Consider the following 113,761-nt stretch of genomic DNA (forward strand, 5'->3'; position numbering starts at 1 on the left):
GTGCCGCCGGCGCCGAGGATGAGGATATGCATCGCCATCGTCATCAGCTCCGCAAGCCCACACCACGGCGCAGCAACCACAGCGCCAGTGCGCTGAGCACCGCGACAAAGCCCAGCATCAGCGCGTAGGCCACCCAGATCGGCACGTCCGAGCTGCCGAGCAGGCCGTAACGGAAGGCGTTGACCATGTAGAAGATCGGGTTGGCGTGGGTGGCCGCTTCGGCCCACGGTGGCAGCAACTTCACCGAATAGAACACGCCGCCCAGATAGGTCAGCGGGGTCAGGATGAAGGTGGGCACGATCGCCACGTCGTCGAACTTCTTGGCGTACACCGCGTTGACGAAGCCGGCCAGCGAAAAGATGATCGCGCCCAGCACCACCGTGCTCAGCGTCACCAGCGGATGCGGGATGCGTACGGGGGTGAAGAACATCGCGATGATCAGCACCAGCGCGCCGACCATCACCCCGCGCAGCACCGCGCCGGAGACGTAGCCCCACAGGATCACCCAGTTGGGCATCGGGCTGACCAGCAGTTCTTCCACATGGCGGCCGAACTTGGCGCCGAAGAAGCTCGATGAGATGTTGCCGTAGCTGTTCTGGATCACGCTCATCATCACCAGGCCCGGCACGATGAACTGCATGTAGCTGTAGCCGCCCATGTCGCCCACGCGCGAGCCGATCAGCCCGCCGAAGATCAGGAAGTACAGCGTCATGGTGATGGCCGGCGGCACCAGGGTCTGGCCCCAGATGCGCAGGATGCGCTGCACTTCGCGGCGCACGATGGTGCCCAGCGCAATCCAGTTGCGGCGTGCGTTGGTGGGTTCGGTCACGGTGCGGATCTCGTTCATGGCTGGCCTCCGCTGCGCGGCTGCGTTGGCGGTGTGCCGTTGGGAATGGGCGTCGCGGGTGCGGCGGCGTCTGGCGCCGGCGCATCACCGGTCAAGCGCACGAACAGCTCTTCCAGCCGATTGCTCTTGGTGCGCATCGAGCGCACCCGGATACCGGCACTGCCGAGCGTGGCGAACACGCGGTTGAGGTCCATCGCGCGCGGCATGTCCAGGTCCAGCGTGTGGCCGTCGATGGCGGTGAGCGTGGTGCCTTCGATCACCGGCAATTCGGCTGGCAGATCACCGTCGATATCGAACAAAAAGCCTTCCACGTCGAGCTTGGCCAGCAATTCGCGCATCGGGCCCTGAGTGACGATCTGGCCGTGGTTGATGATGGCCAGGTTGCGGCACAGGTGCTCGGCTTCTTCCAGGTAGTGCGTGGTCAGGATAATGGTGGTGCCGGCTGCGTTGATCTCCTTGAGCACGCGCCACATGTCGCGGCGGATCTCGATGTCCACGCCGGCGGTGGGCTCGTCCAGGATCAGCAGCCGCGGCTGGGTCATCATGGCGCGGGCGATCATCAGCCGGCGCTTCATGCCGCCGGACAGCGTGCGGCTCATCACCTGGGCCTTTTCCCATAGGTGCGAGCGGCGCAGCTCCGCTTCGGCCAGCCGTTCGGCCTCGGCACGCGGCATGCCATAGAAACCGGCGTAGTTGACCAGGATGTCGAAGGGTTTTTCGAACAGGTTGAAGTTGACCTCCTGCGGGACCAGACCGATCAGCCGCATCGCATCGCTGCGGTGCTGGACCAGGTCGGTGCCGAACACTTCCACCTGGCCGGCAGACAGATTCACCAGCGAGCTGATGATGCCGATCAGGGTGGATTTGCCGGCGCCATTGGGGCCGAGCAGGGCGAAGAAATCGCCCGGCGCCACGTCCAGCGAGACGCCTTTGAGCGCCTGGGTGCCGTTGTCGTAGGTCTTGCGCAGATCGCACACACGCAGCGCGGGTGCGGTGATCGGAGATGGGGAATTCAAGATGTTCCTTCGCGTCAGCGTGACGGCGCAGCGAGTTGCAGGCCGTTATTATAGAAGCCCGCGGGGGCAAGCCCCGATCACAGACTGTCCTAAATACGTTCGTGCCCGTTCAATTCCCCCTCAAGCTTGTCGACCGGCGCATGATTGCGCCCACCGTGGCCCACTGCCAGTTCCTGCGTGACGACGGGCAGCCGCTGGATTTCCAGCCCGGGCAGTTCATCCAGATCCATTTCAGCGGCGCCGATGGCACGCCGACCAAGCGCAGCTATTCGCTGGCGACCATCCACGACCACGCGTTCGGACCGGGCGAGGCGGTGGATATCGCGGTGAGCTTCGTGCCCGGCGGCTCGGCCACTGCGCTGTTCGAAGGCCTGCAGATCGGCGACCAGTTGCAGGCAAGCGGGCCGTACGGCCGCTTCTGCCTGCCACCGGGCGACCACAACCGGCGCTATGTGCTGATCGCCACTGGTACCGGCGTCACCCCGTACCGCTCGATGCTGCCGTTGCTGGCCGAGGCGATCGCCAGCCGTGGCGTGCAGGTGGTGCTGCTGCAGGGCGCGCGCACGCCTTCCGAATTGCTATACGGCGATGACTTCCGTGCGTTTGCCGATGCGCACCCGCAGTTCCGCTACGTGCCGTGTTTCTCGCGCGAGCTGCCCGACCAGCCGCATGCCGATGTGCGGCATGGCTACGTGCAGCAGCAGCTGGCGGAGTTCGCGCCCGATGCGCAAGGCGACATCGCCTACCTGTGCGGCAACCCGGACATGGTGGACAGCTGCATCGAAGCCTTGAAGGCAGCCGGCCTGCCGAACGCGCAGATCCGCCGCGAGAAATACGTCAGCCCGGCGCCTTCGAAGACCTGAGCAACCAGGTCCGCAGCGCAGCGATAGCGCCGGCAGCTGCATGCACGCTGTGCCGCATGCAACGTGCATGCGGTTGCGCATAGGCGGTGCTACGCCCGCGCTGCGTGCAGTGCCGGGCGCTGCAACTCGACGGTGATATGCACCAGTTCTTCGTGAATCTGCAGCGCCTCGCGAACCAGCTTCGCATCGATATCTGCCGCGGTGATCAGACTGACCACGCAAGCATAGCGATCGCTGCCGACGCGCCAGACATGCAGGTCGCCGATCTCGATCGCATGCGGCAGCTCGGCGATGACCTGCTTCACTTCTTCCACCACCGGGGCATCCATCTCTGCATCCAGCAGCACGCGGCCGGTACTGCGCAGCAGTCCCCACGCCCAGACAGTGACCAGCACCGCGCCGACGATGCCCATGATCGGATCCATCCAGGTCACGCCCCAATGCATGCCGGCGACCAGCGCGACAATCGCCAAGACCGAAGTCGCCGCGTCGGCGACCACGTGCAGATACGCCGCTCTCAGATTGAGATCGGCGTGACCGTCGTGGTGACCATGACCATGACCATGACCGTCATGCGCGTGCTCATGGCCGTGCCCATGCCCATGGTGATGGCCGTGGTCATGCCCATGGCTATGCGAATCGCGTAACCACCAGGCGCAGATCAGGTTGACCAGCAAGCCGATGACTGCAATGACCGTGGCCTCCTGATACTGGATGGGTTTGGGCGAAAACAGCCGTTCCACTGATTGAAATGCCATCAGGCCGGCAACGCCCAACAGCAGCATCGCACTGGTGTAGCCACCCAGCACTTCGACCTTCCAGGTGCCGAAGGTGAAACGCACATCGTTGGCGTTGCGCCGCGCGAAGCGGTAGGCGAACAACGCAAGCCCCAGGGCGAGCGCGTGCGAGCTCATATGCCAGCCATCGGCGAGCAAGGCCATGGAGTTGAGTGTCCAGCCGCCGACGATTTCCACCACCATCATGACCACGGTCAGGATGACGGCCTTGCGGGTGCTGTGTTCGGCCAGCGGGTTGGTGCTGGCAAAGGTGTGCGACTGCGCGCAGTGCGGCGCGGCGTGCGTGATCGACATCGGAAGGGGCTCTGGCTACGATACCCCCCTATGGTATCTCGGATACCCCCAGGGGGTATATGGCAATGGCACATCTGAATCAGGACAAATCCAAACTGCTCGCGCGCGTGCGCAGGATCCGCGGGCAGGTGGAGGGGCTGGAAAAAGCCCTGGCGCAGGACGTGGACTGCACTGCGTTGTTGACGCAGGTGGCGGCGTTCCGCGGCGCGGCGCAGGGGCTGATGGTCGAGTTGCTCAGCGAGCACCTCAAGCATCACGTGGCGGCACCGGATGCGCTGGGTGACCGCGAGCTGGCGGTGGAAGACATCACCGCCATCCTCAAGACCTATCTGAAGTAAGAACGCTCAGCAGTGGTTGCCGGTCCTCAGCGCGGAGACGGTTCCAACGTCATCAGCACCACATCGTTGCTGCGCATCGGCACGCGGATCTCCACCACGCCATCGGCGCCGACGCGCACGCGGCGGTCCTGTTCGGGCGTATCGCGCGTGGCCTGCTGCAGCTGGGTCAGCTGACGCGGCGCCAGGTCCTTGGGCATGCCCATGTCGATGTACAGCGACAACGGGTCGTTGCGCCGGTAGCCGGTCTTGCGCACCTGCAGCTGATACGTGCCGGCCGGCACCTGCGTCAGCCGGAACAGCACTGGCGCGCTCTCGGTGCTGGGCACCTGTCTGGTATAGAACGGCGTATTGCTCACCGCCTGCACCGGCTGCTGCCAATCCCATGCCAACGCGGCGATGCGTTGGCCATCCACCGCCGCAAATGCGTGTGCGTCGCGCAGCGGAATGTCGCGGCCTTTGAGTGCGTTCAAGTACTTGTAGGCAAACCAGGCCGGCTTGCGGATGCCTTCGCGATTCATCAGCCCGAAGCCACCGTGGAAGGGCGTGGGCGGCGGGCCGGGCTCTTCGAACAGATCGGTATAGGTCCAGTAACTCATGCCCTGCACCAGGCCTTGCACCTGTTTGAGCTTGGTCAGGATGTAGGGCGCGCTGATGTAACTTTCGTGGACGAAATCGCGCGGCGTGTAGCTGCTGCTCCACTCGGTGAAATACAGCGGCAGATCCGGGAACGGCGAGGCCTGGATCTGCGCGCGCACCCGTCGCACATCGCCAACGATGGCATCCGGCGATGCGGACAACTTGGTGTCCTGCTTGCCGTCTTCATCGAGAAACCCGCCATCCACGCCGTAGGTGTGCGTGCTGACAAAATCGATCGGCAGTTTGTTGTGTGCCACATAGGCCAACAGTTCCGGCACCCATGCCGCACCGGCCGTGGACGGACCACCGACCCGCAGTTGCGGGTCGATCGCCTTGATCGTGCGTGCGGTGTTCGCGTACAGAGCGAAGTAGGCCTGCTGGTCGGCGTTCTCCCAGAAATCCTTGAGGTTGGGCTCGTTCCACACCTCGAAATACCATTGCCGCACTTCGTCGGCACCGTAGCGCGCGCGGATGTGGCGCACGTAGGCATCGATCAGCTGCGTCCACTTGGCCGGATCCGGATGCGAGGTGTTGCCCTTCCAGTAGAAGAGCGTCTGCTCGGAGGTTTTCATCGCGCTCGGGGTAAAGCCCAATTCCACGAACGGACGAATGCGCTTGGCCAGCAGCGCGTCGTAGAGCTGATCCAGCTTGGTCCAGTCGTAGACGAGTTTTCCGTCGACTTCTTTCACCGTGCCGAGCACGTCATGGAAGACATCGTGGAAGCGGATGTAGCGAAAGCCCAACTCCTGCACGGCAGGAACCAGGTGTGCCTGGGTGTCGCTGCGGATCAAGGTGCCGGGGAAGTCCGAGCCAATCGACAGAGCGTAGAAACGGTCGACCGGCCCGCTGGCGGCAGCCAGATCCACCTGGATCGTGCGCGGCGCAGGTGCGATTTCTTGCGCCACTGCCGAGGTCGCCATGCAGCCACTCAATGCGACTGCCAACAAGATCTTCAGACGCATCATCGCTCCCACCAATAGTTGATCAGGGAGCGTAACCCAGCTCCGGTGCAGCGCTGCAGAAGGGATGTGGATGCATCTCCTCTCGCCGTGGTTGAATCGGCAAACACACGGCAGCCCGCGCGTCGCCGGACGTGTAAAGGGTGCTTGACAGTTGGCCACGTCAAGAGCATCGTGCCTGTCAAGTTGACTTGACAGGTGAAAGGGATGCATCAGCAGCATTGGCAATCGGATTGCACACAGGGCTGGCCGGCGCAGCGGTTGATGCGCGGCAGTGCCGAGATGGGGAGCGTTGGCCTGCCATCGAGCGCAACAGCGCAGAAGAGGCGCAGCTCATGACCAGCTACAACCGCAACGCGCTGGTCGCGCTCTGCCTGGGGTTGGGCTTGCTCGCAGTGGGTGCGCTTGGCCATTGGCGGCTGTTGCCACTGAGCGCTTACCTTGCCGGGTTGTGTGCAGGTGCGGGCGTGTCGTGCCTGTTGCTGGCGCTGCTGTTTTGGCTGTCGCGCGGCAGCATGCGCGACAGCACGCGTCCCGCATTGGCGCGGCGTTATCAGCGCGAATTCGGCGTGCCGATGATGTTGTACGTGGTGGTGATGCTGGTCTGGAAATACCTGCTGGCCCACGTGGACCCGAACTGGGCGCGCGTGCTGATCGCGTTGTTGCCCGCAGTGTTGGTGGCGTTGGTGATCCGCGCGGTGGCGCGCTACGTGCGCGACTCGGACGAGATGCAGCGACGGATCGAACTGGAGTCGATCGCCATTGCCGCCGGCCTGGTCAGCGGCGCGTATATGACCGGTGGGTTTCTGCAGGCCGCCGAGCTGATCGACATCCCCGCAACGGTGGCGATGCTGTGGGTGTTTCCGCTGTTGTGCGGAATTTACGGCATCACCAAAAGCATCAACGCACGTCGCTTTCAATGAACAGCCGCGTACGCGAATTGCGCGAGGCCAGCGGTTGGTCGCAAGGCGAATTGGGAGAGCGGCTGGGCGTGTCGCGGCAGACCATCAATGCGCTGGAGACCGGCAAGTACGATCCCAGTTTGCCGTTGGCGTTTCGCATCGCGCGTTTGTTCGGGAAATCGATTGAGCACGTGTTTCTGTTTGAAGACGGGCAGTAGTCGCAACGGTCACACCCGACCGGCTGCGGCGTCAGGGAATAGGGGATACCAGGAGAGATGGTGAACATGGTGAAGCAACCCACAGTGGTAGCGGCATTGCTGATCGCGATGCTGGCTGCCGGATGTCAGCGTGCAGACAAACCTGCTGAAAACGCGCTTGCGAAAGATGCGCCTGCTGCAACCAAGGCTGGCGCAACTGCACCCGGCAGCGCGCAGCCACGTGCGGCAACCACGCAGACCGGCACGGCCGCAGCCAATCGCTACGGCACGCTGCAATTCGTACCGTGCACGCTGAGTTCCGGCAGCGCGGCCGGCAATATCGAAGCGCAGTGCGCAAGCCTGCGCGTGCCGGAGAATCCGGCCGCACCGACAGGGCGCAGGATCGACTTGAAGATCGCCTGGCTGGAAAGCGATGCCGGCGCTGGCAACAAGCCCGATCCGGTGTTCTTCATCGCCGGTGGGCCGGGGCAATCGGCGACCGAGGCTGCCGCCATCGCAGCGGCTGCGTTACGCGAGGTACGCAAAAATCGCGACATTTTTCTGGTCGATCAACGCGGCACCGGGGGATCTCACCCCATGCGGTGCGAGACAGCCGATGGCAAGCCGTTGCAGGCCGGCATGGCGTCCAGTCCGGAAGAATTGACCGCCTATGCGCAGCAATGTGCCGAAGGCTTGCAACGCCATACCGACCCGCGTTACTACACCACTGCCGAAGCCATCGGCGATCTGGATGCCGTCAGAGCCGCCCTGGGTGCACCACGCATCGACCTGATCGGTGTGTCTTATGGAACGCGCGTGGCGCAGCACTATGCCAAACGCTATCCCGCCCAAACGCGCGCCATTGTGCTCGATGGCGTTGCGCCTAGCGATCTGGTGATCAGCGGTGAGTTCGCACGCACGTTTGAAGACGCTTTGATCCTGCAGTCCGAACAATGCCGTGCCATCGCGGCCTGTCGCGCGCGCTTTCCCACCGATGTGCGCACGCAGCTGCGTACCGTCATGGACCGCTTGAAGACCGAATCGCCGGAAGTGGAGTACCGCGATCTGCGCACCAACGCCATCAAGCGCGATCGGGTGACCGCCGACGCAGTGATCGGTCTGGCCTTTACCTTCTCCTACGCACCGCAGAGCGCTGCCCTGCTGCCGTTGGTGCTGGACGAAGCCGCTGCAGGTCGCTACGCGCCGCTGATGGCGTTGTCGCACATGGACATGCAGATCAACCAGCCCATGCAATGGTCGGTGGTGTGCGCCGAAGATGCCGACCGCTATCGTCCGGTGCCCGCGCACCAGGCATTGCTGCTGGGCGAGGATGTGCCGCGCAGCGTCTTTGCCGCATGCCCGGTGTGGCCCACCGGCAAGCGCGCCGCCGATTTCACCGAGCCGCTGCGTTCGCAGGTGCCGGCCTTGCTGTTGTCCGGTCAGCTGGATCCGGTCACGCCGCCACGCTATGCCGACACCGTGCTCAAGGGACTGCCCAATGGGCGGCATCTGGTTGCACCCGGGCAGGGACACAGCGTCATGGCGCTGGGGTGCATCCCCAAGCTGATGGCGCAGTTCATCGAAACCGCCAATGCCGGTGAGCTGGATGCGCGCTGCGTTGCCGATCTCAACAACGTGCCCGCGTTTACCTCGTTCAACGGATGGGAACCATGAGCCGCACCGACCACGCCACGGAGGCGCTCGCATGATCGTTGTCGACAACCTGCACAAATCGTTCAAGACTAAGACCGGGCTGGTGAAAGCCGTCGATGGGGTCAGTTTCAGCGCCGCCGATGGCCAGATCACCGGCCTGCTCGGGCCCAACGGCGCCGGCAAGACCACCACCTTGCGCATGCTCTACACGCTGATGTCGCCTGACCAGGGCAGCGTGACCGTGGATGGTGTGGACGCCGCCCGCGATCCGGTCACGGTGCGCCGCGCACTTGGCGTGTTGCCGGATGCGCGTGGCGTGTACAAGCGGCTGACCGCACGCGAAAACATCGCTTACTTCGGTGAGTTGCATGGCATGTCGCGCACGCTGATTGCCGAGCGCACACGCCTGCTGTCGGCCGCGTTGGACATGGACGATATTCTCGATCGTCAGACCGAAGGCTTCAGCCAGGGCCAGCGCACCAAGACCGCGATTGCGCGCGCGCTGGTGCACGACCCGCGCAACGTGATTCTCGACGAGCCCACCAACGGACTGGACGTGATGACCACGCGCGCGATGCGCGGCTTTCTGCAGCAGTTGCGTGCAGAGGGGCGCTGCGTAATTTTTTCCAGCCACATCATGCAGGAGGTGGCGGCGCTGTGCGATCGCATCGTCATCGTTGCCAAGGGCACGGTGGTGGCCTGCGGCAGCGCCGACGAACTGCGCGCCGCCACCGGTGAAGACAATCTGGAAGACGCCTTCGTCAAGGCGATTGGCTCGGATGAGGGACTGCACGCATGAGCACCACATCGTTGTTGTCCACCCTGTGGACGGTACTGCGCAAGGAGTTACGCGATATCGGCCGCGATCGCCGTACGCTGGCATTGGCCTTGCTGCTGTCGCCATTGCTGTACCCGATCCTGATTCTGGGCATGGGCGCACTGAGCGAAAGCCGCGTGCGCACGCAGATCGACAAGCCGCTGGAGATCCCCACGCTCGGTCGCGAGAACGCGCCGAATCTGGTGCGTTTTCTGGCTGCGCAAGGGCTCAACGCGGTCGCCGCGCCTGCCGATCTGACCGCCGCAATCCGCACTCAGGAGGTGGATGTGGCGCTGCGCATCAGCGACAGCTACGCCGAGGACTGGCGTGCCGGCCGCCCGGCCTTGGTGGAGGTCATCAAGGACAGCACGCGGCGCGAGGCCGACGTGCCGAGCATGCGGTTGCAGGCCGCGCTCAGCGCTTATAGCCAGCAGGTCGGTGCATTGCGCCTGCTGGCACGCGGCATCGATGCGCAGGTGGGCAGGCCGCTGGAAATCGCCGCGCAGGACCTGGCCACCGCCGACGCCAAGCGTGGGCAGATGATGGCGATGCTGCTGCCGGTGCTGCTGGTGATTACCTCGTTTCTGGGCGGCGCCTCGCTGATCCTGGATGCCACCGCCGGCGAGCGCGAACGCCAGTCGCTGGAGCCGTTGCTGGCCACGCCGGCGCCACGTAGCGCGATTGTGAGCGGCAAGATCGCCGCCGCCTGCGTGATCGGCATGGTGTCGTTGTTGCTCACGTTGCTGGCGTTCAAGCTGAGTGCGCAGTTGTCCACCTCCAACCTGGGGCGCCAGCTCAATGTTGGTTTTTTGCCGATGTTGCAGATGCTCTTCATCCTGGTCCCGATGTTGTTCGTGGGCACCTCGCTGCTGACCTACCTGGCCGCTGCTGCCAAGAGCATGAAGGAAGCGCAGGCGCATATGACCTGGCTGTTGCTGCTGCCGATGCTGCCGGGCTATGCGCTGATGGCGTATCCGTTGAAGACGCAGCTGTGGCACTTCGCGGTGCCGTTTCTGGCGCAGAACCAGATGCTGCTGAAGGTGATACGCCACGAGCAGATCAACGCGCAGACTTGGGCGGTGTATCTGTTGGCTGGCTTCGGCGTAGCGGCGGTGTTGTGGTATGCGGCGGTGCGGCGGTATCACCAGGAGCGGTTGGCGATTTCCGGGTGATGCTCCTTCTCCCCTCGGGAGAAGGTGCCCGAAGGGCGGATGAGGGCACGGATCACCAGAAAACAAAAAGCCCGCATCGCTGCGGGCTTTTTGTTTGGTGCCCGACATTCGCCGGGAGTGCAGTGCATCGATCATCGGCAGCCATGGGCCATGGGCCATGGGCCATGAGCCAACAACCAATCAACCAATCAACCAATCAACCAATCAACGACCAAGCAATCAAGCAACCAACGGACTCACTCAGCCGCATGCAGAACTACTCGATCGCTCAACGCCCCACTCAACCACCCGGGTTAAACGACAGCGTGCGCCGCGTGGTCACCGGTGCGGCCACCGGTTCGAAGCGCCAGCGCTTGACCGCGTTGAGGGCTTCGCGGTCGAACACGCGCGGCGGATTGGCGCGCAGCACGCGCGAGGCGGTGATCGAGCCGTCGGTGCCAACCGTGAGTTCCACCAGCACTTCGCCGGAGGTGCCTGCGCGCAGCGCTTCAGGTGGATAGCGCGGTGCCGGGGTGCTGATCGGGCGCAGCGACTGCGCGCTCGGTGCAGCGGCCGCAGCCGCAGCCGGTGCCGGGCGCGGGGCGGCCGGGGTCGGTGCCGGCGTCTCGGCCTGACGGCGCGTCGCGGCCTGGCGCTCGGCTTCGGCGGTCTGCTGACGCGCGGCTTCCTGTTGCGCGGCGATCTGCTGCGCAGCGGCCGCCTCGCGGGTCTGCTGCTCGGCCAGACGCTTCTGCTCGGCCGCCTGCTTGGCCTTGTCTTCGACCAGCTTCTTGGCCTGTTCTGCATCCTGCTCGGAGCGGTTGGCGGCGGTCTTCATGCCCGCTTCCAGGCCGGTCTTCAGGCGCGGCAGTGCCGGTGCCTTGGGGTCGACCTTTTCGATCAGCGCGATCAGGCGCTGCGCTTCGGGGAATTCTTCGCGGCTGATGCCCTGTTCGGCGGCAATCAGCGTGTACGGCATCAGATCGGTCAGCGCGCTGTTGACGGTGGCGTCCTGCGGCTGCTTCTCGCGCAGTGCCAGGTAGTACTCCACCGCGTTGTCGCCGGCCGGGGCGTACATGCGGTTGTCCTGCAGCGCCTTGGTGGCCGATGCGCGCAGCTGGTCGGCGGCCATCGACTGCACCTGCGGCGATACCGCAGTGGCTGGCGTGGGCGCGGCGGCCGGTGCCGCGGGCGTGGCGCCGGTGGCCGGCGCGGTGGTGGCGGCCTTGTCTTCCTGCTTGGAGCAAGCGGCCAGGCCAACCAGCAAAATGACTGGCGCGATCCGGCGTGCCATACGGCCCTGTGTCAGATCCAACATGCGTCCCCCTTACCCCGAGTGCGATAGATAACGTTGCTGCGGCGAGCGCCGGCCACTGTTCCCGCAATGGACGGCAAAGCGGCAATCTAGCATTGCTGGGGCGGTCTAAGCCAAGGGGTGCGCCGAGGTCGGGCGCAATGTCATGCCGCCGGGGTGGCGAGTACCGGAGTGGCAGGCAGCCGCGTAGCCGGCTCGGGCAATGGCGGAGCGGGGCAGTAGCGCCGCAGAAAGTCCGCATGCGCGGGCAGCCGTACCAATGCCGCATCGACCCGCGTGCGGATGTTCTCGAGAAAATGACCGAGTTCGGCATCGCCCATCAGGTCGGCCACCGGGTGGTGCTGCTTGGGCGTGATGCCCTGGCCCAGCATCACCTGCACCCACGAGTTCTCGGCAAACAGTTCGTTGGCCTGATGGAACACCCGCCCGCTCTGGCGGAACAACTCCACCCGATGCCGCAGCGTGTCGGGGATCTCCATCGCCGCGCAATCGCGCCAGAACGGCGTGTCGCGGCGGTCGGTGACGTGGTAGTGCAGGATCACGAAATCGCGGATATGGGTGATTTCTTCGGCCGCCTGGCGGTTGTATTCGGCGATATCGCTATCGTTGATGAGCTGCGGAAAGGTCTGCATCAAGCGGATGATGCCGCGCTGGATCAGATGGATGTTGGTCGATTCCAACGGCTCCAGAAACCCGCTGGCCAGGCCCAGCGCCACGCAATTCTTTTCCCACACCCGATGCCGCTGGTTCGGGGTGAAACGCAACGCGCGCGGTTCGGTCAGCGCGCGGCCAGTGAGATTGCGCTGCAAGACCTGCGCGGCGCTGTCCTGGTCCATGTAGCGGCTGGAATACACGATGCCGTTGCCCACCCGGTGCTGCAGCGGAATGCGCCACATCCAGCCGGCCTGATCGGCGCGCGAGCGGGTATAGGGCACCGGTGCACCAACCGATTCTGTCTGCACTGCCAGCGCGCTGTCGGCGAACAACCAGTGCGACCAATCGTCGGCGCCCACGCCCAGCGTCTTGCCGATCAACAGGCCGGCAAAGCCTGTGCAATCCAGAAACAGATCGCCTTCCACCCGCGTGCCGTTTTCCAGCGTTAGCGCAGTGAGATAGCCGCTGTGCGCATCGGTTTCTACGTTGCCGATGCGCCCTTCGATACGTTGTACGCCGAAGCCTTCGCTGAAGCGGCGCAGGAAGCGCGCGTACAGACCGGCATCCAGGTGATAGGCGTAATTCATGCCGCCGTTGGGCAGATGCGCAAAGCGGCCTTCCTGCGCGGCGCGCAGCTCAAGACAGTAGTCGCCGAAGTCGCGCGCTACGCCGCGCTGCCGGCCTTTCAACCAGAAATGCTGGAAGCCCGCGCTCCAGTGATCGGTGCCGGTATGGCCGAACGAGTGGATGTAGTGCCGGTCGACATCGCGCCAATGCTCGAAGCCGATGCCGAGCTTGATGGTGGCTTGCGTGGCGGCCATGAACGCGGCCTCGTCGATCTCCAGCAGGCGGTGGAAGGTGACCAGGCTGGGGATGGTGGCTTCGCCCACGCCCACCGTGCCGATCTCGTCTGATTCCACCACGGTGATCTGCAGTTGCCGGCCCAGCACTTTCGACAAGGCCGCAGCGGCCATCCAGCCGGCGGTACCGCCACCGGCGATGACGACGCGGCGCACCGGGCGCTGTTGCGGATCGGAAGGCGTGGTGTCGGGCATGGCGAGTGATCCTCAGCGATTCAGGCGTTGCAGCAACCGCGCGCGCAGGCTGCGCGCACGGGTCTCGTCCATCGGTGCCAGCACACCGCGCGCCGCCTCGGGCATATGTGCGGCGGTGTGCGCGTCGGCATCGAACACGTAATGCTCGAACACGTCCTGCCAGATCGCGCGTTGCTCCGCTGGCAGGTCGCGGATGGTGAGCAGGGCCAGCATCAGCGCGTTCATCGGCGAATCCATATAGGCCGGACTCTGCCGCCACCAGAAATTCACCAGCACGTTGAAGGACTCCAGCGCTTCGATGTGATGCCACCACATGCTGGGAATGAACAACGCATCGCCCGGTCCCAACTCGGCCACCAATGCGTGTTCCAGCGCCTGCGCATAGCGTGGAAAACGCTGCAAATCCGGCGCGGCGATATCGACCAGGCTGACCGGCTGCCCGGCCGGGGTGAGGTCGAGCGGGCCGATGTAGAGATTGGCCAATTGCGTGGGCGGAAACAGGGTGAAGCGGCGCCGCCCGGCGACCACGCAGGCCAGGTTGTCGGGCAGGTCCTGATGGGCGGCAATGCGGGTGCGGTTGCCGATCCAGATGCTGGCCAGTGGTTCGCTCTGCGGCAGGGCGATCGGGTTGTGCGCGCGCAGGCCGGGCAGGTAGGTGTCCAACGTGGTGGAGCCGACGTAGATCGCCGGTGGCTGCGGGTTATGCAGATCGCGCAGCAGGGTGTCCAGCACCACGCTCAGCGGCACGCGTTCGGGGCGGAAGTTGAAGCCGCTCATGTCCGCGTTGTAGAAGAAGCGCCCACCGATCTCCGGCGGGCCGACCTGCGCCACCACCGCCTCGCCGCGGTCGAAACCGCGCAGATACATGGCCGCTGCCTGTGCAGAAGTCGCGCCGGCCTGCGCCAGCGGCCAGTCGCGGACCAGCCCGCGCAATACCAACGGCGTTGTCGAGCGCAGCAAGGCTGGGTCCAGCTGTTGCGGGTCCAGTCCGTGCAATTCTTCGATGGCGCGCGGCTCAGCCAGCATGGCGGCGCTGCATGCGGTCGAGCAGATGGCGGAACTGCGCGATCGAGGCCACCGCCATGTACAGCGGTTCCAGATCGCCGTGTCGGTGCAACTCGAGCAACGCCGCATCGTCGAGCGCGCGCAGGCGTTCTTCGTGCACGGCGTAGAGCCCTGCCAGGCGGCATTCCAGGCCGTTTTCCAGCGTGGCCTCGAACACGAACGGTTCCAGCAGATCGTAGCTGAGCAAGCGTGCGACGAAGGCCTCGCTCGCCGCCAGGCCATCATGCAAGGTGCGCAACACCTGGCTGATGCGGTCGAGAAACTCGCTGGTGCCGCCGTGTTCGCGAAACAGCAGCTCGCCGTAGGTGCGGCTGATGCGCGGGCTGTCCAGATCCACGTGCACCATCGGTCCGTCCGCTTGCTCGCCGATCAGGAATGGTTGGCGCTGAATCGCCAGCGGCACGTACGGCGCATCCCAGCGTGCACCGTCCAGAAACAGGTTTTCGCCCAGGCGCAGGCCCAGCAACGCCAGCGGCTGAAAACTGCGCTCGCCATTGCGATGGAACACGATCGGGTACTGCGCTTGCAGCTGGCGAAATTCCTGCGGAAACGTCGCAGCCGACATCACGTCATCGCCGAAGGCGGCGCCGTGCGTGGTGATCACGCGCAGATCGCGGTGATCGAGATTGTTCAACAACACGGCATTGGTCATGGGGGAAAGTGACACATCACGCGGGGCGCGTGGCCCATGCTTGGACAGTTGCTTCGGCGTGGCAAGTCCCGGATGCAACACATCCGGGAAACGCAAAGAGAGCGTCGTGCTAGACGCTCCGGCAGACTCGCTGCCGGGAGCGCTTAAAAGCGCATCACTGCATGAGCAAAGCGCGGCCTCACCAGAACTTGTAGCGCACGCCCAACATGTAGCGCGGGCCGGTCTGGGTGGCATAGACGATCTGGTTCGGGTGACGGCCATGCTGGCGCTGCACCTCGTCGGTGAGGTTGATCGCCTCCAGGCTCAACGACAGGTTCTCGGTCCATTGATACCCGACGCTCAGATCCAGCTGGCCGTAGGCTTCGGTATAGACCGGGTTGGGCTGGCCGCTGCCGTCGAAACGTGCGGCCAGGAATTCGTCGCGCCAGTTGTAGGCCGCACGCACCTGCCACTTGTCGCGGTCGTAGAAGCCGACCACGTTGGCCGAATCGCTCAGGCCTTCCAGCGCGAACTGCTCGCCGATCACTGCGTTGTTGTAGGTCAGCCCGGAGTCGACCATGGTGTAGTTGGCCGACACGCCGAAGCCGCTGTCGCCGAACATGTGCTGCAGGTTGAATTCCCAGCCATCCAGCGACGCCGAGCGCTGGTTGGCCGGCGCGGTGATGGCGAAGTTGGCCACCGGGTCGCCGGGCTGCCCGCTGATCACGCCGGTGGCATTGCCGTTGGCATCGTCAGCTCCGCGCACCACGCCGGGCGCGCCGCCGCGGTTGCGGAAGATGTAGTTGCGGATACAGGTCAGGTCGGCCGAGGCGCAGCCGTTGCCCAGCGCTTCGTTCCAGTACGCACCGCCCACCGGGGTGTTCAATCCCAGCGAGGTGTCGTTGCGCGTGGTCACCCCGATGTAGTTGTCGATGTTCTTGCGGAAGAAGCCCACCGAGGCGTAGCTGGCATCGCTGTAGTACCACTCCAGCGAGAAATCGATGTTGTGCGAGAGCAGTGGCTTCAGGCCGGGGTTGCCTTCCTGGCCGGTGCCGCCTTCCAGGCGCGCGATCTGGTTGAGCGTCTGCCCGCCCTGGATGTCGCCCCAACCGGGGCGGCCGATGGTTTCGCCGTAGCTGCCGCGCAGCACCAGGTCCTCGGTGAGCTTGAAGCTCAGGTCCAGGCTGGGCAGCCAGTATTCGTACTTGCCGCTGCCGCTGGCGAACGCCGAATCGGCCAGGCGGATCGGCAACTCGTTGTTGGCGACCCAGTCGATGCCCACCGCCACCGGCACCAGTGCCTGCGCGTCCACCTTGGTTTCTTCGTAACGCACACCGGCGGCCAGGCTGATCGGCACGCGCAGATCGTCCCAGCTGTTGTTCCACTGCAAGTAGGCGTTCTTGGATTTTTCGGTCACGCGGCGGTCGGTGGTGAACACCGGCGAGATGCGGTACAGCGCGTCATCGCCCGCCGCTTGCGCGGCGGCCTGACGGGCGCGCTCGAAGTCGAACAGGAACAGCTGGTTGAACTGCGCCGGATTGCCGCTGCCGTCGATCGCATCGAAATACTGCGCGAACGAACTCGGAATCCACAGATCGTCCGGATAGTCGGCCGCGGTGCCGTTGCCGCCCCAGGTATCGCGCTGCACGTTGGAAAACGCCGAGCGGTTCTTGACCTCGGTGCTGCCGATACCGAACTTCAACTGCGAATAATTTTCGAAGGTGAAGTCGCCGTTGACCTGGGCTTGGTCGATCTCCGACTTCATGTAGCTGTTGCGGAATGCCGAGCCGGTGACCAGCGTGCGCGAGGGGTCCAGCCCGTTCAGGCCGAAGCCCAACTGCTGCTGCAACACCGGGAAATCCTTGCTGAAATCCACCACCGAGGTGCCGCGGTAAAAGCCCGAGACGCCCAGCGAATTGCTCGAGCCGTACGGGCTGTCCGCACCGGCTTCGGCGGTGGAGCGGTGGATGTCGAAGTTGAGCTTGAACTGATCGGTCACCGCCCAATCCACGTTGAAGCCCAGCGACTTGTTCTGGTTGCGCGTGGCCGCATTGGAGCCGGCGGTGGCCAGATCGCTGGTGGCCGGGTTGACGAATTCCGAGTAGGTGATCGGGCCGGCCACCGGACCGTTGGTCCAGGCACTGGCCGAGGGGCCGTAGTTGAACCACACCGACATTTCGTTGCGCTGCTGCTGGATCTTGTTTTCCGAGTACGTGTAATCCAGCGTGGTGGTGATGTTGTCCAGCGGCTTGTACTGCAGTACCAGCTGCCCGTTGGTGCGTTGGCGCTCGACGCCGACCACGCGATAGTTGAGGTTCTGCGGCACCGAGTAGATGTCGTTCGGGCCGGGGCGGTTGACGATGTTCTCCGAGCCCGGCGCACCCGGCTGCGGGATGGTGCCGTAGGCGGTGGAGTCGCCACGGAACGAACGCCAGCCGTTGGGCACGCCGACCTGGCTGTAGCCGAAATCGCGCTCCTGATAGCTGCCGCTCAGCGACACGCCAAAGCGTCCATCGGCCGAGGTGTTGCTGAAGATGCCAGAGATTTCCGGCGTCAGCGCATCGCCCTGCAGGCGGCCCGGCAAGTTCTCGTTGGACGCATCGTGCACGCCCTTCAAACCCACATTGGCATGCATGCCCGGGTTGTCCAGCGGCCGGGCGGTCTTGATGTTGATGGTCGCACCGATGCCGCCGGTGGGCGTGCTGGCGCGGCTGGTCTTGAACACCTCGATGCCGGAGATCGACTCGGACGCCAGGTTGGCGAAGTCGAACGCACGCGAGTTGGAGGCGTTGGATTCTTCGATGCTGGCGCCGGGCATCTGCCGGCCGTTCAACAGCACCAGGTTGAAGTCCGGGCCGACGCCGCGCACGGTCACGCGCGAACCTTCGCCCAGCGAGCGGTCGATCGACACGCCGCTGATGCGCTGCAGCGACTCGGCCAGATTGGTATCGGGGAACTTGCCGATGTCCTCGGCCACGATGCCGTCGACGATGCCTTGCGCATCGCGCTTGACGTTCATCGACGAGGTGAGGCTGCCGCGGATACCGCTGACCTGCACGGTATCGAGCGTGGCGGGGTCGGCCTGGCTGGAGCCGGGGACGGTCGAGGCCGACTGCGGCGCCGGCGCGGTTTGCGCTGCCAGCGGCGTCGACAATGCGAACAACAAGGCAGACGTCAAGCGCCGCGTGCGCGGCAGGGTGCGGAGCTCTCTCACGATGATTTCTTCCCCAAGCGAAAAAAAGCCGGCCCCAAGTCAGGACTGGCAAAGGTCGATGAAACAATCACGCATTTGTTAGCGCAGGCTTAACGAAGTCAATTTGCACTGCAGCATCGGTCGCGACCCAATCGCGTCACACATCGTTCCACTCGGGGCCACGGCGAGCGCACGCGCTGGTAGCGGGCTTGGTCGTACCATCGAACGCCACGGCACGCAGCTGCGTGCAAACCCCTTCCGAACTGGAGCACCCGATGATCGACCTGTATTACTGGCCCACCCCCAACGGCCACAAGGTCACCTTGTTCCTGGAAGAAGCCGGGCTGGACTACACGCTCAAGCCGGTCAACATCGGCAAAGGCGAACAGTTCGAACCGGCCTTCCTGCAGATCTCGCCCAACAACAAGATGCCGGCGATCGTCGACCACGCACCGGCCGATGGCGGCCCCGCGCAGAGCGTGTTCGAATCCGGCGCGATCCTGCTGTACCTGGCGGAAAAAACCAGCCGCTTCCTGCCGCGCGATGCGCGTGGCCGCATCGCCGCACTGGAATGGCTGTTCTGGCAGATGAGCGGGCTGGGGCCGATGAGCGGCCAGATGGGCCACTTCAACGTCTATGCGCCGGAAAAGATTTCCTACGCGATCGACCGCTACAACGCCGAAGTGCGCAGATTGCACGGCGTGCTCGACAAGCGCCTGGCCGAGTACGCGTTCCTGGCCGGCCCCGAGTACGGTATCGCCGACATGGCCAGCTACCCCTGGATCGAGGTCTATGGCGACCTCAAGCCGGACTACGCCGCCTTCCCGCATCTCAAGCGCTGGCACGACGCCATCGCCGCGCGTCCGGCCACGCAGCGCGCCTATGCGCTCAAGGACCAGGTCAACCCAAACGCCGGCAAGCCGCTGGGCGAGGAAGAGCGCAAGCACCTGTTCGGCAAGCGCTGAAGCAACGTCGTAGGAGCGGTTGCGCAACAGTACACGCGCATCAACCGCACGCGACACATCAAAGGGGCGTCTCGAGCCCCTCTCCCCTCGGGGCGCCAAGGCACAGCTTGCGCGCCACTGGCGCGCGTGCGTTGGTGCGCCCGCGCCGCAAGCGCGGGCTGGGGCGCGGAGCGGGGGTTGGGGTGAGGGTACGGCGTCGCCGGAGACTGACAGCGAACCCCCAATTGCGCTCCCTCGCCACGCGTAGCAACGCGTTAGTCCCCACCGCCCCCAAACATCTCACGATGCATGCACACCCCTGGCACAACCCATCCCCACGCGCACACGCCTGAGCGGCCAACGCCAGGATCGCCGCGCTTCTCAAATCCGTAGTACCCCCGCATCCTGTGCGCAGTCTTCAGACAGGATCTTCGATGCGTTCCCTGTTCGCCGCCCTTGCCCTCATGCTCAGCACGATCACCACCGCCCACGCCGAAAAACTCACCCTCGACGCCATCACCGGCCCGTTGCCGCTGTCCGGCCCGACGCTGATGAAACCCCAGGTCGCCCCCGATGGTTCGCGCGTGACCTTTCTGCGCGGCAAGGACAATGACCGCAATCAACTGGATCTGTGGGAGTACGACATCGCCAGCGGCCAGACCCGCTTGCTGGTCGATTCCAAGGTCGTATTGCCCGGCACCGAAGTCTTGAGCGATGTCGAAAAGGCCCGCCGCGAACGCCAACGCATCGCCGCCTTCGCCGGCATCGTCGATTATCAATGGGCGCCGGACGCGCACGCGCTGCTGTTCCCGCTCGGCGGCGAGTTGTATCTGTACGACCTGCGCAAGACCGGCGCGGCAGCGGTGCGCAAACTCACCCACGGCGAAGGCTTCGCCACCGACCCCAAGCTCTCGCCCAAAGGCGGCTTTGTCAGCTTCGTGCGGCAGCGCAATTTGTGGGTGATCGATCTGGCTAGCGGCAAACAGCTGCAGCTCACTCGCGATGGCAGCGAGACCATCGGCAATGGCGTGGCCGAGTTCGTCGCCGACGAAGAAATGGATCGCCACACCGGCTATTGGTGGGCGCCGGACGATTCGGCGATTGCCTTCGCGCGCATCGACGAATCCGGCGTACCGGTGCAGAAACGCCCGGAAGTCTATGCCGACCACACCGAGGTGATCGAACAGCGCTATCCGCAAGCGGGGCAACCGAATGTGGCCGTGCAACTGGGCGTGATCGCACCGCGTGCCAGTGCGACGCCACGCTGGATCGATCTGGGCAACAACTCCGATATTTATCTCGCCCGCGTGGACTGGCGCGACCCGCAACGGCTGACCTTCCAACGCCAATCGCGCGATCAGAAAACACTCGAGCTGATCGAAACCACGCTTGCCAGCGGCAAGCAGCGCGTGCTCATCACCGAGACCTCGCCAACCTGGGTGCCGCTCAACAACGACCTGCGTTTTCTCAAGGACGGCCGCTTTGTCTGGAACTCCGAGCGCAGCGGTTACGAGCATCTCTACATTGCCTCCGAAGACGGCGCCACGCTCACGCCGCTGACCTCCGGCGCCTGGGTGGTCGACGCACTGCTCGCCGTCGATGAGCACGCCGGCACGGTGTACTTTTCCGCAAGCAAGGAGTCGCCGACCCAGACCCACATCTACGCCGTGCCGCTGGCAGGTGGTGCGATCGAAAAACGTTCAAAAACCAACGGCACGCATGTAGCCAGTTTCGCCAGCAATGCCAGCGTCTATGTCGATAGCTGGTCCAACACCAGCACGCCGCCGCAGATCGAGCTGTTCCGCGCCAATGGCGAAAAAATTGCCACGCTGCTCAAGAACGATCTGGCCGATCCGCAGCACCCTTACGCCAAGTACCGCGACGCGCAGCGCCCGGTGGAATTCGGCACGCTCACCGCTGCCGATGGCAAGACTCCGCTGCAGTATCGCCTGATCAAGCCGGACAACTTCGACCCGGCCAAGCGCTATCCGGTGATGGTGTACGTGTATGGCGGCCCCGCCGCGCAGACGGTGCTCGATGCCTGGCCGAGCCGTGGCGATGCGTTGTTCGATCAATACCTGGCCCAGCGCGGCTATGTGGTGTTCTCGCTGGACAATCGCGGCACCCCGCGGCGCGGCCGCGACTTCGGCGGTGCGCTTTACGGCAAGCAGGGCACTGTCGAAGTGGACGACCAACTGCAGGGTGTGGCCTGGCTCAAGGCGCAGCGCTGGGTCGATCCAACGCGCATCGGCGTGCAAGGCTGGTCCAACGGCGGCTACATGACCTTGATGCTGCTCGCCAAACACAGCGATGCGTATGCCTGCGGCGTGGCCGGTGCACCAGTCACCGATTGGGGGCTATACGACACCCACTACACCGAGCGTTACATGGACCTGCCGGCCGGCAACGCCGACGGCTACCGCCACGCACGCATCGCTACTCATCTGGACGGCCTGAGCGCCAAGCTGCTGCTGATCCACGGCATGGCCGACGACAACGTGTTGTTCACCAATTCCACCGCGCTGATGAGCGACCTGCAACAGCGCGGTACTGCATTCGAATTGATGACCTATCCAGGTGCGAAACACGGCTTATCCGGCAGCACTGCCTTGCATCGTTACAAGACCGCAGAGGCCTTCATCCAGCGTTGCTTGATGCCCTAATCCAGACATCGGCTGGCTGCGCGGTTGCCGCAGCCAGCTCACTGAGGCCTTGGTGTTCATCGTGATCGATGCGGCGCGCTACACCTGCGGCCATCACACGGAAGCGCCACCGCGTCGGCGCAACGTCTGCCGTTCTTCCGCCAGCGGTGCTGGGTCGGCATTCTTGTGCAACTGACAGGCACGCGTGGTTGCGGCCAGCTGCCCCCCCTCAACCGTTGCTCACCGCACTGCAAAGGACCTGCCATGTCACTCCCGCCACTGATTCCGGGGTCACCGCAACGCGGCGTGCGAGCTCCCGAGTTCTGGAGCCGCAACTGGAAATGGATCGTGCCCGGCATCGGGCTGGCGCTGTTTGTGGTGTTGGCGCTGGTGGTCGGCGCGCTGGTCTACGTGATCACCGGGGCGGTGAAGTCCAGCGATGTGTACAGCGGTGCGCTGCACATCGCGCGCTCCGATACACGGGTGATGCAAGCGCTGGGCACGCCGATCGACGAGGCTTTTCTGCCCGACGGCAGCGTCAGTTATGTCGGTCCACTAGGGGAAGCGCATTTCAGTGTTGGCCTGCACGGGCCGCGCGGGCAGGGCAGTGTGCAAGTGGACGCCACACGCAGGCACGGCCGCTGGACGTACCAGACGTTGACATTCGCCAGCGCACAGGCCGATCCGATCAGTCTGTTGCCCGCCGCGCAACCGCCGCCTTGCCAGCCATGACCTAAGACGCATTGCCGCCACCGCCGCAGATGGGTAGGGTCGCGCTACTTCTCTTTGCAGATGCCTTTCCATGAAACCACTTGTCGTTGCTGTCGCGCTCGTTCTGGGCACCGCGTTGCCGGTGTCCCAAGCCCCGGCCCAGAGCCAGACGACCAAGGCCGCGCCGGCCCAACGCCCGACGCCGGCCTGGGTACAGACCAGCAACGGCTACGCACAGATCCTGCTCACTGCGCAGGCCCCGTTTCAGCCCGAATACGCCAGCTTCTTCGGCGTGCCCGGCTACGACGACCAGGTCATCGACCTGGGCCCGGACAACGCCGCGCGCTATCGCGATGCGATGAGCAAGGCGCGTGCCGCGTTGCAGGCCAAGCTGGCGACCGAGCGCGATGCCAACGTGCGCCAGGATCTGCAGATCATGATCGGCGCGGCCGAACAGAACATCGAGGGCAGCGAGCTCAACGAGCGCTATCTGCTGCCCTGGAACGACGCACCGCAGCTGGTCTTCAGTGGTCTCAACGGGTTGTTGTCCGACCAGACGGTGCCCGAGCGCCGCGCCAAGGCGCTGGACCGCCTCAAGCGTTACGTCGGCCTGGTGCCGGGCAGCACGCCCACCACCACGCTGGCCCGCCAGCGTTACGAAGAACAGCTCGGCAACAAAGCCCTGCTGCAGCCTACCGAACGCGAAGTGGAGCAGGCACTGGCGAACGTGGACACCTACGTCGCCGGCATCGGTGAACTGTTCGCCAAGTACAAGATCGCCGGCGCCGACGAGGCGCTCAAGGCGATGTCCACCCAGCTCAAGGACTACGCCAACTGGACCCGCACCAACGTGCTGCCCAAGGCGCGCAAGGACACCCGCCTGCCCGAGCCGCTGTACGCGTTCCAGCTCAAGCAGGTCGGCATCGATATCGCCCCGCAGCAGTTGATCCAGCGCGCGCAGCTGGAATTCATGGAAACCCGCTCGGTCATGCAACAGCTCGCACCGCTGGTGGCCAAGGCCAAGGGCGTGCAGGGCAGCGATTACGTGCAGGTGATCCGCGCGCTCAAGGGCAACACCATCGCCGACGACCAGCTGGAAACCCACTACCGCGGCGTGATCGACCAGATCGACCCGATCATCCGTCAGCAGCGCATCGTCGATGTGCCCAAGCGCCCCATGCAGATGCGCCTGGGCAGCGCCGCCGAAAGCGCCGCCCAACCGGCGCCGCATTTCCTGCCCGCACCGCTGATCGGCAACACCGGCCAGCAGGGCCAGTTCGTGCTGCCGCTGGGCAACCCGACCGCCGACGGCGCCAAGAAGGAGCAATACGACGACTTCAACTTCGGCTCGGCCGCCTGGACGCTCAGCGCACATGAAGGCCGCCCTGGCCACGAACTGCAGTTCACCGCCATGGTCGAACGCGGCGTCTCGCTGGCGCGCAGCATGTTTGCGTTCAACTCGGTCAACGTCGAAGGCTGGGCGCTGTATGCCGAAGCCGAAATGGTGCCGTACGAACCACTCGACGGCCAGCTGATCGCCCTGCAGTTCCGCCTGCTGCGCGCCGCCCGCGCCATGCTCGACCCGATGCTCAACCTAGGCCTGATCGACCGCGAACGCGCCCGCCAGGTGCTCGAAGACGACGTCGGCCTCTCGCCCGCCATGACCCGCCAGGAACTGGACCGCTACACCGTCCGCGCCCCCGGCCAGGCCGGCAGCTACTTCTACGGCTACACCCGCATCCTCGAGCTACGCATGCGCACCGAACTGGCGCTAGGCAAGAAGTTCGACCGCCTGGCCTTCAACAACTTCCTGCTCGACCAAGGCCTGCTCCCGCCGGATCAGCTGGCCAAGGCAGTGGAAACCCAGTTCGTTCAGGCGCAGCGGAAGTCATTGTAAGAGCGCTGGTTGACTGAGATTTGCCGGCCGTTCAAATGCTAGGCTAAGGGCGCGGCTTTCGCAGCGCGCCAGGGCAATGATCCGACGTGGTTATTCTGGAAGCTGCATCCACTCGATGCAGCTCAATTCGAAATTGAACAATCGTGATCTGCTCTCTAACTAGTAGAAGTAGGCCTGATACAACGCCTGGCAGATCTTCAGTACAGCAAAGGTAGATCCGACGTGCATTGTCGACACCCTCAGCAGTAAACGTGGTTGAGGAGCTTAATGGTTGAACGGAACGTTTTCAGGCCGCTTTTGGCCTGTCCACTTACCTTGCTTACTAGCATCTGGGCAAATGGACTGGTATTGGGCGAGAGCGGCAATCGCTGTCGGTGTCCATGCCTGAAGACAGACTGGGCCCGCGCAGCAGGGCGACAGGCTCGGTACAAGGCAATAGCCAGGAGCCGCTACCCACGACCCGCTGATGGGATCGATAGGTAGCCAATTTTTATCGTTATCTTTGCAGCCTTGCGTACAGAACACGAAAGGATCGTTGTCGCGGCAGACGAGCGGTTGGTAAGTGCCCTTGGCTTGGACTTCAGCCTGCCCAATAAAAAATAACGCCAATATCCATATCAAGTTCTTCATCACTAATCCTTATGTTGAGGAGGTCAGTAAGGCGTTCGATAGAAAACGATGAGTCGCAATGCGCGCTTTCGGGCGTCTTAGCGCATCGATTTGTCTGTACCTAGCGCGTGACTGATGCAAACCGCTTTGTTCAGTAAGAATACTGTATCCGGTTTGGGGTTTCATCAGGCATGGGCGCGGCACGACATTGCACTTGACAATGCATTAGTGCTAGTCCTGCTAACAATAAGCTCCATCGTGGATGGCTGAATTAGTACCTCTCCACGATCAAGATATTTCGACGATGGAGACGTGCCTATTACTGCCCCTGCTCCTGTGACCGCGTTGCATCTGCTGCACCCGCAGGCACCCAGATCGCCATACCAGCCGCGCGTTTCTGCGTAGTCGGGATTCCGATCCCCAGCCCGCCGCCGACGCGGCCGCCGTAGCTGCCGCCGCCCACCGACAAGCCGCCGCCGGAGCGTTCGGAGCCTACGCCGACGATGACCACGCCGTTGGCGCCGAGCTTGGCGGCTTCGCGCTTCAGCCGCATGACGGCGGCATCGGTCTGGCCCTGGGTGCCGAAACCGGCCGCGCTGGTGGATTCGAGCTGGGCGATCTCCACCGAGCCGACCGGGGCGTTGGAGTACACCTGGACCTGCGCCGGGTCGATCGGCGCACGCGCCTGGCCCAGCATGACCTTGGAGCTGCTGGCGCAGCCGGCCAGGAGCATGGCGAGCCCAGCGGCGATGACGACATGCTTGTTCATGATGAAGCCCCCTGTTGAACGACAGTGACAGCGATGATCCGGCGCCCGGACTGAATCGCGCCGGACTTTGCCGCACCCTAGCCATGCCCATGTGAGGCTGCCGCCAAGCCGCCATTGGTCAGGGTGACCACCTGCCCACTGCGTCTTGGCGGGCGCGGCGCTAAGCTCAGGCCTTCTATGAATGACGAGGTGACACGTGGGATTGATCAGCCTGCTGTGGGGCATTGTGGCGCTGCTGTGGATGGTTCTGGCCTTTATCCCCTTGTTGGGTTGGGGCAACTGGTTCCTGATTCCGTTTGCGGCGGTGGGCGCGCTGATCGCGGCGATTGCGCTGCTGTTTACCTCGGCTGGCAACCGCGGGCGTGCCAAGACCGGCTTGCTGCTCAATGCCGTGGTGATTGTGGTCGGGGTGATCCGCCTGGGCCTGGGCGGTGGGGTGATCTGACCCGCTGGACGCGCTGCGACACAGCGTCGCAGCACGTCCAGCGACAGATGGCGGGCGTAAACTTGCCGGCTGCTGACAGGAGCCCACGATGGCCCATCCCCACTACCGTCCCCGCCGCATGCGCCATGACGCGTTTTCGCGTCGGTTGATGCGCGAAAACACGCTGACCACTGACGATTTGATCTGGCCGGTGTTCGTGCACGAGTTATCCGGCCGCGTGCCGATCGCGTCGATGCCGGGCGTGGAGCGCCTGTCGCTGGACGAATTGCTGCACGAGGCGGAAAACGCGCTGGAACTGGGTATTCCGGTGATCGATCTGTTCCCGGTGATCGACCCGTCCGGCAAAAGCCTGGACGCAGCCGAAGCCTGGAACCCGGACGGCCTGGCGCAGCGTGCGGTGCGTGCGCTGAAAGCGCGTTTCCCCGAGTTGGGCATCATGACCGACGTGGCGCTGGATCCGTACACCACGCACGGCCAGGACGGCATCATCGACGCCAAGGGCTATGTGCTCAACGAGATCACCGTCGAGGCGCTGGTCAGGCAATCGCTGTCGCATGCGCAGGCCGGCGTGGACATCATTTCGCCCTCGGACATGATGGACGGGCGCATCGGTGCGATCCGCCGCGCGCTGGATGCTGACGACCATCTCAACGTGCGCATCATGGCGTATTCGGCCAAGTACGCCTCGGCGTTCTACGGCCCGTTCCGCGATGCGGTGGGCAGCGCCGGCAATCTGGGCAAGGCCGACAAGACCACCTATCAGATGGACCCGGCCAACAGCGACGAAGCGATGCGCGAGATCGCGCTGGACCTGGAAGAGGGTGCGGACATGGTGATGGTCAAGCCGGGCATGCCGTATCTGGATGTGGTGCGGCGGGTCAAAGAAGAGTTCCGCGTGCCGACCTTCGCCTATCAGGTCAGCGGCGAGTACGCGATGCTCAAGGCCGCCGCCGCCAATGGCTGGCTGGACGAGCGCCGCTGCGTGCTGGAAGCGTTGATGGCCTTCAAGCGCGCCGGCGCCGATGGCGTGCTGACCTACTTCGCCCCGCAAGTGGCGCGTTGGTTGCGCGAGGGCTGATTCCCGTGCAGCCAGTACGCACGCGGATGACGGTGGGGATCGAGCAGTAATCAAGCGTGGCGTGCCGGCATTCGAATGCCGGGGCACCGCCAGCCGTGCGCCAAACTGCGATAACGATTCTCATCTACAATGGCGAGCCCACTGCTCCAGGCTGCTCGCGCGTGCCCAAGACCGTTCTGTTCCAACTGCACTGGCTGCTCGGCATCACTGCCGGGCTGGTGCTGTCGGTGATGGGGTTGACCGGCGCGTTGATGTCGTTCGAAAACGAGATCGTGCGGCTGGCCAATCCGGCCATCGCGCAGTTGGCCGAGCGGCATGCGGCGGGCGAGCGGCCGATGCCGATCGACGCGTTGCTGCGCAAGCTCGATTTGGACCAGCAGCAGGCGGTCACGCGCATGCTGATCGACCCCACCGGCGCGCGTCCGTCCACCGCACGCCTGGCCGGCAAAGGGGGCGGGCGGGTGTATTTCGATCCGTATACCGGCGAACAGGTCGCCGCTCCGCGGTTGAGCGGTGCGTTTGCATTTATCGAAGATCTGCATCGCCACCTGACTGCCGGCAAGCGCGGCCAGGCAGTGACCGGTGCAAGCACCTTGATCCTGCTGTTCTTCTGCGCATCGGGCCTGTATCTGCGTTGGCCGCGACGTTGGTGGAGTCTGCGCACCTGGTGGGCGGTGGAATGGCGTCGGCAGGGGCGCAGTTTTCTGTGGAGCCTGCACGCGGTGTTCGGCACCTGGTGTCTGCTGGTGTATCTGCTGGTTGCGCTGACCGGACTGACCTGGTCCTACACCTGGTATCGCGATGGCATGGTGGCTTTGCTCGGCACCGAGCCGGCGATGCGCGGCGACGGGCGCGATCATCGGCCGGCGACGGTGGATTTCGCAGCCGTGCAGCGCACTCTGGATTCCGTTCCGGCCACGCGCACGTCTGCGCTGGATCTGCGTATTCCCCCTCGTGTGGGGCAACCGCTGAGCGCGCGATTCCTGCCCGACAATCCCGACCACGATCGTGCTTACGACAATCTGGAAATCGATCCGGCCAGAGGCACGCTGCTGAAACGCCAGGACTACGCATTGCTGCCGTACGGGCAGCAGTTGCTGGTCAGCATGTTTCCACTGCATTCGGGCAGTTTCTTCGGTCTGCCGGGCCGCATCGTGGTGATGCTGGCCAGTGTCGGCATGTCGGTGTTCTTCGTCACCGGCTGGATGCTGTACCTGGATCGCCGTCGCAAGAAGCGCGAACTGCGCGCCGCGCGCGTTGTATTGCACAGCGCACCGGCGGCCTCGCAGGCCGAGCCGTGGTTGATCGGATTCGCCAGTCAGAGTGGATTCGCCGAGCGCCTTGCCTGGCAGGCGGCCGGGCATTTGCAGGCCGCCGGTCTGCCGGTGCAGGTGCGCTCGCTGGCGCAGCTGGACGCGCAGCACCTGCAAGGCACCCGGCATGCGCTATTCGTGGTCAGCACCTTCGGCGATGGCGAGCCGCCGGACGCGGCGCGCGGCTTCGAGCGTGAGTTGCTGCGTCAGCGGCTGGCGTTGCCGCAGCTGGCGTATGCGGTGCTTGCGCTGGGCGACCGCCAATACGCGCAGTTCTGCGGGTTTTCGCGGCGCATCGAGCAATGGTTGAACAGCCAAGGCGCGCAGCCGTTGTTCCCCGCGGTGGAAATGGACAACGCCGATCCGCAGGCCCTGGCGCAGTGGCATGCGCAGTTGGGGCAGATCGCCGGCGCACCGGTTGCCGCCGTCCCATTGACGCGCCCGACGCTGATGCACTGGACACTGTCATCGCGCACCCACCTCAACCCGGGCAGCGAAGGTGCGCCGATCTGGCGCATCGATCTGCATCCACCTGCCGATGCGCACTGGCAGGCCGGCGACATCCTCGAAGTGCAGCCCGCGCATGCCGACGTGCAGGTGCGCGCCTGTCTGGCTGCGTGGGAGCTGCAGCCCGATGCGCTGGTGCATGTGCACGCGCAGCTACTGCCGCTGCAGCAAGCCGCTGCCGAGCGCGTGTTGCCGGAACCACCAGCAACGCCGCCGGCCTCCACGCCCGATCCACAAACGTGGCTGGATGCCTGCGCCTGGCTCCCCACCCGCGACTACTCGCTGGCCAGCGTGCCGGCCGATGGCACCGCAACCACGGTGGTGCGCCTGACCACCTGCGCCGATGGCAGTCCCGGTCTTGGCTCGGGTTGGCTGATCTGCCATGCGCTCGTGGGTGCGCCAGTGCATGCGCGGCTGCGCACCAATCCCGGTTTCCATCGCGTCGAACACGCGCCGATGGTGTTGATCGGTAACGGCACCGGCATCGCCGGCTTGCGCAGCTTGTTGCGTGAAGCCGAACTGGCCGGGGTGCACGGACATTGGTTGCTGTTCGGCGAACGTCATGCCGCGCACGACCGGCTGTTTGCCGACGAACTGCAGGCCTGGCAGCGCAGTGGTCATCTGCAGCAACTGGATTGGGTGTTCTCGCGCGACCAGGCGCACAAGCGCTACGTGCAGCATCAACTGCGCGAAGCCGGCGATGCGCTACGCCACTGGATCGATCGCGGCGCGGTGATGTACGTCTGCGGCAGCCTGGACAGCATGGCGCGTGAAGTCGATGCCGCGCTGCGCGAGATCCTGGGTGAGACGCGATTGGAGTCGTTGACCGCAGCGGGGCGTTATCGGCGCGATGTGTATTGAGCTCGGTCATGACCACTGTGTCGCAGCCTTAGAGTGGCTGACAACACGTAAAAAATCCGGTTGGTCGAGGGCGCGGTGCCCTCACCGCTCGCGGGACACGCCGTAAATCCGTCCATGGAGGCTCGGTGGCGGCATCCATGCCGCCACACGGTCCCGCAATCAGCGAGGACACCGCACCAGGAAGTTTTCTGGCTGCTTTGTTAAGAGCCATCTGTTAGTCGGCTTTCTTTGGAAAACTGATCGGACTGCCCGTTTCCCGAAACAACGCAAGTCACACATTGCCTGCACTTTGCACACCGACCATCTCGACTGGTCCTTGTCCGCCCACCGTCGCGGGACCTTGCGCGGCATGGATGCCGCGTAAGAGCCTACACGGACGTACTTGCGGCGTGTCCCGCGACGGTGGGCGGACAAGGGCCCTGCAGCCAAGTTGAAGATCATCGGCTCTACAAATGATCCATCTGCATTGTCTAAACGCTCCTTACTTGCAGCGTGTCCCGCGATGGCGGGCGGGCAAGGACCCTGCAGCAAATCCACAAATCTGCCGCAGCTCAGCCAAGCCTCAGCGAAGACCCGGATCATCCGCCCTGCAACGCACCGGCGTGATGTAAGTTTTGTCAGCCGCTCTCAGTCTGATTCGCGCATCCACTCACCCTCAACGGCAACTGGCATCCCCATCCACCACCGGCGCCTTCATCCGGTAGATATCCAGTTGCCCGGCACGCGGTGCACGCGCGCTGCCCGTCACCAGCAACTCGCCCGGCTTGGCTGCATCCACCACCGCCCCGAAAGTGCGTTCCTGCGGCCCGTTGAACGACAGCGGCAATGCCTGGCCCGCGCCGTAATGCCCGTTCTTGCACGTCGCCAGCAATAACTGGCTGGGCCCATCTGTCTGCCCGCGCGCCCACACCAGCCCGCGCCCATCGCCGAGCCAGGCCGCATCCAGCTCATCGTCAGCGCTGTTGATGTCGCTCAACGGCGCCGGTGCAACGAAGGCCTGCCCGTCCCAACGTGCCACGAATACGTCCATGCCGCCGGCACCGCCGTGCCCATCGCTGGCGAACAGCAATCGCGTGCCATCCAGGGACAGGGTCGGGGAGCGCTCGTTGCCCCGGCTGTTGACCGCCGCTCCCAGCGATTGCACTGCACCGATCCCGCCCTGCGCATCCACCGGCGCGCGATACAGATCCGCGCCACCGGCACCGCCGTGCCGGGTGGAGGCGAACAGCAGCCAGCGGCCATCGGCACTGAACAATGGCGAGGTCTCGTCCTGCGCGGTGTTGATCGGCAGCGGCTGCGCGTTCTGCCAAAGCCCGCCGCTCAGTTGGGCCTGCCACAGATCCCAACCGCCGGCACCCCCGGCGCGGTCGCTGGCCCAGACGATGCGCTGGCCGTCCGGGCTCAACGTGGCGTGTGCTTCGTTGGCCGGCGTGGAGACCACGCCCATGCCTTCGATGCCGAACTCGGCAAGCCCCGACGCAGCCGGGACGAAGAGTAAACTTGCCGCCAGCGCGAGCAGCGTCCATCGGTATTGCATGCGGTGTTCCTGCCTAAAGTCGCGCACAGTCTAGTCAACCAGAGAACGTTTCATGCCCGTATCCCGTTATGCCGTGTTCGGTCACCCCGTCGCCCATTCGCTGTCGCCGGCCATCCATGCCGACTTCGGGAAGCAGACCGGCATCGCGCTGGACTACACCGCCATCGACGCGCCGCCGGAGGAATTCACCGCCGCGCTGGAGCGCTTCGCCGAGGCAGGCGGCAAGGGCGCCAACGTCACCTTGCCGCTGAAAGAGGCCGCCTGTGTATTGTCGGCCAGCCTGAGCGATCGCGCGCGGCTGGCTGGCGCGGTCAACACGCTGGTGCGCAACGACGGCCAGTGGCAGGGCGACAACACCGATGGCGCCGGCCTGGTGCGCGATCTCACCGACCGCCACGGGCTGGATCTGCGCGGTCGTCGCGTGTTGCTGCTGGGCGCCGGTGGCGCCGCACGCGGCGTGGCGCCGGCATTGCTGCAAGCCGGCATCACCGAAATGGTGGTGGTCAATCGTTCGCCCGAGCGCGCCGATGCGCTGTGCGATGCGCTGGGCGAACCGGCACGGGTGATGTCGCGCTATATCGAAGACCTGCGCGATTTGGGCGACTTCGAGCTGATCGTCAACGCCACGGCCGCCGGGCGCGATCGCGACGCTGGTGCGTTCTCGCTGCCGCTGGGGCTGGTCAACAGCCTCACCGCAGCGGTCGATCTCAACTATGGCGAAACCGCCATTGCCTTCCTGGCCTGGGCACGTGCGGCGCAATGCCGCTACGCCATCGACGGCCTGGGCATGCTGGTCGAGCAGGCGGCCGAAAGCTTCGCGCTATGGCACGGCGTGCGCCCGGACACCAACCCGGTCTACGCCGCGCTGCGCGCACGCGATGCCGTCCTGATCAGCGCCGACTGAGGTGGGCAGCGTGACCGCCACCGATATCCTGCTGACCCTGGTCACCAGCCTGCTGTCGCGCGTGCCGCTGTTGATCGCCTTGCTGTTGGGGCTGGTGCTGCTGTGGCGTGCCCAACGCGGGTCGCTGCGGTGCGCCGGGCTGGCCGCGCTGTGGGTGCTGCTGGGCTGTTTGCTGGCTGAAGTCGCCTTTCAGGCCATTCCGATGCTGTTGCTGCAACAAGGCAATGTGCGCCAGATCAGCATGGTGGTCGGTGTCGCACATTTCGTGCTGATGGCCGTGCAGGCCGTGGGCATCGGCGTGCTGGTGTGGACGCTGGCGCTCAGCCTGCAACGCTCACCGCCCGCAGCCAGCGAGCGGCCATGATTCCGATCAAGGCCCTGGGGTTGACCATGGTCGGCCTGGTCAGCAGTGGCCAAGGCATGTGGACGCTGCTGTATCCAGACAACCTGGCGGCGGTCAACCGGGGCGGCAGCTTGTACGAACGCTTCGGGCCGACCGGTGTGGGCGCCGGCATGCTGGTCATGGGCCTGGCGATGGTGGTGATCGGCGTGGTGTGGGCGCGCTACGCCTGGCCGCGACGTACCTAGAGTGGCGAACAAAACTGCGCAGTAGTTTTGATGGACACTCTTAGGTAAAGACAACCGCGTTCAGTTGTTCCGCACGCCGGTCGCAGCCGCTGCGCCGGTCCGTGCGAAAATAGCGCGATGAGTGAAGTCGCCCCACCGGCCGCGCCGTCGGCGCCCGTCCCTCCCCAGCGCAGCCTGACCGATCCGGTCAAGGCCAGCATCCGCGAGGCTTACGCCAAGCTGCAGGCCAACACGCCCGGCTTCGCCACGCGGCGGGCGCAGAGTCAGATGATCGGCCTGGTCTCGCGCGCACTTGCCACCTCCGGCGGCATCGGCATTGCCGAGGCGCCCACCGGCGTCGGCAAGAGCCTGGGTTATCTCACTGCCGGCGTGCCGATCGCCCTGGCCACCAAGAAAAAGCTGGTGATCAGCACCGGCACCGTGGCCTTGCAATCGCAGCTGGTGGAGCGCGATATCCCGGCCTTCCTCAAGGCCACCGGCCTGGAAGCGACCGTGGCACTGGCCAAGGGCCGCACGCGCTATCTGTGCACCCGGAATGCGGCTGAACTCGAAGGCGACACCAGCCAGAACGCCATGTTCGAAGACGAGCAGGCGCTCTACGACCGCCCGCTCAGTCCCGTCGATGCCGACCTGGCCAAACGTCTGGCCAAGGCCTACGCCGCGCGTACCTGGAACGGCGACCTGGATGACGCGCCCGAACAGGTCTCGGTACCGCTGCGCATGCGCATCACCACGCCGGCCTCCGGTTGTGCGGGCCGCCGCTGCAGCTACGCCGCGCAGTGCCCGGTGCTGAAGGCGCGCACCGACGTGCGCGAGGCGCAGATCGTGGTCACCAACCACGCCTTGTTGCTGTCGTCGCTGTCGCTGGGCGATGCCGAAAACGGCCAGCCGTTGATCGCCCCGCCCGCCGATATGCTGCTGGTACTCGACGAAGGCCATCACATCGCCGGCGTGGCAATCGACCAGGGCGCGGCCAATCTGCCATTGGACGAAATGGCCAGGCGCACCGGCCGGTTGCAGATTCTCATCGCCGCCGCATACCGCGCGGTGGACAAGGACAAGATCGGCAACCTGTTGCCCAACGAAGCGATCGAGGTCGCCGCGCGCGTTTCCAAATTGCTCAAGGCCTTCCATACCGAAGTCGAACACGTGTGGAAGCCCGAACCCGGCGAGCGCGATCCGCTGTGGCGCGCGGCCAACGGCAAGTTGCCGCCGCAGTGGGGCCCGGCGATCGAAGAACTCGGCGAAGAAACCCGCGCGCTGTTCAACTGGGTGCATGCCGCGCACAGTGCGATCGCCAAGGGCAAGCAGGACGATTCGGCGCGCGAACGCCTGCAGCGCAGTCTCGGCATGGCCTTGGAAATGGCCGAGCAGCAACACAATCTATGGAGCGGTTGGCGACGCGAAGACAAGGAAGGCCAGCCGCCGATGGCGCGTTGGATCACCCTGTCGCGCGATGGCGATCTGATCTGCCATTGCTCGCCGGTGTCGGCCGCGCAGGTGCTGCGCACGATGATCTGGAACGAAGTGGATTCGGTGGTGATGACCTCGGCCACGCTCACCGGCGGCGGCGATTTTCAATCCTTCGCCATCGACAACGGCTTGCCCGATCACGCCGAAATGGCCTCGCTGGCCTCGCCGTTCGACCTGCCCAATCAGGCCGAATTGATCGTGCCCAATTTCCCGGTTACCCCAGACGATCGCGAAGGCCACCCGAAGGAAGTCGCGCGTTATCTGGTGCGCGAGCTGGATTGGACGTCCAAGGGCAGCATCGTGCTGTTCACCTCGCGCTGGAAGATGGAAAAGGTCGCTGACCTGATGCCGCTGGCGCAGCGCAACCGCGTGTTGGTGCAGGGCGAGGGCAACAAGTCGCAACTGATCACCGAACACATGCGCCGCATTGCCGCCGGCGAGGGCTCGGTGCTGTTTGGCTTGAACTCGTTCGGCGAAGGCCTGGATCTGCCCGGCGATGCCTGCACCACCGTGGTCATCACCCAGGTGCCGTTCGCGGTGCCGACCGACCCGCAGACATCGACCTTGAGCGAATGGCTGGAAAGCCGGGGTCATAACGCCTTCAACCTGATCGCCATCCCGCACGCGCTGCGCACACTCACGCAATTCGCCGGCCGCTTGATCCGCAGTTCCAACGACCACGGCCGCGTGATCATTCTTGATTCGCGCCTGCTCACGCGCCGCTACGGCAAACGCATCATCGACGCGCTGCCGCCGTTCAAGCGGGTGATCGGTTGATTGGCTGATCGAACCTTGCGACGCAGCATTGCTTGAAGCGTCATGCGCGCTTGCGTGACGCAATACGAAGTTCGTCAGTTCACGCATCAGATTGGCAATGCCGTTATCTGCAACCTGGTGCCCGCATATTTGGCGATGCATATCACGCTACACAGTCATCATCATGTTCGCCTATCGCTGCGATCATAACTAACGACTTCTCACACTTCGGCCTGCTGGCCATGATTCAGTTCCTTCAAACGAGCTGACGCCATGCGCCCTGGATCCCTCATGGTGCTAGCCCTGCTAGCCCCGACGCTGATCGCCCCACCGGTCTTCGCCCAATCCGTTCTGACCCGCGACAATGGCGCCAAGGTCGGTGACAACCAGAATTCCCAGACTGCCGGCCCGACCGGCCCGGTGTTGCTGCAGGACGTGCAGCTGATCCAGAAGCTGCAGCGCTTCGATCGCGAGCGCATCCCGGAGCGTGTGGTGCATGCCCGCGGCACCGGCGTCAAAGGCGAGTTCACCGCCACTGCCGATCTGTCCAGCCTGACCAAAGCCAAGGTGTTCAGCGCCGGCGAAAAGACCCCGGTGTTCGTGCGCTTCTCCTCGGTGGTGCACGGCAACCATTCGCCTGAAACGTTGCGCGACCCGCACGGGTTTGCCACCAAGTTCTATACCAGCGAAGGCAACTGGGATCTGGTCGGCAACAACTTCCCCACCTTCTTCATTCGCGATGCGATCAAGTTCCCCGACATGGTCCACGCGTTCAAGCCGGACCCGCGCACCAACCTGGATGACGATTCGCGTCGTTTCGATTTCTTCTCGCACGTGCCCGAAAGCACGCGCACGCTGACGCTGCTGTATTCCAACGAAGGCACGCCCGCTGGCTATCGCTTCATGGACGGCAACGGCGTGCATGCCTACAAGCTGGTCAATGCGCAGGGTGAAGTGCACTACGTCAAGTTCCATTGGAAGACGCTGCAAGGCATCAAGAACCTCGATCCCAAGCAGGTTGCCGCGGTCCAGTCCAAGGACTACAGCCACCTGACCAACGATCTGGTCGGTGCGATCAAGAAGGGCGACTTCCCGAAGTGGGACCTGTACGTGCAGGTGCTCAAGCCGGAAGACCTGGCCAAGTTGGATTTCGATCCGCTGGATGCCACCAAGATCTGGCCGGATGTGCCAGAGCAGAAGGTCGGCCAGATGGTCTTGAACAAGAACGTGGACAACTTCTTCCAGGAAACCGAGCAGGTGGCGATGGCGCCGGCAAATCTGGTGCCGGGCATCGAGCCGTCGGAAGACCGTCTGCTGCAGGGCCGTATCTTCTCCTACGCCGACACCCAGCTGTATCGCATCGGTACCAACGGCCTGAGCCTGCCGGTCAACCGCCCGCGTGTGGCCGTCAATAACGGCAACCAGGACGGCGAAGCCAACACCGGACACACCACCAGCGGCGTGAACTACGAGCCGAGCCGCCTGGAGCCGCGTCCGCAGGACACCGCTGCGCGTTACAGCGAGCTGCCGCTGTCGGGTACCACCCAGCAGGGCAAGATCACCCGCGAGCAGAACTTCAAGCAGGCTGGCGAGTTGTATCGGTCCTACAGCAAGAAGGATCGTGCCGACCTGGTGCAAAGTTTTGGCGAGTCGCTGGCCACTACCGACACCGAGAGCAAGCATCTGATGCTGTCGTTCCTGTACAAGGCCGACCCTGAGTACGGCACTGGCGTGACCCGCGTTGCCAAGGGTGACCTGGCTCGCGTCAAGCAGCTGGCCTCCAGCCTGCAGGACTGATCCACCCGACGGCATCGCGGCCTGTGCCGCGGTGCCGTCCTCGTTTTCGGGAGAGCCACATGCGCACCCTGCTATTTCTGATGCTCGGCACCTTGTCTGCGGTTGCCAACGCTGCTTCACCCGCGTCTGTCCCTGCCAGTACCACGAATGCGACCACCAACCCTGCGCAGATCAAGCTGCAGTTGCGCGAGTATTTTTTCGATGCGGCACGCGAAGGTCGGCAGGACATGCTCGCCGAGTTCATCCGCTCGCATTACGACCTCAACACTCGCGACGAGAAGGGCTACACCGCCTTGATCCTGGCCGCCTATCACGGCCAGCGCCCGGCGGTGGAGCAGTTGCTCAATGCCGGCGCCGACCCATGTGCGCAGGACAAACGCGGCAACACTGCGCTGATGGGCGCCATCTTCAAGGGCGAGCTGGGCATCGCCAAACGGTTGATGCAGGCCGATTGCGCCCCGGACCAGCGCAACAATGCCGGCCAGACCGCGGCCATGTACGCGGCACTGTTTCAACGCACCGATGTCCTCAAGGATCTGGCTGCCAAAGGCGCAGACCTCAGCCTCAAGGACGGGCAGGGCAACGATGTGACCAAGCTGCAACGCGGCGAGTTCGCCACCGCTCCGGTGCGCTGAAAGCACACTGGTGATGCCAGGGTGCGCTCCGCGTGCCTTGCTTGCTGAACTGCCGCAGGTGCGGCACAGCCAGCGCCTACAGCCCCACGGCACCTGTTGAGGCAGCACAGCGTTGAGCATGCTCGGCCGCCAGGTGCTGCCCGAGCGTCGCGCACTCCCGGCATGTGACGTCTTTGGCGAATCCTTCGGTAGTACCTAGCAAGCGCTCAGCGGCGGCGGCATAGTTCCGCTCTGGTAAACCTGCGCCTTGTTCTCCGCGCCGAGAGGACCAGTACCCATTGCGGCGCGTTGTAGCGCACGCAGGCAGCCGCACGCAGCGGCGACCATCATCCCAGCTCTCCGACAGTCGTCAGGTCTTGATCACCAGATCTTCCGGTTCTCAGGAGCCCCTGCGCCACCCGTCGTAGATATGCACAGCGGCCGGTCCATCGGCGCGGTCGCCCATCTGCCTGCCGAGAGTCGAAAAAGAGCTTCTCTGCGGCCGCCGGTTTTCTGCCGTGCGCGCGTTGGAACTCTGGCGGTGGTGGTGATTTTTCTGCCACCACGTCAGGAATTTTCTGACGCTGAAACCTTTGTGCGCCAAGGCTTTGACATAAATCTGAGCGCGCGCTGACTTGCTTGAAATTCATTGAAAAAAACCGCAGAAAACAGTTCAAGAAAGCGCGGGCAACGCCGATGCTGAAGCTATCGCACCTTGGAACCCCCGGACCATGAAGCTCGATCCTTCCATCCCTTTCCTGATGTCCCTGCTCGCCATGGTGCTGTGCACCGCCACCGCCGTCGTGGCGCTGGTGTTCGGCCAGGTGCATGTCCTCGCTACCTCGTGGAGCTTCTACACCGTGCTGGGCACCGCCCTGATCACGCTGGTCGCCTCCTACCACGCACTCGGCAAGCCGCTGACTGCCGAAGAGCGCGTTGGTTTCCGCAACCCGTAAGTGTTGCTCACGTCCAGGCGAAGCGCGCAATCGCGCTGACGCCAGCATTGGACGCAAGAAATCCTGCTTGTAAGCAATGATGTAGCGCGTTCGCTCGACAGGGGCGGGCGCCGCCAGGGACAGCAGCATCCTGCTCGGCGAACGCTACACCCACGGCCAGACTCAGCCGGTCAAACTGGCCCACGCCACCGCTGAGACGGCGCGATGCAGGCAACTAGCGATGCCGCTCGACGGCACTCGGACTTGGCGAGCTGGAGCAAAAACAGCGCGAGCGCGATGGCGTTCTCCGCTCCGACGGCAGATGTGGCCGTGATGCTGGGCGCTCAAGCGCGCCTCCAGCGCAATCCATAACGCTCGCATCGTGTTCGAACCTGTCGATACGCTGTCGATCGCATGATGCTGCGAACAGCTGATCCTCCAGAAGATCTGACAGCCAAGAGCTTCGGCATGGCTCATGCGCTGCGGCAGATTCATCGATGCACGTGTAAGCTGTTGATCCTGCTCTGCATTCCGATGGCCGCTCACGGCGGCCAATTTGTCGATGACCGCTTCCGCCGATCGTTACGCCGCTTCCTTGCGTCTGTCCGTCGCCCCGATGATGGACTGGACCGACCGCCATTGCCGCGTGTTTCATCGCCTGCTGGCGCCCTCCGCGCGGCTGTACACCGAGATGGTGCACGCCAACGCGGTGATCCACGGCGATCGCACACGGCTGATCGGCTTCGATCCGGTCGAGCATCCACTTGCGCTGCAACTGGGCGGCAGTGAACCGGCCCTGCTCGCGCAGGCTGCAGCGATCGCGCAAGAGTGGGGCTATGACGAAATCAACCTCAATTGCGGCTGCCCCTCCGATCGCGTGCAGGCCGGGCGTTTTGGCGCCTGCCTGATGCGCGAGCCGGCGCTGGTGGCCGAGTGCGTTGCCGCCATGTGCGCGGCAACGACGCTGCCGGTCACGATCAAGTGCCGCCTGGGCGTGGACGACGATGACGACTATCTGGTGTTCGCCAGTTTTGTCGATCAAATCGTCGCGGCCGGCGCTGCCATGGTGGTGGTGCATGCGCGCAACGCCTGGCTCAAGGGCTTGTCGCCCAAGGAAAACCGCGAGGTGCCGCCGCTGCGCTACGACTGGGCCTATCGCCTCAAGCAGGAGCGCCCCCAACTACCGGTGGTCATCAACGGTGGCATCGCTGCGGTGGACACCGCGCTGGAACACCTGCAACACACCGACGGCGTCATGCTCGGCCGTGCGGCCTACCACGACCCTTACGTGCTGCACTGCCTGGACGCGGCACTGAATCAGCGCCCGGAACAATCGCGCGAGGCATTGCTACGCGCGCTGCAGCCCTATGTAGAGTCCCAGCTGGAGCAAGGACTGGCGCTGAAGCACATCACCCGACATGTTCTGGGACTCTTCCATGGGCAGCCCGGCGGACGCGCATTCCGCCAGGTGCTGAGCGAGGGCGCACACCGCCCTGGCGCCGGATGGGAGCTGGTCGAGCAGGCATTGCAGCGCACCGATACGCACGCCTGGCGCGTTGTCGCCTGAGAGTGGTCCGGCACTTGCATAGCCTGAACCAGCGCTTGAACGGCCGCATTTGTTAGCCCACAGCGCGGCAGCCACGACCGCGAGAGCGAGCGCAGGCAAGGCTTTCGGTCTCAAATGGCGTTCATTTCACTGAACCGCGTTAACACGAAGCTAAAAAGTTCAGATCGGATTCACCCCCCAAAATCAAGAATTTGAGTCTATTCTCGGGCTCGACCACGCTGTGACGCATGGCCGGTTTCACGAATTTTGAATGTTCCTGAACAACCCGCTAGGATTCATTTGTGACCCAGCCGTTCTGCCGCGCTAGCCATGTTGTCCTGGTTGCCCTTTGGGTTGCCACGGCAGCGCCGTCGGCATGGTGTCAGGGATATCCGATGGGGCATTCGGGCCGTGAGGCGTTACCGCCCTCAGCCCGCGGCAATGGGCGCACGCTGTCGGACACCATTCGGCAGGTGCAGCGTTCCACCGGTGGACAGATCCTCAGCGCCGAACGTGTGCCGTTCGACGGTGGCAATCTCAATCGGGTCAAGTACATGTTGGATGGGCGCGTGCACACCGTGTACGAATCGGAACAGATGCAGCCCCCGCCGCCGCGTCGCCCGGCGCCGCCAGATGCGCCACCACGCGACGATAACCAGTAAACGTAGATAGTTCTGCGTTCAGTCTCATAAATTCCCCGGCACCCGCCGACAACGTAACTAGGGAGAGTGCATGCGTATCCTTTTGGTCGAAGACGAAGCTCCGCTGCGCGAGACACTTGCCGCGCGCCTGAAGCGTGAAGGCTTTGCTGTCGACGCTGCACAAGATGGCGAAGAAGGTCTGTACATGGGCCGCGAAGTGCCGTTCGACGTCGGCATCATCGACCTTGGCCTGCCCAAGATGTCGGGCATGGAGCTGATCAAGGCGCTGCGCGACGAGGGCAAGAAATTCCCGGTGCTGATCCTGACCGCGCGTTCGAGCTGGCAGGACAAGGTCGAAGGCCTCAAGCAGGGCGCCGACGATTACCTGGTGAAGCCGTTCCATGTCGAAGAGCTGCTGGCGCGCGTCAACGCGTTGCTGCGGCGCGCGGCAGGCTGGAGCAAGCCGACCCTGGAGTGCGGCCCGGTCGCTTTGGATCTGGCAGCGCAGACGGTGAGCGTCAATGGCGCCAATGTCGACCTGACCAGCTACGAGTACAAGGTGCTCGAGTACCTGATGATGCATGCCGGCGAACTGGTCTCCAAGGCCGATTTGACCGAACACATCTATCAGCAGGATTTCGATCGCGATTCGAACGTGCTGGAAGTGTTTATCGGTCGCCTGCGCAAGAAGCTCGATCCCGACGGTGAGCTCAAGCCGATCGAGACCGTGCGTGGTCGTGGCTACCGCTTCGCTATCCCGCGTACCGAAGGCTGAGTCCGCGCGTCGGCAAACAGGAAGATAGGGTGTCGGTGCGCTCCAAGTGGTACAAACGCTGGCGGCCGCGCTCCCTGCAGGCCCGCCAGCTCTTGGCTGCCAGCCTCAGCCTGGTAGCCTTCCTGGCGCTGGCAGGCTATGCGCTGGATGTGGCGTTCGCCGACACTGCCGAAAAGAATCTGCGCGAGCGGCTGAAGAACTACGCCTCGGCGTATGCCGCCAATATCGATTTCGTCCGCGATGGCTCGCTGTACATCGGTGGCCAACCGCCTGATCCGCGTTTCGACGTGCCCGGCGGCGGGCTGTATGTCGAAGTCGTGCGCCCGGATGAGAGCTGGACGTCGATGTCGGCCGAGGGGCCCAACATTCCGCACGGGCGCATGCTCGAGCCGCGCCAGGAAGAGTTCATCGGCCCGCTGGAGATGACCCAGATCGACGGCAGTCTGGGCGAGCTGTACCGCTATGGCCTGGGCGTGAGCTATGTCGAACGCGAACACGGCGGCGAGATTCCGTACACCATCTACGTGATGGAAGATGCGCGCTCGATGGGCGCGCAATTGCGCGTGTTCCGGGGCGCGGTGTGGTTCTATCTCGGTAGTGCCGGCGTGGTGCTGCTGGTGCTGCAGGCCTTTATTCTGCAGTGGAGCCTGCGACCGCTGCGGCGGGTCATCAACGAGTTGACCAAGGTGCAGCGCGGGGAAATCCAGCGCATGAGCGAGCAGCATCCGCGCGAACTGGAGCCGCTGACCGAAAGCATCAACGCCTTTATCGAAAGCGAGCGCGACAACCTGGATCGTCAGCGCAATACGCTTGCCGATCTGGCACACAGCCTCAAGACGCCGATCGCCGTGTTGCGCACCCAACTGGACAGCGGTCAGTCCGAGCGCGATCTGCACGAGGAAATGGACGTGCAGCTGCGGCGCATGAACGACCTGGTGTCTTACCAACTCGCACGTGCGGCTTCCAGCGGGCACAAGCTGTTTGCCGCGCCGTTGCCGATCGAGTCGACTGCCGAAGAAATCGTGCGCGGTCTGGAGAAGGTGTATTCGGTCAAAGGCGTGCTGTGCGAATTCGATATTTCGCCCGAAGCGCGTTTTCATGGTGAGCCGGGCGATCTGCAGGAGCTGCTTGGCAATCTGCTAGAAAACGGCTTCAAGTGGGCGCGCAGCCGCGTGCTGTTGACTGCGCAGCCAGGTCCCACCACCGGGAGCCGCCGCGCCGGATTGATCCTGTCGGTGGAAGACGATGGCCCCGGCATCGCGCCGGAAGATGTGGCCAAGATTCTGCAACGTGGCGTGCGCGGCGATGAGCGCGTGCAGGGTCACGGCATCGGCATGTCGATCGTGCAGGACCTGATCAAGGCCTACCGCGGCGAATTGCAGGTGGTGCGCTCGCAGGAACTGGGCGGCGCCCGCTTCGATGTGACCTTGCCGCCGGGACTGTGACCGGCATGCGTTGCGGGATGAACCCGTGGCCAATGTCGCGCCACGCTCCGACAACCGTTTAACGCCTCACGCGTTGGCTTGACCATACTGGGCCGGTTGCAGGCCGTTGCGATGGAGAACTGCATGTTCGAGCGCGTTGCACAGGCATGGTGGGTCACTGCACTTTCCGTCCGAACACGTCGACAGCGCAGATGGCGCGTGCCGTTGCTGTTGGCGGGCTGCGTCGTCGTGCTGTCGTGCAGTGCCGCCGAAGCGTCATTGACGCCAGCACAGACACGCTGGTTGCAGCGTGCCACCTACGGCGTGGATGCCGATAGCGCGGCGCAGCTGCAGCGGCTCGGCCCCAAGCGCTACGGCGCACTGCTATTGCAAGCCAGCGACGATGCCGCATTGCCAGCGCCGATCCGTGCACAACTGCAGCAGTTCGATGCGCTGCACACGCCATTGGTGACCTTGCTGACGCAATACGAGGCCGACAAGATCCGTCTGCAAACGCTGCCCGATGGCGATGAGAAGGCTGCCTTGCGCAAGGCGTGGCAGGCGCGTGGCGGTCAGATGCTGACCCAGGCGCGTCAGGCGCAATTGCTGCGTGCGGTGTATGCGCCGGCGCAGCTGCGCGAGCAGTTGGTGTGGTTCTGGCTCAATCACTTCAGCGTGTACGCCGACAAGGGGCGCGTGAAATGGATGGCGGCCGACTACATGGAAAACGCGATTCGTCCGCATGCCACCGGCAAGTTCGCGGACCTGGTGATGGCGACGCTGGAAAGCCCGGCGATGCTGGAATATCTGGATAACGCCAAGAATGCCAAGGGCAAGGTCAACGAAAACTACGCGCGCGAATTGATGGAGTTGCACACGTTGGGCGTGCATGGCGGCTACAGCCAGCAGGATGTGCAGCAACTGGCGCTGATACTGACCGGCGCCGGTCTGGTGCCGATCAAGGCCGAAGGCGCGCCGCCAGTACCAACCGCTGCAACAACGGGGCAGGCGCAGATCGTGCGCAAGGGCCTGTTCGAATTCAATCCTGCGCGGCATCAACCCGGCGACAAGACCTTGCTGGGCCAGCGCATCGCCGCTGGCGGTCTGGATGAGATCGAACGTGCAGTGCAGCTGTTGGTACGGCAACCGGCGTGCGCGCAGTTTGTGTCGCAGCGCCTGGCCGAGTATTTCGTCAGTGACAAGCCGCCGGTCGCACTGGTCGCGCGCATGGCAAAGACCTTTCAACGCAGCGATGGCGATATCGCCAAGGTGATGCAGGCCATGCTGGACGCGCCGGAATTTGCGCAGGCGCAACCGCGCAAGTTCAAGGATCCGAATCGGTTTGTGGTCTCGGCCATGCGGCTGGCGTACGAAGATCAACCGGTGGTCAATGCCGCGCCGATGGTGAGCTGGGTGCAGCAACTCGGCGAGCCGGTGTTCGGGCGCATCACCCCTGATGGGTGGTCGCTGCAATCGCAGGCGTGGACCAGCTCCGGGCAACTGGCGCGACGCTTCGAAGTGGCGCGTTCGCTGAGCGGCGGACCCAAGCAACTGTTTCGCTTCGATGGCGATAACGACACGCCAATTCCTGTGCTGACGCAGATCGATACGCGTCCATCGTATCGCTGGGTTGCACCGTCGCTTTCCAGCGGCACGCGTGAGGCGTTGGGCCAGGCGCGTTCGCCGGCGGAGTGGAACGGGTTTTTGCTGTCATCGCCGGACTTCAACTATCGCTGATCTAGCGGCCGCTGATTCAACGACTGCTGATTCAACAACCACTGATTCAATCATCGCCGAACGGTCATCGCCGCAGGAGTGCACCATGCAACGACGTCAATTTCTGCTTGCCTCTGCAGCGGCCGCGAGTCTGCCGTGGAGCGGTCGTCTGTTTGCAGCGCCACGCGACAGTGCGCGCATGTTGGTGGTGTTTCTGCGTGGCGGCTACGACAGCAATAATCTGCTGGTGCCGCATGCCAGCGATTTTTATTATCAGGCGCGCCCGACCCTGGCGATTGCGCGGCCGGATGCGGCCAATCCGAAGAGCGCCGTTGCGTTGGATGCGCAATGGGGTCTCAACCCGGTGATGCGCGATGCGCTGCTGCCGCTCTGGCAACGCAAGCAGCTGGCCTTCGTGCCGTTTGCCGGCACCGACGATCTGTCGCGCAGCCACTTCGAAACCCAGGACGATATCGAATCGGGCCAGGCCGGCCGGCAGCGCCGCGATTATCGGTCCGGTTTCATGGCGCGCCTGTCGGGCGTGCTCAGCGGGGTGCCGGCGATTGCGTTTACCGATTCGCTACCGCTGACGTTTCAAGGCGGCGGCGATTTGCCAAATGTGTCGTTGCGTGGGATCGGCAAAGGCGGTCTGGATGCGCGGCAGGCGCAGATTCTGTCGCAGATGTACGACGCAACGCCGCTTGCGGCAGCCGCGCGCGAGGGCCTGGCATTGCGTCAGCAGGTGACCGCGCAGCTGCGCGAAGAGATGGAGCAGGCCGGCCGCGGCGCTGCCAGTGCGCGCACCTTTGCCGACGAAACCCGGCGCATGGCGAGCCTGATGCGCGACCAGTACCGGCTGGGATTCGTCGATGTCGGCGGCTGGGATACCCATGCCAACCAGGGCAGTGTCGAAGGTGGGTTGGCCAATAATCTGCGTAATCTCGGCGAAGGGCTGGCGGCATACGCTGATGCCTTGGGGCCGGCATGGAAGGACACCGTGGTGGTGGTGCTCTCAGAGTTTGGCCGCACCTTTCGCGAGAACGGCAGCAAGGGTACCGATCACGGGCACGGCACCACGTACTGGGTGCTGGGTGGCGGCGTGCAGGGTGGCCGTATCGCTGGCGAGCAGGTCGCGGTCGAACAAACGCAGCTGCTGCAGAATCGTGATTACCCGGTGCTTACCAATTACCGCAGTCTGTTCGGCGGTCTATTGAGTCGATTGTGGGGGCTGTCGCCAGCGCAGTTGGAGCGGGTGTTTCCCGGTGCCAGGCCGCGCGATCTTGGGCTGGTGTGAGTGCATTGCAGCGTGCTGTTGAAATCAGCAGTGCCGAGCGTGCACCTGCACGACATTGCGCAGCGGTGTTTTCAATTCGGCCAAGCGTGTGCGAGCAACGCGCGCGAAGCGGTTGCATGACAACCATCGCAAGCAACGCGTTGATGCCACCACACCCTCAGCGCTGCGCTGAAGAAGCAAACGGCGAAGGCCCGTAAAAACGCGTCAGCTGCGCGGCGACATCCGGCATGACGCGCGCGATCACTTGCGGCGCCGAGAAGTGATATTCGCTCACGACCGCGAAGAATTCTTCCGGTGCTTCGGCGGCATACGGATCGATCTCGGTGTCTTCGCCTGCATCCACGCGTTGGCAGAACGCATCGAAGGCCTGCTGAAAATCGCGTGCCCAGGCGCGTTGTGCATCGCGTGGCAGCGGCGGGGTGCCGTCGAGGGCGCCATCGAGTGCATCGAGCTTGTGCGCCATCTCGTGCACAATCACGTTGAAGCCTGCCTGCGGGTCGTCCAGATCGGCCTGCACATCGGCCCAGCTGACGATCAGCGGGCCTTGCTCCCAGGATTCGCCGATCAGGGTGTCGTCCCAGGCATGCATCACCCCTGCCGCATCCACATGCGTGCGCTGCACGCGGAACGCGTCCGGGTAGACGATCAGTTGCGACCAGCCGCGCCAGCCCACTGCGCCGATTTCCAGCAGCGGCAGGCAGCAGGTGGCCGCCAGCAGCACATGATCGTGCGCATGCAGCTGCAACCCATCGACCGGGGAAATGGTTTTTTGCTGCAGGAATTGTGCGGCCAGGGTGCGCAGGCGGTGCTGGCGGGGCGGATCGAGCGCGGCGACCCAGGCGCAGCCGCTGCAGACCGGCAGCCATAACGCATCAGGAATGTCGATGGGCGGCCGGCGCAGCCAGCGCGACAACCACTGGATCAGCGGAACATGCCCGGCAGAAAACTGTGCCAGCGCGGCATCGTGCGCATGCGTGGGAACAGCGCGTCGCCATCGCTACCGCCGCCGCCGGTGGCCGGCGTGGGCTTGTGCGCGGGAGCGCGTGCCGGTGCAGCGGCCTCGCCATTGGGCGTCCTGCCGCGCGCAGCCGAATTGGTGCTGACGCAGCTCTCATGGTCGCCATCGACCAGTTGGTCCGATGCCAGCGCGGCAAGCGGAGCCAATAACAGGAGCAGGCAAACCGTGATTCGGCGCATCGTCCACATCCAGGGCAAGCGGCGTGAGTTGGCGATCATAACGCGCTTTTCACTCCCTCACGCAAGCCGTGCTGGGCGCCCGGGTGGGCTTGGCGCATACTTTCACGGATCGATTTGGGGACCTTGCCGTGGATGACCGCGCGTTGCTGGCCAAACTTGCGAGCGGCCGGCTATCCGGCGATGCGCTGGCGCGCGATGCCGGATTGACCCGTGCGGCAGTGTGGAAGCGCATTCAAAATTTGCGCGCAGCCGGGGTCGACATCGAAGGGCGGGCCGGAGACGGCTACCGTCTGGCGGCGCCGCTGGATCTGCTGGAGGCTGCGCGGATTCGTGCGGCCATGTCGAGCGATGCGCTGGCGGGCCTGGCTGCACTCGATGTCGCCTGGACGCTGGAATCCACCAACACCAGCTTGCTGGCGCGTGCGGCGCCCGAGCAGGGCGTGGCGGTGCTGCTGGCCGAGCGTCAGACCGGTGGGCGCGGCCGTCGCGGCCGGCAATGGACCTCGCCGCTGGGTGCGCATATCTATCTGTCGGCCTCGCGCCGTTTCAGCGGCGGGTTGGGCCAGCTGGCCGGGCTCAGCCTGGCGGTGGGTGTGGCGGTGGCCGAAGCCTTGCGCGGTTGCGGCTTTGCCGATGTCGGGCTGAAGTGGCCCAACGATCTGCTGGCGCGCGAGCGCAAGCTGGGCGGCCTGTTGATCGAAGGCGGCGGCGAAATGGCCGGCAATGCGCGTGCGGTGATCGGACTGGGCTTGAACGTGCACATGCCGGCTGCGGCGGCCGCTGGGATCGACCAGCCGTGGGTGGATCTGGATACGCTGGCGGGCCGTGCGGTCTCGCGCGATACCGTGGCGGCGGCGGTGTTGTCCGGGCTGCTGCCGGCGCTGGATCTGTTCGAGGCACAAGGGCTGGCTCCGTTTCTGAGTCGCTATGCGGCCCTGGACGTGTTGTGTGGCCGCGCGGTACAGGTCGAAGAGGCTGGCACCCGGCATCACGGCGTTGCGCTCGGCTTGGCTGCCGACGGCGCGTTGCGTGTGCAATTGGGCGAGACGGTGCGCCTGTTCCACTCCGGAGAAGTGAGCGTGAGACCTGCATGAGCGAGTGGTTGTTCGATCTGGGAAATTCGCGGTTCAAGTACGCCCTGCTACAGGGAGATCGCGCCGGCGATGTGCAGGCGTGGCCGCACGGCGCCGAGGCGATGGATGCGGCCGCACTGTCGGCGCTGCCGACCGGGCGCATCGCGCATGTGGCCAGCGTTGCTGCGCCGGCGTTGACGCAGCGCATGCTCGCCTGCCTGCACGAGCGCTTCGAGCAGGTGCGGATCGTGCGCACCGCGGCCGAATGCGCCGGCATCCGCATTGCGTATGCGGACCCGAGCCGCTTCGGCGTGGATCGCTTTCTGGCGCTGCTTGGCGCACGTGGCGAGGCACCGGTGCTGGTGGCCGGCGTGGGCACTGCGCTGACCATCGATCTGCTTGGGGCCGATGGGCAGCATCATGGCGGGCGCATCGCCGCCTCGCCGACCACCATGCGCGAAGCGCTGCATGCCCGCGCGGTGCAATTGCCGGCCAGCGGCGGCAATTATGTGGAGCTGGCCAACGACACCGACGATGCACTGGCGTCTGGCTGCGATGGTGCGGCGGTGGCGCTGATCGAGCGCAGCCTGCAGCACGCGCAACGCAGTTTGGGCGTACCGGTGCGCTTGCTGGTGCATGGCGGTGGCGCGCCACCGTTGCTGCCGTTATTGCCCGATGCCACGTTCCGCGCTGCGCTGGTGCTGGATGGGTTGGCGATCTGGGCGAGGTCTGCGTCGGCGCCCTGAGGGCGGTGATCGAAACGACGCGCAGCCGCCAGGTGGGCGGCCGATGCTCGGCATCGGGATGTCGCGCTCGTACACTGGGGTCACTGGCTGCCTGCCGCTCGCGCCGAGTCGTCGAGCGCTCGCCAGCGGTTATCGGCCACTCTTAGAATCCATTGCATGTATGTACGCGCGCTCATCGTTGTCTTGATCGTCCTCAATGCCGGCGTGGCGTTGTGGTGGGCCCTGCAGCCGGCACCGGCCGCGTTGGCTGCTCCGGCGCAGCCGGCAGGTGTGGCACGGTTGGAGGTGTTGCCGAACATCGCAACAGGCGCGGCGGCTGCGATCTCGAGAGAAGCAGCAACAGCAGCTCCAGACGCTGCGCCGGCAGCAACATCGGTTGCACCGGCACCGGCACCGGCACCGGCACCGGCAGCAGTACCGGCTCAGACATCAACGGAACAAGCGGCGGCGGCCGCTTCGACAGCTGCGGCTACCACCGCAGTGGCCGAAACATCGCCAGTACCGTCCGAGATTCCGGCCACAAGCAAGGTCGCTCCGAAACCGGCCGAGGTTGCTGTGGCGGCTGCACCAAAGACATCGCCAACGGTGCTGACTCCCGCACCCGTTCCAGAGCGCTGCGCCAGCCTGGGCCCCTATCCGGCACGCGCCGACGCCGATGCCGCGCTGGCACGCATTCGTGGTCAAGCCACGCGCAGCAGCGTGCGCGAAGACAAGGACGCCGGGGTCAGTACGTTCCGGGTGATGCTGCCCAGCGTGGGCGATCGCGCGGCGGCGCAGGCGTTGGTCAAGCGCATCGCTGCGGCTGGCATCGGCGACTATTACGTGATTGCGCAAGGCGAGGACAACTCCGTCGCGCTGGGCCAATACCAGAGCCGCGAGCGCGCCGAGCGGCGTCAGGCGAGCCTGGTGAGTGCGGGGTTTCCCGCGCAGCTGATGCCCAGCGGCACCGGGCAATCGCGCTGGTGGATCGATGTGCGTAGTGCCTCGGCACCCACTGCGTTGCAGGGCACCGCGGGTGCAACGCGTCAACGATCGCTAGATTGCTCCGCGCTGCGCTAGAATGCGCACCGGCGCGCAATGCGCTTGGCCTTTGCCGGCATAGCTCAGTTGGTAGAGCAACCGCCTTGTAAGCGGTAGGTCCCCAGTTCGAATCCGGGTGCCGGCACCATGAAGGTCTTTTCGCAACCCCCGAATCGCCTGCAAACGCGCATGCAGAAAGGGTTTCACAGGGCTGGTGAAAAACGTGGGCGCCCGGTATCGCAACGGTTCGTCACTACTCACTCCCCCAAAAATTCCCCATACGATGCGGCCATGGCCAGCCGCAGCTGCTCGAATAGGCAAGGGGAAGGCTTTGGCCGGAGCCCACCTCGATCTGTCTGAGAAGGTTCTTAGCAAGGCTGCTACAGGCGACGCGTTGACGCCTGGCGGACTGCTCGGAGAGCCATTGCAAGCGCAGGCTGCGCAATGACACCGAGCAGTCAGTGCTGTGCTGACTGCTCGGTGCTGTGGGTGGTAGAGGTTAGAGACTTACCACGCTCTATTTCCTATTGCCTATAGACCGTGCAGACGCGCGTCTCACCTGCGCTGACGCAAGCTATGCGAGTAACTCCGCCGGCGCCGATGTTGTTCATGCTTGCGCCCAACGCGCCCATGTAGCCAGCCATGCCTTCTAAATTATCTCCACCTGCACTGGTCCACTCACCTTGAACCTGATTGATGTTGTCAGGAATTAGCTGGCCACCAGGAGTTCTAGCACTGCCGTTGATGTATTCGCCGTTTGTTGCATCCAGGGAGATTTTAAAATCAATTGTGCTGCCGTCGGCCATGACAAGACGAAAGGTCACACCCGCTTGCTGCTTAAGCCCCAGCGGTGAAGCAGCGACTGCGAGCAAGTCGGCCAAGGCGGTGGCTAGGTTAGTTCCGACTACCGTGCTATAGACGCCATTGCTCGCTACGCCAGACGCGAGCATTGAACGCAGGTTGAAGTCACTCAGAACATCGATAGCAGTTTTGGACTGTGCGGATGGAACATTCACGATGCCAACTGGCACATTGATGATTGGCTTGAGCGTATAACCGCCAGACACGAAGACGCGGTGTGCCCGGTCGAGTTCAGTTACCGCTTGCGGGCTTGTCGCAACTCGCACGGGAGGCTGTGCTGCGGCACGCGTCGCAAGTGGCTTTTTTTGGTCAACGCGCCAAGGATCAGTCCCAGTGTCCTGCTTGGGAACCTGCCACGTCTGAATTGTGTTGTCAAAAAGGTTATAGATGTTGTGCGTACCTTGTCCCTGGACAAGAGCTTGTTCTCGGAACTCAAGATCTGACGCACAGGTGTCGCATCGAATATTGGCGGCATTAGCGTTTGGTGGCATTGAATACAAACCGCCCACAACTAAAGCCAAGCCTAGGAACTGCTTTAGCACTTGCACTCTCCATGTTGGTGTGAGGGTGCAATATCTCCATTAAATTTTGTTGGAATTCGCCTCAGGTCACACTTTTATAATGGTTAGGGCTATTCCTACGCCGACTCGCGGGTCTGTCTGACTACAGATAACGATCAAGGCGAATCTATCGTCGGTCACTTGAATGTCGTTAGCTCAAGCCTTCGAGCGGGCGGCCGAGGTTGCCCGCAGGAAAGGCTAAGAGCCCGTTCGACCGTGAGCTCAAATTCGCAGGCCAACTTGGGCGTGGCTGGGCCAGGCTTAGCTTGCAATTACCTTTTCTGCCCTTTGGGCAATCCCGCGCGATTACGTTCCCGCCACTCGACCACCTTGCCGGCCACCCACGTTGGGGGCCGCATGGTCAGCGGTACGGGAAAGTCAGGACGGCATGCGACCGTCTCAAGCACCGTTCGCGGCGCGAGTTCAAGCAATTGCGCGCACTTCCCACGGCACCGCGTTTGCTACTTCATTCATGGCTCGACCCTCGCGGATGAACAGCGTTGATCGTGCGTTGAAGGAATCTCAGGGCGCGCGACGCTTCTTGCCTCCTGATCCTGGAAAGTCCAGCTTGTTGGACCTCCATACATGAGGTGCTGGAACAGCGTCCTTGACTGGCTCAACCGCAGAACGCAAAACTACACGCCATACATACACATCAAGGTATGTGGCGGATTCCACTTTGCCGCAGGAATAAAGCTTGCCGTGCTCTTTGGGAACTTCGGCACAGCTCTTTTACCTCGTCGGGTGACAGGCACAGGGTGGACATGACTTGTCGCCTCTATTCAGTTGGATCCGATTACAGCATAGGGCGAAAGCTGCATCTGCCTTGCGTGCAAGCCAACTAAAATCTAGGGCGGCCGTCTCGTAGTCGCAGCTGGTGCTATAGCGCTCCCTATCTTCGGGGCATGAACGATCACCATCAAAAGAACGACCCGAAGCGACTTGGTGGCTTGCCGCATGAGCAGTTCACCGAATTGATCGAGCTGCTAGCTAAAGCAATGGCAGAAAAAGTGGCAGCCAAGCTTGAGGTGAGGGCGTTGCGCGCACTACCACCCACTGAGCGCCCGGGACATGTGCAAGCGCCGTCTGACGGCCGGCCTCGCCTGCTGCGCATTGCGCAGGTCAAGGACAGGGTAGGCATGTCCCAGACCACCATCTACGACCGAATCAAGAAGGGCACATTTCCCAAGCCGGTGCCGCTGGGCACGTTGGTCGCTTGGCTGGAGTCTGAGATTGACGAGTGGATTGCCGCCCGCGTGGCCGATCGCTCTAGTGTGTCGTCAGGCTGAGATCGCTGACGGCGAAGGGCCATGCGTCGGATTCTGGCTCCCCCAGATCGCCAAGGTCGCAGCCGGCGACTTAATAGAAATTCCCCAGACTGCCCGGAAACCCTTAAAGCAAGGGGGCTCGAATTCGGGTGCCGGCACCATCTTCGATCCACAAGTTCGTGCACACACCTGTTCTGGCCGTGCTGTCGTTTGGGTGCGTTTTCTGTGCCTGCAATTTTCACTGCAGCCGATTGCCACGCACGGTGGTTGTGCGGGCCAACGCGACATCCTCTATCGGAATATTGATTCCTTTATGAGGCGAAGCGCTTGGTGAAGGAGCGGTTTCGTCGGGAATTGTGGCTGGCCGTACCCTCACCCAACCCCTCTCCCGCGGGGAGAGGGGCTTTAGATAAGTTGCGCGGTGCGCGCAAATCGTATTGCACAGTTTGTTGTTGCCTGCGCATAAGCGCGCGCAGCAAATCAGGCCGGGCGACCGGCCGATAGCAGTCCCAGGACGGCCCTTTCTGCGTCGGTGTGCGCAGCGTCGCCGCTCAGCCGTTCGGCCAGTGCGGCAACGACGATAGCGTGGGCTTGACGTAGCACGCTGTCTGCATCTGCGCTGGCATCCACCACGTGTTTGCCCGGCAATTGCAGGGCATTGAAGATGGCGCGGCAGCGTTCCAGGTTGTCCTGGGTTTCGAAGTGGTTGGGGGCGTCGCCGCGGGCGCGGATGCGCGCCAGGCCGGTGGGCGGTGGCAGGTCGAGCAGCAGCAGCACGTCCGGGCGCGGTGCGAAGGCGTTGCGTTCCAGCAGCGCGTCCAGCGGCAGGCCGGCGGCGCCCTGGTAGGCAACCATCGACGGAAAGTAGCGGTCCAGGATCACAATGTCGCCGCGTGCCAATGCGGGCGCGATGAGGGTGTCCACATGTTCGTGGCGGTCGCGGATCAGCAGCTCGGCTTCTTCGTCCGCGCTCAGGCGGCCGGTGGCGGCGGACTGACGCAACTTGGTGCCCCAGGGGCCGTTGGTCGGCTCCTTGCTCAGTACGACGCGGGCGCCGGCCGCTTCCAGTGTGGTGGCCAGGCTGCGGGCGAGGGTGGTCTTGCCGGCGCCGTCGATGCCTTCGATCGCGATCAACAAGCCGCCGGGCTTCAGTTCGATTGTCATCGCGCTACTTTATCCGATCGTGGCGATAGGTCAGTACTGCGGCAGCGTCTTTGCGGCGCGCTGCAGTTGTCGATTCTGGCGGGTCAGGTTGCCGCCGCGGGCAGTGACGCTGCCGTGCGCCGAAGCGCGCGTCGAGATTGCTTGATGTCTGCCTGTTCGACGAGTTGCCGTGCAACAGCAGCAGCAAGACAGTCGCTAGCTACTGGCTACGCGATGTGCGGTCACCACAGATGGGTGCGCCACTTGGCAGCCAGGCACCCAACTACGCGCGTAAGCCGCATGGTGCCGCGACGGCTTGGCTGCCCATCGCCACCGCTATTGCCGACGCGATATCACGGGTATGTCCTGCGCGATGTCGGGAACGTCCCGATGTCCTGGCTTTTGATCGCGCGCCATACTGAACAAGTCAGGCAAAGCGCTCGAATGTATGACGTTCGCGTCGCGTGTCTGGCATCAAGGAAGATGGACGCGTCGTCGCCACCCTAGAGGCGGCATCCCCCGCGTGACGCCCTTTCAGGCACCGTCGTGACCGGATTCCTTGTTTTGTCCTGCGTGTCGATCACGCAGGTAGGCGCGCCAAGCGCTGCCGATCAGCTGTGCGCCGAGGTGTAGCGATAGGACAGCAGCGATTTCACCAGGAAGGTGATCTGGGTGGCCGAGCGCGCATCCACGCGCATGACCGGGATGCGAAAGCCTTCGGCAACCAATGCATCGCGGAACGGCGGCAGCAGAAAATCCTGCATTTCGTCGGTCATGGTGATGCCCACCGCCAGGCTGGCCTCGGGTGCGATCTGCGAAAATTCGCGCAGCAACGCCAGCGTGGCCTCGAGCATCTGCGGATCGCGCGCGCTGGTCAGCACGATCACACCCAGTGCGCCGTCGCAGACCAATGGCCACATGAAATCCAGGTATTTCTGGCCCGGCACGCCGTACACGTGCAGCAACTCGCCGTCTTCCAGCTCAATCGAGCTGTAGTCCAGTGCGACCGTGGTGTAGGTCTTGTCGCCGTAGGCATCCTGGCTGAGGGGCATCTCGGTGCTGACCGGCTCCACGTCGGAAATGGCGCGCACTGCCGTGGTCTTGCCGGCGCCCATGCCGCCAACGAACACCAGCTTGTTGGCCAGAAGACTCATGACTGCGCCTGAAAGAGAGAGAGGCCAAACCGACGCGCGACCCAGGAGAAGAACCGGGAGTTGCTGCTGTCCGGACGAGTCTGCGTTGCAGGCACGGCAATCTCCGCAGTCTGGGCAAGGCCACTGGCAAGTGCAGCGGCGAACAGGCATTCCACCGTTTGCAGCGGCAGCTTGCAAGCGTTGGCCAGCGCCTGCGCGCGCCACGGACGTGCATGCAGGTGGGCGATGGCGAGCAACTGTGCTGGCGAGCTGGTCTCGGCACTCAGTTCCGGCCATTGGCGCAGCTGTAGCGCATGGCTGGGTTCTACCGCCGGCAGCGCGGGGCGCAGATGCTCGGGCAGGGCGAAATACAGCGCTTCGAATGAGATGCGTTGCGTCAGTGCGGCATCGGTTGTGTCCGGTGCGACCTGCCAACCGGGGCGATCCAGTGCGGCGACCAATTCGGACAACGGCAGGCCGGGCGCAAGTTGCACGCAGGCATTGGCCGGATCTACACGGACGTGCAGCTGCGCGTGGCGTAGCAGCACTGCAGCGTTGCCGAATTCACCGCGGCAATGGCGGATCAGCAGCGCCGGTTCGGCGATCTGCACGTTATGCGGCGAGGACAGCAGCAGACGCAGGTGTTCGTTGAGTTCGCGCACGGTGGCGCCGTGCTTGATCCATGCGCCGGCGACCGGTGTCCGCGACACCACCAGCACGCGCATCGGCTGGCCTTGCAGCGCCTGCCATGCGGCCAGGCCGTCGGCGCTTTCCAGACCCAGTACCACCACGTCGGCCGCGTGGTGCGGCCATTGCCCCAATTGCACGTCGACGCGCTCGGCCAGCAGCAGCGAGCACGCCAGTTTCAGGCGCGTGGTGTGCAGCAGGTCCAGGCCGGCCGTAGCGACCCGCAGGGCGTGAATGGGTATGGTCATGACATGGCGCCGCATCGGCGCGTTGGAGTGCGACGCCTGCCGGTGCAGACCGGCAGGCCGGGCAGGCGACGCGCGTGCGCCGCCAGGTTGGCATCAACCGAAGTCGAGGGTCTTTTCGAACGCCTTGAGCTCGTGACGGGCCATGGCCAGATTGGCCTTGGCGCGATCCAGCACCACGTACAAGAACAGCGTGCCGTTGCTCTCCAGCGGACGCAGCAGGTGGTACTGGCGGGCCAGGGTGATCAGGATGTCTTCGATGGTGTCGTTCAGACCGAGCTGCTCGGCGATGCGACGCTTGGCGCGCACCACTTCGGTATTGCCGGCGGCGGCCAGTTCCAGGTTGAGATCGGTGCCGCCGGTCATGCCCAGTGCCATGCCGCTGTCGCTATCGACCAGCGCGGCGCCGACGAAACCGGCGATTGAATGCAGGTGTTCCAGATTGAGTTGTGCCACGGGACGTCCTTACAAGCGGTGAGTAATGGGTGCGCGAAAGGCAAGCACGAACAATGCCAAGCCTCAGATCGCTGGTTGCGCCATGGCCTTGGCCAGACGGCCGGCGCAGTCGCGCGCGTTGAACAACAGTGCGGCGGCATTGAGCTGCGGGCCGCCAATTGCGGTGAGCGTCAGCGGCTTGTCGGCGCGAATGCGGATCAGCACCAGCTGGCCGCCACGGGTGCTGACGGTGGCGTAATCGGCCTCGCTCAGACTGGATTCGCGCGCCAGGGTCTCGCCCAGGGTCAGAAACGAATTGGCCATCGCCGCCAGACGGCGACCGTCCACATCCAGACTGGATTGCTCGGTAATGGCGCGCCCGTCGGCGGTGGACAGCATCAACAAACGGATGCCCGGCTCGCGCTCGATGGTCTGCGCGAACTCGCGGCCGATGCGCTGCAGGTCGTACTGATGCGACGCCCGCGCGACCTCGCCCACGGCAGCCTTGACGACCTGGTTGACGGCGTTGTGCGGCATGAACTTCTCCCCCTGTACAAAACGCGCTGCGCGATGAAAAAAACCTGTCGATGGCACTGAGGACCCGCGCTGGCGGGCAGACAGTGGCACCGGCATCTCCAGCCATGGTCTAACTGTGCGGGCAGGCAGGCGCATTCCGCAAAGCACAGATGCGCCACAAACTGCCCAACCACGTCACGTGAAGCAGCAATCAACCTCTCTACGCAGCTGACAAGCGAACGCGGCTGGTGGTCGGTAATGCTCCGGCCGAGATGGATCACGCTGACACCGCAGCCTCTGCGCATGCCATCCGCACCCGCCCGACGCTTGCCCGCTACGGGGTATCGGCCGCTGTTCGGATTGCTGCAGTGGCAGATGCGATTGCGTGATTGGTGACGCAGGCCGCGCGCCGTGCTGCGCTGCCGCGCGTCAGTGCGCGGGCCGGCGACTAGACTTCAGCGCTTTATCGATGCTGGAGCAATGCATGGCGACGCAGTACCTGCCGGTTTCCCTGATTGGCGTTCCCACCGACATCGGCGCCGGCCACCGCGGCGCGCGGATGGGGCCGGAGGCGCTGCGCATCGCCGGCTTGCAGGAGGCCTTGATCGGCCGCGGGGTGGAGGTGCGCGACCTGGGCAATCTGGATGGCCCGCGCAATCCCTGGCTGGCCCCGCAGGCCGGCTACCGGCATCTGGACGAAGTGGTGGCCTGGAACCAGGCGCTGATGGACGCCAGCTATGCCGAACTACGCGCCGGGCGCATGCCGATCATGCTCGGCGGCGACCACTGCCTGGGCATCGGTTCGATCACGGCGGTGGCCAAGTACTGCCGCGAACAGGGGCGCCCGCTACGGGTGCTGTGGCTGGATGCGCATTCGGATTTCAATACCAGCGAGGTGACGCCATCGGGCAACGTGCACGGCATGCCGGTGGCCTGCCTGTGCGGGCTGGGCCCGCAGGCGCTGACCCATCTGGGCGGCAGCGCGCCGGCCCTGCTGCCCGAGCAGGTGCGGCAGATCGGCATCCGCTCGGTGGACCCGGAGGAGAAACGCCTGATCAAGCAGCACCGCATCGATGTCTACGACATGCGCTACATCGACGAGGCCGGCATGAAGCGCACCATGGAGACCGCCTTGCAGGGCATGAGCGCGGACACCCATCTGCACGTGAGCTTCGATGTGGACTTCCTCGACCCCAGCATCGCGCCGGGCGTGGGCACCACCGTGCCCGGTGGTCCCAACTACCGCGAGGCGCAGCTGGTGATGGAGATGATTGCCGACACCGGGCGTATGGGGTCGCTGGACATCGTCGAACTCAATCCGGTGCTGGACAACCGCAACGCGACCGCCGAGCTGGCGGTGGATCTGGTGGAGAGCCTGTTCGGCAAGTCCACGCTGATGCGAGATTGATCGATTGCTGAACGCGGCGCACCACGTTCACATCAAATCCACGGCCACGCAGTCAGATTTGGCGCCAAGCGCGGTGCGTTGGCACCGAATGCAGAACTGAGGAAGACCGATGAAGCGACTGCTGACACTGATGGTGCTAGGCCTGTTTTCGGCTGGCGTGATGACTGGCTGCAACACCATGGCCGGCGCCGGCAAGGACATGCAGGGCGCAGGTGAGAAGGTCGAAAAGAAGGCCGATAATTGCAGCGACGGTAAGTGCTGATTCCAGGTTTTGTTTGATCTTGTTGTTCGAATTGATTGATCTGCGGCACGTCGCCGTTTACCCACGAAGGAGTTTGTTATGAAGCGTGCAATTATGCTGCTGGTGCTGTCGGTGTTTTCGGTCGGTATGCTGGCGGGTTGCAACACCGTTGCAGGTGCCGGCAAGGACGTGCAGGGCGCTGGCGAGAAAGTGGAAGACGCTGCGCGCAAGTGATCTAGCGCTGCATGCTAAAAAAAACGGGCCGCACGGCCCGTTTTTTTTGCCCATGTTTTCGGGAAATGCTGCGTTCGACGCCCCAGTTTTGCGTAGATCGACATGCGCCGCGTGCACCGCATGCAACGCACGCGTAAGCGACCGTTCAGTGCGGTGAGTCTGGGTTTGACAGCTTTTGATCTGCAGCGAACGCGTCCATCGGCAACCTGAGCGCACAGTCAATCGCGGCCGCATCAAGCGGAGTCAACGCATGAACACTGACATCATTTCCGGCAAGTGGACCCAGCTCAAAGGCAAGGCGCAGGCCAAGTGGGGCGACTTGACCGACGACGATTTCAAGATCGCCGAAGGCAACGCCGAGTATCTGCAAGGCAAGCTTCAGGAGCGTTACGGCTGGGATCGCGATCGCGCCCAGACCGAAGTGCGCGCCTTCGAAAAGTCGCTGCGCGACGATACCTGAGCCATCCGCAAGGTCGCTCACGCGATGAAGTGAGCGACACCTGCACACGACGGGCCGCCTGATGCGGCCCGTTTTGCGTCTGCGGGCGGGAATAACGCATGCAAAACCGGCGCGTCCATGCCCGGCGCACGGAACCGCTAAACTTGTGCGCTGACTTCCTGGCCTTCATGCAGATGACCACTCGCGTTCTTACCGGCATCACCACCTCCGGCACCCCGCACCTGGGCAATTATGTCGGTGCGATCCGCCCGGCGATCCAGGCCAGCGCCGGCGCCGATGCGGAGAGCTTCTATTTCCTGGCCGACCTGCACAGCTTGATCAAGGCGCAGGACCCGGCGCGCACGCAGCGCTCCACCCTGGAAATCGCCGCCAGCTGGCTGGCCTGCGGGCTGGACCCGGAAACGGTGTGGTTCTATCGCCAGTCCGATGTGCCGGAGACCACCGAGTTGCTATGGCTGCTCACCTGCGTGGCCGGCAAGGGCATCCTCAACCGCGCGCATGCCTACAAGGCGGCGGTGGACAAGAACCGCGCCGAGGGCGAGGACGAGGATGCGGGCGTGAGCGCCGGCTTGTTCATGTACCCGGTGCTGATGGCGGCGGACATCCTGATCTTCAACGCGCACAAGGTGCCGGTGGGGCGCGACCAGATCCAGCATATCGAGATGGCGCGCGATTTCGCTCAGCGCTTCAACCATGTGTATGGCCGCGACTTTTTCACCTTGCCCGAGGCGGTGATCGACGAGCAGGTGTCCACGTTGCCAGGCCTGGACGGCCGCAAGATGAGCAAGAGCTACGGCAATACGATTCCGCTGTTCGCCCCACGCGAGGAACTGCGCAAGCTGGTGTTCTCCATCCTCACCGATTCGCGCGCGCCCGGCGAAGCCAAGGACACGCAGGGGTCGGCGTTGTTCCAGCTGTATCAGGCCTTCGCCACGCCGCAGGAAACGGCTGCATTTGCGCAGGCCTTTGCCGATGGCATCGGCTGGGGCGATGCCAAGCAACAGCTGTTCGAGCGGATCGACCAGGAAATTACGCCGCTGCGCACGCGCTATGAGGCGCTGATGGCCGAGCCGGCGAAGATCGAGGCGATTCTGCGCGCCGGTGGCGCACGTCTGCGCGCACGCTACGCCACGCCGTTTCTGGCCGAGCTGCGCGCTGCGGTGGGTCTGCGCGATCTCTCCAGTCAGGCCGCGACGACGTCCGTGGACGCAGATGAGAAAGTCGCCCCGCCGGTGTTCAAGCAATATCGCGAGAGCGACGGGCAGTTCTACTTCAAGTTGAACGATGGCGCCGGTGCGTTGCTGCTGCAGAGCGATGGCTTCGCCTCGCCACGCGATGCGGGTCAGTTGATTGCACGCTTGAAGCAGGCCGAGCAGGCCAGTGATCTGCAATTGCCGGGCGTGCATGCGCAGGTGAATACAGACGTGATCCTTGCCGCAATGCGTGTGTTGCGCGAGGGCTGATCGGCGCGCAGCAATGCATCGCGGCTGACGGCTGACGGCTGACGGTACGAGGTGATCGCCTGGCCGCGCGATGTCGAATTCCGATAAGCGCAGCCTGACGGCAGCGCTGTCCAGGAGACTGATGTATCGCTGCCTGGAACTGCGAACACAGCCAGCGCAAAGCCCTTGCGCCTACACTGCGGTTTCCTGGGCAAGCATGGTGTGGGAATGACAGCGACAGCCGATTCCAGCATCCAGACCATCGATACCGGCTTTGGCGGTGTGCAGTTCGATGCGGCGTACCTGATCGTCGAGGCGCAACGTGGCGCCTTTGTCGATTGCGGTACCTCGCTGTCGGTGCCGCACATGTTGGCTGCGTTGCACTCCGCCGGGCTGACGCCTGCGCAGGTGGAGTGGTTGATCCTGACCCATGTGCATCTGGATCACGCTGGCGGCGCGGGTGCCTTGCTGCAGCACCTGCCCAATGCGCGCGTGCTGGTGCACCCGCGCGGCGCGCCGCACATGATCGATCCCACCCGGCTGATTGCCGGTGCCACCGCCGTGTATGGCGAGGCGGAAATGGCACGCAGTTATGGCGCCATCGTGCCGGTGCCCGCCGAGCGGGTGGTGGAAGCAGCCGATGGGCAGACCGTGATGCTGGGCGAGCGTACGCTGCGCGCCATCGAGACGCCCGGGCACGCACGGCATCATCTGTGCGTGTGGGACGCGCGCAGCCGCAGTTGGTTCACTGGCGACACGTTCGGCTTGTCGTATGGCCAGCTCGATAGCGCGCAGGGCGCCTTCATCCTGCCGACCTCTTCGCCGGTGCAGTTCGAGCCGGAAGCGATGCTGCACTCGATCGCGCGGCTGATGGAGACCGCGCCGGCCGCGATGTATCTGACCCATTACGGGCGCGTCACATCGCCGGAGCCATTGGCGCAGGCGCTGATCGAGCAGATCCATGCGATGACGGCCATTGCACTGAGCTGCGCACAGCGTGCGGACCGCCATCGCTGCATGGTGGCGGCGTTGAGTGAGCTGTATCTGGAGCGCGCCCGCCTGCACGGTTGTCGCCTGGACGATGCGAGCGTGGCGCAGCTGCTGGCCACCGATATCGAACTCAACGCGCAGGGATTGGCGTGCTGGCTGGATCGAGCAACGCGGACGAGTTAGCGCGCTTGGAGCGGCTGACAAAATCGCTTGAACGCTGTATCGCTGGCTGCAACGTGTTGGCCGCACTCGCCTTGGCTGACAAGTGGAGTGATGTCGGGAATGGCAGTGACGTTGCTCGCATCGAAAAGAGCCGATCAGACCGCAGCGCAACGCGCACTGCTCGCAACCATGCACCGAAACTTGGTTGGTCGAGGGCGCGGTGCCCTCACCGCCCGCGGGACACGCCGCAAGTACGTCCGTGTAGGCTCGGTGGCGGCATCCATGCCGCCACACGGTCCCGCAATCGGTGAGGACACCGCACCATAAAGTTGGCCGGTGGTTGGGTGAAAGCCTGCCTGTGATCGCGTTGCGTGTTGGGTTGCGAAGCTGATCGCCGCAGCGTTATCCGAACAACACACGTCATGCGTTGCTTGCAACCATGCGCACCGACCATCTCGACGGGTCCTTGCCCGCCCACCGTCGCGGGACCTTATGCGGCATGGATGCCGCAGAAGAGCTTACAAGGACGTACTTGCAGCGTGTCCCGCGATGGTGGGCAGGCAAGGGCCCTCCAACAAAACGGCAGATCAATCGCTCTGCAACTGCTCTATCCGCAGTGTCCAAATCACTTACACCATAAGCGGCATTTCGAATAGCAATGCACACCGACCATCTCGACTGGTCCTTGCCTGCCCACCGTCGCGGGACCATACGCGGCATGGATGCCGCGTAAGAGCCTACACGGACGTACTTGCGGCGTGTCTCGCGATGGTGGGCGGGCAAGGGCCCTGCAGCCAAGCCGCAGCTCAGCCGCTCTGCCCACGACGCATCCGCACCGTGGGAAAAATGATGTGTGTGATCTGTTTCATCGGCGTCTGGCGCAATGAGGCATTCTCGATAACGCTGCCTGCGCGCTGGCTTCAATGAAAAACGCTTCCCGCGCTTTAGCAAGGCATGCAGTCCATGCGATCGAATGCATTCTCGTGTCATGGTGCTCCGGTGTCGGCCGCACGCTTGTAAACTGTGTGTCATCTATCTGTTGCAAGGCCACGCCGTGAATCCGATGCGCATCCTGTTGTTGTCCGCCTGCCTGTTTGTGGGAGGCGTGGCGCAGGCCGCTAACGATCTGCCGGGCGGCGGCATCGATGCCGAGGCGCTGTCGCGGCATGTGCGCCTGCTGGCATCGGACGAATTCGAAGGGCGTGCGCCGGCCAGCGCCGGTGAGCAGCGCACCGTGGATTACCTGGTCGAGCAGTTCAAGACGGCAGGCCTGCAGCCGGGCGGCGAGCAGGGCGGTTGGACCCAGGCAGTACCGTTGGTACGCGCGCAGGTGGATGGCCCGGTGCGCGCCAGCCTGCGCGTCGGCGGCAAGACCCAGACCCTGGTCAATGGCACCGATGTGACCTTGCAGAGTCTGCGCCCGCTGGATGCGGTGGCCTTGAAGAATGCACCGCTGGTGTTCGTCGGCTACGGCATCAGCGCGCCGGAGCGGCACTGGGACGACTACAAAGGCGTGGACCTGCGCGGCAAGATCGCGGTGGTGCTGATCAACGATGCCGATTTCGAAGCGCCGCAGCCGGGTGCATTCGATGGCAAGGCGGTGACCTACTACGGCCGCTGGACCTACAAGTACGAAGAGGCCGCACGCCGCGGCGCTGCCGGTGTGTTGATCGTGCACGAGACCGCGCCGGCCGCGTACGGCTGGGCGACGGTGCAGAGTTCCGGCTTGTCGCCGTTGTTCGATATCGAACGCAGCGATGCCGATGCGAAGGCGCAGCATGTGCCGGTGCGCGGATGGATGCAGCAGGCGTTGGCGGTGTCGCTGTTCCAGCGCGCCGGGCTGGATTTTGCGCAGGCCAAGCAGCGTGCGCAGCAGCGCGATTTCGCGCCGATCGTGTTGGGCGATGCCAAGCTGTCAGTGGACTTCAAGCTCAAGCGCGAGCGCGTGGTCACCCATAACGTGGTGGCCAAGCTCACCGGCAGCCAGCATCCGGACGAAACGGTGATCTTCTCCGCGCACTGGGATGCCTTCGGTGTGGGCAAGGCCGATGCCGGCGGCGATACCGTGCGTCGTGGCGCAGTGGACAACGCTACCGGCGTTGCCAGCGTGCTGGAACTGGCGCGCGTGTTCGCAGCCGGCCCCCAGCCGCAGCGCACGTTGTATTTCATCGCATTGACGGCAGAAGAAAAGGGCCTGCTCGGCGCCAACTATTACGCCGCGCATCCGCTGGCGCCGTTGGACAAGACCGTGGCGGTGCTCAACATGGAGATGTTCAGCCCGGATGGCCTCACCCGCGATATCGCCTCGTGGGGACGTGGACGCGTCTCGCTGGAAGGCGAATTGGAGCAGGCCGCCAAGGCGCGCGGGCGCAGCTATTCGCCGGATCCGAATCTGGAAGCGGGTTTCTTCTACCGCGCCGACCATTTCGCGTTCGCACGCATGGGTGTGCCGGCGATTACTGCAGGCCCCGGTCTGGACATGCTCGAAGGCGGTGTGGCGGCCGGCAAGGCGCTGCGCGATAAATACTTTGCCGAGTGCTATCACCAGCCCTGCGATCGCTGGACCCCGCAATGGGATGCCAGCGGCCATGCGGCCGACACCACGCTGGTCTACGACGTGGGCGTGGCGCTGGCCAACGGCCGGCATTGGCCGAGCTGGCAGGACGGCTCGGAGTTCAAGGCAATCCGTGCCAAGAGCGATGCGGCGCGCAAGTAAGCGCGCAATGGTGAGGGCATCGCGCCCTCGACCAACCGGGCGACATTCGACTGCCCGGCGCTGTGGTCAACGCTCAGGTATTAATGGTTGCCGATGGACCTGCTCTAAGAGCGGCTAACAAGCCGTAGTGAGCAGTCGTCAGGTGGGTGCCGACGGCGCGCTCAGAACCGAGTGTACGAGTGGTACATGCCGCACCGAGCACCGGCCGCGCCCGCCTGGCGGTAAGCGCAATCGTTTATTAGCCGCGCTAAGGCTTGCCAGGATTGCGCTGCGCGTTGCCCGCCGCAGCCTTGGCGCGCGCGCCGCCGCAGGGATAGCGTTTGGCCAGCGCCTGGACGATCAAGTCAGGCGCTGCTTGGTCCTGGCGCGCGTCGGGCAGCGCGCCGATATCGGCGATGATCGCCTGCAGATCCGGTGTGCCTGCCTTGCCTGCCGGCATGCACCACTGCTTGCGGTAACTGGCGCTGGCGACGCCGAGCAGGTAAGCGCCGGCGCGGCTGGCCGAGACCAGAACCTTGAATTCGAGCTGCGCTGGCGCGTCGATTTCCGGCGCCAGCGATCCGTCCAGCCCGGCCTCGATCAGCTTGCGCCCGCTGAGTTCCCATGGCTCGGGTGCGCGTGCCGATGCCGTGGTGGAAAGCGTGGTCAGGGCGGCCAGGGCCAGCCAGGGAAGGCGAAGCTGCATGTGCACTCTCGGATGCGGATTGGCTCGCACCATACCGCGATAGGCGGCCGCTGGCTGCGTGCGGCGTCGGCTTGGGCATGTGCTCTAGAATTGAAGCTTCCGCTGCACTTGGCCCTGTTCCGATGTCTTCCTCTCACGACGCTGCCGCGCCTGCGCGCAGCGGGCTGGTCGCTCTCGCGTTGTTGCTGGTCTACGTGGTCTGGGGCTCGACCTATCTGGCGATCCGGTTTGCGCTGGAAGGTGGCGCGTTGCCGCTGACCATGGTGTCGGGCACGCGCTTCATCGTGGCCGGCACGGTGCTGTATGCGGTACTGCGCTGGCGTGGTGTGGCCGCGCCGACGCGTGCGCAATGGAAGAACGTGGCCTTGATGGGTGCGGCCTTGTTGCTGCTGGGCAACGGCATGGTGGTCTTGGCCGAGCGCAGCGTGTCGTCCGGCCTGGCCGCCACGTCGGTGGCATCGGTGCCGTTGTGGATGGCGTTGTTCGGCGCGTTGCGTGGGCAGCATGCCAGCCGTGGCGAATGGCTGGGCATCGTGATCGGCTTCCTCGGTGTGGTCTGGCTCAACGCCGGCAGCAGCCTGACCGCGACGCCTGGGGGATTGGTGTTGTTGCTGATCGCGCCGATCGGCTGGGCGTTCGGTTCGGTGTGGTCGCGCGGGCGCGATCTGCCCTCGCCGTTCATGACTGCCGCCGGGCAGATGCTGTGCGGCGGCGTGCTGTTGGTGAGCACCGGCCTGCTGATCGGCGAGCGTCCCCACAGCTTGCCGACACCGCAGGGACTGCTGGCGGTGGCGTACCTGTGCGTGTTCGGCTCGATTGTGGCATTCACCGCCTACGTGTGGCTGCTGCATCACGTGCGCCCGGCGTTGGCCGGCAGCTACGCCTACGTCAATCCGGTGATTGCGGTGGGGTTGGGCGCCTGGCTCGGGCATGAGCGTTTCAGCGCGCACGACATTGGTGCGATGGCGGTGATTCTGGCGGGCGTATTGGTGGTGACCTTGGCCAAGGCGCGGCGATGAGTGCGGTCTCGCCGATCGAGGCGCGTCGCGGCCTGTTGATCACCGCATCGACCTTCGTGATCTGGGGCCTGGTGCCGCTGTACTGGCATCTGCTCAAGGCGGTGCCGTCGCTGCAGATCATTGCGCACCGCATCGTCTGGAGCACGGTGCTGGTAGTGGCGTGGTTGCTGGCGACATCGGGCCTGCGTTGGTGGCGCCAGATCGCCGCGCAGCCACGCGCGTTGTGGATGCTGGCCGGCAGCAGCGTAGCGATTGCATTCAACTGGGGCCTGTACATCTGGGCGATCAACGCCGGGCATGTGATCGAAGCCAGCCTGGGCTACTTCATCAATCCGTTGCTGAGCGTGTTGCTGGGCGTGCTGGTGCTCAAGGAACGCCTGCAGCGCATCCAGTGGGTGGCGGTGGTGTGCGCCACACTGGGCGTGTTGTGGTTGACCATCGATGCCGGTGCGCCGCCGTGGATCGCCTTAGGGCTTGCGTTCTCGTTCGGTGCCTACGGCTTGCTGCGCAAGTTGGTGGCGGTGGATCCGGTGGCCGGGCTGGGCGTGGAAAGCGTGTATCTGTTCGTGCCGGCGCTGCTGCTGGCCGGCTGGGGCGAGCAGGGCCATGGCGGCGCCTTCCTGAGCGGCTGGGAGTTGCGGACCGATTTGTTGCTGATCTTCGGCGGCGTGGTAACGGCGGTGCCGCTGATCGGGTTTGCGTATGGCGTGCGGCGGATTCCGCTGTCGCTGGTGGGCATCCTGCAATACATCGGGCCGAGCCTGCAGTTGCTGCTGGGCGTGTGGTTCTTCCACGAGCCGTTCGATCAGGGGCGTGTGATTGGGTTTGCCGCGATCTGGGTCGGGCTGCTGTTGTTCGTTGGCGACAGCGTGTGGCGTTCGCGGCGGCCGGCTGTGGTGGTTCCCTAAGCATCGGTCGTGCGCGCTCCGGCAGCCTGCCGTTGTACGGCTCCCGTCTGGATGCAGGTGACTGCCAGACCACTGCGCTCAGCGCCGTGCGGGCGCAGTCGCTGCTCGACATCGGCATGTCATTTGTAAACGCCGGTCAGGAGCGTGCGGTCCGCTCCCATTGAGGACCGCGCGCGACGTTTTGTCGGCCGCTCTCAGCCGCGCGGCGCCACTGCCGGTGTCGCCACTGCGAGCGTGGAGGTCGGCAGTGCCTGTGGTGCGGGACAGTGGCTTGGGTCCTGTTGGGTTTGCGCCAGCCATTGATCGATCGGCCCGCCGAGCAGGTCCAGCCGCAGTGGCAGGCTCAGATGGTTTTCTCCCGGCAATTCGACGTAGTGCGCGCGCGGGCTGGCCAGCGCCAGCGCACGCCCGTGTGCGACCGGGATGTGTTGATCGGCATCGCCGTGCAACAGCAGCACGCAGCTGCGGGTGTCGGCCAGGGCGTGCGCGACATCGACGTGGTCCAGATCCAGCTGGAGTTGGCTGTCGGCGGCGGCGATCACCGCATCGATATTCTGGTCGGCATAGCGCCAACGTGCATAGGCGGCCACCGCCTGCCCGCGCCAGCCGTTCGGTTGGCTGGTGAGCAGGTGCGGCACCATGTCGCGGATGCCACGCCCGGCATTGGCGAAGGATTCCATCGCCACCACACCGGCGACGCGCGGCCCAAGTTTGTCGGCGGTGAACAGCGCGGTGGCAGCGCCATAGGAAATGCCGAACAGATACAGCGGGCCGCGGATTTCGCCGCGCGGCTGCAGCGCATCGAGCACATCGATCACGTCATCGGATTCGCGTGTGCCGTAACCGGATGGGCCACCGCCGGAATGGCCGTGATTGCGCAGGTCGATGGTGATCACCCGGTAGCCGGCCTGCGCCAATTCCAGCGACCATGGCAGCAGCGAATCGCCATCCATCATCCAGCCGTGCAGCAGCACCACAGTACCGCGCGGCGTCGGCGGGGTGGCGGTGGGAACCTTGAAGCTGAAATCGACATCCAGCACATGTGCCGGATCGTTGCGCTGGCCCAGATAGCGGTACTGCATGGCGTACTGGCCGGGATCGATGGCGCGCCAGAAGATCGGTACCTGATCGCGCGTCACCACATGCCCGCTGCGGTTGGGCACGGTGGCGATGGTGGCGGCGATGCGCTCCTCGTCCAGCAACGGCGATACGCCACCGGGCGCAACCAGGCGCTCGCTGAGCGAGGTCGAGGACGAAGAACAACTGGCCAGCCACAGGCAGGCGCAGGCCAGCAGAATCAGGCGCATCATGGCAAAAGATCGATGGATGAAACGGCCGAGCAGGCTACGGCCTGCCCGACCCGCGCATCTACCGCATTGCAGTGACAAAACGATGACAGCCTGCAATGTGTTCAGCCGCGGCACCCGCACCCACTCTGCCTTGGCTGCCACAAATCCCGAATCCCGCCTCCCAAATCCCGGCGGGCCAACAGCCCGCCTTACACCTCACGCAACGCCGTGGTAATCGGCAACCGCGCCGCGCGTAACGCCGGGAACAGCCCGCCGACCAGGCCAATGCCTAGCGCCCATTTCAGCCCGCTCCACAACAGCTCCGGCGAGACCTTGAACTGGAACACGATCTGGCTGAAGTTGTTGCCCAGCGTGGACACGCTATAGCCGTTGAACACCGCCCAGGCGATCAAGCCACCGAGCAGGCCGCCCAGCAGCGCCAGCAACATGGTTTCCAGCATCAGCGCCATGATCACCGGCGTGCCGCGAAAACCGATCGCACGCATGGTGGCGATCTCGCGCGCGCGCGTGGCCACCGCCGCATACATGGTGTTGAGCGCGCCGAACACCGCGCCCACCGCCATGATCGCGCCAATCACCGTGCCCAGGATGCTGATCAACTTGTTCAAGCCGCCGCCCTGTTTGCCGTAGTACGCGCGGGTGGTTTCCACATCCAGCTTGAGCCGCGGGTCGGCGGCCATGGCGGTCTTGAACTGGCTAAATCCAGCCTTGCCCGCAGTGCGTACGCTGATCGACTGATAGGCGCTGCGGTTGTAGGTGGTGGCCAGCGTCTGCGCATCGGTCCACAGCTCCGAGTCGTGCGCATCGCCGGAGGCGAACACGCCGACCACGGTCCATTGCTGGCTGCCGAGGGTGAGCGTTTTGCCCAGTTCCAGCCCGCGAAACTGATTCAACGCGCCCTTGCCGACCACGATCTCGCGTAGGCCGGTGGTGAAGCGCCGGCCCTGCACGAGCTTGACCTTTTCATGCACCGCCCAGGCCTGTTCGCCCACGCCACGCACTTGCGCGTTGACGTCGGTGCCATCGGACTTGGAGGCGATGTTGACCACCTGCGAGAGTTCCGGCGACAACAGCGGGCGGCCGTTGGCGTCGGCGGCGATGCCGGGCAGGCTGCTGATCAGCGGCACCAGATCGCGGGTGATCACCGAGTTGGTTTCCGCCTGCGAGCCGCCGCGCAACACAATGGCAGTGGTGTCGTCGCCGGTGTTGTTGAGCGTGGCCTGGAAGCCCTGGCCCATCGCCAGCATCGCCACCAGCACGCCGACCACGCCGGCAATGCCGACCACGATCACCGAGCTGGCACCCCAGCGTTGCGGCAAGGTGGCGATGCCGATACGCGCGGCGGCCAACGACAGCCGGCCGCTGCGTGTGGCCACCAGCCACACCGCCAGCACGACGGCGAGCACCAACACGCCGATCCACGGCAGCGCGATCCACACGCCCAGCCCGACGGCCAGCAACACGACCGACACCAGATTGACGAGACGGTTCTTCCATTTGGTTTGCATGTGCATGCTCCTGTCAGCGGCCGGCGAGGGCATCAACGATCTTCAAGCGCTGCGCGCGTAACGCCGGCAGCACACCCACCACGATGCCGATGCCGGCCATCAGCCCCAGCCCGACCAGCCAGGTCTGCAGCGGCACGCTCTGCACCGGCATCACCCCGCCGCTGCGTGCGGCCACCATCGGGATCACCAACGCTGCCAGGCCCATGCCGATCAACCCGCCCAGCCCGATCAACAGCACCGATTCGACCATCACCAGACTCAACACTGTGCGGTCCTGAAAGCCCAGCGTCTTGAGCGTGGCCAATTCCGGAATGCGCTCGCGCACCGCCTGCGCCATGGTGTTGCCGGTCAGCAGCAACAAGGTGAAAAACACCGCCGCCATGATCGAAGTGACGATCAGCCCGATATCGGCGAACTGTTTGAGGAAGGCCTGCTGGAACGCCGATTCGGTCTGCGACTTGGTTTCGTGATCGGAGTTGGCCGACAACGCATCGATCGCCTGCGCCACGCGCGAGGCCTGGTCGGCATTGCGCAGCGTCACCGTGTACCAGCTAACCTTGCTCTTGATGTAGTCGTTGGACTCGTCGAAGTATTTCCAGTTCATCATCAACTGGCGTTCCTGATTGGCTGCCACCGTGCGGTCTTTCATGCGAAAGATGCCGACCAGTTGCAGCGGCCAATCGTTGCTGCCACCGCGCGGAAAGATGGTGGCCTGCAACGGGATGGTGTCGCCGATCTTCCAGCCATTGGCCTTGGCCAGGCTCTCTCCGACGATGGCGCCGGTGCGCGTGGTCTGGAAAGCCTTGAGCTGGTCTTTGGGCAGCTCGTATTCGCTGTAGACGTCGAAGAAGTTGGGCGCCACCGAGAAGTTGGGGAAGAAATTCTTCGGGTCGCGATAGATACCGCCGAACCACATCGCCGAGGTCACATCGCGTACGCCCGGCACGCTGCGGATCTGCGATTCCAGGCTGATCGGCAGCGATTGGGTGATCGACAAACGCGAAGCGACCACCAGCCGGTCCACACCGCTGACGCTGCCGCCGGAGGTGAAGGCAACACGCACCGAATCGAGCATGCCGAACAACAAGAATGCCGCCACCACCGACAACAGCGTCAACAAGGTGCGGGTCTTGCTGCGGAACAACTGCGCCCAGACCAACGAGAGATACTTCATGGCATCACTCCTTTAGAGCACAAGTGGCGCGTCGGCCAGCTCGCCCTTGTCCAGATGGATGGTATGGGTGGCGTATTCGGCGGCCTTGGGGTCGTGGGTGACCATCACGATGGTCTTGCCGTGTTCGCGATTGAGTTCCTGCAGCAGGCGCAGGATCTCTTCTGCGTTGTGGCGATCCAGATCGCCGGTGGGTTCGTCGCAGATCAAGAAAGTCGGGTCGGACACGATCGCGCGCGCGATCGCCACGCGTTGCTGCTGGCCGCCGGATAACTCGCTGGGTTTGTGGGTGCGGCGTTCCTGCAGGCCGACCAGGGTCAGTGCGATTTCCGCATTGCGTTTGCGTTGCGCAGCATTGAGCGAGGTGAGCAGCAACGGCAGCTCCACGTTCTTCTGCGCGGTGAGCATCGGCATCAGGTTGTAGAACTGGAACACGAAGCCGACGTGGTGACTGCGCCAGGTCGCGAGCTGGCCGCCACTCATGCGATCGATGCGCTCGCCTTGAATCTCGATCTCGCCACCGCTGGGGCTGTCCAGGCCACCAATCAGATTGAGCAAGGTGGTCTTGCCCGAACCGGACGGACCCATCAATGCGACGAAGTCGCCGTTGGCAATGTCCAGGTCGATGCCGTGCAACACCTGCACCTGCTCGGGGCCGCGTTGGTAGGTCTTGGTGATGTTGCGCAAGCTGACGAGAGCGGTCATGGCGACTCCTGGCGGTGCAATGGGAAGAGTGAGGGCGGTGCGGCATGGCGACTGCGATTGCGATTGCATTGAAGCGGCAAGGCGAGATGCGATGACTGTGGCGTTGCAGGGCAGTGCAGCGCCGTGCAACGAAAGACGCGAATGCCGGGCGAAGCGCTCGATTGCGCCTGGCGGCGACGCCCGAGCGTTTTATTTCTGCAATGAGCGATAACGAGGTTCGATGCGGATCAAGATCAACATCGCGTTCTTTGGTGCGTGTTCACTGCGCTTTGTTCAACTGCAGCGCCATCCAGGCGCAACGACGTGCGTATCGAATGGCCGCCAACGCGGGCACCGCGCTCCCCTGAGCGGCGTCGCTACCCACGTTTTACCGCAGTGGTCGTTGCCGTTACTCGGCAGCGTCCGGTTCTGCTTCCGCCACCGTGTCGCCGTCCTTCAGGCTCTGCGGCGGATCCAGCACCACGCTGTCGCCTGCGCTCAGGCCGGATAACACCTGGCGGTCCTCGCCCATCACCATGCCGGGAGTGACCGTCTGCGCGCTGACGGTGTTGCGCTCGCCAACCACGAACGCCACCGTGCGCGTGTCGCGTTCGACCAGCGCCGTACTCGGCACGCGCACGCCCTGCGGCTTGCTTGCTTCCTGCGGTTTGGCTTGTTCCAGAAAGCTCACCCGCACGCCCATCTCCGGCACGATGCGCGGGTCCTTGACCTTGAACGCCACGCGCACTTTCACCGTGGCCTTGCCGCGGTCGGCGGTGGGAATGATGGCGATCACTTCGCCGGGAATCTTCCATTCCGGGTAGGCGTTGAGCACCGCTTCCACCGGCATCTTCGGCTGCACGCGGCCGATGTAGGACTCGCCGACTTCCACCTCGATCTCCAGCGATTCCATATCCACGATGGTGCCGATGCCGGTGCGGGTGAAGCCGCCGCCGGCCGACAACGGCGAGACGATTTCGCCGGGCTGCGCAGCCTTGGCGGTGACCACGCCGGCAAACGGTGCACGCACCACGTTGAAGTCCGAGCGGATCGCCGAGATTGCCAGCTGATCCGATGCCACGCGCACATTGCGTTGCGCGTTCTGCAGCTGTGCGCGCAAGGCGTCGCGTTGTGCGGTGGCCTGCTCGTACTGCGAGCGTGAGACCAATTGCGCGCCGACCAGCGATTGCAGCCGCGTGGCATCGGCATTGGCCACCGCCAGTTGCGCCTGCATGTTGCCGACCTGGCTGCGTGCGGCAGACAGTTGCGATGCAGACAGCGTGCGCTGTGCTTCGGCATCCAGCGGGTCCAGCGTGGCCATCACCTGGCCTTGTTCGACCCGCATGCCTTCTTCGATCATCACCTCGCGCACCTTGCCGGTGACCTGCGCCGACACCGTGGCCATGCGCCGCGCCACCACGTAGCCCGACGCATCCAGCACCGAGGCGCTGCTGCTGCCGGCGCTGATCGCCACCACCGGTGCGGTCTGCACCTTCGCCACCGGGCGACGGGTGAACCACCACGCCGCAGCTGCCAACAGGATCACGATGACAACAGCAGCGATGATCCAGCCACCGCGCCGTGCAGGCTCAGGGGTGGCAGGACGCTGGCGGTCGATGCGGAGTTGCTTGAGTAGATCGGCGGAAGTATTCATCGATGACCAGGACGGGATGCTGCGCAAAATGTGACGGGCCGCAGGCGGCGCTGCAAGCTGCCGGAAGTCACCAACACAGCTGCGGCGACGAACGGTCGTGCGATCCAACGCTACTGCAAGGTGCTGCGCAGCATGCGACCATGGCGGCGTCGGCCACCAGTGACAGCTGTCACCTGCACGCCATGACAGCGGCGACTGGCTGCGCTCGTAGTGCTGGGCCACGCTGCGCCATCGTCATGACTGCCGAAATCGCCATGCTCTGCGTCCACCTGCGCTGTCCGTGCGTGCCGCTCGCTGTTTCAAGGAATTGCCATGTGCCTGCGCAACCGGGCGCTGCAGATGCATGAGACCGCTCGCCCGCAGCGGCCAGCTGCGTCGCCTCACGCGGCGGGCCCGGCAGTGGCAGAATCCGATCACTCACAGGGACCCATCCCGATGCGCTTGTGGCTTCCCGCCTGGCTTCGCCCCGCCGCCAATTCGCAGGTTGCCGCGCGGCTGGCGCAGGGCCAGTCGCCGTGGATGGATGGCGTGCACCTGCTGTGGTCGAGCTGGGTGTTCGTGGTGCCGGTGTTTTCCTCGCGCGGGTACGACAGCACGTGGCTGCTGTGCACGCTGCTGTCGTATCCGGTGTTCCTGCTGCTGTACGCGCGCATGTTGCTGGCGCCGCGCGGCACCCTGTATCGCTATGCCTGGGCGATGGGCGTGCTCAGTGCCGCGTTGTTGCCGGTGTATCCCTCGGGCATCAGCTATTTCGTGTTCGCCTGCCTGAGCCTGCGCCCATCCACGCGGCATGCGGTGTGGCGGCACTTCGCGATGCTGGTGGCGATGAACGCGCTGTACCTGGGCTGGGCGCACTGGCTGGGAATGCGCCTGCAGTCGCTGGTGTGGCTGCCGGTGTCGGTGCTGGGCATGGCTGCGGTTGGGGCTGTCTACAGCATCAACGAACGCAAGGACGCGTTGCTAAGGCTGTCGCAGGACGAAGTACGTCGATTGGCCGCCACCGCCGAGCGCGAGCGCATCGGGCGCGACCTGCACGATCTGCTCGGCCACACCTTGTCGTTGGTGGCGCTCAAGTCCGATCTGGCCGCGCGCCTGATCGAACGCGACCCGCAGGCCGCGCGCAGCGAGATCGATGCAGTGGCGCAGATTTCGCGCGATGCCTTGGCGCAGGTGCGGCGTGCGGTCACCGGCATCCGCGCCGCCGGGCTGGTGGCCGAGCTGGCATCGGCACGTGTATTGCTGGACATGGACGGCATCGTGCTGGAACACCAGCTGGAAGCGCTGGCATTGCCGCCCGAACACGAGACCGCACTGGCCCTGGTGGTGCGCGAAGCGGCCACCAATGTGCAACGGCATGCGCAAGCCAGACGTGTGTGCGTGAGCCTGCGCGCGCAAGGCGAGCAGGCGGTGCTGGACATCAGCGACGACGGGCGTGGCGGTGTGATCGTGCCCGGCAATGGCCTGGACGGCATGCGCACGCGCCTGCATGGACTGGGTGGCGCGCTGGAGGTGGAGGCCCTGCCGCGCGGCATACGCCTGCGCGCCAGCGTGCCGTTGCCGCGGCCGACACTGGCGACGGCGCAGCCGCCATTGCCGGTCCCGTTGATGCCGCAGTCGCGCTGATCGCACCTGCGCTGACTGCACCTCACTCAATGCATGGCCTGCGCCATGGCTGCTATCGTGCGCCACCGTTGTCTGCATGCGAGCGCGAGCGATGATCCGGGTGTTGTTGGCCGAAGACCAGGCGCTGCTGCGTGGCGCATTGGTCGCCTTGCTGGGACTGGAAGACGATATCGAGGTGGTCGGCAGCGCAGGCGATGGCGAAAGTGCCTGGCGCGAACTGCAACGCCTGCAACCGGATGTATTGATCACCGATATCGAAATGCCCGGGTTGACCGGCCTGGAACTGGCCCAGCGCATCCAGCGCCAGGCGCTGCCGGTGCGGGTGATGATCGTCACCACCTTCGCCCGCCCCGGATTTTTGCGTCGCGCGCTGGATGCCGGCGTCGCCGCGTATCTGCTCAAGGATGCGCCAGCCGAACAACTGGTCAGCGCGCTGCGTCAGGTGCAACGCGGCGGGCGAGTGATCGACCCGCAACTGGCAGTGGACGCGTGGGTGGAAGCCGACCCCTTGAGCGAACGCGAACGCACCGTGTTGCGGTTGGCTGGCGAAGGCCGCTCGGCCAGCGAGATTGCGCAGCAACTGCAGTTGTCGCATGGCACGGTGCGCAACTACCTGTCCGAATGCATCGGTAAGCTGGGTGTCGCCAATCGTATCGAAGCGTATCGGTTGGCGCGGCAGAAAGGCTGGCTCTGAAACATTGACGCAGACGCAGACGCGTTGCGGTGCCAGCGAGCGCAACCCTGGATGGCATTGACCGTGCAATGCCACGCATCAGTCGTGTACTGCCGCAGCGGGCAGCTTTCCAAACCGTGCCCAAGTGCGGCTAACAACACGACTGCGCTCACTACCAGGCGGGTGCAGCAGGTGCCAGGTATAGCATGCACCGCTGGCACGTCTCGGTTCTGATTACGCAGTCAGCAGAGTCCGCAGTCCGCTGACGACTTCTCGCCGCGATTTGTCAGCCACTCTAAAAAGCATGTCGCACGCACGCAGGTACACTGCCGAACGAGTGATCATCGCGAGCGAACTGCATGAAATATCTGTGGCTGTTGGGTCTGCTAGTTGCCTGCACATTCAATGCATCCGCCGAGCAATTCAAGATATTGGTGGCGGCCATTCCCAACCAGTATCACCACGACTATATCCCGGTGGCCAAGCCGCAATTCGAAGCGATGGCGCGCAAGCACTATGTCGAGCTGGTATGGGCGTGGAATGCCAAGGCCTTCGATGGCGATCTGTCGCAATACGCGGCGATCGTTTTGCTCAATACACCGGCCGCCGATCTGGATCCCACCCAGCGCGCGAACTTCCAGAAGTACGTGCGCAACGGCGGCGGCGTGGTCGCGGTGCACAAGGCCTTTGCGATCAAGCGCGGCGAGTGGGAGTGGTACGACCATCTGATCGGACGCTCGTTCCGCACCCATCCGTACATGCAGACGGCGATGGTGGATGTGGTGGACGCCAATTTCCCGGCCACTGCCGGCCTGCCCAAACGATGGGTGTGGACCGACGAATGGTACGAATACGATGCGCCGTACAGCGATGACCTGGTCACGTTGTTGACGGTTGACGAAACCAGCTACGACGCCACGCTGATCTGGCCCGGGCAGGTCGCCAAGGGCATGGGCAAGCAGCATCCGGTGGCGTGGTATCACCATTTCGAAGGCGGCCGCGTGTTCGCCACCGCGCTCGGCCATTTGGCCGAGGCGTATAACGACCCGCGCTATCTGGATCATCTTTACGGCGGGATTTACTGGGCCGCGACTGGCAAAGGCATCGATGCATTTACGCCAGCGGCTGAAACAAAGCGCCAGCGTTAAGCATTAGCCCCTCTCCCCTCGGGAGAGGGGTTGGGGTGAGGGTACGGGGCAAAGCCACTTGGCGAGTGGGATTACGAGGCTTCGCCCGTACCCTCATCCGCCCCTGCGGGGCACCTTCTCCCGGTGGGAGAAGGGACTAAGCCGCTTTGTGCGTGGCATGGATCACCCTCAAGGCTAGAGGCAATCAAGCCCCTCTCCCGCCGGGAGAGGGGTTGGGGTGAGGGTACGTCGCAGTGAAGTTACGCTGTGCAACACGTCTTCAACCACGCACCCACCCATCAACGCGCAGACCGCTCCCCGCGCGCCATGCTGGAAAACACGCCGTCCCGGCGCACCCACGCATGAAACAACGCCGCGCTCAGATGCCCCAGTACGGTGGCAAACAACAGATACGCCAACCAGCCATGCGCGCTACGCAGCCATGCGTACAATGCAGGATCGTGCGGTGCGATCGGCGGCAATTGCGCGCCAGGCCACAACACGATCGGATACGCGCCGGCCGACAACATCGCCCAGCCGATCAGCGGCATGCCGAGCATCAACGCATACAGCAACCAGTGTGAGGCGATCGCAGCAGCTTTTTGCCACGCGGGCAGATCGGCCGGTAGCGGAGGCGGGCGGTTGCGCAGGCGGTTGATCAAGCGCAGCACCGCAAGGATCAGGATCGTGATACCCAGCGGACGATGCAGGTCGATCAACCATGGCCGCTGCGTGACCGAGGCCACCATGCCCACGCCGACGAACAACATGGTCAGGATCATCGCGGCCATTAGCCAATGCAGCACGCGTGCGGGCAGATTGAAGTGGGTGCGGCTGCTCATGGGTGGGCTCCGTGGCCGGTGGCGGCGGCGCCTTGGCCGTTGGCGATTTCATGCTCGCGTCGATTGAACGATTGCGAATACACCGACGAACGCGCCGCCAGGATCGGGTCGTTCGATCCGGCGATGCCCTTGGGCAAAATCAGCGGGTCGTAGTTGAGATCGCGGCACGGGCCGGTGGCCTGCGGCTCGGCATGATCGATCGAGACGGTACCGGCCACGATCTGCTTGCGGCCTTCCGGCCATGGTTGCGAGGGATCGTCCACCGCATCGCCCGGTTCGGCGATGGTCAGCACCATGTCCCAACGCAACGGTCCCTGCGCCAGACGCTGATCGAGATCGGTGGCGAGAAAATCACCATCGGCCTTGGCACGCTGCTCGGCACTCAATTCCTTGAACGGCGTATGCGGACGCATCGACCAGCGGATGTAACGCTCGCGTCCATCGGCGGCAATGGCGCGGAAGGAATTCACCCCGTTGTACTGCGTGTTGGCCCAACTATCCGACCACGGCGCGGTCTTGGCCCACTGCTGAAACTTGGCCGCTTCCGGATACTGCTTGCCGAACGCGGCCAGCTTGGCCGGATCCGGTTTGCCGGTGGCCGGGTCCGGCTTGGAGGCCACATTGAGCGCTTGAAAACCCGCTGGCGTGGCCACCACGAAGAACGGAAAACTGTTCATCGCGGTGCGCCATTCCTGCCCGTCGTCGCTGCGCAACAGCAGCGCCATGCTGCGTACGCGCGCGGCGCCATCGGCGCCATGCGGGTCGCCGCCGCCGATCGACATGCGCCCGAGCACCGGCGTGCTGTCCTGGCTGAAGATGCGTGCCGACGACAGCCAGGTCGCCTTGCCGCTGGCCTTGAATTCGCCGCTCACACACACGCCTTTGGTGTGCGCGCGGCGAAAGCCCGGATGCGGCGGTCCGCTGGATTCGATGGTGTCGGTCATGCGCGCGGCGGTGAGCCGGTCGCTACCGATCCAGCCGGCGGTCCAGGCGAATGCCACCGCGATGCCGCCGGCAATCGCAGCAATGCCGAGCAGCGGCGCCACAGCACGTGAGCGCTGCGGCGGTGGAGAGGGAGGTGGCACGTTCATGGCTGGCTCCGGTGGGCGATGCAATGAGGGTCGATGCGGTACTGAGTCAATGCAGTAAGACAATGTGCGGCGCAGTGATGGTCAGGCCCGCCAACGTGCGGCGCAGGCACGACACGTGGGCGAATAGTCCACGCTCCAGTGCGTCTACTGTGTGATGCCGCCACCAAAGCGGCCGATGAATGATCCCGATGACGGGCAATGGCGCAGCGTGCTGAGGGCATTACGCCCTCGACCCGCTCGGCTAGGGGATCTCCAGATGACGCTGAAGCTCGAGCGCTCGGTCACTTTGAGAGAGTAATCGAACGGTCTGGATGCGTCGGTTGTAGAGCATTGGTGCTGCGACTTGGCTGCAGGGTCCTTGCCCGCCCACCATCGCGGGACACGCCGCAAGTACGTCCGTGTAGGCTCTTACGCGGCATCCATGCCGCGTAAGGTCCCGCGATGGTGGGCGGGCAAGGACCTGTCGGGATGGTCGGTGCGCATGGTTCAAGCAGTGAATGCGGCGCGGTCTGATCAGGCAGCTTCGATCCGATCAACGTTTCTGCCATTGCCGACATCACATCACGCGTCAACGAAGGCCAGTGTGGCCAACGCCGTTTGTCAGCTGCCCTTAGCCGCCGTAACGTTGCTTGAGCATCGCGTAAGCCGAGCGCAACGCCAATGCTTCGCCACCGGCCGGGCGGCCGGGGCGGTCGCTGTCGTTCCAGGCGTACACGTCCAGATGCGCCCACAGCTGGCCCGGGGCGACGAAGCGCTCCAGATACAGCGCGGCCGTGACGGCGCCGGCCATGCGCGAGCCGGCGTTGGCCATGTCGGCCACGTGGCTGTTGAGATAGCGCAGGTACGGGCGCCACAGCGGCATGCGCCAGACCGGGTCGCGGGTCTGCTCGCCAGCGCTCAGCCAGGCCTGCGCCAGGGCATCGTCGTTGGCGAACAGCGCAGGCAGATCCGGGCCTAGCGCGATGCGCGCGGCACCGGTGAGCGTGGCGAAATCCAGGATCAGATCGGGACGCTGCTCGGTGGCGTAGCTCAGCGCATCGCACAGCACCAGGCGGCCTTCGGCATCGGTGTTATCCACTTCCACAGTGACGCCGGCGCGGGTGGTGATGACTTCGCCGGGGCGGAACGCATCCGGGCCAACGGCGTTTTCCACTGCAGGAATCAGCAAGGTCAGCCGCACCGGCAACTGCTGCGCCATGACCAGGCCGGCCAGTGCCAGCGCATGCGCCGCGCCGCCCATGTCCTTTTTCATGTTGCGCATGCCATCGGCCGGCTTCAGATCCAGCCCGCCGGTATCGAAGCACACGCCCTTGCCGACCAGCACCAGATGCGGATGCTCGGCCGCGCCCCAGCGCAGCGCGATCAGACGCGGCGCGCGATGCGAGGCGCGTCCCACTGCATGGATGGTGGGGAAGTTCTGCGCCAGCAACTGCTCGCCGATGATCGCCTCGACCTGCGCGCCATACGTTTGCGCCAGTGCGCGCGTGGCATCTTCCAGCTGTTGCGGGCCCATGTCTTCGGTGGGTGTGTTGACCCAGTCGCGCACGCGTAAGCAAGCTTCGATCAAGGCGCGGGTTTCCGCCGATGGCGCAGCCGCCAGTTCGGCCGGTGCACGCGGCACCTTGCGATAGCGCGAGAAGCGATACGCGCCCAAGCCCCAGCCCAGGTGCAGCAGCGCCTGTTCGGTGTCGCTCAATGCGCTGGCCAGCGTCCAGCGGCTCGCCGGCGGCAGCGCCATCGGTGCATGTGCGTAGGCATAGGCGTCGGCACGGTCGCCGATGCCCAGGATCGCCCCGGCCAGCCCGTTTTCGCCTGGCAATAGCAACACGCTGCCCTGCGCCGCATCGAAGCGCTGCGCCTGCGCCCACGACAACACACGCGTGGGCTGCTCGGCGCACCAACCTGCAAAGCCTGCGCGATCGAGTACATACAGCGGCAACGCGGCGGCGTTGGGATCGATGAAACCGGTGAGCTGCGACATGGGAATCCTTGAATGCGGCGCCGTGCGCCGAGCAATAGTGGCTCAGGCGGGAAGGCGGACGCCATCGTGTGCGGCGCCTGGATGCGGCCGGTGTGCGTCGAGCCACTCGGCCAGCCCGGCCATGGAGTCGAACTCCAGATCGGGCTGCTGTGTGGGGTGCGACCATTGCGCGCCTTCGCGATTGATCCAGCATGCGCGCAAGCCGGCATCCAGCGCGCCCAGCACGTCCATGCGCACGTGGTCGCCCACATGCAGCACCTGGGCCGGCGGTGTGTCCAGCCGCGCGCATGCGGCCAGGAAGATGCTCGGGTCGGGTTTTGCGCTGCCGTGTTCGCGCGAGCCCAGCTGAAACGCAAAGTGGTGCATCAGCCCGATGCGCTGCAGATCGGCATTGCCGTTGCTGAGCGCCGCCACCGGCACATGTGCGGCAATGCGCGCCAGTGCGTCGAGCGCATCCGGATAGCATTCCACCTGGTTGCGCGCGGCGTAAAACACCTCATAGGCGGGTTCGAGCAACGCCAGATCGCCGCCGCTCTCGCGCAGCGCCATTTCCAGCGTCAACCGGCGCAGTGCGCTGAGGTCGTGATGCAGGTGCGGGTTGTCGGCAAAGCTGCGCTCACGCAGCTCGCGCATTGCCGCTACCGGGAAGCGCTCGGCGGTGACCGGGCTGTGCTCGCGCATCCAGTCGTACAGCACCTGATCGATCCGCGCCCCGATCGGCGCAAAGGGCCACAACGTATCGTCGAGGTCGAGAGTGATGGCGCTGATGTGGAAGCTCATCGGCAGATTTTACGGTTGTTGCGATGAAAAGGGGATTGGGGAGTCGGGATTGGAGATTCGCAACGGCGATGCGCGGTCGCTTTTACCAATCCCCAATCCCCAATCCCGACTCCCCAATCCCGGCTACTCAAGCAGCCTGGCCCAACGCTGCATCCCCTCCACCCGGCTCAGCACCATCTTGATGCAAACCAGCAGCGGCACCGCCAGCAGCAGGCCCACCATGCCCCACAGCCAGCCGAACAGCATCAGCGCCAAAATCAACATCAGCGGCGAGATCGCCATGCGTCGGCCCAGCACGATCGGGGTCACTACCTGGCCTTCGATGGTGTGCAGCGCCAGATACAGGATCGCCGGCAGCATCGCCGACAAGGTGGTGCGGAATTCCACAAAACCCATCAGCAGCATCAGCATCACGCCGATCAGCGGGCCCACATACGGCGCGAAGTTGAGCAGCGCCACCACCGTGCCCCACAGCAAGGCTTCAGGCAGCGGAATCTTGAGCGCATACAGGATGCCGGCGAAGACCAGACCCACCAGCGTATTGATCACGCTGATGGTGAGCACATAGCGCGAGACCTCGCGTTCGATGTCCAGCATGATTTCGGTGGTGAAGCGCTGTTGCTGGCGATTGGGCAGCAAGGCGATCGCATGCCGCTGTAGGCTTTCGCCATAGACCATGAAGAAGAACGTCAGCAGCACCACCGCCAGCACCGAGGCGGCCAATTTGGGCGTACGCACCAGCGCCTTGTACGGGTCGTCCATCTGCGTGCGCACGATCTGCACATTGCGCTGGCCTTCGCCGCCGGCCGCGCGTGCAAAATTTTCCGCGGCCTGGTTGGCCTGCATCACCGGCTTGGTGAGATCGCGTACATCGCGCGCGATCTGGCGCATCTGCCGCGGCGCCTGCTGCACCCATTCCGCAGCCGGGCCGGCCAATTGCGCGGCCAGCGCCACGGTGCCGGCCAGGCCCAGGCACAACACCATGAAGGCGCCAAGAAAACGGGGGATATAAAGCTTGCGCAAGCCGCGCAGGATGGGATTGCCGATCAGAGCGAAGAACGCCGCCAGCATCACCGGCAGGATGATCGTCTGCGCTGCCCACAAGGTGTAGCCCACCGCCAGCGTGGCCAGCACCACCAACGAGGCGGGGGCCCGCGGGCGCGGTGCCGGTGGGGGCGGGAGCGATTCTGCCGGGACGGCAGCATCCAATGAGTCGATGGGAAGAGACATGCGCGCCCTGGCAGCAGACTGGCGTGGTGCCAGCGGTGGGCCATTATCGGCAGAACGCGTCAACAGCGCGCACAGAGTCTGTGCGCATCACGTCAGTATCGAAAACTCGGTGGCGGACTCGGCCGCACAGACAGTACACAAAGGCACACGGTGGCCGCCTTCAGCGCAGCAATCAGGCTGCGCGGTCTACCGGCGCCTCCACCACGGTCACCGGCGGATCGGCAGCAACCTCTTCAGCGTTGTCGGCCGCACGTTCGGCCTGCTCGGAGGCCTCCTGCGCGCGATGTGCGGTAAACAGTGCAGAGATCGTACTGATCATCTGCAGGATCTTCGGGATACCGCCCAGCTTGCTGGCGATGCTGCCAAGCGCGGCTTGCGGTTCGTTGCGGCCGGTGACAAAGCCCAGTCCGAAACCGACCACCACGATGCGCAGCGGCGACCAGCCAGCACGCCACGTCTGGCGTAATTCACCCCAATGCTGACGCGTTTCTTGGGCGCGCCCTTCCACCAGAAATTCAGCGCGCTCGACGCGCTGACGCAAGGTGCCAAACTTCATGTACGCGCTCCATTGCTGGGCGATGCAGTGGCATCGTCGTCGTCATTGCTGTCATCGAAGATGCCCAGCTTGATCAGCTGACGACGTGTCGCATTCAAGCCGGTGTGATCGAAGTAGAAGAACACCCGCCACGCCGCGATGCCGGTGACCAGCAAGCTGGCCAACGCGGTGAAGAACATTGCCTGGAACCACGACAACCCGGCGCGCTGCAACAACGCAATGATCGCGCCTGCCAACAACAACCATGATGAAGCGCCGAAGACCACGGCAACGCATGCCCATGCCAGGCCGCGCCCGAAGGCACTACGTGCAAGTTGCAGATCGGCCGACACCAGCCGGCGTAATGCGCGGCTGGTGTCCTTGGCCGAGCCCAGCGTCGCACGGCCGGCAGCGCCGACCGCACGCACGCTTTCGTCCAGTCCTGGCGTTTCCGTACGCGCGTTGGGCGCGTCAGATGCTCCAGCTGTAGAGGCCTGATCGCTCACGACTTAGTTGTCGTTGCTGCGTGCCAGCTTGGCAATGATCCAGCCGGTCGCAAATGCAACGCCAAACGCTGCCAGCGGACGCTCGCGGATCAGATCGGTGGCGCTTTCCAGCAGGTCGTTGCCCTTGCTGACCAGCACATCGAGCTGCTCTTTGGCAGCGGCGCCGCCGAACTCTGCAGCCGCCATGCCGGCCAGTGCGGTGTCGGACAGCTCTGCCTTGACGTTGGCGCGACCGAGCTTGAGCTCATCGCCCGCAGCGCTGGTGGCGCCCTTGACCGCTTCGCCTGCAGCGCTGGCCGCGGACTTCAGGTGGGTGCTGGCTTCGCTCAGATTCTCTTTCAGCTGATCGGTATTGGTGGGGCTCATGCGATATCTCCTTCGGTCATTGATGGCAGCCGCGACAGCATGCGGGCGTGGTGCAGCAATAGCATCGCTGCGGTGTAGGGGGTGTTAGTGGACGTGCATCGCAGTGCACGCCACGTCAACGCATCAACGCGTCGTACTGCGCGTTGCCACGCAAGATGCGTACAACCAATTGCTGCGGTTTGCGTTGAAAGTTGGCGCGCCAGCTGGCCAGATCGGCAAACTCGCCCACGCTGCTGGCCACGATCACATCGCCGCTGACCAGACCATTGGCTGCGGCACGACCGCCGCGTTTGACCTCGCTGACCATGACGCCGGTGATGCCGGATTGGCGCAGCGATTCTGGCAGGTCCACAAAGGTGGCCCCGCCCAGGCGTGGGTCGAGCATGTCGCCGGTAACTGCGCGATCCTGCTCTTTCAGTGTGGCGCTGAGCTTGAGCGGTTTGCCGTCGCGACGAATCTCCAAGGTCACCGCACTTCCTACCGCTTGCAGGCCTTCGTAGTTGTGCAAGGCTTCGGCACTGTCCACGCGTTGGTCGTTGGCCGCCACCACCACATCGCCCGGCTGCACGCCTGCGGCCGCAGCAGCGGAACCTGGCAACACGCGCGTCACCAGGGCGCCGCGCAACGAATCCACACCCAGGCCCTGCAGCATCTGCTGGGTAAGGTTCTGGGTTTCCAACCCGAGCGTGCCGCGCACCACCACGCCCTTGGTGACCAATTGCTCCACCACATTGCGCGCCAGGTTGGAGGGGATCGCCAGGCCCAGCCCGATATTGCCGGCCATGCTGCCCTGTGGATTGAAGCTGGCAGTATTGATGCCCACCAACTGGCCTTGCAGATTGACCAACGCGCCACCGGAGTTGCCCGGATTGATCGAAGCATCGGTCTGGATGAAGTTCTGGTAGCCCAGCCCGCGAATACCGCTGCGGCCCACCGCCGAGACGATGCCGGAGGTGACCGTCTGGGTGAAGCCGAACGGGTTGCCGATCGCCACCACAAAATCGCCCACGCGCAACGCGCTGCTATCGGCCAGTTTGATGTCGGTGAGCTTGTCGGCCTTGATGCGGATCAGCGCGATATCGGTGTCGGCATCGGAGCCGATGAAGTCGGCCTTGACGGTGCGCCCGTCGCCGAGTGTCACCTGCACGTCGTCGGCATTCTCGATGACGTGGTGGTTGGTCAGCACATAGCCCTTTTGCGCATCGATGATCACGCCCGAGCCGAGCGATTCGTTGATGCGGTCCTGCGGAATTTCCGGAAACAGCCGGCGCAGGATCGGGTCGTTGAAGAACGGATTGCGCACGCGCACCACTTGCTTGGTGTTGACGCTGACCACCGCCGGCATCGCCTGCTGCAGCATCGGCGCCAACGACGGCACCGGTTGCCCGGCGACCGCAGCCGGCAACGCGGCGGCGGCGGGCAGGGTGAAGGACGCAGTGCCGGCCGGGGTGGCCTCGGCACGGTTGTCCAGCCAGGCATTGATGCCGGTGGCGGCGAATCCGCCGAACGCGGCGGCCAATGAAAGTGTCAGCAGGGTAGGCAGCGGTCGCATGCAACGGAATCCGGTTACGCGGTGGAAGAGGAATAGGGCGTCTGACTGCGTAAATCAAGCTGAACGAGAGTGCCAGTGCGTGATTTAACTCCTGGTGAAAGCGCCACGCACCCCTTGCAGGCCTTGCGTTGACAGCCGCTTGAGCCCGGCGTAGCGTCCGCTTGATCCGATGCCTGTTCAGCATACGCATGCCGTCGTGCATCGCCTGCGTTTTTCAGAAATGACGCCCTTGAGGAGGGTCTATGAGCAACGGTAATGGTGTGACGGCAACCCTGTCCGACGCCGTCGACAGCGTAAAAAGTACAGCCACCGAACTGACCGAAACTATCGCCAGCACCACCAGCGAAGCGGTTGCCAGCGTGCAGGACGCAGCCGGCACGGCGGTGGAAGAGGTCAAGACGCGCGTGGCCAACGCACGCAAGGCCGTGGTCAAGGTCGAAAAACGCGTGGTCAAAAAAGCCAATCAAGCGGCCACTGCCGTCACGCGCAGCGTAGCCAAGACCAAGCGCTCGCTGGTGTCGACCAAAGAGGCTGCCAAGGACAAGCTGACGGCCACCAAAGACGCGGCCAAGCAGAAGCTGAGCACGACCAAAGACGCGGCAAAGCAGAAGTTGACCGCAACCAAGGATGCGGCCAAGCAGAAGCTGACCAGCAGCACCGCTGCCGCCAAGCAGAAACTGGCCAGCACCAAGGCCAGCGCCAAGCAGAAGCTGGAAACCGCCAAGGCCAACGCCAAGGCCGAAGCGGCTGCATTGACTGCCAAGACCGCTGCCAAGAGCGCGGCGCGCAAGAGCGCGGTGGCCAAGGTCGGCGCGCGCTCGGCGGCTAAGAAGGTTGCGGCCAAGTCGGCTGCCGTCAAGAAGCCGGTTGCCAAGACCACGGCCAAGAAAGCGCCAGTGGCCAAGCAGACCGCCACCAAGCAGGCAGCAGTGAAGAAGGCGCCGATCAAGAAGGTGGTGACCAAGACCGCCTTGAAGAAGGCCGCCAAGGTGACCAAGACCCCGGCAACGCGCGCAGTGGCCAAGACCACCGCCGCCCGCAAGGCCGTCGGCAAGAAAGTGGCCAAGCGCGTGACGCGCTGATGCAGCAGCGACGAGAGGGCGCTGCACGCTGACAACGGGTGGGTGTTGCAAACTGATAGAGGCCGGCGCCGTTTGTACAGCGTCGGCCTTTTGCATGGGTTGATCGCTAATGAGGTGATATCGGGCAGTTGGCTAGCACCCCTCGCCAAGCGCGGGACATCAAGCCCCTCTCCCTTCGGGAGAGGGGTTGGGGTGAGGGTACGGGGCGAAGCCCTCGTGTCGTTCCAACTGCACTAGGCTTCGCTCGCACCCTCATCCGGCGCTACGCGCCACCTTCTCCCGGTGGGAGAAGGGAACTGAACGCCGCCGCTTTCCAACTCTCAATTCTCAGTTCGCAACTCCAAGCTACTCCATGCCCTTCACCAACTGCTCGGCACCCTTGCGAATGCCGGCTTTTGCCGCGTCGTATGCACCCAGGCTGGCCTTGATGTTCATCGCGCTCGGATACTGCTTTTCGACATAGGCAGCGAGTAGGCGATTGCTCTGTGCATCGAAGATTTCCACCGCGTAGCTGACCGAGCCGGAGAACGCGCCCTCCTTGCCGCGCGCGGCCTGCACTGCGTTGTAGGAACCGCCGCCGATATCCACCTTCATGAAGGTGCCGAGTACGCGCTTGCTGGGCTTGGCACCGGTCAATGTGATGCGCACACGTAAGCTGTCGCTCTCTGCCGTGGTCGCGCGCTGCCAGCGCTGCCCGATCGCATTGCCGAACTCCTGCTGCATGTAGTCGGCCAACATGCGTTTGTCCTGCTCGGGCACGTCTTCGAATTGCGCGTCCGGGCCGCGATAGATGCTCACCGGCTCGATCAGCGCGGCACGGTAGCGGGTCCAGTCCACTTCGCTCTTGTAGGAATACGGCATGCGGTCGCCGCGGCTGCCGTCGTGCGGGCGCAGATAACTGGCAGACGGCAGTTGGCTATACGGCATCGGACGCGTGCTGGCGCAGCCGATCAGCGTCACGCTAACCATCACGAGCGCGCAGCAACGGACAGAAAAAGAGTGCGACATGAAAAAGTACCTGAAGAAGAAGAGGAAATGGCGTTGCAACAGCACACAGCCGATGGCCAGCGCTCAATGCATCAAGAAACTGGCCAAGGCCAGCGCAAAGACCACCGCTGCGGCAACGAACAACACACTGCTTTTTGCCCAGTGCTGCAGTCGGCGTGCATCGCGCGCGCTGCGGATATCCGGCAACGCGCTCCAGATGTCGCGATTGCGCGTGCCGGTGCGGCCGCAGCGGAATTCCGGCGCAGGCGTCGCAGCATTGACAGCGGTCGTGACGCTGTCGTTGGCGGCGATGTGCGGTGCCAGCAGCGAGACGGTGGCCGGAGCGAGATGGGTGGAACGGATCGAGTGGAACATCACCATGCATCCTGGACGCGTGCGGTGAGTGCACTCTAGGCAAGCGGTTTTGGAAACTTATTGGTATCGTCGGCGCGCCATTGCGGTGCGCGGACTGCAGTCAGCCGCTAATGCGCGCACTGTCGCTGGCAAACACCACGCGCACGCACAGGCCACGCCCCTCGTTGCCTTCGCAGGTTTCGATGGTGGCTTCGTGCAGCCGTGCGATGCCGGCCACCAACGACAGCCCGATACCGCTGCCTTGCACCTCGCTGTCGGCAACCCGGTAAAAGCGTTCGAAGATGGACGCGCGTGCGCTCTCCGGCACGCCGGGGCCGTCATCGCTGACCTGCACGAACGGGTGCAGCACATCGGCGCGCAGGCAATAGCCGCAACTCACTTCAACCGTGCCATGGGTGCGGCCGTAGCGGATGGCGTTGTCGACCAGATTGCGGATCAGGATCCCCACTGCGTCCACATCGCAACGCAGGGTGCACGGTGCGGCTTCCAGCTGCAGGGTGATGTGGCGCGCATCGGCCTGCACGCTGAATTCGTCCAGCACATGGGTGATCAAGTCGCCCATATCGACCTGCTGATACGCCGCCGATGTGATGCCTGCATCCAGCCGCGCCAGGTCCAGTAATTGCTCGGCCAGACGGTTGCTGCGGCGCGCGGTTTCCAGCAGCTGTTGCAGCGCCGCGTCCTTGGCTTCCAGCGTGGGCGCACGCAGCGCGACTTCGGCATAGGCATGCAGCGCCGACAGCGGGGTGCGCAATTCGTGTGCGGCATCGGCAACGAAATCGCGTTCGGCCTGCACGGTTTTTTCCACCCGCGCCAGCAAGGTGTTGAAGGAGCCGATCAGCGGACGGATTTCATCCGGCACCTGGTCCAGCGGCACCGGTTCGGTATCCAGCCCGGTGCGTTGCGCAATGGCGAGCGAAACGGCGCGCAGCGGCCCGAGCGAGGTGCGCACCGCCCACCACATCAACAGGCCCAGGATCGCTAGCTGTGAGGTATTCAACACGATGGCAGTGAGCGTCTGCTTCAGGCTGATGCGCGAGGACGCGTTGCCCATCGGGGTCTGGATGTCTGCCGTGGCTGGAGGGTCTGGGGTATCGAAGCGATGCTCCAGCGTGTCCGGCAACACGGCGATCAATTGATCGCCAAACGTGTTGAGCTCCTGCTCGAACACGCTGTGATGGCCCTGGGTGACCAGTGCGACCAGGATCCACAGCGAGGTGGACCAGCTCAGCAACACGATTGCGGCCAGCGCCGCCAGCATGCGCGCCTGCAGCGATTTCATTCGGGCGCCTTGCCGACCATGTAGCCCTGGCCATAAATGGTGGAGATGAGTTCGTCGCCCAGCTTGCGGCGCAACTGGTGCACATACACCGCGATCATGTTGCTGCCGCCTTCGGACGGGCCGCCGTAGACGCCTTCTTCCAGCTGATCCTTGGTGACCACGCGCCCGGCGCGTTCCATCAACGCGAGCAGCAGGCGGTATTCGTGCGCGCTCAGTGCCACCCACTTGCCGTCCCTGGTGACCTTGCGGCTGCTCGGGTCCACGCAGACATCGCCCTGAGTGAGCAGCGGCACCACGCGGCCCTGGCTGCGCCGGGTGATTGCGCGCAGCCGCGCCATCAGCTCATCGAACTGGAAGGGTTTCACCAGGTAATCGTCGGCGCCGGCATCCAGGCCGCGGATGCGGTCGGTGAGCTGGCCGCGCGCCGTCAGAGCGATCACCGGGGTGGCGTCGTACTGGCCGCGCATGAAGCGGATCACGGTCAGCCCGGACTCGCCGGGCAAGCCGATATCCAGCAGCACTGCCGTGTAGCGATGGTCCACCAGCGCGGTCTTGGCGGCGTTGGCACTACCGACATGGTCGATGGTCCAGGACTGCTGGCGCACGCCGGCGCAGATCGCGTTGGCCAGCATTGTGTCGTCTTCGACGAGGAGCAGGTGCATAGAGGTTCCGCCGGGCACGGGGCCAGTCCGAGATGCGCGCCACTGTCGGAGGTCGCCATTAGGCAAATATTAGTGCATGGCCCAGGCGCGCATTCCAGCGCGGCCAGCGGCGTTGTCCCGGTGGCCGAAGTCACCGGGCCGGTGGCGCAGCTCAGCGCTGCAGGATGGCGCGCAACGCCGCTTCCAGGCCTGGGTACTGGAAGCGGAAGCCGGCAGCCAGCGCACGCTGCGGCAGCACCCGCTGGCTGATCAGCAGCAGCTCGGCCATTTCGCCGAAGCCCAGCCGCAGCAGGCCGGCGGGCAGCGCCAGCAGCGCCGGGCGGTGCAGCACCCGGGCCAGCGTGCGCGCGAACTCGGCGTTGGTGACCGGGGTCGGTGCAGTGGCGTTGTAGGCGCCGGCTTCGCCGTGCTCGAGCAGCCACAGCAGCAACGCGACCATGTCGACGCGGTGGATCCAGCTCATCCAGTGGCCGCCATTGCCGAACGGGCCGCCGCCGCCAAAGCGGAACGCGGGCAGCATGCGCGCCAGCGCGCCGCCATCGCGGTCGAGCACGATGCCGGTGCGCACCCAGCTCACGCGCGGGCCCAGCGCGGCGATCTTGGCCGCTTCGGCCTCCCAGTCGCGACACAACACGGCGGAAAAATCGTCGCCGGCGCTGTCGGCTTCGGTCAGCGCGGTGTCGCCACGTTCGCCGTAATAGCCCACCGCCGAGCCGGAGATCAGCACGGACGGGCGCTGCTCGGCCGGTTGCTGCGCGATCCAGGCCTGCAGTTGCCGGGTGATGCCCAGCCGCGATGCGCGAAATTGCTGCTTGCGTGCCTCGGTCCAGCGGCCGGCCGCCAGCGGCTCGCCGGCCAGGTTGATGACGGCATCGGCTTGCACGCCGTCCAGCGTCTCCACGGCAGTGATGCCGGGCAGGGTGCGGTTGGCGCGGCGGGGATCGCGCGTCAGTACGCTGACCTGATGCCCGGCGCGCAGCAATGCCGTGCACAGTGCCTGGCCGATAAAGCCGGTGCCGCCGGTGATGAGCAACTGCATGGTGGAGATTCCTGGGCCAAGGCGATGCGGCACGATAGGCCAGGGTGGACGGCAGCGGAGTGAAGTCGATGCCTTGCCGGTGCTGCGATCGGATCACGGCGTGTTGCACCGAGGTGATCGCTGCGCGCAGCCCAAACGCAAACGCGCCGGACCAGCCGGCGCGTTGCGCGATCGCTAAACCAGCCGGGCGCTTACTTCGACGAAGACACCGCGTGGGCGCGCTCGAAGTGCGCCGACACGACGCGGCGGCTTTCTTCCAGATGCTGCTTGACCGCAGCGCTTTCGGCGGCGGGCAGCAGTTCGGAGTCGATGATCTTGATGGTGTCGCCATGGTCGATGACCATGGTGCGCATGAAGCCGTTGCGATATGCATCCTTGCCGTCGGGAAGGGTCAAGGTCTGCGACAGCGCATCAGCGGAAGCCTTGCCCTTGGCGCGCATCGCATCGGCGCGCGCGCTGCCGGTGGCACCCAAGGCCTTGCACTTTTCGAGATTGGCTTCGTGGTCGTGCAGCATCTGCTTGGCGAATGCGTCGGTGGCGCCGCCCATGTCCTGCGCGATGGCCTGCTTGGCCAGCGCGATTTCGTTTTCATCCAGCGCCGCCAGCACGCCCAGCACTGCGCCATCGCCCTTGGCCAATTCGGCTGCGCCGGTGCCGCTGACCGGTGCGGCAGTGGGTTCCGGCGACACCGCCGGTGCGGTGCGCGAGGCATCGCCGCCGGGGCGATCACATGCGGTAAGCGTCAGCATGGCGAACAACGAGGTAGCAACAAGAAGGGATTTCATGGACGTCCTGAGCGTTGAAGAAACCGCCGGCAGGTGCCGACGGCAAAATGCAAAGGAGCCGCTGTGCGGCTCCGATAATGCGCGGGGGGAGTTATGCACTCACGCCCACTGGGTCTGGGCTACTGACCCGAGGCCCATCGGCCTGGCCGGTGCATGCACTGCGTCCTGCGCGCTGCGACAGATACGCGTCATGCGTGCGGTGCGTTCGCGAATCACCGCGTGTTCGCTGGCCGGCGCACTGCCCAACAGACTGGCCACATGAAAGCCAAGGATGTCCTCCGCGCGGTCGCCCTGGTCGCTGACGATGTGCGGTACCAACCGCTCCAATCGTTCCAGCTCCTGCTGCACTTGATACGGGGTTTTCATGACGTTCTCCAATGAATAACGGGTCCTGCTGACACTGACGTACTCAACTATTGCGCATGCCCAGACGCTGCCAGCAATCGGTGGCCAATTGTTCGTAATTGGACTGGGTGTTGGATGAAATGAAGTGATGTTCCAGGCGGTCGCGAAACAATCGCAGACGCTCCTGATCACTTGAACGCGGTGCCTGCAAATAGATATCGCAGGCCATTTTCACCACCGGTGACAACTCGCTGAACTTGCCTGCACCAAGGTTGCCCTGGGCATGCCGCGCCTGCCAATGCGCGATTTCGGCTTGTACATCGATAACGGAGGGGTCTCTGCTCATGACTTCGGGTGGTCCGGGTTAAACAAACTTGACGTGCAGGGTAACTGCGGGTATGTCAACGAATGATCATCGAACGCGACCATTGGCTCTTCGTGCGGCCGTATTGCCTTAATTGGTCAGCGTGTTCATGGATCTCTACACGCTGCATATGCACTGCGGCCTACATGCGAATTCCAGCGTCGACCGGCACTGACCACATGCGGCTCGTGCACCGGCCTGTATCACTTTGAGCGGATCGATGCGCCGCGCAAACGAGCGCAGCGCAAAGATGAATGCGACAAATTGCGCTAGAAACAGCCGTGTTTTACGGAAGATTCTGAACCGCTCTACACCTGTGTAACGTCTGATCCGTAAGCTCTGCAGCGACGTAATGGAGAGAGCACCCAGGATGCAGGACAGCGAAAGTAGTCGCAGCAAGCCGCAGCACGCCAGCGGCACATCGGAAGCACGCGTGTGGTGGCATGCATTGTTGGAGTTGCGTGGCGGGCGCGTCGCCATCAGCCTAGTCGTGGTGCTTGTGATTGTGCTTGGGGTCTACCTGGTACTGAAGTGAAACGCTAACGCAACCCGCGTGCGGTAACGCATTGCAGGTTTCAGGTGCGCGATTAGAGCCAGAACGATCAAGCGGCCGAGCGCCGCGAGGGGAACGTCATGGCACACAAGCAGTATCGGCAGGTGCTGGGACATGTCACGCGTCTGGTGCCCGAACACGGCCATGAGCGGATCACGCATGCGTGGGTGTGCAGCGAAATTGAACGCTTGCTGGGCGCGCATGATGCAACAGCGGCCGTTGATGATGCCGCAGTCTTCCATGTGCCAGACGAGACCCTGACCACCGAGCAGGCGCATGGCCTGGGAATCGACGACAACGGCGATCTGCTGGGCGGCATCGTGCCGCACGCGTTTCTGGCGACCAAAGTGATTGGCCATCCGCTGATCGCCGACGATGCGGCCAGCATCCCTGGCTGGAATCAGGCGCTGGCCACAGCGCTGATCCCGGCTACGCTACCGGGCTACACGGTGTTTTCGCGTGCCGATGCCGAGCACGCACTGGATGCATTGCTGCCAGGCGGAGGGGTGCGACTCAAGTTGCCGACCGGCGTCGGTGGCAATGGTCAATGGCGCATCGCCAGTGCCGCACAGCTGGCAGATGCACTGGACAGCCTGCCTGATTGCTATCTTGCGACGCACGGCGCCGTGCTGGAGCGCAACGTCCTGCATGCAGTCACGCATAGCGTTGGCGAGTTGTGTGTTGCCGGAATTCAGATCGCCTATTTCGGCACGCAATGCAACGTGCGCAACGCGCAGGATGACGAGGTCTACGGCGGCTCGTCGCTGCAGGTGTATCGCGGATCGCTCGAAGCGCTGGCCGCCACCGCGCTGTCGGCGTTGCAGAAACATGTGGTCGAACAGGCCTGCAGATACGATCGATTCATCACCGCCGCCTACCCTGAGTTGCACATCTCGCGCCGCAATTACGATGTGGTCAGCGGTGAAGATGCGCAGGCTGGGATGATCTGCGGCGTGCTGGAGCAATCCTGGCGGGTCGGTGGCGCCACCCCGGCCGAGCTCGCTGCAATCGCCCGCTTTCAGCAAGACCCGGCGCTGCAATGGGTGACAGCATCCACGCATGAGATCTATCAGGGCGAACCGCCGGCCGATGCGCAGATCTACTACCGCGCCGAGCATGCCGGGCCAGGTCCGCGCTACAAATACAGGAGGGTATCCAGCACCTAATGGAAGCCAAACTTTCCAGCATCCAAATTCCTGTCGACCAGGACGCACTCAGCGGCACCTTGCTCACGCCGTCTGGCATGCCGGCCGTGTTGTTCGTGCACGGCTGGGGTGGCAGCCAGCACCACAATCTGCTGCGCGCACGCGAGGCGGTGGGCCTGGGCTGCATCTGCATGACCTTCGACCTGCGTGGTCACGAGGGCTACGCCTCGATGCGCCAGACCGTGACGCGTGCGCAGAACCTGGACGACATCAAGGCCGCCTACGATCAGCTCGCGCATCTGCCGTATGTGGATGCGCAGTCGATCGCCGTGGTTGGGCTGAGCTACGGCGGTTATCTGTCTGCGCTGCTGACGCGCGAGCGCCCGGTGGAATGGCTGGCATTGCGCTCGCCTGCACTCTACAAGGACGAACATTGGGACCACCCCAAGGTCAGCCTCAATGCCGATCCGGAGTTGATGGACTACCGCCAGCGCACACTGACGCCCGATGACAACATCGCCCTGGCCGCCTGCGCGCAGTACAAGGGCGATGTGCTGCTGGTGGAAGCAGAAAACGATGTGATTGTGCCGCACCCGGTGTTGCGCAATTACGCCGATGCCTTCGTCAATGCGCGCTCGCTGAGTACGCGTGTGATTGCCGGCGCCGACCATGCCTTGAGCGTCAAGGAGCATCAACAGTATTACACGCGCGCATTGATCGACTGGTTGACCGAAAAGGTTGTCGGGCGTCGGATCGCGTTGGCCAAGGAAGTGGTGGCTGCACGCAAGCAGTTGCTCAAGGAGCAGGGCGACGCGGTGTCGTCTTCAGCGCAGGGCGCGCGTGAGTTTCTTGGCGATATCCGGGCAGTGGAAAAGACCTCCGGTTGATCTGGAGCAGTGGCTGATCACGCAATGCTCGATCATCATGAACGCGCGGCAAAAAGAACGGGCCCATTGGCCCGTTCTTTTTATTACGCTCGCGCTTTCACTGCAGTGAAGCGCTGGATCGAGACGAGTTACACGCGTGGATCGGTCGGGTTACGACGTGTGGCTTCGTCGTGATGCTCGGAGTCGAATGCCTCGCGCACGGCATGCTTGGCCTTTTCCCAGCTCAGACGCGAATTGGACTTGAAGCGGTCCCAGCCATCGCCCAGGTCGCGTTCCAGATGGTCATCCCACTGGCGGCCGGCGTGCTGCTGGCGTGCCTGCATGCCGTAGCGATACGCCGGGCGATAATCGTCGTACGAATAGTCGGCATCGCGATAACCTGCGCTGTCGAAGCGACCTTCGTAATGCGTGTCGCCATCGCGATACACGCTGTGCGTGCGATCGGCGCGCTCCCAGGCATCGCGTGCAGCCAGACGTGCATCGTCCCACTCCAGACGCGATTCGCCACGATTACGTGGCCACTCGCCGGCCAGGGTCGCTTCGGTTTCTTCCCAGGTGCTGGTCGGACGCGTTTCGCGTGCCTGCAGACCGAACCCGTAAACCGTTGCGTAATCGCGATCGTAATCGGTACCTTCCTTGTAGTAAGGACGGTTCTGATGTTCCTGGCGCCAGTATTCGGACTCGACGGTCGGGTCCAGGCGTTCCGCCACGCCCTTGCCGGCAGCAGCACCAGCCACAACACCGACTGCCGCACCGATCAAGGTCCCCAGCGGGCCGAACACGGTGCCGGCCAACGCGCCTGCTGCAGCGCCGCCCGCGATGCCACCAACGCCCACGCCAACCGGATGCGATCCGGGCGCACCGGAGATCGGGTCACGATTCGAATCCTGTGCTTCTGCTGCGCGTTCCTGCTTATCCAGCTTGTCTAGATTGCTGTCGTGATTGGTCATGTCGTCTCCGGCTGTCTGGTGGATGCGGTCTGTGGATACAGATCGCCAACGTGGCGCCACCATGTCCATGCAGGAGTGAAACGCGTGTGCGTAGATGTGAGCATCATCGCGACATGCCTGAACTGTGCACGAGTGCAGTGCGGATGAGGTTGGTGACATACCGCTGCAACATTCCCGCGGAAATTAAGAGGCATGCGCGGTTTTTTTGCTTTCTCCCTTGATGACAGCAATGGCGTCTACAGAAGACCTCAATCAAGTTTTCGAGCCGACAACTTAGAGCCTCCAAGCCGCGTTAGCAGAGGGCGAGGTGCCTTCAACGCTAGTGGGACACGCCGTGAATCTATCGATGCCGCCAAAGAGTCCTGCAAGCGGTGAGGACATCGCACCAGAAAACTTGCAGGTTGCTTTGTTGAAAAATGCACACCGACCATCTCGACTGGTCCTTGCCGGCCTACCATCGCGGGACCTTACGCGGCATGGATGCCGCGTAAGAGCCTACACGGACGTACTTGCGGCGTGTCCCGCGATGGTAGGCCGGCAAGGGCCCTGCAGAAAAGCTGAAGATCAACCGCTCTACAACTGATCTATCCGCGCCATCCAACCGCTTCAAGACAACCCAGATTTCGAGTTGCAGCGTCGGTTTTTAGATGCGAAAGCACACGCACACTCAACCGCCGTGCGTACCCAGCGTGCGTGCGCCGGTCAGGATCATGCGCAGCATCTGCGAGATCTGCTCGACCAGTTCGGGATCTTTTTCCGGCGGCGAATCCATCGCCACTGCGCCCATCGCAAATACCAGCCGGGTGATCGCCTTGGACACCAGTGCCGGTGCGTGCAGCTTGGCGTTGTCGGCGGCCGCCAGGCGGATCAGGTCCACGCGCAGCTCGTCTTCGAAATAGCTGAGCTCGCGCTCCACCGCCTGCTTGAACGCATCCGAGCCCACTGCACCTTCGCGCAGCAGCACGTGCAGCAATTTGTCGTCGGCGCGCAGTTGTTCCATGAACGCCTCGACCGAGACGCGGATGACGCTGCGGTCGGTGGAGGTGGCGCGTTGGCGGGCCTGGCCGATGATGGTGCGCAGCGAGCGCCCGGCCAAGTCGATCAAGGCCACGGCGAGCTCGTCCATGTCGCGGAACTGGCGATAGAAGCTGTTGGGCGCGATGCCGGCTTCGCGTGCCACCTCGCGCAGGCTCAGCGTGGACAGGCTGCGGTGCGGGCCGATCAGCGACAGCGCTGCGGCGATCAGATCCTCGCGTGAAATCGCCGGCTTGCGTGACGGCGGCGCGTCGTGGGAAGGCAGGGCGATGGAGGTCATGAGGCTGCGGCCGGTCGTGGGGATGAATCATAGCCCCTTCGGCCGATATACAACTGTATACACGCCTGTGCATGCGTGCGTATAGTGCAATCCATGAACCTGGCATCTCCTCCCAAGTCCAAGTCCCCGTTGCCGACGCGCCTGGCGCGCCGGCTGGTGTCGCCGCAGTTGTTCGACTTCTGGGCAACCCGGCTCAACCCCTTGTGGACCCTGGAGCGGCCGATGGCCCGCCTGGTCGCGCGCACGGCGGCCAGCCGCGACGCAGTGACCCTGGTGTTGCAGCCCAATGGCCACTGGCAGGGTCTGCGTGCGGGCCAGCACGTGAGCCTGGGCGTGGAGATCGATGGCCGCCGCCTGCTGCGCAGCTACAGCCCGACCGTGCTGGCCGATGGCCGCCTGGCGATCACCGTCAAGGCGATCGAGGGCGGGCTGGTGAGTCGCTACCTGGCTAGCGATGCGGCCATCGGCACGGTGGTCTCGCTGGAGCCGGCCTTCGGCGACATGCTGCTGCCGACCATGCCCACCCCTTTGTTGCTGCTGGCCGCCGGCTCGGGCATCACCCCGATGCGCGCGCTGCTGCAGGCCGCCGCGCAGGCGGGCATGCCGATTGAGGTGGACCTGCTGTACTGGGTGCGCCAGCGCGACGAAGCCTGTTTTGTCGAAGAATTCGAAGCGCTGGCGGCCGCGCATCCGCGCCTGCGCGTGCGTTTGCTGACCACCCGCGAAGGCGAAGTGCCGGCTGCGCGCGTGGATACCTATCCGTTGGAGCAGATCGCCGATCTTTCCAACCGTCACGTCATGGTCTGCGGCCCGGGCGGTTTTGTGCAGGCGGCGCGCGAGCGCTTGCAGGGGCGCGTGGCCGCGTTTCAGGCCGAAGCCTTCAGCGTCCCGACGCTGGACGATGGCGAGGCCGGTCAGGTGCAGGTGCAGCTGTCACGCAGCGGCCGTACGCTCACCCTGCCGCGCGGCCAGTCGCTGCTGGAAGGCCTGGAAGCGCAAGGCCTGCGGCCCAAACACGGCTGCCGCATGGGCATCTGCAACAGCTGTGCCTGCGCGCGCCAAGCCGGCACCACGCGCCACCTGTTGACCGGTGAGCGCAGCAACGAACCCACCGCACAGGTCCGCCTGTGCATCAGTGCCCCGAGCACTGACCTGATCCTGGATCTGTAAGGAATCTTCATGAGCCGAGTCCATAACCGTTCTCTGTCCGCTGCCGAACTGCAGTCGTTTGGCGACGAACTCGATGCCATCCGCGCCCGCGTGCAGGCCCAGGTCGGCGCCGACGATGCGCGCTACATCCGCCGCATCGTGGCGGCGGTGCGCTGGACCGGTGTGGCCGGTCGCGCGCTGCTGTTTCTGGGCGCGTTCGTGCATAGCGTGCTGATTCCGGCGTGGATTGCCGGCGTGGTGCTGCTGACCCTGTCCAAGATCCTGGAGAACATGGAGCTGGGCCATAACGTCATGCACGGCCAGTACGACTGGATGGGCGACCCGCAGCTCAACGGCAATACCTACGAGTGGGACATCGTTGCCACCGGCGACAACTGGCGCAAGACGCACAACTTCAAGCACCACACCTACACCAACGTGCGCGGCATGGACGACGACATCGGCTACGGCCTGCTGCGCATCTTCCCCGAGCAGCGCTGGCGCCCGTTCTACCTGCTGCAGCCGTTTGTGGCGGTGTTCTTCGCGCTGCTGTTCGAATGGGGCGTGGCGATCCAGGACCTGCGCCTGGGCCGCTGGTTTGCCGGCAAGATGAAAGCCGCAGAGCTGCGCGCTTCGTTTCTTCCGGTGGGCCGCAAGATGGGCCGCCAGATGCTCAAGGATTACATTGTGTTCCCGCTGCTGGCCGGCCCGTTCTTCCTGACCGTGCTGCTGGGCAATCTCGCCGCCAACGTACTGCGCAGCATCTGGACCTTCGTGATCATCTTTTGCGGCCACTTCACCGCCGATGCGGAAGTGTTCCCGAAGGAATCGATCCGCAACGAGTCGCGCGGCCATTGGTATCTGCGTCAGCTGCGTGGCTCGTCGAATCTGACTGGCGGCAAGCTGATGAACGTGCTGTCGGGCAATCTGAGCCACCAGATCGAGCATCACTTCTACCCGGACCTGCCGGCCAACCGCTATGCGCAGATTGCCGTGGAAGTGAAGCAGATCTGTGCGCGTTACGGCCAGCACTACAACACCGGTTCGCTGCCGCGTCAGTTCGGTCAGGTGATGTGGCGGATCGTGCGCCATGCCTTCCCGAGCCGGCCCAAGCCGGTACGCCGCCAACGCGAAGGCTCCTTGCAGAGCGCCTGATCAGGCAAAGCGCCTGATCAACGTGATCAAAAAGGGTCGCCATCGGCGGCCCTTTTTGTTGGGTCAGCGAAGTGGTCGCCATACGACGTTGCGCATCGTCGCGCGGGCGCGGTCGTTACATGCGGTAGCGGTGAACCACTCCGCTGCGATTCGAGCCTGCCGTTTGCGCATACCGGCAACCGCTGCGCCTGGTTGGTTGGCGGCGCGCAGTGCCGGCTCAGGTCAGGGTGTGGCGGCGCACCGCCTCCGGTCAGTGTGCGGCGCCGCGCATCAGGGCGTGATACGCGATGAAACCGGTCGCCGGCAGCGCGCGCGAGAACAGCCAGCCCTGCGCCAGATCCACGCCATGCGCGCGCAGATAGTCCAGCTGCTCCTGGCGCTCCACGCCTTCGGCGATGGTGCGCAACTTCAGCGTCTTGGCCATGTCGATGATGTGCGAGGTCACCGCACTGGTAGCCGAGTGGGTGCCAATGGTGTCCACGAACGACTTGTCGATCTTTAATGCATCCAGCGGCAGCCCTTGCAGGTACTGCAGGCTCGAATAGCCGGTGCCGAAGTCATCGATCGACACCGTGTGGCCGGCGCCGCGCAGGTGGGTGATGGTGGCGCGTGCCGCATCGATATCCATCAGGCTGCGCTCGGTGGCCTCCACCCACAGCTGTCCGCTGTCCACGCCGGTGCCGCGCAGTGCTTGCGCCAGCACGGTCTGCACGCGGCCGCTCTTGATGTCGCCGGCCGAGACGTTGATGGCCACATGCAGGGACGGAATCGCCGCCAGGGTCGGGCCGAGTTCGCGGATGACTTCGGCCACCACCATGTCGGTGATCGGCAGGATCAGACCGCTCTCTTCGGCCAGCGGGATGAAGGCATCGGGCGGGATCAGCACGCCATCGGATTGCTGCCAGCGCACCAGTGCCTCGGCACCGACGCAGGCCCCGCTATCGAGCGCGATGATCGGCTGGTAGTGCACGATGAATTCGCCGCGCTGCACCGCGCTTTCCAGCCGTGCCAAGGGCGACAGCCGCCGCCGCGAAACCCAGATCACCAGGCTGACCAGCAGCAGCGCCAATGCGATGCCGACCGGCACCGTCTGCAGGCGTGCCGCCGCCAGTGGACCACGAAGGTAAGTGGCCGGTTCGGTGACCACCGCAGCCCAGTCGCCACGGCGGTCGCGGCCGGACAAGACCTGCGTCTGCGTTGCGTCTGCGCTGGATGTATCGGGCAACGGCTCGATCAACAATTGCTCGGCGGCGATATCGGTACTGCTCAGGATCTGCCCGGTCGGGGTGCCGATCGCCAGTTGCAAGCCGGGCGGGATATTGATGTCGGTGAGGGTGGCCGGATTGATCAACACGTTGTAGTCGTCCAGCTGCAGCGCCATCAGCGGGTGCTGCGGATTGGCCAGCGGACGCAGGCGGGTGGTCACCTCAATGCCGCGCTTGACCACGAAATCCGGGGTGGACTGTGGAATGGCCTCTGGCAACGGCCCCCACGAAGTGCAGCGCAAACGGCGCTGCTGAAAATGCCCCAGCTCCACGATGTAATGACTGGTCAGCACCAAGGCGCGCATCTGCGCCAGATGCTCAGGTGAACAGCGCGGCAGCTGCGAGCCAGCCATGTTCACCAGCGCGCCGTGCGCTTCGTCGAAAGCGGCTTCGGTGCGCCGGATCGACAACGCCGCCAGCTGGCTGAGCCTGCTCTGCTCGCGATCCAGCGCCAGCCGCCACGCCAGGTAATAGGACAGGCTGATCGGAAGGGTTGCGCATAGCACCACCAGCAACACGGTCACACTGATGATGCGTTGTCGCTTCACCTCATCCCCCGCATCTGCATGGCGGCCAGCTCACGCAGTGCGCCCTGGACAGTGCGCGGCAGATGCGCATTGCCGAGCAATCGGCACAGCGAATGCGCCGCGCGCACGGAGGCCCGACGCGAGCATGGTGACGACAGGAGACATGGACTGATGAGGCTGCACGTCGCGAATGTACGACACGCGCGTGCATTGCGCGCGTCCTCGGAGCGAAGCGGATGTGATTTTCTGCCGACGCGCATGCACCGCAGAGTGGCAAGCGGGCTTGTCAATAGGTTCACACGCCTGCACGCGATGGCGCGCTAGGGTCCAAAGGTCTGCCCTCCCGTCTGGGAGCAGCGGGACAATCCGGTCCCACGCAAGACGCTTTCCGAGGAGGAATCACCCATGACAACCCAGAAAGAACGTGTCGGCGGCACCGATGCCGTGCCGATCTTCAAGATGCAGGAAACCACGCGCGACGGCGAACTCACCAAATACGTGGTCGGCGACACCGGCGTGGCCTTCGACAGCCTGGAAGGTGCGCAGGCTGCAGCCAAGGATCTGAGCACACTCAACGGTTGAGGGCGTGCTTTAGATCCGAGGTAGTTAGTCGAGTGCGGGGTAGGCGAGGGTCCGGTGTCCTTGCCGCTCGCGGGACACGCCGTAAACCCATCCCTGGGGGCTCGGTGGCGGCATCCATGCCGCCACACGGTCCCGCAATCGGCGAGGACACCGCACCAGAAAGTTGGCGGTTGCTTTGTTGAAAGTCTGCCTGTTGATCGCGTTGCGTTGCGAAGCTGATCAAAGGCGCCGTTATCCAAACAACGCGCGACATGCCTTGCTTGCAACCATGCACACCGACCATTTCGACTGGTCCTTGCCCGCCCACCGTCGCGGGACCTTACGCGGCATGGATGCCGCGTAAGGTCCCACACGGACGTACTTGCGGCGTGTCCCGCGATGGTGGGCAGGCAAGGGCCCTGCAGCCAAGCCGCAGATCACCCGCTCTACAACTGGCAGAAACTTGGCTAGTCGCAAGGTGGAGTGCCCTCTGGGCAGTTGCAGATTGCTCTACTGAAAATCCTAAGCCCTGATCAGGAGAGCGGCTGCTCGGTCAGCCGCCCGGTATGCGGAGTGTGGATCAGCGGCGCCAGATCGAAGCCCTGCTCGCGCGCATGCGCCAGATACGCCTGGGTGATGTTCTCGTCCAGCTGCGGCAGCCGTGCCAGCAGCCACAGATACTTGCGGTCGGGGCCACCGACCAGCGCGGCGGTGTAGTCCGCATCGATGCGCATCACCCAGTAATCGCCTTTGGTGAAGGGAATCCAGCGCAGGCCTTCGGGCAGGAAAGTGACCTCCAGACGCGCGTTGCTATCGTCGATGGCGCGCGCCTCACCGACTGCTTCTTCCAGCTCGCCTTCGGCAGTCAGGCAGCGGTTTTGCACACGCACCGTGCCATCGTCCTGCAGCGAATAGTGTGCCGACACATCGGTGCAATCGGCATCCTCGAAGCGGATCGGTAGCCGCGCGATCTCGTACCAGGTGCCCAGATAACGATTCAGATCAAGCGACGGGACGGTGAGGAGTTCGGGAAGTCGGCTCATGGCGGCCTCTGCGTAGTGGAATGGCAGATGTTGTACGTGCATCGTCATGAAATGCATGTTGGGATGCCGCTGCCGCTGGAGCGCCGCCATTAGGCTGCGCTTGCCGTGCCCACCGCGCGATCCAGCTTGCGGTAGCCGATCGCTTCGGTGAGATGGCGCGTGGCAATGACCGCGCTGTCGTCGAGATCGGCGATGGTGCGTGCCACGCGCAGGATGCGATGCATCGAGCGCGCGGATAGCTGCAGGTGTTCGATGGCGCGTTCCAGCAACAGCTGATCGTCATTTTGCAGGCGGCAGTGATGATCGGTTTGTGCCTGGTCCAGTTGTGCGTTGGGCACGCCGGCACGTGCAAGTTGCCGCGCGCGCGCCGCGACCACGCGGGTGCGCACGCTCGCGCTGTCCTCGCCAACGTTGCCGCTGCGCAGGGCCTGCGGCGGCAGGCGCGGGACCTCCACATGCAGATCGATCCGGTCCAGCAGCGGCCCGGAGATCCGGCTGCGATAACGGCCGATGGTGTCGCTGCTGCAACGGCAACGCCCACTGCTATCGCCGGCCCACCCGCACGGACAGGGATTCATCGCAGCGACCAGTTGGAACCTGGCCGGGAAATCCACACTGCGCGCGGCGCGCGAGATGGTGACCAGGCCCGATTCCAGCGGCTCGCGCAGCACTTCCAGCGTTTGGCGTTGCCATTCGGGCAACTCGTCCAGAAACAACACGCCGTTGTGGGCCAGCGAGATCTCGCCGGGGCGTGGATGTGTGCCGCCGCCAACCAAGGCGACCGCGCTGGCGGTGTGGTGCGGAGCCCGATAGGGGCGTTGCCGCCAGCGCACAAGATCCAGTCCGCGACCGCTGATGGAGGTAATGGCGGCGGTTTCCAGCGCCTCGGCTTCGCTGGCTTCCGGCAGCAGGCCGGGCAGGCGCGAGGCGAGCAAGGTCTTGCCGCAGCCAGGGCTACCGACCAGCAATAAATGGTGACCGCCGGCTGCGGCAATTTCCAGCGCGCGGCGGGCATGCGGTTGGCCGCGCACGTCGGCCATGTCGGGCAGGGCGCGCGCGCCGAGCGCGCCGAGCGCCTGCACCGCCAGTTCGGCGGCGGGCGCCTTCTGGGTGCCATTGAGCGTGGCACAGACTTCCAGCAGCGTGCGCGCGGTAAAGGCTTCGACGTGGCCGGCGATGGCGGCCTCGGCACCGTTGGCCAGCGGCACGATCAGGCGGCGGCCGGCCTGCGCGGCTGCCAGCGCGGCGGGCAGGACGCCATCGACACCGCGCAATTCGCCAGTGAGCGCCAGTTCGCCGAGAAACTCATACTCGGCCAGGGCCTGCCGGTCGATCTGCCCGCTGGCGGCCAGGATGCCGAGTGCGATCGGCAGGTCGAAACGGCCGCCTTCCTTTGGCAAGTCGGCCGGGGCCAGGTTGATGGTGATGCGCCGTGCCGGGAACTCGAACTGTGCGCACAGCAGCGCGGCACGCACGCGTTCGCGCGATTCGCGCACTGCCGCCTCGGGCAGGCCCACGATCTGGGTGGAGGGAAGACCGCCGGAGAGATGCACTTCCACCCGAACCTCAGGCGCATGCACCCCTACGCGGGCACGGCTGTGCACCAGCGCCAGACTCATGGTGGAGGGCCTTGGGTCAGGGGGTGGCAGGTGGCGCGGCGGGCGGCGTGCCGGGCGCGCGTGCTTCCAGTGCGGCGACGGCCTGTTCCAGTGCGTCGAGTTTTTCGCGCGTGCGCAGCAACACCGCGCGCTGCACGTCGAACTCTTCGCGGGTGACCAGGTCCAGCTTGCCAAGGCCGGCCTGCAGTGCGCCCTTGAAGGTGCTCTGCAGTTCTTCGCGCGATTGGCGCAGGCCCGGCGGCACCAGGTCGCTGAGGCGGCGGGCGAGGTCGTCGAGCTGATTGAAATCGATCATGGGGTTCTCCGCAGGTCCGTAGGAAGCCTAGTGCAGGCCGGAACACGCGGGACATCGGCAAGGCAGTCGGCAGGCGGTAAGGATAGTCCCATTCGGTTGTCGGTCGCGGTGAGGGCGATGCACATGAGATGAGTGTTGCGACCGTCCACGGTATGCTGCGCGACCGTCATGCCCTGGGATCTGCACCGATGAAAATGATCATGGCCATCGTCAAACCGTTCAAGCTCGACGATGTGCGCGAAGCGCTCGCCGGCTGCGGGGTGGCGGGTATCACGGTGACCGAGGTCAAGGGTTTCGGGCGCCAGAAAGGCCACACCGAGTTGTATCGCGGCGCCGAGTATGTGGTCGATTTCCTGCCCAAGGTGAAGATCGAAGTGGCGGTGACCGACGACCAGGCCGAGCGCGTGGTCGAGGCGATCGTCGCGGCGGCCGGCACCGGCAAGATCGGCGACGGCAAGGTGTTCGTCTACGACCTCGGCACCGTGGTGCGCATCCGCACCGGCGAGCTGGATAGCGACGCGTTGTAAGGCGTCAGCGGAAGCGACTTCGGTCGATGCTGTGCCGGCATTTCTAAGGTAACCGACCGATGACAGAAAAACAGCGCCACGGGGCCGGGTCTGCACCGTCGGTCACTGCCCTCGTAGGCGGCATCCAGCTGCCGACAACCAACGCGTTTATGAAATTGGCAGCCGGGCCTACCTTCGGTGGAGCAGCCTGGCCGCATGGCCCAAGTATCGCCAGCGCGCGTCACGCTACGTGGCCGGCTCATACCATTTCAATACCGCAGATCGGCCCCGACACCAGAGGCCAGCAACGGTACCGGCCGCCTGCCCGTAACCCAGCTGCGAATTGTCGAAGAGACCTAGAACGTCCTGATGGGACCCCTGCTTGTCGCCGCGCGATGACTTGCCTACTCTAGTGGCTAATACCATTTCAATACCGGAGTTCGGAATGAAGCGACGTGATGGCAAGTCGGGCTTGCGCCTGCTTCCGGTCCTGGTGGCGCTAAGCCTGACGGCCCCCGCGCTGGCGCAGCCGGTCACACAGCCGGCGATCTTTCCGACCCCGATGTCGATCGCGCTGGAGGGCAGCACCGTGACGCTTGGTCAGTCGGTCGTGCTGGTGGTGGCGCCGGGTGCGGACCCGGCGTCGGTCGCGCTGGTGCGCCGTATCCTCGACACCGCTGGCGTGACCAAGATCTCCACCGCATCGCGTCTGCCTGCCACGCTCGACCGCCCGCATATCGTGCTCGGCACCGGCGAGGCGGCGGTGGTGCGCGATGCCCTGACGCGCAGCAAGGCGGCGCAGGACACCCACAAGGAGGGCTATACGCTCGCCAGCGTCGCGCTCGGCAACGGCAGCCTGATCACGCTGGCCGGTCACGACAACGATGGCCTGTTTCATGCCGCTCAGACGCTGCGTCAGCTGGTCGAGCGCCCCGACATCCCGACCCTGGTGATCCAGGATCATCCGGCAATGCCAATCCGCGGCACCATCGAAGGGTTCTACGGTGCACCGTGGTCGATGGCCGATCGCACCAAGCATCTGGAATTTCTTGCCCGCACCAAGGCCAATACCTTCATCTACAGCCCGAAGGACGACCCGTACGCGCGCGACCGTTGGCGCGAGGCGTATCCGGCCGCGACGTTGAAGGCGCTGGGCAAGTTGGCGGCCACCGCCAAACGCAATCACGTCGATTTCGTCTATGCGATCTCGCCGGGGCCGACGGTGTGCTTCTCCGATCCAGCCGACGCCAAGGCGCTGCTGCGCAAGTTCGATGCCTTCCGCGCGCTGGGCGTGCGCAGCTTCTATGTGGCGCTGGACGATATCGAATACACCAAGTGGAATTGCGAGCGCGACAAGACCACGTTTGGCGCGTCCGGGGCGCAGGCGGCAGGCATCGCGCAGTCGCATCTGCTCAATCTGGTGCAGGCCGATCTGGTCGCCCGCCACGATGCGTCGTCGGAACTGATCATGGTGCCGACCGAGTATTTCGACGCCAAGGAAAGTCCGTACAAGGAAGCGTTGCGCAAGCACCTGGACCCGAAGATCGTGGTGCAGTGGACCGGCACCGACGTGGTGCCGCCGGCCATTTCCATCCCCGACGCACGCGCGGCCACCAAGGCGTTTGGCCGCAAGACGCTGCTGTGGGACAACTACCCGGTCAACGATTTCGAAACCTCGGCCGGGCGTTTGCTGATGGCGCCGTACACGCGACGCGAGGCGGGCTTGTCGGCGGAATTGTCCGGCATCGTCTCCAACCCGATGAATCAGGAAGTACCCAGCCGCGTCGCGGTGATGGGGCTGACCGCGTTCGCGTGGAACGACAAGGATTACGACGCGCAGCGCACCTGGCATGCGGCCGCACGCGACCTGGCCGGTGGCGATGCGCGGGTGACTGCCGCGCTGCTCACCTTCTTCGACACCCAGCATCTGGCACCGACCTTCGGCAGCCAGCCGTGGCAGGAACAGGCGCCGCGGCTGAAGGCGGCGCTCGATCATGTGCGCGAGGCGATTGCGCTCGGCGATGCGGCAGCGCGCAGCCAAGCCATCGCCGAGCTGGCGCGCACGGCGGACGAGATTGCTGCCGCGCCGCAGATCATTCGCGAAGGCGTGGCCGACAAGGGCTTTGCGGAACAATCGCGCCCCTGGCTGGATGCGATGCAAGGCTGGGGCCGCGCGCTGCAGCAAACCGCGGCCGGGCTGGATGCCGCCAATCGCGGCGATGCGCAGGCGGCAGTTGCGTTTGCCGATGCCAAGCAGATTGCCGCCGAAGCCGCAGCGATCCCCTCGATTCCCGGCGCCACGCGTTTCGGTGGCCCGGTCAAGATCGCCGATGGCGTACTGGACCGCTTCGTCGCCGACGCGCCGCGCCTGATCGCCTACCGCGTGCAGTCGACAGCCGAAGCGGCAAACGCGCAGTGACGACCTGGGGCGGCGACCGGACGACGGCCTAGCCACTAGACAGGCGTCGCCGGTGCGCGGCATCGACGCGTACCCCTTGTCCACTGTGGTTCCCCTGCGCAGTTGCGCACCACCTGGCGATTGCTCGCCAGGTGGATAGGCGCACCGTTGGCGTGTCATCGGGATGGTCAGGCGTGCAGCTCGGTGGGCGTGGCCCGCGTCGCCGGATCAGCATGCGGCACGCAGATCGAGATGCATTGTTCCCCCGAGCTGGTGCTGGATGCATGGCGCGATTGCGCGTCACCGCCCGCGTGCCGCGCCCCCGTGCGCCGCCTGGGCGGTGGGTGACGGCAACTTGCCGGTCAGCGTGTTTCGTTCGGCGCTACCGGCTGCGCATCGCGCTTCAGGTGCCGATACAGCCGCTTCCAGCTGCCGCGGATGGTGCGTACCCAGCGCGGCTCGGCGCTGCGTGCGGCCTCGTCGGCGGTCGGCGCGATACCGGCCAGGCGCTGGCGCATCTTCTGGAAATTGGCCAAGTCACTGCGCTGCAGTTGACGCGCCAGCGTGCCGCGTCGCAACCAGCGCGGGAAGCGCCAGGCCGAGGTGAAATCGATCAGCACCGGCACGCCGGCACTGATCACCACATTGGTGCCGTGCAGATCGTTGTGGGTGATGCCGACGGCGTGCAGGCGGCGCAGCGCCTGCTGCAGCTGCTGGAACACCTCCTGGCCGACCACCGCGCTGGCGCTGAGGGTGTCGCCCGGAATGAACTCCATGCCCAGTGCCAGCCCGCCCAGCGTGCCGAGCAGGGCCGGCGCATGCCGCCAGCCGTGCAGGCGGGCCAGCATCTTGGACTCGTGCCGCACCATCAGCCGCGCGATCGGCGCCAGCAGCGTACGGCGGTAGCGGCTGTAGTCCTTGACCACCGCCAGTTGCCCATCCAGATGCGTGCGATAGACGTTGGGCTCGAGCAGCCGGGTGCCCTGCTTGAGCAGCACGGGCGTGACGATTTGCAGGCTGGAGGTGTCCAGCGGCTGGTAGTGCATGGCAAGTCTCCGGACCTTGGCGGCGCGGAGGACTCACGCGTCTGGCAGGTTTACGATGATCGCGGGGGATCGGTCCGGTGAATTTTAGAACTTGCGAGTATTGAAATTACTTTTGTTAAAAAAATGAAATGTTCCGGGAGTGGAACGGCTGGAAGAATCAACAGCTTGCAGAGTCAGCTGCGATCAATGTTATCTGTATCTGTGTGCGACGCGCTGCTTGCAGCGGGCGTGCATTAGCGCATCGCGTGCCGCGCTCGTCGGCACAAGCGCTCACCAGAACGCTGTCGGCCGCTGTATACGCCGACAGGCAGCGATCACAGCCCTTCTTGACAGCTGCTGAGACTCGATTCACTGTGCCGGCTGCGGTCAGGGGGCTGCATCACGCGTCAGTACCGGCACGTCCACACAGACGATGCCTAAAGCCGAGTACGCGCACGATTCTGTGATGCTGGGGAAGCCCCCGAATTGGACAGCAACTGCGCCACTTCCGGACGCCGCCAGGTCATGCCTGCGTGCGCATGGATGCGGGGACGATGGAGTACGACTCATTGGGGAATGCGATGAAAAGGACCGCAACATGGCTGTTGGCCTGCACGGCGCTGGGCTGCGTTTCCGACGCGGCCGCGCAGTCGTTGTCGCGTGGCTGGGACAATTATCGGCAACAGCAAAAACAGCAGACTGGCACCCAGGGGGCCACCGCACCGGCGCCACCGTCCGGCCCGTCGCAAGACGGTACCGCCGCAGGACAGACGGCAGTGCAAGACAGCGCAGCCGGCGAGACCGGCGGCTTCACCACGGTGACGGCGCAGACGCCCGCAGCGGCGGCACCGCCCGCACCGGTGCCTGCCTACGTTGCGCCTGCGCCGCGCGAACAAGAACAGCGCCTCAAGAGCGGCATGTTCTTGGGCGCGCAGGGCGGCGAAGCCAAGGTGTTCGAGGGCAACAAGCAGGACATGGCGGGCTTCAACGTCGGTTACCGCTGGCGTGCTGGTCCGGTTACGCTGGTCGGCATTGAAGTGGCCACCGGAAAGGTCGACGGTTCGAAGGATGCGGATGGCTTTGTCGTCATTCCGACAGTGGACTTCGGCAGCATCGGTGGAACGGCGCGCTTCAACTTCGGCGACACCCCAGTGTTCGCTCTGGTACGCATGGGCTATTGGGGAGGCGAGGCAAAAGGCGAGGACTACACCGAGCGTGTCTACGGCGCATATCTGGGTGCGGGCCTCGGTGTGGATATCGGCAAGCATTTCAGTCTGAGCGCGCTCTACACGAACTACCTGTACGCCGACGAGTACTACGACGACTACGAAGACATCACCATCAATCGTGCCGAAGTGCTGAGCTTCGGCGCCGAAGTCCGCTTTTGAGCCGGCGATAGAAAAACAGCGTTGTGCACACAGCAAGGCGGATGGAGACATCCGCCTTGTTGCCGTTGGGCTGTATGAAGCGCTCGGTGATCCGGTACTGCGCACGCTTCGTCGGAGCTCTGATCGGCACCACGAAGGCACGGATGTGGTGTCATACAAGACAACGCTGCGGCGCAAGCAATCACGACGAGGAAGGTATGGAGGTCTTTACGCAATTCCTGACCGACGAGCAGGACCCGGTGGCCGTGGGCAAGATCCTGCCCAAGGTGAACGAGTTGCTGACCCGCGACGAGCAGGTCGAGTACATCGCGGTGCAGAAGAAAATGGTGATGAACTTGTCGCCGGCCGCGGTGGTGCTGACCAATCGCAGATTCATCGTTGTACACCCCACGCTGTTCGGGATGACGTTTCGCGATGTGCCCTGGCGCGAGGTGCTCGACGTGCATATGAGCGAGCAGATGCTGGGAGCGACGATCATGTGCCGCACCACGCAGGGCGGCTACCTGTCCATCGACAGCCTGCCCAAGAAACAGGCACGGCGGGTCTACGCCTATGCCCAGCAGGTGGAAGAATCGGCCCACGAAAAACGTCAGCAGCTGGAGTTCGACAAGTTGCGTGCGTCGGCCGGCGGTGTGGTGGTGCATGCGCCTGCAGCGCAGGGCGTGGCGCCTTCAGTGCCAGCGACTACGGTGGCCGGCGCGGATGATCCGATGCAGGTGCTGAGCAAGCTCAAGCAGTTGCTGGATGCCGGGTTGGTGACCCAGGAAGAATTCGACGCCAAGAAGGCTGAAGTGCTGGCACGGCTCTAGGGCTGGCAAACGAAGAACGGGGCTGGCGGCACTACGCGCACAAGCCTCAGGTAGATGCGTACCGCGCAGCGGAGTCGTAGTGCACACATGGCCCTGCCGATGCTACGCGACACTGCGAGCATCGCCAGCACGCCTGTAAGCGGTGCTGTCTTCGCCCCCAATCTGCAGGACCAGCGCACGCGAACGATGCGCCGGTTCTTTTCAATCGGGCCGGCGCGCAGCAAGCGGCGCCGGCCCGATGACATGCTTACTCGCCCAGCGCCTTGGCCACGAACGGCGGTGCAACCAGCACGCCGGTATGCAGGTGCGCGGTGTAGTACAGCGTCTCGAAACCCTTGGCCTGCGCATCGTTTTGGCGGAACGCGAAATCGGCGTTGGCCTGCTTGCTGGCCATGGTCACGCTCCACCAGCCGGTGGGGTAGCACGGCTGCGGGAACGGCAGGGTCTTGAACGACTGGAAGCCGGCCTTGCCCATTTCGGTGCGCATTTCCTTGATTAGCTCCAGCAGCGCCAGCGGCGATTCGGACTGCTGCACCAGGATGCCGTCGTCCTTCAGCGCCTTGAAGCAGCTGTCGTAGAACGCCTTGTTGAACAGGCCTTCGGCCGGGCCGACCGGGTCGGTGGAATCGACGATCACGATGTCCACGCTGCCGGCCGAGCAGTTGGCCATGTAGGCCACGCCGTCGTCGAACAGCAGCTCGGCACGCTTATCGTGGTTGGAATCGCACAGCTCGGGGAAATACTTCTCCGACATGCGCGTGACCTGCTCGTCGATATCGCACTGGGTGGCACTTTCCACGCCCGGGTGCTTGAGCACCTCGCGCAGCGTGCCGCAGTCGCCGCCGCCGATGATCACCACGCGCTTGGGTGCGGGGTGGGTGAATAGCGCCGGGTGGCTGATCATCTCGTGATAGAAGAAATTGTCGCGGCTGGTCAGCATCACCGCGCCATCGATGAGCATCAGCTTGCCCCAGTCGGTGGTCTGGTAGATCTCGATCTTCTGGAACGGGGACTGCACCTCGTCCAGCTTGCCGCTGACGCGAAAGCCGATCGCCGAGCCGGTCGGCTGGAAGTGTTCGATGTACCAGTTGTCGTTGGCGCTCATGCAAAATCCTAAAAGGAAGGGGGGCTATTCCTTCTCCCACCGGGAGAAGGTGGCGCAAAGCGCCGGATGAGGGTCGGGCGCAGCCTCATGCACCAAGCTGCTGACGGCACTACCGAACCCTCACCAACCCCACTCCAACCAGGAGCGGGGCATCAAGTCGGCGCGGATTGTAACGGACCCTGCGCGTGCCAGGCGTTACACTTCACGCCCTTTTTGCCCCAGCCGAGTCAGCGAAATGAGCGATTGGTCCCTCGACCAAGCCCGCAAGACCTATTCGATCCCGCATTGGGCCGACGGGTATTTCGATGTGAACGCTGCCGGACACATCGTGGTCACCCCGACTACCGATGGCCCGTCGGTGTCGCTGCCCGAGGTGGTGGATGCCGCGCGCGCAGCCGGCGCCAAGCTGCCGCTGCTGGTGCGCTTCCCGGACATCCTGGGCCAGCGCCTGGGCAAGCTGCAGGCGGCGTTCGCGCAGGCGCAGTCCGAGTGGGACTACGCCGGCGGCTACACGGCCGTGTATCCGATCAAGGTCAACCAGCATCGCGGCGTGGCCGGCACGCTGGCCAGCCACCATGGCGAGGGCTTTGGCCTGGAAGCGGGCAGCAAGCCGGAGCTGATGGCGGTGCTGGCCCTGTCGCGCCCGGGCGGGCTGATCGTCTGCAACGGCTACAAGGACCGCGAATACATCCGCCTGGCACTGATCGGGCGCAAGCTCGGCCTGCAGACCTTCATCGTCATCGAAAAGCCCTCCGAGCTGAAGCTGGTGCTGGAAGAAGCGCGCGCGCTGGAGGTCAAGCCAGGCCTGGGCGTGCGCATGCGGCTGGCCTCGCTGGGCGCGGGCAAATGGCAGAACAGCGGCGGCGACAAGGCCAAGTTCGGGCTGTCGCCGCGCCAGGTGCTGGACTTGTGGAAGACGCTGCGCGACACCGAATACGCCGACTGCCTGCAGTTGCTGCATTTCCATATGGGCTCGCAGATTTCCAACGTGCGCGACATCGCCAACGGCATGCGCGAGGCCACGCGCTATTTCGTGGAGCTCTCGCGCCTGGGCGCCAAGATCAGCCATGTGGATGTCGGCGGCGGCCTGGGTATCGATTACGAAGGCACCCGTTCGCGCAGCTATTGCTCGATCAACTACGGCCTGCATTCCTATGCCAGCAATATCGTGCAGCCGCTGGCCAATGCCTGCGAAGAGCATGGC

105 protein-coding genes, 1 tRNA gene and 1 other RNA gene (2 of these 107 cut by a window edge) are annotated in these 113,761 nt (G+C 64.4%); 55 read left to right on the top strand and 52 right to left on the bottom strand.

The features are described from left to right. The 3 genes in view from panE to AC1KVG_RS09035 are tightly spaced (at most 5 nt apart) and all read right to left on the bottom strand, a layout consistent with a single transcriptional unit that may run on beyond the window. A protein-coding gene (panE, locus tag AC1KVG_RS09025) for a 2-dehydropantoate 2-reductase (protein ID WP_481094180.1) crosses the window boundary here: on the bottom strand, positions 1-38 show its 5' end (the start). It extends 907 nt beyond the left edge of the window; the window shows 38 of its 945 coding nt (coding positions 1-38); the start codon lies at positions 36-38; its stop codon lies beyond the left edge, outside the window. 5 nt (positions 39-43) lie between these two features. After that, positions 44-847 carry an ABC transporter permease gene (locus AC1KVG_RS09030; protein ID WP_023905597.1) on the bottom strand — a complete coding sequence of 268 codons (804 nt, stop codon included), beginning with the start codon at positions 845-847 and terminating at the stop codon, positions 44-46. Continuing rightward, positions 844-1,863 carry an ABC transporter ATP-binding protein gene (locus tag AC1KVG_RS09035; RefSeq protein ID WP_481094181.1) on the bottom strand — a complete coding sequence of 340 codons (1,020 nt, stop codon included), beginning with the start codon at positions 1,861-1,863 and terminating at the stop codon, positions 844-846. Before AC1KVG_RS09035 ends, AC1KVG_RS09030 begins: the two co-directional genes overlap by 4 nt. Positions 1,864-1,898: 35 nt before the next feature. Here AC1KVG_RS09035 and AC1KVG_RS09040 point away from each other — a divergent pair, with 35 nt between their 5' ends. Then, the gene (locus AC1KVG_RS09040) at positions 1,899-2,726 is read left to right on the top strand and encodes a ferredoxin--NADP reductase (protein ID WP_481094182.1); all 828 of its coding nucleotides are present in this window, start codon (positions 1,899-1,901) and stop codon (positions 2,724-2,726) included. A gap of 89 nt (positions 2,727-2,815) precedes the next feature. Here the strand turns inward: AC1KVG_RS09040 and dmeF are convergent, their stop codons facing one another. Then, positions 2,816-3,817 carry a CDF family Co(II)/Ni(II) efflux transporter DmeF gene (gene dmeF / locus AC1KVG_RS09045; protein ID WP_481094183.1) on the bottom strand — a complete coding sequence of 334 codons (1,002 nt, stop codon included), beginning with the start codon at positions 3,815-3,817 and terminating at the stop codon, positions 2,816-2,818. A 65-nt stretch (positions 3,818-3,882) separates the two neighbouring features. Here dmeF and AC1KVG_RS09050 point away from each other — a divergent pair, with 65 nt between their 5' ends. Next, positions 3,883-4,155, top strand: coding sequence for a metal/formaldehyde-sensitive transcriptional repressor (locus tag AC1KVG_RS09050; protein ID WP_104551897.1), 273 nt, complete (start codon positions 3,883-3,885; stop codon positions 4,153-4,155). 26 nt (positions 4,156-4,181) lie between these two features. Here AC1KVG_RS09050 and AC1KVG_RS09055 read toward each other — a convergent pair whose 3' ends face one another. Beyond that, positions 4,182-5,753 carry a GH39 family glycosyl hydrolase gene (locus tag AC1KVG_RS09055; RefSeq protein WP_481094184.1) on the bottom strand — a complete coding sequence of 524 codons (1,572 nt, stop codon included), beginning with the start codon at positions 5,751-5,753 and terminating at the stop codon, positions 4,182-4,184. A 332-nt stretch (positions 5,754-6,085) separates the two neighbouring features. Here AC1KVG_RS09055 and AC1KVG_RS09060 point away from each other — a divergent pair, with 332 nt between their 5' ends. Genes AC1KVG_RS09060 through AC1KVG_RS09080 form a run of 5 tightly spaced genes read left to right on the top strand, consistent with a single transcriptional unit; the run spans position 6,086 to position 10,491 of the window. After that, a complete protein-coding gene (locus AC1KVG_RS09060; RefSeq protein WP_104551894.1) occupies positions 6,086-6,673 on the top strand; it encodes a hypothetical protein in 588 nt (195 codons plus the stop codon). Further along, positions 6,670-6,870: a helix-turn-helix transcriptional regulator gene (locus tag AC1KVG_RS09065; protein ID WP_481094185.1), complete on the top strand. Its 201-nt coding sequence runs from the start codon at positions 6,670-6,672 to the stop codon at positions 6,868-6,870. The genes AC1KVG_RS09060 and AC1KVG_RS09065 overlap by 4 nt, the downstream gene beginning before the upstream one ends. Before the next feature lie 60 nt (positions 6,871-6,930). Next, on the top strand, positions 6,931-8,523 hold the full coding sequence (locus AC1KVG_RS09070; protein WP_481094186.1) for an alpha/beta hydrolase: 1,593 nt from the start codon (positions 6,931-6,933) through the stop codon (positions 8,521-8,523). Positions 8,524-8,554: 31 nt separating this feature from the next. Further along, positions 8,555-9,301, top strand: a complete 747-nt coding sequence (locus tag AC1KVG_RS09075) for an ABC transporter ATP-binding protein (protein WP_006449486.1) — start codon at positions 8,555-8,557, stop codon at positions 9,299-9,301. Then, positions 9,298-10,491 (top strand): ABC transporter permease, encoded by a 1,194-nt coding sequence (locus tag AC1KVG_RS09080; RefSeq protein ID WP_317061135.1) that lies wholly within the window; start codon positions 9,298-9,300, stop codon positions 10,489-10,491. Before AC1KVG_RS09075 ends, AC1KVG_RS09080 begins: the two co-directional genes overlap by 4 nt. Positions 10,492-10,771: 280 nt before the next feature. Here the strand turns inward: AC1KVG_RS09080 and AC1KVG_RS09085 are convergent, their stop codons facing one another. The 5 genes from AC1KVG_RS09085 to AC1KVG_RS09105 all read right to left on the bottom strand — a co-directional run bounded on the left by AC1KVG_RS09085 (position 10,772) and on the right by AC1KVG_RS09105 (position 18,404). Continuing rightward, a complete protein-coding gene (locus tag AC1KVG_RS09085; protein ID WP_481094187.1) occupies positions 10,772-11,788 on the bottom strand; it encodes an energy transducer TonB in 1,017 nt (338 codons plus the stop codon). Positions 11,789-11,928: 140 nt separating this feature from the next. Next, the gene (locus AC1KVG_RS09090; RefSeq protein ID WP_481094188.1) at positions 11,929-13,494 is read right to left on the bottom strand and encodes a tryptophan halogenase family protein; all 1,566 of its coding nucleotides are present in this window, start codon (positions 13,492-13,494) and stop codon (positions 11,929-11,931) included. A 12-nt stretch (positions 13,495-13,506) separates the two neighbouring features. Further along, the gene (locus AC1KVG_RS09095; protein ID WP_481094189.1) at positions 13,507-14,520 is read right to left on the bottom strand and encodes a cupin-like domain-containing protein; all 1,014 of its coding nucleotides are present in this window, start codon (positions 14,518-14,520) and stop codon (positions 13,507-13,509) included. Next, entirely contained in the window at positions 14,510-15,211 is a 702-nt protein-coding gene (locus AC1KVG_RS09100; RefSeq protein WP_481094259.1) for a SapC family protein, read from the bottom strand. The genes AC1KVG_RS09095 and AC1KVG_RS09100 overlap by 11 nt, the downstream gene beginning before the upstream one ends. A gap of 178 nt (positions 15,212-15,389) precedes the next feature. Further along, positions 15,390-18,404, bottom strand: coding sequence for a TonB-dependent receptor (locus AC1KVG_RS09105; RefSeq protein WP_481094190.1), 3,015 nt, complete (start codon positions 18,402-18,404; stop codon positions 15,390-15,392). A 254-nt stretch (positions 18,405-18,658) separates the two neighbouring features. Between AC1KVG_RS09105 and AC1KVG_RS09110 the strand changes: the two genes are divergently transcribed. The 4 genes from AC1KVG_RS09110 to AC1KVG_RS09125 all read left to right on the top strand — a co-directional run bounded on the left by AC1KVG_RS09110 (position 18,659) and on the right by AC1KVG_RS09125 (position 24,577). Next, positions 18,659-19,348 (top strand): glutathione binding-like protein, encoded by a 690-nt coding sequence (locus tag AC1KVG_RS09110; RefSeq protein ID WP_481094260.1) that lies wholly within the window; start codon positions 18,659-18,661, stop codon positions 19,346-19,348. Between the two features lie 413 nt (positions 19,349-19,761). Then, positions 19,762-21,990 carry a S9 family peptidase gene (locus AC1KVG_RS09115; RefSeq protein ID WP_481094191.1) on the top strand — a complete coding sequence of 743 codons (2,229 nt, stop codon included), beginning with the start codon at positions 19,762-19,764 and terminating at the stop codon, positions 21,988-21,990. 243 nt (positions 21,991-22,233) lie between these two features. Further along, complete coding sequence (locus AC1KVG_RS09120; RefSeq protein WP_481094192.1) at positions 22,234-22,701, top strand: cytochrome c oxidase assembly factor Coa1 family protein; 468 nt, start codon at positions 22,234-22,236, stop codon at positions 22,699-22,701. Between the two features lie 70 nt (positions 22,702-22,771). Next, positions 22,772-24,577 carry a DUF885 domain-containing protein gene (locus AC1KVG_RS09125; protein ID WP_481094193.1) on the top strand — a complete coding sequence of 602 codons (1,806 nt, stop codon included), beginning with the start codon at positions 22,772-22,774 and terminating at the stop codon, positions 24,575-24,577. Between the two features lie 928 nt (positions 24,578-25,505). On the opposite strand, the gene AC1KVG_RS09130 is transcribed toward AC1KVG_RS09125, so the two are convergent. Continuing rightward, positions 25,506-25,955: a hypothetical protein gene (locus AC1KVG_RS09130; protein ID WP_481094194.1), complete on the bottom strand. Its 450-nt coding sequence runs from the start codon at positions 25,953-25,955 to the stop codon at positions 25,506-25,508. Positions 25,956-26,157: 202 nt separating this feature from the next. Here AC1KVG_RS09130 and AC1KVG_RS09135 point away from each other — a divergent pair, with 202 nt between their 5' ends. The 3 genes from AC1KVG_RS09135 to AC1KVG_RS09145 all read left to right on the top strand — a co-directional run bounded on the left by AC1KVG_RS09135 (position 26,158) and on the right by AC1KVG_RS09145 (position 30,159). Next, positions 26,158-26,400 carry a hypothetical protein gene (locus AC1KVG_RS09135; protein ID WP_176339772.1) on the top strand — a complete coding sequence of 81 codons (243 nt, stop codon included), beginning with the start codon at positions 26,158-26,160 and terminating at the stop codon, positions 26,398-26,400. Positions 26,401-26,488: 88 nt separating this feature from the next. Next, entirely contained in the window at positions 26,489-27,478 is a 990-nt protein-coding gene (gene hemB, locus AC1KVG_RS09140) for a porphobilinogen synthase (RefSeq protein ID WP_481094195.1), read from the top strand. A 161-nt stretch (positions 27,479-27,639) separates the two neighbouring features. Further along, positions 27,640-30,159, top strand: coding sequence for a PepSY domain-containing protein (locus tag AC1KVG_RS09145; protein ID WP_481094196.1), 2,520 nt, complete (start codon positions 27,640-27,642; stop codon positions 30,157-30,159). 655 nt (positions 30,160-30,814) lie between these two features. On the opposite strand, the gene AC1KVG_RS09150 is transcribed toward AC1KVG_RS09145, so the two are convergent. Next, positions 30,815-31,696 (bottom strand): TolB family protein, encoded by an 882-nt coding sequence (locus AC1KVG_RS09150; protein ID WP_481094197.1) that lies wholly within the window; start codon positions 31,694-31,696, stop codon positions 30,815-30,817. A 52-nt stretch (positions 31,697-31,748) separates the two neighbouring features. On the opposite strand from AC1KVG_RS09150, the gene aroE reads away from it, so the two are divergent. The 13 genes from aroE (at position 31,749) to AC1KVG_RS09215 (ending at position 46,159) form a co-directional block, all read left to right on the top strand. Beyond that, complete coding sequence (gene aroE / locus AC1KVG_RS09155; RefSeq protein WP_481094198.1) at positions 31,749-32,600, top strand: shikimate dehydrogenase; 852 nt, start codon at positions 31,749-31,751, stop codon at positions 32,598-32,600. Position 32,601: 1 nt separating this feature from the next. Further along, positions 32,602-32,964 carry a hypothetical protein gene (locus AC1KVG_RS09160; protein WP_481094199.1) on the top strand — a complete coding sequence of 121 codons (363 nt, stop codon included), beginning with the start codon at positions 32,602-32,604 and terminating at the stop codon, positions 32,962-32,964. Next, positions 32,961-33,188: a hypothetical protein gene (locus AC1KVG_RS09165; RefSeq protein WP_481094200.1), complete on the top strand. Its 228-nt coding sequence runs from the start codon at positions 32,961-32,963 to the stop codon at positions 33,186-33,188. Before AC1KVG_RS09160 ends, AC1KVG_RS09165 begins: the two co-directional genes overlap by 4 nt. A gap of 117 nt (positions 33,189-33,305) precedes the next feature. Continuing rightward, entirely contained in the window at positions 33,306-35,438 is a 2,133-nt protein-coding gene (gene dinG / locus AC1KVG_RS09170) for an ATP-dependent DNA helicase DinG (RefSeq protein ID WP_481094201.1), read from the top strand. Positions 35,439-35,708: 270 nt separating this feature from the next. After that, on the top strand, positions 35,709-37,214 hold the full coding sequence (katB, locus tag AC1KVG_RS09175; protein WP_481094202.1) for a catalase KatB: 1,506 nt from the start codon (positions 35,709-35,711) through the stop codon (positions 37,212-37,214). 59 nt (positions 37,215-37,273) lie between these two features. After that, the gene (locus tag AC1KVG_RS09180) at positions 37,274-37,849 is read left to right on the top strand and encodes an ankyrin repeat domain-containing protein (RefSeq protein WP_481094203.1); all 576 of its coding nucleotides are present in this window, start codon (positions 37,274-37,276) and stop codon (positions 37,847-37,849) included. Between the two features lie 710 nt (positions 37,850-38,559). Further along, on the top strand, positions 38,560-38,784 hold the full coding sequence (locus AC1KVG_RS09185; protein ID WP_006452100.1) for a hypothetical protein: 225 nt from the start codon (positions 38,560-38,562) through the stop codon (positions 38,782-38,784). A gap of 541 nt (positions 38,785-39,325) precedes the next feature. Further along, positions 39,326-40,330 (top strand): tRNA dihydrouridine(20/20a) synthase DusA, encoded by a 1,005-nt coding sequence (gene dusA / locus AC1KVG_RS09190; protein ID WP_481094204.1) that lies wholly within the window; start codon positions 39,326-39,328, stop codon positions 40,328-40,330. A gap of 374 nt (positions 40,331-40,704) precedes the next feature. Continuing rightward, positions 40,705-40,971: a hypothetical protein gene (locus AC1KVG_RS09195; protein ID WP_006452098.1), complete on the top strand. Its 267-nt coding sequence runs from the start codon at positions 40,705-40,707 to the stop codon at positions 40,969-40,971. Positions 40,972-41,041: 70 nt separating this feature from the next. Continuing rightward, on the top strand, positions 41,042-41,725 hold the full coding sequence (locus AC1KVG_RS09200) for a response regulator transcription factor (protein WP_002808458.1): 684 nt from the start codon (positions 41,042-41,044) through the stop codon (positions 41,723-41,725). Positions 41,726-41,799: 74 nt separating this feature from the next. Further along, complete coding sequence (locus AC1KVG_RS09205) at positions 41,800-43,170, top strand: ATP-binding protein (RefSeq protein WP_172839287.1); 1,371 nt, start codon at positions 41,800-41,802, stop codon at positions 43,168-43,170. Between the two features lie 123 nt (positions 43,171-43,293). Continuing rightward, positions 43,294-44,886 (top strand): DUF1800 domain-containing protein, encoded by a 1,593-nt coding sequence (locus AC1KVG_RS09210; protein ID WP_481094205.1) that lies wholly within the window; start codon positions 43,294-43,296, stop codon positions 44,884-44,886. 85 nt (positions 44,887-44,971) lie between these two features. After that, positions 44,972-46,159, top strand: coding sequence for a DUF1501 domain-containing protein (locus AC1KVG_RS09215; protein WP_176339713.1), 1,188 nt, complete (start codon positions 44,972-44,974; stop codon positions 46,157-46,159). A 157-nt stretch (positions 46,160-46,316) separates the two neighbouring features. Here AC1KVG_RS09215 and AC1KVG_RS09220 read toward each other — a convergent pair whose 3' ends face one another. Beyond that, entirely contained in the window at positions 46,317-47,072 is a 756-nt protein-coding gene (locus AC1KVG_RS09220) for a M90 family metallopeptidase (RefSeq protein ID WP_481094206.1), read from the bottom strand. Positions 47,073-47,080: 8 nt separating this feature from the next. Further along, complete coding sequence (locus AC1KVG_RS09225; protein WP_115039388.1) at positions 47,081-47,395, bottom strand: hypothetical protein; 315 nt, start codon at positions 47,393-47,395, stop codon at positions 47,081-47,083. A 44-nt stretch (positions 47,396-47,439) separates the two neighbouring features. Here AC1KVG_RS09225 and birA point away from each other — a divergent pair, with 44 nt between their 5' ends. The 4 genes from birA (at position 47,440) to AC1KVG_RS09245 (ending at position 50,343) form a co-directional block, all read left to right on the top strand. After that, entirely contained in the window at positions 47,440-48,450 is a 1,011-nt protein-coding gene (gene birA / locus AC1KVG_RS09230) for a bifunctional biotin--[acetyl-CoA-carboxylase] ligase/biotin operon repressor BirA (protein WP_481094261.1), read from the top strand. Continuing rightward, complete coding sequence (locus AC1KVG_RS09235) at positions 48,447-49,175, top strand: type III pantothenate kinase (RefSeq protein ID WP_023905548.1); 729 nt, start codon at positions 48,447-48,449, stop codon at positions 49,173-49,175. The genes birA and AC1KVG_RS09235 overlap by 4 nt, the downstream gene beginning before the upstream one ends. Before the next feature lie 156 nt (positions 49,176-49,331). After that, on the top strand, positions 49,332-50,234 hold the full coding sequence (locus tag AC1KVG_RS09240) for an SPOR domain-containing protein (protein ID WP_023905547.1): 903 nt from the start codon (positions 49,332-49,334) through the stop codon (positions 50,232-50,234). Positions 50,235-50,267: 33 nt separating this feature from the next. Next, positions 50,268-50,343 (top strand) — tRNA-Thr (locus tag AC1KVG_RS09245). Positions 50,344-50,719: 376 nt separating this feature from the next. On the opposite strand, the gene AC1KVG_RS09250 is transcribed toward AC1KVG_RS09245, so the two are convergent. Then, positions 50,720-51,598, bottom strand: coding sequence for a hypothetical protein (locus tag AC1KVG_RS09250; protein ID WP_481094207.1), 879 nt, complete (start codon positions 51,596-51,598; stop codon positions 50,720-50,722). Positions 51,599-52,521: 923 nt separating this feature from the next. Here AC1KVG_RS09250 and AC1KVG_RS09255 point away from each other — a divergent pair. Continuing rightward, on the top strand, positions 52,522-52,905 hold the full coding sequence (locus tag AC1KVG_RS09255) for a helix-turn-helix transcriptional regulator (RefSeq protein ID WP_481094208.1): 384 nt from the start codon (positions 52,522-52,524) through the stop codon (positions 52,903-52,905). 459 nt (positions 52,906-53,364) lie between these two features. Here the strand turns inward: AC1KVG_RS09255 and tmk are convergent, their stop codons facing one another. From tmk to AC1KVG_RS09280, 5 genes are all read right to left on the bottom strand, one after another. Continuing rightward, positions 53,365-54,048: a dTMP kinase gene (gene tmk / locus AC1KVG_RS09260; protein ID WP_481094209.1), complete on the bottom strand. Its 684-nt coding sequence runs from the start codon at positions 54,046-54,048 to the stop codon at positions 53,365-53,367. Positions 54,049-54,638: 590 nt separating this feature from the next. Continuing rightward, the gene (locus AC1KVG_RS09265; protein WP_481094210.1) at positions 54,639-55,181 is read right to left on the bottom strand and encodes a GTP-binding protein; all 543 of its coding nucleotides are present in this window, start codon (positions 55,179-55,181) and stop codon (positions 54,639-54,641) included. Then, the gene (locus AC1KVG_RS09270; protein ID WP_481094211.1) at positions 55,178-56,095 is read right to left on the bottom strand and encodes a hypothetical protein; all 918 of its coding nucleotides are present in this window, start codon (positions 56,093-56,095) and stop codon (positions 55,178-55,180) included. Before AC1KVG_RS09270 ends, AC1KVG_RS09265 begins: the two co-directional genes overlap by 4 nt. A 93-nt stretch (positions 56,096-56,188) precedes the next feature. Then, on the bottom strand, positions 56,189-56,548 hold the full coding sequence (locus AC1KVG_RS09275; protein ID WP_006452081.1) for a roadblock/LC7 domain-containing protein: 360 nt from the start codon (positions 56,546-56,548) through the stop codon (positions 56,189-56,191). A gap of 63 nt (positions 56,549-56,611) precedes the next feature. Then, positions 56,612-57,064 (bottom strand): roadblock/LC7 domain-containing protein, encoded by a 453-nt coding sequence (locus AC1KVG_RS09280; protein WP_268213082.1) that lies wholly within the window; start codon positions 57,062-57,064, stop codon positions 56,612-56,614. A gap of 463 nt (positions 57,065-57,527) precedes the next feature. Between AC1KVG_RS09280 and rocF the strand changes: the two genes are divergently transcribed. The 7 genes from rocF (at position 57,528) to AC1KVG_RS09315 (ending at position 64,696) form a co-directional block, all read left to right on the top strand. Continuing rightward, on the top strand, positions 57,528-58,451 hold the full coding sequence (rocF, locus tag AC1KVG_RS09285; RefSeq protein ID WP_481094212.1) for an arginase: 924 nt from the start codon (positions 57,528-57,530) through the stop codon (positions 58,449-58,451). Positions 58,452-58,560: 109 nt separating this feature from the next. Beyond that, complete coding sequence (locus AC1KVG_RS09290; protein ID WP_006451340.1) at positions 58,561-58,713, top strand: entericidin A/B family lipoprotein; 153 nt, start codon at positions 58,561-58,563, stop codon at positions 58,711-58,713. A gap of 78 nt (positions 58,714-58,791) precedes the next feature. After that, positions 58,792-58,926 carry an entericidin A/B family lipoprotein gene (locus AC1KVG_RS09295; protein ID WP_006451341.1) on the top strand — a complete coding sequence of 45 codons (135 nt, stop codon included), beginning with the start codon at positions 58,792-58,794 and terminating at the stop codon, positions 58,924-58,926. Positions 58,927-59,176: 250 nt separating this feature from the next. Further along, positions 59,177-59,386, top strand: coding sequence for a CsbD family protein (locus tag AC1KVG_RS09300; protein ID WP_006451342.1), 210 nt, complete (start codon positions 59,177-59,179; stop codon positions 59,384-59,386). Positions 59,387-59,559: 173 nt separating this feature from the next. Continuing rightward, the gene (locus AC1KVG_RS09305) at positions 59,560-60,849 is read left to right on the top strand and encodes a tryptophan--tRNA ligase (protein ID WP_481094213.1); all 1,290 of its coding nucleotides are present in this window, start codon (positions 59,560-59,562) and stop codon (positions 60,847-60,849) included. Positions 60,850-61,056: 207 nt separating this feature from the next. Further along, the gene (locus AC1KVG_RS09310; RefSeq protein WP_481094214.1) at positions 61,057-62,001 is read left to right on the top strand and encodes an MBL fold metallo-hydrolase; all 945 of its coding nucleotides are present in this window, start codon (positions 61,057-61,059) and stop codon (positions 61,999-62,001) included. 1,042 nt (positions 62,002-63,043) lie between these two features. Then, positions 63,044-64,696 carry a M28 family metallopeptidase gene (locus AC1KVG_RS09315; protein WP_481094262.1) on the top strand — a complete coding sequence of 551 codons (1,653 nt, stop codon included), beginning with the start codon at positions 63,044-63,046 and terminating at the stop codon, positions 64,694-64,696. Positions 64,697-64,808: 112 nt separating this feature from the next. Here the strand turns inward: AC1KVG_RS09315 and AC1KVG_RS09320 are convergent. Both AC1KVG_RS09320 and AC1KVG_RS09325 read right to left on the bottom strand, forming a co-directional pair. Beyond that, positions 64,809-64,884: non-coding RNA, sX9 sRNA (locus AC1KVG_RS09320), on the bottom strand. 59 nt (positions 64,885-64,943) lie between these two features. After that, positions 64,944-65,414, bottom strand: coding sequence for a Rap1a/Tai family immunity protein (locus tag AC1KVG_RS09325; RefSeq protein ID WP_115039417.1), 471 nt, complete (start codon positions 65,412-65,414; stop codon positions 64,944-64,946). Between the two features lie 44 nt (positions 65,415-65,458). Here AC1KVG_RS09325 and yedA point away from each other — a divergent pair, with 44 nt between their 5' ends. Further along, a complete protein-coding gene (gene yedA / locus AC1KVG_RS09330) occupies positions 65,459-66,400 on the top strand; it encodes a drug/metabolite exporter YedA (RefSeq protein ID WP_172839258.1) in 942 nt (313 codons plus the stop codon). Further along, entirely contained in the window at positions 66,397-67,308 is a 912-nt protein-coding gene (gene rarD / locus AC1KVG_RS09335; RefSeq protein ID WP_481094215.1) for an EamA family transporter RarD, read from the top strand. The genes yedA and rarD overlap by 4 nt, the downstream gene beginning before the upstream one ends. A 194-nt stretch (positions 67,309-67,502) precedes the next feature. Here rarD and AC1KVG_RS09340 read toward each other — a convergent pair whose 3' ends face one another. The 5 genes from AC1KVG_RS09340 to AC1KVG_RS09360 all read right to left on the bottom strand — a co-directional run bounded on the left by AC1KVG_RS09340 (position 67,503) and on the right by AC1KVG_RS09360 (position 73,635). After that, the gene (locus AC1KVG_RS09340) at positions 67,503-68,618 is read right to left on the bottom strand and encodes an alpha/beta hydrolase family protein (protein WP_481094216.1); all 1,116 of its coding nucleotides are present in this window, start codon (positions 68,616-68,618) and stop codon (positions 67,503-67,505) included. A gap of 188 nt (positions 68,619-68,806) precedes the next feature. Then, positions 68,807-70,132: an ABC transporter permease gene (locus tag AC1KVG_RS09345; protein ID WP_481094217.1), complete on the bottom strand. Its 1,326-nt coding sequence runs from the start codon at positions 70,130-70,132 to the stop codon at positions 68,807-68,809. Between the two features lie 7 nt (positions 70,133-70,139). Further along, positions 70,140-71,300, bottom strand: a complete 1,161-nt coding sequence (locus tag AC1KVG_RS09350; RefSeq protein WP_481094218.1) for an ABC transporter permease — start codon at positions 71,298-71,300, stop codon at positions 70,140-70,142. Between the two features lie 12 nt (positions 71,301-71,312). Then, a complete protein-coding gene (locus AC1KVG_RS09355) occupies positions 71,313-72,002 on the bottom strand; it encodes an ABC transporter ATP-binding protein (protein WP_006448816.1) in 690 nt (229 codons plus the stop codon). A gap of 388 nt (positions 72,003-72,390) precedes the next feature. Then, complete coding sequence (locus AC1KVG_RS09360) at positions 72,391-73,635, bottom strand: efflux RND transporter periplasmic adaptor subunit (RefSeq protein ID WP_481094219.1); 1,245 nt, start codon at positions 73,633-73,635, stop codon at positions 72,391-72,393. Between the two features lie 435 nt (positions 73,636-74,070). On the opposite strand from AC1KVG_RS09360, the gene AC1KVG_RS09365 reads away from it, so the two are divergent. The 3 genes from AC1KVG_RS09365 (at position 74,071) to AC1KVG_RS09375 (ending at position 77,079) form a co-directional block, all read left to right on the top strand. Continuing rightward, positions 74,071-75,258 carry a sensor histidine kinase gene (locus tag AC1KVG_RS09365; protein WP_481094220.1) on the top strand — a complete coding sequence of 396 codons (1,188 nt, stop codon included), beginning with the start codon at positions 74,071-74,073 and terminating at the stop codon, positions 75,256-75,258. A gap of 91 nt (positions 75,259-75,349) precedes the next feature. Beyond that, positions 75,350-75,952 (top strand): response regulator transcription factor, encoded by a 603-nt coding sequence (locus AC1KVG_RS09370; protein WP_074056481.1) that lies wholly within the window; start codon positions 75,350-75,352, stop codon positions 75,950-75,952. Between the two features lie 338 nt (positions 75,953-76,290). Beyond that, positions 76,291-77,079 (top strand): ThuA domain-containing protein, encoded by a 789-nt coding sequence (locus tag AC1KVG_RS09375; protein ID WP_481094221.1) that lies wholly within the window; start codon positions 76,291-76,293, stop codon positions 77,077-77,079. 278 nt (positions 77,080-77,357) lie between these two features. Here the strand turns inward: AC1KVG_RS09375 and AC1KVG_RS09380 are convergent, their stop codons facing one another. The 9 genes from AC1KVG_RS09380 to AC1KVG_RS09420 all read right to left on the bottom strand — a co-directional run bounded on the left by AC1KVG_RS09380 (position 77,358) and on the right by AC1KVG_RS09420 (position 85,941). Next, a complete protein-coding gene (locus AC1KVG_RS09380) occupies positions 77,358-77,900 on the bottom strand; it encodes a cytochrome b (protein WP_115039428.1) in 543 nt (180 codons plus the stop codon). Beyond that, positions 77,897-78,991 (bottom strand): catalase family peroxidase, encoded by a 1,095-nt coding sequence (locus AC1KVG_RS09385; RefSeq protein ID WP_481094222.1) that lies wholly within the window; start codon positions 78,989-78,991, stop codon positions 77,897-77,899. Before AC1KVG_RS09385 ends, AC1KVG_RS09380 begins: the two co-directional genes overlap by 4 nt. Positions 78,992-79,601: 610 nt before the next feature. Further along, complete coding sequence (locus AC1KVG_RS09390) at positions 79,602-80,972, bottom strand: leucyl aminopeptidase family protein (RefSeq protein ID WP_481094223.1); 1,371 nt, start codon at positions 80,970-80,972, stop codon at positions 79,602-79,604. Positions 80,973-81,014: 42 nt separating this feature from the next. After that, entirely contained in the window at positions 81,015-81,752 is a 738-nt protein-coding gene (locus AC1KVG_RS09395; protein ID WP_481094224.1) for an HAD family hydrolase, read from the bottom strand. Between the two features lie 123 nt (positions 81,753-81,875). Then, positions 81,876-82,982 (bottom strand): AI-2E family transporter, encoded by a 1,107-nt coding sequence (locus AC1KVG_RS09400; protein ID WP_043889516.1) that lies wholly within the window; start codon positions 82,980-82,982, stop codon positions 81,876-81,878. Between the two features lie 172 nt (positions 82,983-83,154). Further along, on the bottom strand, positions 83,155-83,538 hold the full coding sequence (locus tag AC1KVG_RS09405) for a hypothetical protein (protein ID WP_481094225.1): 384 nt from the start codon (positions 83,536-83,538) through the stop codon (positions 83,155-83,157). Continuing rightward, positions 83,535-84,023, bottom strand: coding sequence for a phage holin family protein (locus AC1KVG_RS09410; RefSeq protein WP_115039437.1), 489 nt, complete (start codon positions 84,021-84,023; stop codon positions 83,535-83,537). Before AC1KVG_RS09410 ends, AC1KVG_RS09405 begins: the two co-directional genes overlap by 4 nt. Before the next feature lie 3 nt (positions 84,024-84,026). Next, on the bottom strand, positions 84,027-84,389 hold the full coding sequence (locus AC1KVG_RS09415; protein ID WP_006450942.1) for a hypothetical protein: 363 nt from the start codon (positions 84,387-84,389) through the stop codon (positions 84,027-84,029). Between the two features lie 115 nt (positions 84,390-84,504). Continuing rightward, entirely contained in the window at positions 84,505-85,941 is a 1,437-nt protein-coding gene (locus AC1KVG_RS09420) for a Do family serine endopeptidase (RefSeq protein WP_006450943.1), read from the bottom strand. A gap of 242 nt (positions 85,942-86,183) precedes the next feature. Between AC1KVG_RS09420 and AC1KVG_RS09425 the strand changes: the two genes are divergently transcribed. Continuing rightward, positions 86,184-87,023: a histidine biosynthesis protein HisIE gene (locus AC1KVG_RS09425; protein WP_481094226.1), complete on the top strand. Its 840-nt coding sequence runs from the start codon at positions 86,184-86,186 to the stop codon at positions 87,021-87,023. 345 nt (positions 87,024-87,368) lie between these two features. On the opposite strand, the gene AC1KVG_RS09430 is transcribed toward AC1KVG_RS09425, so the two are convergent. The 8 genes from AC1KVG_RS09430 to AC1KVG_RS09465 form a co-directional block, all read right to left on the bottom strand. Further along, positions 87,369-88,031, bottom strand: coding sequence for a DUF3313 domain-containing protein (locus tag AC1KVG_RS09430; protein ID WP_481094227.1), 663 nt, complete (start codon positions 88,029-88,031; stop codon positions 87,369-87,371). 63 nt (positions 88,032-88,094) lie between these two features. Beyond that, on the bottom strand, positions 88,095-88,385 hold the full coding sequence (locus AC1KVG_RS09435) for a hypothetical protein (protein ID WP_481094228.1): 291 nt from the start codon (positions 88,383-88,385) through the stop codon (positions 88,095-88,097). Between the two features lie 100 nt (positions 88,386-88,485). Continuing rightward, positions 88,486-89,667, bottom strand: a complete 1,182-nt coding sequence (locus AC1KVG_RS09440) for a sensor histidine kinase (RefSeq protein ID WP_481094229.1) — start codon at positions 89,665-89,667, stop codon at positions 88,486-88,488. Then, a complete protein-coding gene (locus AC1KVG_RS09445) occupies positions 89,664-90,329 on the bottom strand; it encodes a response regulator transcription factor (protein ID WP_481094230.1) in 666 nt (221 codons plus the stop codon). Before AC1KVG_RS09445 ends, AC1KVG_RS09440 begins: the two co-directional genes overlap by 4 nt. Positions 90,330-90,480: 151 nt before the next feature. After that, positions 90,481-91,368 carry a TIGR01777 family oxidoreductase gene (locus tag AC1KVG_RS09450; protein WP_481094231.1) on the bottom strand — a complete coding sequence of 296 codons (888 nt, stop codon included), beginning with the start codon at positions 91,366-91,368 and terminating at the stop codon, positions 90,481-90,483. A 191-nt stretch (positions 91,369-91,559) separates the two neighbouring features. Continuing rightward, positions 91,560-92,153, bottom strand: a complete 594-nt coding sequence (locus AC1KVG_RS09455; RefSeq protein WP_006450950.1) for a DUF4142 domain-containing protein — start codon at positions 92,151-92,153, stop codon at positions 91,560-91,562. Between the two features lie 99 nt (positions 92,154-92,252). After that, complete coding sequence (locus AC1KVG_RS09460) at positions 92,253-92,519, bottom strand: hypothetical protein (RefSeq protein WP_023905500.1); 267 nt, start codon at positions 92,517-92,519, stop codon at positions 92,253-92,255. A 43-nt stretch (positions 92,520-92,562) separates the two neighbouring features. Continuing rightward, entirely contained in the window at positions 92,563-92,844 is a 282-nt protein-coding gene (locus AC1KVG_RS09465) for a hypothetical protein (RefSeq protein ID WP_006450952.1), read from the bottom strand. Between the two features lie 651 nt (positions 92,845-93,495). On the opposite strand from AC1KVG_RS09465, the gene AC1KVG_RS09470 reads away from it, so the two are divergent. Beyond that, positions 93,496-94,581, top strand: coding sequence for a DUF3182 family protein (locus AC1KVG_RS09470; RefSeq protein WP_268213054.1), 1,086 nt, complete (start codon positions 93,496-93,498; stop codon positions 94,579-94,581). Further along, positions 94,581-95,447, top strand: coding sequence for an alpha/beta hydrolase family protein (locus tag AC1KVG_RS09475; protein ID WP_481094232.1), 867 nt, complete (start codon positions 94,581-94,583; stop codon positions 95,445-95,447). Before AC1KVG_RS09470 ends, AC1KVG_RS09475 begins: the two co-directional genes overlap by 1 nt. Positions 95,448-95,575: 128 nt before the next feature. Here AC1KVG_RS09475 and AC1KVG_RS09480 read toward each other — a convergent pair whose 3' ends face one another. Beyond that, positions 95,576-96,397, bottom strand: coding sequence for a hypothetical protein (locus AC1KVG_RS09480; protein ID WP_481094233.1), 822 nt, complete (start codon positions 96,395-96,397; stop codon positions 95,576-95,578). A 667-nt stretch (positions 96,398-97,064) separates the two neighbouring features. Then, positions 97,065-97,712: an HTH-type transcriptional repressor FabR gene (gene fabR, locus AC1KVG_RS09485; protein WP_006449004.1), complete on the bottom strand. Its 648-nt coding sequence runs from the start codon at positions 97,710-97,712 to the stop codon at positions 97,065-97,067. A gap of 93 nt (positions 97,713-97,805) precedes the next feature. Between fabR and AC1KVG_RS09490 the strand changes: the two genes are divergently transcribed. Together AC1KVG_RS09490 and AC1KVG_RS09495 are read left to right on the top strand one after the other, a co-directional pair. Then, complete coding sequence (locus tag AC1KVG_RS09490) at positions 97,806-98,882, top strand: ferredoxin reductase (RefSeq protein WP_481094234.1); 1,077 nt, start codon at positions 97,806-97,808, stop codon at positions 98,880-98,882. 9 nt (positions 98,883-98,891) lie between these two features. Then, positions 98,892-100,016 carry a fatty acid desaturase family protein gene (locus tag AC1KVG_RS09495; protein WP_481094235.1) on the top strand — a complete coding sequence of 375 codons (1,125 nt, stop codon included), beginning with the start codon at positions 98,892-98,894 and terminating at the stop codon, positions 100,014-100,016. 250 nt (positions 100,017-100,266) lie between these two features. Here the strand turns inward: AC1KVG_RS09495 and AC1KVG_RS09500 are convergent, their stop codons facing one another. Beyond that, positions 100,267-101,829, bottom strand: coding sequence for an EAL domain-containing protein (locus AC1KVG_RS09500; RefSeq protein WP_481094236.1), 1,563 nt, complete (start codon positions 101,827-101,829; stop codon positions 100,267-100,269). A gap of 384 nt (positions 101,830-102,213) precedes the next feature. Between AC1KVG_RS09500 and AC1KVG_RS09505 the strand changes: the two genes are divergently transcribed. After that, a complete protein-coding gene (locus tag AC1KVG_RS09505; RefSeq protein WP_006449000.1) occupies positions 102,214-102,390 on the top strand; it encodes a hypothetical protein in 177 nt (58 codons plus the stop codon). A 512-nt stretch (positions 102,391-102,902) separates the two neighbouring features. On the opposite strand, the gene AC1KVG_RS09510 is transcribed toward AC1KVG_RS09505, so the two are convergent. The 3 genes from AC1KVG_RS09510 to ubiK form a co-directional block, all read right to left on the bottom strand. Next, on the bottom strand, positions 102,903-103,412 hold the full coding sequence (locus tag AC1KVG_RS09510) for a lipocalin family protein (protein WP_104550241.1): 510 nt from the start codon (positions 103,410-103,412) through the stop codon (positions 102,903-102,905). Between the two features lie 89 nt (positions 103,413-103,501). Further along, the gene (locus AC1KVG_RS09515; protein WP_481094237.1) at positions 103,502-105,031 is read right to left on the bottom strand and encodes a YifB family Mg chelatase-like AAA ATPase; all 1,530 of its coding nucleotides are present in this window, start codon (positions 105,029-105,031) and stop codon (positions 103,502-103,504) included. A gap of 16 nt (positions 105,032-105,047) precedes the next feature. After that, complete coding sequence (gene ubiK / locus AC1KVG_RS09520; RefSeq protein WP_481094238.1) at positions 105,048-105,326, bottom strand: ubiquinone biosynthesis accessory factor UbiK; 279 nt, start codon at positions 105,324-105,326, stop codon at positions 105,048-105,050. Positions 105,327-105,478: 152 nt separating this feature from the next. On the opposite strand from ubiK, the gene AC1KVG_RS09525 reads away from it, so the two are divergent. Together AC1KVG_RS09525 and AC1KVG_RS09530 are read left to right on the top strand one after the other, a co-directional pair. Then, complete coding sequence (locus AC1KVG_RS09525) at positions 105,479-105,853, top strand: P-II family nitrogen regulator (RefSeq protein WP_303396510.1); 375 nt, start codon at positions 105,479-105,481, stop codon at positions 105,851-105,853. A gap of 424 nt (positions 105,854-106,277) precedes the next feature. Beyond that, the gene (locus AC1KVG_RS09530; protein ID WP_481094239.1) at positions 106,278-108,251 is read left to right on the top strand and encodes a glycoside hydrolase family 84 protein; all 1,974 of its coding nucleotides are present in this window, start codon (positions 106,278-106,280) and stop codon (positions 108,249-108,251) included. Positions 108,252-108,592: 341 nt separating this feature from the next. On the opposite strand, the gene AC1KVG_RS09535 is transcribed toward AC1KVG_RS09530, so the two are convergent. After that, entirely contained in the window at positions 108,593-109,276 is a 684-nt protein-coding gene (locus AC1KVG_RS09535; protein WP_170118442.1) for an RIO1 family regulatory kinase/ATPase domain-containing protein, read from the bottom strand. A gap of 560 nt (positions 109,277-109,836) precedes the next feature. Here AC1KVG_RS09535 and AC1KVG_RS09540 point away from each other — a divergent pair. Then, positions 109,837-110,643, top strand: coding sequence for a hypothetical protein (locus AC1KVG_RS09540; RefSeq protein ID WP_481094240.1), 807 nt, complete (start codon positions 109,837-109,839; stop codon positions 110,641-110,643). Between the two features lie 197 nt (positions 110,644-110,840). Then, positions 110,841-111,452 carry a PH domain-containing protein gene (locus AC1KVG_RS09545; protein WP_481094241.1) on the top strand — a complete coding sequence of 204 codons (612 nt, stop codon included), beginning with the start codon at positions 110,841-110,843 and terminating at the stop codon, positions 111,450-111,452. Positions 111,453-111,699: 247 nt separating this feature from the next. Here AC1KVG_RS09545 and speE read toward each other — a convergent pair whose 3' ends face one another. After that, positions 111,700-112,557 carry a polyamine aminopropyltransferase gene (gene speE / locus AC1KVG_RS09550; protein WP_481094242.1) on the bottom strand — a complete coding sequence of 286 codons (858 nt, stop codon included), beginning with the start codon at positions 112,555-112,557 and terminating at the stop codon, positions 111,700-111,702. Between the two features lie 235 nt (positions 112,558-112,792). On the opposite strand from speE, the gene speA reads away from it, so the two are divergent. Further along, on the top strand, positions 112,793-113,761 hold the 5' portion of the coding sequence (gene speA, locus AC1KVG_RS09555; protein WP_023905478.1) for an arginine decarboxylase. It continues 918 nt past the right edge of the window; 969 of the gene's 1,887 nt are visible here — the first part of the coding sequence; the start codon lies at positions 112,793-112,795; its stop codon lies beyond the right edge, outside the window.

The organism is Xanthomonas sp. NCPPB 3959 (assembly GCF_056675575.1).

Bases quoted from the DNA above. Each gene is read 5' to 3' on its own strand.
- AC1KVG_RS09395 (WP_481094224.1), bottom strand. From the start codon at position 81,752: ATGAGCTTCCACATCAGCGCCATCACTCTCGACCTCGACGATACGTTG.
- AC1KVG_RS09440 (WP_481094229.1), bottom strand. From the start codon at position 89,667: ATGAAATCGCTGCAGGCGCGCATGCTGGCGGCGCTGGCCGCAATCGTG.
- AC1KVG_RS09165 (WP_481094200.1), top strand. From the start codon at position 32,961: ATGATTCCGATCAAGGCCCTGGGGTTGACCATGGTCGGCCTGGTCAGC.
- AC1KVG_RS09465 (WP_006450952.1), bottom strand. From the start codon at position 92,844: ATGAGCAGAGACCCCTCCGTTATCGATGTACAAGCCGAAATCGCGCAT.
- AC1KVG_RS09185 (WP_006452100.1), top strand. From the start codon at position 38,560: ATGAAGCTCGATCCTTCCATCCCTTTCCTGATGTCCCTGCTCGCCATG.
- AC1KVG_RS09085 (WP_481094187.1), bottom strand. From the start codon at position 11,788: ATGTTGGATCTGACACAGGGCCGTATGGCACGCCGGATCGCGCCAGTC.
- AC1KVG_RS09405 (WP_481094225.1), bottom strand. From the start codon at position 83,538: ATGAAGTTTGGCACCTTGCGTCAGCGCGTCGAGCGCGCTGAATTTCTG.
- AC1KVG_RS09270 (WP_481094211.1), bottom strand. From the start codon at position 56,095: ATGACCATACCCATTCACGCCCTGCGGGTCGCTACGGCCGGCCTGGAC.
- tmk (WP_481094209.1), bottom strand. From the start codon at position 54,048: ATGACAATCGAACTGAAGCCCGGCGGCTTGTTGATCGCGATCGAAGGC.
- rocF (WP_481094212.1), top strand. From the start codon at position 57,528: ATGGCGACGCAGTACCTGCCGGTTTCCCTGATTGGCGTTCCCACCGAC.
- AC1KVG_RS09110 (WP_481094260.1), top strand. From the start codon at position 18,659: ATGATCGACCTGTATTACTGGCCCACCCCCAACGGCCACAAGGTCACC.
- AC1KVG_RS09180 (WP_481094203.1), top strand. From the start codon at position 37,274: ATGCGCACCCTGCTATTTCTGATGCTCGGCACCTTGTCTGCGGTTGCC.
- AC1KVG_RS09300 (WP_006451342.1), top strand. From the start codon at position 59,177: ATGAACACTGACATCATTTCCGGCAAGTGGACCCAGCTCAAAGGCAAG.
- katB (WP_481094202.1), top strand. From the start codon at position 35,709: ATGGTGCTAGCCCTGCTAGCCCCGACGCTGATCGCCCCACCGGTCTTC.
- AC1KVG_RS09525 (WP_303396510.1), top strand. From the start codon at position 105,479: ATGCTGCGCGACCGTCATGCCCTGGGATCTGCACCGATGAAAATGATC.
- speE (WP_481094242.1), bottom strand. From the start codon at position 112,557: ATGAGCGCCAACGACAACTGGTACATCGAACACTTCCAGCCGACCGGC.
- AC1KVG_RS09030 (WP_023905597.1), bottom strand. From the start codon at position 847: ATGAACGAGATCCGCACCGTGACCGAACCCACCAACGCACGCCGCAAC.
- AC1KVG_RS09435 (WP_481094228.1), bottom strand. From the start codon at position 88,385: ATGTTCCACTCGATCCGTTCCACCCATCTCGCTCCGGCCACCGTCTCG.
- AC1KVG_RS09060 (WP_104551894.1), top strand. From the start codon at position 6,086: ATGACCAGCTACAACCGCAACGCGCTGGTCGCGCTCTGCCTGGGGTTG.
- AC1KVG_RS09225 (WP_115039388.1), bottom strand. From the start codon at position 47,395: ATGATCGCCAACTCACGCCGCTTGCCCTGGATGTGGACGATGCGCCGA.
- AC1KVG_RS09370 (WP_074056481.1), top strand. From the start codon at position 75,350: ATGATCCGGGTGTTGTTGGCCGAAGACCAGGCGCTGCTGCGTGGCGCA.
- AC1KVG_RS09380 (WP_115039428.1), bottom strand. From the start codon at position 77,900: ATGAGCAGCCGCACCCACTTCAATCTGCCCGCACGCGTGCTGCATTGG.
- AC1KVG_RS09375 (WP_481094221.1), top strand. From the start codon at position 76,291: ATGAAATATCTGTGGCTGTTGGGTCTGCTAGTTGCCTGCACATTCAAT.
- dmeF (WP_481094183.1), bottom strand. From the start codon at position 3,817: ATGTCGATCACGCACGCCGCGCCGCACTGCGCGCAGTCGCACACCTTT.
- AC1KVG_RS09150 (WP_481094197.1), bottom strand. From the start codon at position 31,696: ATGCAATACCGATGGACGCTGCTCGCGCTGGCGGCAAGTTTACTCTTC.
- AC1KVG_RS09365 (WP_481094220.1), top strand. From the start codon at position 74,071: ATGCGCTTGTGGCTTCCCGCCTGGCTTCGCCCCGCCGCCAATTCGCAG.
- AC1KVG_RS09455 (WP_006450950.1), bottom strand. From the start codon at position 92,153: ATGAAATCCCTTCTTGTTGCTACCTCGTTGTTCGCCATGCTGACGCTT.
- rarD (WP_481094215.1), top strand. From the start codon at position 66,397: ATGAGTGCGGTCTCGCCGATCGAGGCGCGTCGCGGCCTGTTGATCACC.
- AC1KVG_RS09255 (WP_481094208.1), top strand. From the start codon at position 52,522: ATGAACGATCACCATCAAAAGAACGACCCGAAGCGACTTGGTGGCTTG.
- AC1KVG_RS09470 (WP_268213054.1), top strand. From the start codon at position 93,496: ATGGCACACAAGCAGTATCGGCAGGTGCTGGGACATGTCACGCGTCTG.
- AC1KVG_RS09505 (WP_006449000.1), top strand. From the start codon at position 102,214: ATGACAACCCAGAAAGAACGTGTCGGCGGCACCGATGCCGTGCCGATC.
- AC1KVG_RS09090 (WP_481094188.1), bottom strand. From the start codon at position 13,494: ATGCCCGACACCACGCCTTCCGATCCGCAACAGCGCCCGGTGCGCCGC.
- AC1KVG_RS09390 (WP_481094223.1), bottom strand. From the start codon at position 80,972: ATGTCGCAGCTCACCGGTTTCATCGATCCCAACGCCGCCGCGTTGCCG.
- AC1KVG_RS09215 (WP_176339713.1), top strand. From the start codon at position 44,972: ATGCAACGACGTCAATTTCTGCTTGCCTCTGCAGCGGCCGCGAGTCTG.
- AC1KVG_RS09350 (WP_481094218.1), bottom strand. From the start codon at position 71,300: ATGAAGTATCTCTCGTTGGTCTGGGCGCAGTTGTTCCGCAGCAAGACC.
- AC1KVG_RS09125 (WP_481094193.1), top strand. From the start codon at position 22,772: ATGAAACCACTTGTCGTTGCTGTCGCGCTCGTTCTGGGCACCGCGTTG.
- AC1KVG_RS09385 (WP_481094222.1), bottom strand. From the start codon at position 78,991: ATGAACGTGCCACCTCCCTCTCCACCGCCGCAGCGCTCACGTGCTGTG.
- AC1KVG_RS09295 (WP_006451341.1), top strand. From the start codon at position 58,792: ATGAAGCGTGCAATTATGCTGCTGGTGCTGTCGGTGTTTTCGGTCGGT.
- AC1KVG_RS09055 (WP_481094184.1), bottom strand. From the start codon at position 5,753: ATGCGTCTGAAGATCTTGTTGGCAGTCGCATTGAGTGGCTGCATGGCG.
- AC1KVG_RS09490 (WP_481094234.1), top strand. From the start codon at position 97,806: ATGAACCTGGCATCTCCTCCCAAGTCCAAGTCCCCGTTGCCGACGCGC.
- AC1KVG_RS09210 (WP_481094205.1), top strand. From the start codon at position 43,294: ATGTTCGAGCGCGTTGCACAGGCATGGTGGGTCACTGCACTTTCCGTC.
- AC1KVG_RS09200 (WP_002808458.1), top strand. From the start codon at position 41,042: ATGCGTATCCTTTTGGTCGAAGACGAAGCTCCGCTGCGCGAGACACTT.
- fabR (WP_006449004.1), bottom strand. From the start codon at position 97,712: ATGACCTCCATCGCCCTGCCTTCCCACGACGCGCCGCCGTCACGCAAG.
- AC1KVG_RS09545 (WP_481094241.1), top strand. From the start codon at position 110,841: ATGGAGGTCTTTACGCAATTCCTGACCGACGAGCAGGACCCGGTGGCC.
- AC1KVG_RS09325 (WP_115039417.1), bottom strand. From the start codon at position 65,414: ATGGTGCGAGCCAATCCGCATCCGAGAGTGCACATGCAGCTTCGCCTT.
- ubiK (WP_481094238.1), bottom strand. From the start codon at position 105,326: ATGATCGATTTCAATCAGCTCGACGACCTCGCCCGCCGCCTCAGCGAC.
- AC1KVG_RS09095 (WP_481094189.1), bottom strand. From the start codon at position 14,520: ATGCTGGCTGAGCCGCGCGCCATCGAAGAATTGCACGGACTGGACCCG.
- AC1KVG_RS09115 (WP_481094191.1), top strand. From the start codon at position 19,762: ATGCGTTCCCTGTTCGCCGCCCTTGCCCTCATGCTCAGCACGATCACC.
- dinG (WP_481094201.1), top strand. From the start codon at position 33,306: ATGAGTGAAGTCGCCCCACCGGCCGCGCCGTCGGCGCCCGTCCCTCCC.
- AC1KVG_RS09515 (WP_481094237.1), bottom strand. From the start codon at position 105,031: ATGAGTCTGGCGCTGGTGCACAGCCGTGCCCGCGTAGGGGTGCATGCG.
- AC1KVG_RS09530 (WP_481094239.1), top strand. From the start codon at position 106,278: ATGAAGCGACGTGATGGCAAGTCGGGCTTGCGCCTGCTTCCGGTCCTG.
- AC1KVG_RS09420 (WP_006450943.1), bottom strand. From the start codon at position 85,941: ATGCGACCGCTGCCTACCCTGCTGACACTTTCATTGGCCGCCGCGTTC.
- AC1KVG_RS09050 (WP_104551897.1), top strand. From the start codon at position 3,883: ATGGCACATCTGAATCAGGACAAATCCAAACTGCTCGCGCGCGTGCGC.
- AC1KVG_RS09345 (WP_481094217.1), bottom strand. From the start codon at position 70,132: ATGCACATGCAAACCAAATGGAAGAACCGTCTCGTCAATCTGGTGTCG.
- AC1KVG_RS09305 (WP_481094213.1), top strand. From the start codon at position 59,560: ATGACCACTCGCGTTCTTACCGGCATCACCACCTCCGGCACCCCGCAC.
- dusA (WP_481094204.1), top strand. From the start codon at position 39,326: ATGACCGCTTCCGCCGATCGTTACGCCGCTTCCTTGCGTCTGTCCGTC.
- AC1KVG_RS09445 (WP_481094230.1), bottom strand. From the start codon at position 90,329: ATGCACCTGCTCCTCGTCGAAGACGACACAATGCTGGCCAACGCGATC.
- AC1KVG_RS09100 (WP_481094259.1), bottom strand. From the start codon at position 15,211: ATGACCAATGCCGTGTTGTTGAACAATCTCGATCACCGCGATCTGCGC.
- AC1KVG_RS09430 (WP_481094227.1), bottom strand. From the start codon at position 88,031: ATGTCGCACTCTTTTTCTGTCCGTTGCTGCGCGCTCGTGATGGTTAGC.
- AC1KVG_RS09540 (WP_481094240.1), top strand. From the start codon at position 109,837: ATGAAAAGGACCGCAACATGGCTGTTGGCCTGCACGGCGCTGGGCTGC.
- AC1KVG_RS09265 (WP_481094210.1), bottom strand. From the start codon at position 55,181: ATGAGTCTTCTGGCCAACAAGCTGGTGTTCGTTGGCGGCATGGGCGCC.
- AC1KVG_RS09130 (WP_481094194.1), bottom strand. From the start codon at position 25,955: ATGAACAAGCATGTCGTCATCGCCGCTGGGCTCGCCATGCTCCTGGCC.
- AC1KVG_RS09075 (WP_006449486.1), top strand. From the start codon at position 8,555: ATGATCGTTGTCGACAACCTGCACAAATCGTTCAAGACTAAGACCGGG.
- AC1KVG_RS09195 (WP_006452098.1), top strand. From the start codon at position 40,705: ATGGGGCATTCGGGCCGTGAGGCGTTACCGCCCTCAGCCCGCGGCAAT.
- AC1KVG_RS09400 (WP_043889516.1), bottom strand. From the start codon at position 82,982: ATGTCTCTTCCCATCGACTCATTGGATGCTGCCGTCCCGGCAGAATCG.
- AC1KVG_RS09425 (WP_481094226.1), top strand. From the start codon at position 86,184: ATGAGCAACGGTAATGGTGTGACGGCAACCCTGTCCGACGCCGTCGAC.
- AC1KVG_RS09495 (WP_481094235.1), top strand. From the start codon at position 98,892: ATGAGCCGAGTCCATAACCGTTCTCTGTCCGCTGCCGAACTGCAGTCG.
- AC1KVG_RS09480 (WP_481094233.1), bottom strand. From the start codon at position 96,397: ATGACCAATCACGACAGCAATCTAGACAAGCTGGATAAGCAGGAACGC.
- AC1KVG_RS09450 (WP_481094231.1), bottom strand. From the start codon at position 91,368: ATGCAGTTGCTCATCACCGGCGGCACCGGCTTTATCGGCCAGGCACTG.
- AC1KVG_RS09120 (WP_481094192.1), top strand. From the start codon at position 22,234: ATGTCACTCCCGCCACTGATTCCGGGGTCACCGCAACGCGGCGTGCGA.
- AC1KVG_RS09280 (WP_268213082.1), bottom strand. From the start codon at position 57,064: ATGCCGCACAACGCCGTCAACCAGGTCGTCAAGGCTGCCGTGGGCGAG.
- yedA (WP_172839258.1), top strand. From the start codon at position 65,459: ATGTGCTCTAGAATTGAAGCTTCCGCTGCACTTGGCCCTGTTCCGATG.
- AC1KVG_RS09310 (WP_481094214.1), top strand. From the start codon at position 61,057: ATGACAGCGACAGCCGATTCCAGCATCCAGACCATCGATACCGGCTTT.
- AC1KVG_RS09065 (WP_481094185.1), top strand. From the start codon at position 6,670: ATGAACAGCCGCGTACGCGAATTGCGCGAGGCCAGCGGTTGGTCGCAA.
- AC1KVG_RS09415 (WP_006450942.1), bottom strand. From the start codon at position 84,389: ATGAGCCCCACCAATACCGATCAGCTGAAAGAGAATCTGAGCGAAGCC.
- AC1KVG_RS09360 (WP_481094219.1), bottom strand. From the start codon at position 73,635: ATGAATACTTCCGCCGATCTACTCAAGCAACTCCGCATCGACCGCCAG.
- hemB (WP_481094195.1), top strand. From the start codon at position 26,489: ATGGCCCATCCCCACTACCGTCCCCGCCGCATGCGCCATGACGCGTTT.
- AC1KVG_RS09315 (WP_481094262.1), top strand. From the start codon at position 63,044: ATGCGCATCCTGTTGTTGTCCGCCTGCCTGTTTGTGGGAGGCGTGGCG.
- AC1KVG_RS09510 (WP_104550241.1), bottom strand. From the start codon at position 103,412: ATGAGCCGACTTCCCGAACTCCTCACCGTCCCGTCGCTTGATCTGAAT.
- AC1KVG_RS09355 (WP_006448816.1), bottom strand. From the start codon at position 72,002: ATGACCGCTCTCGTCAGCTTGCGCAACATCACCAAGACCTACCAACGC.
- aroE (WP_481094198.1), top strand. From the start codon at position 31,749: ATGCCCGTATCCCGTTATGCCGTGTTCGGTCACCCCGTCGCCCATTCG.
- AC1KVG_RS09080 (WP_317061135.1), top strand. From the start codon at position 9,298: ATGAGCACCACATCGTTGTTGTCCACCCTGTGGACGGTACTGCGCAAG.
- AC1KVG_RS09235 (WP_023905548.1), top strand. From the start codon at position 48,447: ATGAGCGAGTGGTTGTTCGATCTGGGAAATTCGCGGTTCAAGTACGCC.
- AC1KVG_RS09475 (WP_481094232.1), top strand. From the start codon at position 94,581: ATGGAAGCCAAACTTTCCAGCATCCAAATTCCTGTCGACCAGGACGCA.
- AC1KVG_RS09340 (WP_481094216.1), bottom strand. From the start codon at position 68,618: ATGATGCGCCTGATTCTGCTGGCCTGCGCCTGCCTGTGGCTGGCCAGT.
- AC1KVG_RS09535 (WP_170118442.1), bottom strand. From the start codon at position 109,276: ATGCACTACCAGCCGCTGGACACCTCCAGCCTGCAAATCGTCACGCCC.
- AC1KVG_RS09460 (WP_023905500.1), bottom strand. From the start codon at position 92,519: ATGAAAACCCCGTATCAAGTGCAGCAGGAGCTGGAACGATTGGAGCGG.
- AC1KVG_RS09290 (WP_006451340.1), top strand. From the start codon at position 58,561: ATGAAGCGACTGCTGACACTGATGGTGCTAGGCCTGTTTTCGGCTGGC.
- AC1KVG_RS09240 (WP_023905547.1), top strand. From the start codon at position 49,332: ATGTATGTACGCGCGCTCATCGTTGTCTTGATCGTCCTCAATGCCGGC.